The 112,291-nt window shown below is 65.4% G+C and carries 109 protein-coding genes, 2 tRNA genes, 1 other RNA gene and 2 pseudogenes (2 of these 114 running past the window's edge); 50 read left to right on the top strand and 64 right to left on the bottom strand.

Annotated features, from left to right (window positions below; translation table 11 throughout):
- A tRNA-Ser gene (locus AC1MH0_RS18995) sits at window positions 1-74 on the top strand (it extends 16 nt beyond the left edge of the window).
- Window positions 75-119: 45 nt separating this feature from the next.
- Here the strand turns inward: AC1MH0_RS18995 and AC1MH0_RS18990 are convergent.
- Genes AC1MH0_RS18990 through AC1MH0_RS18975 form a run of 4 tightly spaced genes read right to left on the bottom strand, consistent with a single transcriptional unit; the run spans window position 120 to window position 2,386 of the window.
- The gene (locus AC1MH0_RS18990; protein ID WP_480964052.1) at window positions 120-551 is read right to left on the bottom strand and encodes a DUF1178 family protein; all 432 of its coding nucleotides are present in this window, start codon (window positions 549-551) and stop codon (window positions 120-122) included.
- Window positions 548-1,375 carry a carbon-nitrogen hydrolase family protein gene (locus AC1MH0_RS18985; RefSeq protein ID WP_480964051.1) on the bottom strand — a complete coding sequence of 276 codons (828 nt, stop codon included), beginning with the start codon at window positions 1,373-1,375 and terminating at the stop codon, window positions 548-550. Before AC1MH0_RS18985 ends, AC1MH0_RS18990 begins: the two co-directional genes overlap by 4 nt.
- Window positions 1,375-1,629, bottom strand: a complete 255-nt coding sequence (gene grxC, locus AC1MH0_RS18980; protein ID WP_480964050.1) for a glutaredoxin 3 — start codon at window positions 1,627-1,629, stop codon at window positions 1,375-1,377. The genes AC1MH0_RS18985 and grxC overlap by 1 nt, the downstream gene beginning before the upstream one ends.
- 31 nt (window positions 1,630-1,660) lie before the next feature.
- Window positions 1,661-2,386: a ComF family protein gene (locus AC1MH0_RS18975; protein WP_480964049.1), complete on the bottom strand. Its 726-nt coding sequence runs from the start codon at window positions 2,384-2,386 to the stop codon at window positions 1,661-1,663.
- A 74-nt stretch (window positions 2,387-2,460) separates the two neighbouring features.
- Between AC1MH0_RS18975 and AC1MH0_RS18970 the strand changes: the two genes are divergently transcribed.
- The gene (locus tag AC1MH0_RS18970) at window positions 2,461-3,321 is read left to right on the top strand and encodes a class I SAM-dependent methyltransferase (RefSeq protein ID WP_480965789.1); all 861 of its coding nucleotides are present in this window, start codon (window positions 2,461-2,463) and stop codon (window positions 3,319-3,321) included.
- A 1-nt stretch (window position 3,322) separates the two neighbouring features.
- Here AC1MH0_RS18970 and AC1MH0_RS18965 read toward each other — a convergent pair whose 3' ends face one another.
- The 9 genes from AC1MH0_RS18965 to AC1MH0_RS18925 form a co-directional block, all read right to left on the bottom strand.
- Complete coding sequence (locus tag AC1MH0_RS18965) at window positions 3,323-3,715, bottom strand: response regulator (RefSeq protein WP_480964048.1); 393 nt, start codon at window positions 3,713-3,715, stop codon at window positions 3,323-3,325.
- A 64-nt stretch (window positions 3,716-3,779) separates the two neighbouring features.
- Window positions 3,780-6,209 carry an ATP-binding response regulator gene (locus AC1MH0_RS18960; protein ID WP_480964047.1) on the bottom strand — a complete coding sequence of 810 codons (2,430 nt, stop codon included), beginning with the start codon at window positions 6,207-6,209 and terminating at the stop codon, window positions 3,780-3,782.
- Window positions 6,210-6,259: 50 nt separating this feature from the next.
- Complete coding sequence (locus AC1MH0_RS18955) at window positions 6,260-7,411, bottom strand: EAL domain-containing protein (RefSeq protein ID WP_480964046.1); 1,152 nt, start codon at window positions 7,409-7,411, stop codon at window positions 6,260-6,262.
- 645 nt (window positions 7,412-8,056) lie between these two features.
- Entirely contained in the window at window positions 8,057-9,541 is a 1,485-nt protein-coding gene (locus AC1MH0_RS18950; protein ID WP_480964045.1) for a flavin-containing monooxygenase, read from the bottom strand.
- Between the two features lie 69 nt (window positions 9,542-9,610).
- Window positions 9,611-13,852, bottom strand: a complete 4,242-nt coding sequence (locus tag AC1MH0_RS18945; RefSeq protein WP_480964044.1) for a translocation/assembly module TamB domain-containing protein — start codon at window positions 13,850-13,852, stop codon at window positions 9,611-9,613.
- Window positions 13,852-16,050, bottom strand: a complete 2,199-nt coding sequence (locus tag AC1MH0_RS18940; RefSeq protein WP_480964043.1) for an autotransporter assembly complex protein TamA — start codon at window positions 16,048-16,050, stop codon at window positions 13,852-13,854. The genes AC1MH0_RS18945 and AC1MH0_RS18940 overlap by 1 nt, the downstream gene beginning before the upstream one ends.
- A gap of 94 nt (window positions 16,051-16,144) precedes the next feature.
- On the bottom strand, window positions 16,145-16,579 hold the full coding sequence (locus tag AC1MH0_RS18935; RefSeq protein WP_480964042.1) for a hypothetical protein: 435 nt from the start codon (window positions 16,577-16,579) through the stop codon (window positions 16,145-16,147).
- The gene (locus AC1MH0_RS18930; protein WP_480964041.1) at window positions 16,576-17,331 is read right to left on the bottom strand and encodes a prepilin peptidase; all 756 of its coding nucleotides are present in this window, start codon (window positions 17,329-17,331) and stop codon (window positions 16,576-16,578) included. Before AC1MH0_RS18930 ends, AC1MH0_RS18935 begins: the two co-directional genes overlap by 4 nt.
- Window positions 17,324-17,575, bottom strand: a complete 252-nt coding sequence (locus tag AC1MH0_RS18925; RefSeq protein WP_165895429.1) for a hypothetical protein — start codon at window positions 17,573-17,575, stop codon at window positions 17,324-17,326. Before AC1MH0_RS18925 ends, AC1MH0_RS18930 begins: the two co-directional genes overlap by 8 nt.
- 88 nt (window positions 17,576-17,663) lie before the next feature.
- Between AC1MH0_RS18925 and AC1MH0_RS18920 the strand changes: the two genes are divergently transcribed.
- Window positions 17,664-18,857: an acetyl-CoA C-acyltransferase gene (locus tag AC1MH0_RS18920; RefSeq protein ID WP_480964040.1), complete on the top strand. Its 1,194-nt coding sequence runs from the start codon at window positions 17,664-17,666 to the stop codon at window positions 18,855-18,857.
- Between the two features lie 80 nt (window positions 18,858-18,937).
- Complete coding sequence (locus tag AC1MH0_RS18915; protein WP_480964039.1) at window positions 18,938-19,321, top strand: endonuclease domain-containing protein; 384 nt, start codon at window positions 18,938-18,940, stop codon at window positions 19,319-19,321.
- A 132-nt stretch (window positions 19,322-19,453) separates the two neighbouring features.
- Here the strand turns inward: AC1MH0_RS18915 and AC1MH0_RS18910 are convergent, their stop codons facing one another.
- Window positions 19,454-19,954, bottom strand: coding sequence for an SH3 domain-containing protein (locus AC1MH0_RS18910; protein ID WP_480964038.1), 501 nt, complete (start codon window positions 19,952-19,954; stop codon window positions 19,454-19,456).
- 103 nt (window positions 19,955-20,057) lie between these two features.
- Between AC1MH0_RS18910 and AC1MH0_RS18905 the strand changes: the two genes are divergently transcribed.
- Window positions 20,058-21,056 carry a 2-hydroxyacid dehydrogenase gene (locus AC1MH0_RS18905; protein WP_480964037.1) on the top strand — a complete coding sequence of 333 codons (999 nt, stop codon included), beginning with the start codon at window positions 20,058-20,060 and terminating at the stop codon, window positions 21,054-21,056.
- A 90-nt stretch (window positions 21,057-21,146) separates the two neighbouring features.
- Complete coding sequence (locus AC1MH0_RS18900; RefSeq protein ID WP_093399163.1) at window positions 21,147-21,338, top strand: hypothetical protein; 192 nt, start codon at window positions 21,147-21,149, stop codon at window positions 21,336-21,338.
- A 200-nt stretch (window positions 21,339-21,538) separates the two neighbouring features.
- Here AC1MH0_RS18900 and AC1MH0_RS18895 read toward each other — a convergent pair whose 3' ends face one another.
- The 7 genes from AC1MH0_RS18895 to AC1MH0_RS18865 all read right to left on the bottom strand — a co-directional run bounded on the left by AC1MH0_RS18895 (window position 21,539) and on the right by AC1MH0_RS18865 (window position 29,026).
- Window positions 21,539-21,784, bottom strand: coding sequence for a hypothetical protein (locus AC1MH0_RS18895; RefSeq protein ID WP_480964036.1), 246 nt, complete (start codon window positions 21,782-21,784; stop codon window positions 21,539-21,541).
- A 167-nt stretch (window positions 21,785-21,951) separates the two neighbouring features.
- The gene (locus AC1MH0_RS18890) at window positions 21,952-22,590 is read right to left on the bottom strand and encodes a LysE family translocator (RefSeq protein WP_480964035.1); all 639 of its coding nucleotides are present in this window, start codon (window positions 22,588-22,590) and stop codon (window positions 21,952-21,954) included.
- Window positions 22,591-22,936: 346 nt separating this feature from the next.
- Window positions 22,937-24,340: an NAD(P)H-dependent flavin oxidoreductase gene (locus AC1MH0_RS18885; RefSeq protein WP_056063082.1), complete on the bottom strand. Its 1,404-nt coding sequence runs from the start codon at window positions 24,338-24,340 to the stop codon at window positions 22,937-22,939.
- Between the two features lie 69 nt (window positions 24,341-24,409).
- Window positions 24,410-25,546: a glycosyltransferase gene (locus tag AC1MH0_RS18880; protein ID WP_480964034.1), complete on the bottom strand. Its 1,137-nt coding sequence runs from the start codon at window positions 25,544-25,546 to the stop codon at window positions 24,410-24,412.
- A 554-nt stretch (window positions 25,547-26,100) separates the two neighbouring features.
- A complete protein-coding gene (locus AC1MH0_RS18875) occupies window positions 26,101-27,210 on the bottom strand; it encodes a glycoside hydrolase family 130 protein (RefSeq protein ID WP_480964033.1) in 1,110 nt (369 codons plus the stop codon).
- Window positions 27,211-27,326: 116 nt separating this feature from the next.
- Window positions 27,327-28,085: an SDR family oxidoreductase gene (locus tag AC1MH0_RS18870; RefSeq protein WP_480964032.1), complete on the bottom strand. Its 759-nt coding sequence runs from the start codon at window positions 28,083-28,085 to the stop codon at window positions 27,327-27,329.
- Window positions 28,086-28,144: 59 nt separating this feature from the next.
- Window positions 28,145-29,026 (bottom strand): alpha/beta fold hydrolase, encoded by an 882-nt coding sequence (locus AC1MH0_RS18865; RefSeq protein ID WP_480964031.1) that lies wholly within the window; start codon window positions 29,024-29,026, stop codon window positions 28,145-28,147.
- 37 nt (window positions 29,027-29,063) lie between these two features.
- On the opposite strand from AC1MH0_RS18865, the gene AC1MH0_RS18860 reads away from it, so the two are divergent.
- From AC1MH0_RS18860 to AC1MH0_RS18830, 7 genes are all read left to right on the top strand, one after another.
- A complete protein-coding gene (locus AC1MH0_RS18860; protein WP_480964030.1) occupies window positions 29,064-30,425 on the top strand; it encodes a protein adenylyltransferase SelO family protein in 1,362 nt (453 codons plus the stop codon).
- Between the two features lie 35 nt (window positions 30,426-30,460).
- Window positions 30,461-31,873, top strand: a complete 1,413-nt coding sequence (gene astD, locus AC1MH0_RS18855) for a succinylglutamate-semialdehyde dehydrogenase (RefSeq protein ID WP_480964029.1) — start codon at window positions 30,461-30,463, stop codon at window positions 31,871-31,873.
- Between the two features lie 242 nt (window positions 31,874-32,115).
- Window positions 32,116-32,907, top strand: coding sequence for a uroporphyrinogen-III C-methyltransferase (cobA, locus tag AC1MH0_RS18850; RefSeq protein ID WP_480964028.1), 792 nt, complete (start codon window positions 32,116-32,118; stop codon window positions 32,905-32,907).
- A complete protein-coding gene (locus tag AC1MH0_RS18845) occupies window positions 32,904-33,200 on the top strand; it encodes a DUF2849 domain-containing protein (RefSeq protein WP_480964027.1) in 297 nt (98 codons plus the stop codon). Before cobA ends, AC1MH0_RS18845 begins: the two co-directional genes overlap by 4 nt.
- A gap of 1 nt (window position 33,201) precedes the next feature.
- Window positions 33,202-34,833 carry a nitrite/sulfite reductase gene (locus tag AC1MH0_RS18840; RefSeq protein WP_480964026.1) on the top strand — a complete coding sequence of 544 codons (1,632 nt, stop codon included), beginning with the start codon at window positions 33,202-33,204 and terminating at the stop codon, window positions 34,831-34,833.
- Entirely contained in the window at window positions 34,826-35,266 is a 441-nt protein-coding gene (locus AC1MH0_RS18835) for a DUF934 domain-containing protein (RefSeq protein WP_056050673.1), read from the top strand. The genes AC1MH0_RS18840 and AC1MH0_RS18835 overlap by 8 nt, the downstream gene beginning before the upstream one ends.
- Window positions 35,259-36,011, top strand: a complete 753-nt coding sequence (locus AC1MH0_RS18830) for a phosphoadenylyl-sulfate reductase (RefSeq protein WP_480964025.1) — start codon at window positions 35,259-35,261, stop codon at window positions 36,009-36,011. Before AC1MH0_RS18835 ends, AC1MH0_RS18830 begins: the two co-directional genes overlap by 8 nt.
- 169 nt (window positions 36,012-36,180) lie before the next feature.
- Here AC1MH0_RS18830 and AC1MH0_RS18825 read toward each other — a convergent pair whose 3' ends face one another.
- A complete protein-coding gene (locus AC1MH0_RS18825; protein WP_056050676.1) occupies window positions 36,181-37,671 on the bottom strand; it encodes a replicative DNA helicase in 1,491 nt (496 codons plus the stop codon).
- A gap of 98 nt (window positions 37,672-37,769) precedes the next feature.
- On the opposite strand from AC1MH0_RS18825, the gene AC1MH0_RS18820 reads away from it, so the two are divergent.
- The 3 genes from AC1MH0_RS18820 to AC1MH0_RS18810 are packed head-to-tail and all read left to right on the top strand — an operon-like array spanning window position 37,770 to window position 39,383.
- Window positions 37,770-38,252, top strand: coding sequence for a UPF0262 family protein (locus AC1MH0_RS18820; RefSeq protein ID WP_056050677.1), 483 nt, complete (start codon window positions 37,770-37,772; stop codon window positions 38,250-38,252).
- A 7-nt stretch (window positions 38,253-38,259) separates the two neighbouring features.
- Window positions 38,260-38,937: a glycoside hydrolase family 25 protein gene (locus AC1MH0_RS18815; protein ID WP_480964024.1), complete on the top strand. Its 678-nt coding sequence runs from the start codon at window positions 38,260-38,262 to the stop codon at window positions 38,935-38,937.
- Window positions 38,934-39,383: a cytidine deaminase gene (locus AC1MH0_RS18810; RefSeq protein ID WP_480964023.1), complete on the top strand. Its 450-nt coding sequence runs from the start codon at window positions 38,934-38,936 to the stop codon at window positions 39,381-39,383. Before AC1MH0_RS18815 ends, AC1MH0_RS18810 begins: the two co-directional genes overlap by 4 nt.
- On the opposite strand, the gene AC1MH0_RS18805 is transcribed toward AC1MH0_RS18810, so the two are convergent.
- The 8 genes from AC1MH0_RS18805 to AC1MH0_RS18770 form a co-directional block, all read right to left on the bottom strand.
- Window positions 39,380-40,129 carry an HPP family protein gene (locus AC1MH0_RS18805; protein WP_480964022.1) on the bottom strand — a complete coding sequence of 250 codons (750 nt, stop codon included), beginning with the start codon at window positions 40,127-40,129 and terminating at the stop codon, window positions 39,380-39,382. The two genes, AC1MH0_RS18810 and AC1MH0_RS18805, sit on opposite strands and share 4 nt — an antisense overlap.
- A 48-nt stretch (window positions 40,130-40,177) precedes the next feature.
- Entirely contained in the window at window positions 40,178-41,014 is an 837-nt protein-coding gene (locus AC1MH0_RS18800; protein ID WP_480964021.1) for a CheR family methyltransferase, read from the bottom strand.
- Complete coding sequence (gene cheB, locus AC1MH0_RS18795; protein ID WP_480964020.1) at window positions 41,011-42,129, bottom strand: chemotaxis-specific protein-glutamate methyltransferase CheB; 1,119 nt, start codon at window positions 42,127-42,129, stop codon at window positions 41,011-41,013. The genes AC1MH0_RS18800 and cheB overlap by 4 nt, the downstream gene beginning before the upstream one ends.
- A gap of 13 nt (window positions 42,130-42,142) precedes the next feature.
- Window positions 42,143-42,508 carry a response regulator gene (locus tag AC1MH0_RS18790; protein WP_480964019.1) on the bottom strand — a complete coding sequence of 122 codons (366 nt, stop codon included), beginning with the start codon at window positions 42,506-42,508 and terminating at the stop codon, window positions 42,143-42,145.
- Window positions 42,509-42,593: 85 nt separating this feature from the next.
- Complete coding sequence (locus AC1MH0_RS18785; RefSeq protein ID WP_480964018.1) at window positions 42,594-43,022, bottom strand: chemotaxis protein CheW; 429 nt, start codon at window positions 43,020-43,022, stop codon at window positions 42,594-42,596.
- Window positions 43,019-45,319, bottom strand: a complete 2,301-nt coding sequence (locus tag AC1MH0_RS18780) for a chemotaxis protein CheA (RefSeq protein WP_480964017.1) — start codon at window positions 45,317-45,319, stop codon at window positions 43,019-43,021. The genes AC1MH0_RS18785 and AC1MH0_RS18780 overlap by 4 nt, the downstream gene beginning before the upstream one ends.
- An 88-nt stretch (window positions 45,320-45,407) precedes the next feature.
- Window positions 45,408-46,052 carry a histidine phosphotransferase family protein gene (locus AC1MH0_RS18775; RefSeq protein WP_480964016.1) on the bottom strand — a complete coding sequence of 215 codons (645 nt, stop codon included), beginning with the start codon at window positions 46,050-46,052 and terminating at the stop codon, window positions 45,408-45,410.
- A 221-nt stretch (window positions 46,053-46,273) separates the two neighbouring features.
- Window positions 46,274-46,669: a M67 family metallopeptidase gene (locus AC1MH0_RS18770; RefSeq protein WP_480964015.1), complete on the bottom strand. Its 396-nt coding sequence runs from the start codon at window positions 46,667-46,669 to the stop codon at window positions 46,274-46,276.
- Window positions 46,670-46,686: 17 nt separating this feature from the next.
- Here AC1MH0_RS18770 and AC1MH0_RS18765 point away from each other — a divergent pair, with 17 nt between their 5' ends.
- From AC1MH0_RS18765 to mtgA, 4 genes are read left to right on the top strand one after another with little or no spacing between them, the layout of a single operon-like run.
- Window positions 46,687-47,634 carry an RluA family pseudouridine synthase gene (locus AC1MH0_RS18765; RefSeq protein ID WP_480964014.1) on the top strand — a complete coding sequence of 316 codons (948 nt, stop codon included), beginning with the start codon at window positions 46,687-46,689 and terminating at the stop codon, window positions 47,632-47,634.
- A gap of 57 nt (window positions 47,635-47,691) precedes the next feature.
- Window positions 47,692-48,594 carry an RNA polymerase sigma factor RpoH gene (gene rpoH / locus AC1MH0_RS18760; RefSeq protein ID WP_056048373.1) on the top strand — a complete coding sequence of 301 codons (903 nt, stop codon included), beginning with the start codon at window positions 47,692-47,694 and terminating at the stop codon, window positions 48,592-48,594.
- Between the two features lies 1 nt (window position 48,595).
- A complete protein-coding gene (locus AC1MH0_RS18755) occupies window positions 48,596-49,867 on the top strand; it encodes a flavin monoamine oxidase family protein (RefSeq protein ID WP_480964013.1) in 1,272 nt (423 codons plus the stop codon).
- Window positions 49,868-49,876: 9 nt separating this feature from the next.
- Complete coding sequence (mtgA, locus tag AC1MH0_RS18750; RefSeq protein ID WP_480964012.1) at window positions 49,877-50,548, top strand: monofunctional biosynthetic peptidoglycan transglycosylase; 672 nt, start codon at window positions 49,877-49,879, stop codon at window positions 50,546-50,548.
- A gap of 223 nt (window positions 50,549-50,771) precedes the next feature.
- Here the strand turns inward: mtgA and AC1MH0_RS18745 are convergent, their stop codons facing one another.
- The 9 genes from AC1MH0_RS18745 to AC1MH0_RS18705 form a co-directional block, all read right to left on the bottom strand.
- The gene (locus tag AC1MH0_RS18745; RefSeq protein ID WP_480964011.1) at window positions 50,772-51,014 is read right to left on the bottom strand and encodes a hypothetical protein; all 243 of its coding nucleotides are present in this window, start codon (window positions 51,012-51,014) and stop codon (window positions 50,772-50,774) included.
- An 80-nt stretch (window positions 51,015-51,094) separates the two neighbouring features.
- A complete protein-coding gene (locus tag AC1MH0_RS18740; protein WP_480964010.1) occupies window positions 51,095-51,418 on the bottom strand; it encodes a YbaB/EbfC family nucleoid-associated protein in 324 nt (107 codons plus the stop codon).
- A complete protein-coding gene (locus AC1MH0_RS18735) occupies window positions 51,415-53,112 on the bottom strand; it encodes a DNA polymerase III subunit gamma/tau (RefSeq protein ID WP_480964009.1) in 1,698 nt (565 codons plus the stop codon). Before AC1MH0_RS18735 ends, AC1MH0_RS18740 begins: the two co-directional genes overlap by 4 nt.
- 340 nt (window positions 53,113-53,452) lie before the next feature.
- Window positions 53,453-53,546, bottom strand: an RNA gene (ffs, locus tag AC1MH0_RS18730) — signal recognition particle sRNA small type.
- 69 nt (window positions 53,547-53,615) lie between these two features.
- The gene (locus AC1MH0_RS18725) at window positions 53,616-53,855 is read right to left on the bottom strand and encodes a hypothetical protein (protein ID WP_480964008.1); all 240 of its coding nucleotides are present in this window, start codon (window positions 53,853-53,855) and stop codon (window positions 53,616-53,618) included.
- A gap of 81 nt (window positions 53,856-53,936) precedes the next feature.
- Window positions 53,937-54,278: a hypothetical protein gene (locus AC1MH0_RS18720; RefSeq protein ID WP_480964007.1), complete on the bottom strand. Its 342-nt coding sequence runs from the start codon at window positions 54,276-54,278 to the stop codon at window positions 53,937-53,939.
- A 112-nt stretch (window positions 54,279-54,390) separates the two neighbouring features.
- Complete coding sequence (locus AC1MH0_RS18715; protein WP_480964006.1) at window positions 54,391-54,696, bottom strand: 2Fe-2S iron-sulfur cluster-binding protein; 306 nt, start codon at window positions 54,694-54,696, stop codon at window positions 54,391-54,393.
- The gene (locus AC1MH0_RS18710; RefSeq protein WP_480964005.1) at window positions 54,693-55,955 is read right to left on the bottom strand and encodes a cysteine desulfurase family protein; all 1,263 of its coding nucleotides are present in this window, start codon (window positions 55,953-55,955) and stop codon (window positions 54,693-54,695) included. The genes AC1MH0_RS18715 and AC1MH0_RS18710 overlap by 4 nt, the downstream gene beginning before the upstream one ends.
- A complete protein-coding gene (locus AC1MH0_RS18705; RefSeq protein WP_480964004.1) occupies window positions 55,952-56,995 on the bottom strand; it encodes a cysteine desulfurase family protein in 1,044 nt (347 codons plus the stop codon). Before AC1MH0_RS18705 ends, AC1MH0_RS18710 begins: the two co-directional genes overlap by 4 nt.
- An 81-nt stretch (window positions 56,996-57,076) precedes the next feature.
- Between AC1MH0_RS18705 and AC1MH0_RS18700 the strand changes: the two genes are divergently transcribed.
- The gene (locus AC1MH0_RS18700; RefSeq protein ID WP_056048342.1) at window positions 57,077-57,733 is read left to right on the top strand and encodes an alpha/beta hydrolase; all 657 of its coding nucleotides are present in this window, start codon (window positions 57,077-57,079) and stop codon (window positions 57,731-57,733) included.
- A gap of 364 nt (window positions 57,734-58,097) precedes the next feature.
- Here the strand turns inward: AC1MH0_RS18700 and AC1MH0_RS18695 are convergent, their stop codons facing one another.
- Entirely contained in the window at window positions 58,098-58,277 is a 180-nt protein-coding gene (locus AC1MH0_RS18695; protein WP_480964003.1) for a hypothetical protein, read from the bottom strand.
- Window positions 58,278-58,374: 97 nt separating this feature from the next.
- Between AC1MH0_RS18695 and AC1MH0_RS18690 the strand changes: the two genes are divergently transcribed.
- Window positions 58,375-58,956, top strand: coding sequence for a hypothetical protein (locus tag AC1MH0_RS18690; RefSeq protein ID WP_480964002.1), 582 nt, complete (start codon window positions 58,375-58,377; stop codon window positions 58,954-58,956).
- On the opposite strand, the gene AC1MH0_RS18685 is transcribed toward AC1MH0_RS18690, so the two are convergent.
- Window positions 58,957-59,919 carry a threonine ammonia-lyase gene (locus tag AC1MH0_RS18685; RefSeq protein ID WP_480964001.1) on the bottom strand — a complete coding sequence of 321 codons (963 nt, stop codon included), beginning with the start codon at window positions 59,917-59,919 and terminating at the stop codon, window positions 58,957-58,959.
- A gap of 137 nt (window positions 59,920-60,056) precedes the next feature.
- On the opposite strand from AC1MH0_RS18685, the gene AC1MH0_RS18680 reads away from it, so the two are divergent.
- From AC1MH0_RS18680 to AC1MH0_RS18660, 5 genes are all read left to right on the top strand, one after another.
- Window positions 60,057-61,292, top strand: a complete 1,236-nt coding sequence (locus tag AC1MH0_RS18680; protein WP_136189834.1) for a type III PLP-dependent enzyme — start codon at window positions 60,057-60,059, stop codon at window positions 61,290-61,292.
- A gap of 148 nt (window positions 61,293-61,440) precedes the next feature.
- The gene (locus AC1MH0_RS18675) at window positions 61,441-62,502 is read left to right on the top strand and encodes a 1,9-bis(guanidino)-5-aza-nonane synthase (protein WP_056048328.1); all 1,062 of its coding nucleotides are present in this window, start codon (window positions 61,441-61,443) and stop codon (window positions 62,500-62,502) included.
- A 254-nt stretch (window positions 62,503-62,756) separates the two neighbouring features.
- Window positions 62,757-63,128, top strand: coding sequence for an MAPEG family protein (locus tag AC1MH0_RS18670; RefSeq protein ID WP_480964000.1), 372 nt, complete (start codon window positions 62,757-62,759; stop codon window positions 63,126-63,128).
- A gap of 85 nt (window positions 63,129-63,213) precedes the next feature.
- Window positions 63,214-64,224: an alpha/beta hydrolase gene (locus AC1MH0_RS18665; RefSeq protein ID WP_480963999.1), complete on the top strand. Its 1,011-nt coding sequence runs from the start codon at window positions 63,214-63,216 to the stop codon at window positions 64,222-64,224.
- A gap of 64 nt (window positions 64,225-64,288) precedes the next feature.
- On the top strand, window positions 64,289-64,474 hold the full coding sequence (locus AC1MH0_RS18660) for a hypothetical protein (protein WP_480963998.1): 186 nt from the start codon (window positions 64,289-64,291) through the stop codon (window positions 64,472-64,474).
- 18 nt (window positions 64,475-64,492) lie between these two features.
- Here the strand turns inward: AC1MH0_RS18660 and AC1MH0_RS18655 are convergent, their stop codons facing one another.
- The 3 genes from AC1MH0_RS18655 to thiS all read right to left on the bottom strand — a co-directional run bounded on the left by AC1MH0_RS18655 (window position 64,493) and on the right by thiS (window position 66,735).
- Entirely contained in the window at window positions 64,493-65,155 is a 663-nt protein-coding gene (locus AC1MH0_RS18655; protein ID WP_480963997.1) for an HAD-IA family hydrolase, read from the bottom strand.
- A 280-nt stretch (window positions 65,156-65,435) separates the two neighbouring features.
- Entirely contained in the window at window positions 65,436-65,618 is a 183-nt protein-coding gene (locus tag AC1MH0_RS18650) for a CsbD family protein (protein ID WP_056050734.1), read from the bottom strand.
- A 124-nt stretch (window positions 65,619-65,742) separates the two neighbouring features.
- A complete protein-coding gene (gene thiS, locus AC1MH0_RS18645; RefSeq protein ID WP_082441445.1) occupies window positions 65,743-66,735 on the bottom strand; it encodes a sulfur carrier protein ThiS in 993 nt (330 codons plus the stop codon).
- A gap of 147 nt (window positions 66,736-66,882) precedes the next feature.
- Here thiS and aroQ point away from each other — a divergent pair, with 147 nt between their 5' ends.
- The 7 genes from aroQ to AC1MH0_RS18610 all read left to right on the top strand — a co-directional run bounded on the left by aroQ (window position 66,883) and on the right by AC1MH0_RS18610 (window position 73,555).
- Entirely contained in the window at window positions 66,883-67,317 is a 435-nt protein-coding gene (aroQ, locus tag AC1MH0_RS18640; protein ID WP_480963996.1) for a type II 3-dehydroquinate dehydratase, read from the top strand.
- A gap of 14 nt (window positions 67,318-67,331) precedes the next feature.
- Window positions 67,332-67,820, top strand: coding sequence for an acetyl-CoA carboxylase biotin carboxyl carrier protein (gene accB, locus AC1MH0_RS18635; protein ID WP_480963995.1), 489 nt, complete (start codon window positions 67,332-67,334; stop codon window positions 67,818-67,820).
- Window positions 67,820-69,172, top strand: coding sequence for an acetyl-CoA carboxylase biotin carboxylase subunit (gene accC, locus AC1MH0_RS18630; protein WP_056490598.1), 1,353 nt, complete (start codon window positions 67,820-67,822; stop codon window positions 69,170-69,172). Before accB ends, accC begins: the two co-directional genes overlap by 1 nt.
- A 131-nt stretch (window positions 69,173-69,303) precedes the next feature.
- Window positions 69,304-69,639 (top strand): arsenate reductase family protein, encoded by a 336-nt coding sequence (locus AC1MH0_RS18625; protein ID WP_480963994.1) that lies wholly within the window; start codon window positions 69,304-69,306, stop codon window positions 69,637-69,639.
- A 184-nt stretch (window positions 69,640-69,823) separates the two neighbouring features.
- The gene (locus AC1MH0_RS18620) at window positions 69,824-70,162 is read left to right on the top strand and encodes a P-II family nitrogen regulator (protein ID WP_055875939.1); all 339 of its coding nucleotides are present in this window, start codon (window positions 69,824-69,826) and stop codon (window positions 70,160-70,162) included.
- A 143-nt stretch (window positions 70,163-70,305) separates the two neighbouring features.
- The gene (glnA, locus tag AC1MH0_RS18615; RefSeq protein ID WP_480963993.1) at window positions 70,306-71,718 is read left to right on the top strand and encodes a type I glutamate--ammonia ligase; all 1,413 of its coding nucleotides are present in this window, start codon (window positions 70,306-70,308) and stop codon (window positions 71,716-71,718) included.
- Window positions 71,719-72,220: 502 nt separating this feature from the next.
- On the top strand, window positions 72,221-73,555 hold the full coding sequence (locus AC1MH0_RS18610; RefSeq protein ID WP_480963992.1) for an ABC1 kinase family protein: 1,335 nt from the start codon (window positions 72,221-72,223) through the stop codon (window positions 73,553-73,555).
- 3 nt (window positions 73,556-73,558) lie between these two features.
- On the opposite strand, the gene AC1MH0_RS18605 is transcribed toward AC1MH0_RS18610, so the two are convergent.
- The gene (locus AC1MH0_RS18605) at window positions 73,559-74,581 is read right to left on the bottom strand and encodes a phytase (protein ID WP_480963991.1); all 1,023 of its coding nucleotides are present in this window, start codon (window positions 74,579-74,581) and stop codon (window positions 73,559-73,561) included.
- A complete protein-coding gene (locus AC1MH0_RS18600; protein WP_480963990.1) occupies window positions 74,581-77,643 on the bottom strand; it encodes a TonB-dependent receptor in 3,063 nt (1,020 codons plus the stop codon). Before AC1MH0_RS18600 ends, AC1MH0_RS18605 begins: the two co-directional genes overlap by 1 nt.
- Window positions 77,644-77,907: 264 nt before the next feature.
- On the opposite strand from AC1MH0_RS18600, the gene AC1MH0_RS18595 reads away from it, so the two are divergent.
- Window positions 77,908-80,427: a TonB-dependent receptor gene (locus AC1MH0_RS18595; protein WP_480963989.1), complete on the top strand. Its 2,520-nt coding sequence runs from the start codon at window positions 77,908-77,910 to the stop codon at window positions 80,425-80,427.
- Between the two features lie 63 nt (window positions 80,428-80,490).
- Here the strand turns inward: AC1MH0_RS18595 and AC1MH0_RS18590 are convergent, their stop codons facing one another.
- From AC1MH0_RS18590 to AC1MH0_RS18580, 3 genes are all read right to left on the bottom strand, one after another.
- Entirely contained in the window at window positions 80,491-81,831 is a 1,341-nt protein-coding gene (locus tag AC1MH0_RS18590; protein WP_480963988.1) for a sensor histidine kinase, read from the bottom strand.
- Entirely contained in the window at window positions 81,828-82,508 is a 681-nt protein-coding gene (locus AC1MH0_RS18585; protein ID WP_480963987.1) for a response regulator transcription factor, read from the bottom strand. The genes AC1MH0_RS18590 and AC1MH0_RS18585 overlap by 4 nt, the downstream gene beginning before the upstream one ends.
- Before the next feature lie 349 nt (window positions 82,509-82,857).
- On the bottom strand, window positions 82,858-83,832 hold the full coding sequence (locus AC1MH0_RS18580) for a quinone oxidoreductase family protein (RefSeq protein WP_480963986.1): 975 nt from the start codon (window positions 83,830-83,832) through the stop codon (window positions 82,858-82,860).
- A gap of 106 nt (window positions 83,833-83,938) precedes the next feature.
- Here AC1MH0_RS18580 and AC1MH0_RS18575 point away from each other — a divergent pair, with 106 nt between their 5' ends.
- Window positions 83,939-85,399, top strand: coding sequence for an aldehyde dehydrogenase family protein (locus AC1MH0_RS18575; RefSeq protein ID WP_480963985.1), 1,461 nt, complete (start codon window positions 83,939-83,941; stop codon window positions 85,397-85,399).
- A 156-nt stretch (window positions 85,400-85,555) separates the two neighbouring features.
- Here the strand turns inward: AC1MH0_RS18575 and metH are convergent, their stop codons facing one another.
- The 4 genes from metH to AC1MH0_RS18555 all read right to left on the bottom strand — a co-directional run bounded on the left by metH (window position 85,556) and on the right by AC1MH0_RS18555 (window position 91,463).
- Window positions 85,556-88,261 carry a methionine synthase gene (gene metH, locus AC1MH0_RS18570; protein ID WP_480963984.1) on the bottom strand — a complete coding sequence of 902 codons (2,706 nt, stop codon included), beginning with the start codon at window positions 88,259-88,261 and terminating at the stop codon, window positions 85,556-85,558.
- 133 nt (window positions 88,262-88,394) lie between these two features.
- Complete coding sequence (locus AC1MH0_RS18565; protein ID WP_480963983.1) at window positions 88,395-89,453, bottom strand: homocysteine S-methyltransferase family protein; 1,059 nt, start codon at window positions 89,451-89,453, stop codon at window positions 88,395-88,397.
- Between the two features lie 115 nt (window positions 89,454-89,568).
- Window positions 89,569-90,513: a methylenetetrahydrofolate reductase gene (metF, locus tag AC1MH0_RS18560; protein ID WP_480963982.1), complete on the bottom strand. Its 945-nt coding sequence runs from the start codon at window positions 90,511-90,513 to the stop codon at window positions 89,569-89,571.
- Window positions 90,510-91,463: an ArsR/SmtB family transcription factor gene (locus AC1MH0_RS18555; protein WP_480963981.1), complete on the bottom strand. Its 954-nt coding sequence runs from the start codon at window positions 91,461-91,463 to the stop codon at window positions 90,510-90,512. Before AC1MH0_RS18555 ends, metF begins: the two co-directional genes overlap by 4 nt.
- 193 nt (window positions 91,464-91,656) lie before the next feature.
- Here AC1MH0_RS18555 and AC1MH0_RS18550 point away from each other — a divergent pair, with 193 nt between their 5' ends.
- From AC1MH0_RS18550 to AC1MH0_RS18540, 3 genes are all read left to right on the top strand, one after another.
- Window positions 91,657-92,028, top strand: a complete 372-nt coding sequence (locus tag AC1MH0_RS18550; RefSeq protein ID WP_107955214.1) for a hypothetical protein — start codon at window positions 91,657-91,659, stop codon at window positions 92,026-92,028.
- A 111-nt stretch (window positions 92,029-92,139) separates the two neighbouring features.
- Complete coding sequence (locus tag AC1MH0_RS18545; protein ID WP_480963980.1) at window positions 92,140-92,355, top strand: hypothetical protein; 216 nt, start codon at window positions 92,140-92,142, stop codon at window positions 92,353-92,355.
- The gene (locus AC1MH0_RS18540; protein WP_480963979.1) at window positions 92,352-93,299 is read left to right on the top strand and encodes an aldo/keto reductase; all 948 of its coding nucleotides are present in this window, start codon (window positions 92,352-92,354) and stop codon (window positions 93,297-93,299) included. The genes AC1MH0_RS18545 and AC1MH0_RS18540 overlap by 4 nt, the downstream gene beginning before the upstream one ends.
- A gap of 134 nt (window positions 93,300-93,433) precedes the next feature.
- Here AC1MH0_RS18540 and AC1MH0_RS18535 read toward each other — a convergent pair whose 3' ends face one another.
- Window positions 93,434-94,816 carry a helix-turn-helix domain-containing protein gene (locus tag AC1MH0_RS18535; protein ID WP_107963643.1) on the bottom strand — a complete coding sequence of 461 codons (1,383 nt, stop codon included), beginning with the start codon at window positions 94,814-94,816 and terminating at the stop codon, window positions 93,434-93,436.
- A 191-nt stretch (window positions 94,817-95,007) separates the two neighbouring features.
- On the opposite strand from AC1MH0_RS18535, the gene AC1MH0_RS18530 reads away from it, so the two are divergent.
- The 3 genes from AC1MH0_RS18530 (at window position 95,008) to AC1MH0_RS18520 (ending at window position 97,104) form a co-directional block, all read left to right on the top strand.
- Window positions 95,008-95,172 (top strand): hypothetical protein, encoded by a 165-nt coding sequence (locus tag AC1MH0_RS18530; protein WP_164913371.1) that lies wholly within the window; start codon window positions 95,008-95,010, stop codon window positions 95,170-95,172.
- A gap of 256 nt (window positions 95,173-95,428) precedes the next feature.
- On the top strand, window positions 95,429-96,415 hold the full coding sequence (locus tag AC1MH0_RS18525; protein ID WP_480963978.1) for a cation diffusion facilitator family transporter: 987 nt from the start codon (window positions 95,429-95,431) through the stop codon (window positions 96,413-96,415).
- A gap of 56 nt (window positions 96,416-96,471) precedes the next feature.
- A complete protein-coding gene (locus AC1MH0_RS18520; RefSeq protein WP_480963977.1) occupies window positions 96,472-97,104 on the top strand; it encodes a hypothetical protein in 633 nt (210 codons plus the stop codon).
- Here the strand turns inward: AC1MH0_RS18520 and AC1MH0_RS18515 are convergent.
- Both AC1MH0_RS18515 and AC1MH0_RS18510 read right to left on the bottom strand, forming a co-directional pair.
- Window positions 97,101-97,766, bottom strand: coding sequence for a DUF4893 domain-containing protein (locus AC1MH0_RS18515; RefSeq protein WP_480963976.1), 666 nt, complete (start codon window positions 97,764-97,766; stop codon window positions 97,101-97,103). The genes AC1MH0_RS18520 and AC1MH0_RS18515 overlap by 4 nt on opposite strands.
- Before the next feature lie 61 nt (window positions 97,767-97,827).
- Window positions 97,828-98,613 carry a 3-hydroxybutyrate dehydrogenase gene (locus AC1MH0_RS18510; protein WP_480963975.1) on the bottom strand — a complete coding sequence of 262 codons (786 nt, stop codon included), beginning with the start codon at window positions 98,611-98,613 and terminating at the stop codon, window positions 97,828-97,830.
- A gap of 100 nt (window positions 98,614-98,713) precedes the next feature.
- Here AC1MH0_RS18510 and ypfJ point away from each other — a divergent pair, with 100 nt between their 5' ends.
- Complete coding sequence (gene ypfJ / locus AC1MH0_RS18505; RefSeq protein WP_480963974.1) at window positions 98,714-99,625, top strand: KPN_02809 family neutral zinc metallopeptidase; 912 nt, start codon at window positions 98,714-98,716, stop codon at window positions 99,623-99,625.
- A 158-nt stretch (window positions 99,626-99,783) separates the two neighbouring features.
- Here the strand turns inward: ypfJ and AC1MH0_RS18500 are convergent, their stop codons facing one another.
- Genes AC1MH0_RS18500 through AC1MH0_RS18490 form a run of 3 tightly spaced genes read right to left on the bottom strand, consistent with a single transcriptional unit; the run spans window position 99,784 to window position 100,840 of the window.
- Window positions 99,784-100,065, bottom strand: coding sequence for a DUF427 domain-containing protein (locus tag AC1MH0_RS18500; RefSeq protein WP_480963973.1), 282 nt, complete (start codon window positions 100,063-100,065; stop codon window positions 99,784-99,786).
- A gap of 11 nt (window positions 100,066-100,076) precedes the next feature.
- A complete protein-coding gene (locus tag AC1MH0_RS18495) occupies window positions 100,077-100,433 on the bottom strand; it encodes an ArsC family reductase (RefSeq protein ID WP_480963972.1) in 357 nt (118 codons plus the stop codon).
- Between the two features lie 47 nt (window positions 100,434-100,480).
- Entirely contained in the window at window positions 100,481-100,840 is a 360-nt protein-coding gene (locus AC1MH0_RS18490; RefSeq protein ID WP_480963971.1) for a hypothetical protein, read from the bottom strand.
- 112 nt (window positions 100,841-100,952) lie between these two features.
- On the opposite strand from AC1MH0_RS18490, the gene AC1MH0_RS18485 reads away from it, so the two are divergent.
- The 4 genes from AC1MH0_RS18485 (at window position 100,953) to AC1MH0_RS18470 (ending at window position 105,738) form a co-directional block, all read left to right on the top strand.
- Window positions 100,953-102,998, top strand: coding sequence for an NAD(+) synthase (locus AC1MH0_RS18485; RefSeq protein ID WP_480963970.1), 2,046 nt, complete (start codon window positions 100,953-100,955; stop codon window positions 102,996-102,998).
- A 156-nt stretch (window positions 102,999-103,154) separates the two neighbouring features.
- Window positions 103,155-103,913, top strand: coding sequence for a CDP-alcohol phosphatidyltransferase family protein (locus AC1MH0_RS18480; protein ID WP_480963969.1), 759 nt, complete (start codon window positions 103,155-103,157; stop codon window positions 103,911-103,913).
- Window positions 103,914-103,928: 15 nt separating this feature from the next.
- Entirely contained in the window at window positions 103,929-105,020 is a 1,092-nt protein-coding gene (locus AC1MH0_RS18475; protein ID WP_056050788.1) for an inositol-3-phosphate synthase, read from the top strand.
- Window position 105,021: 1 nt separating this feature from the next.
- Window positions 105,022-105,738, top strand: a complete 717-nt coding sequence (locus AC1MH0_RS18470; protein ID WP_480963968.1) for a phosphocholine cytidylyltransferase family protein — start codon at window positions 105,022-105,024, stop codon at window positions 105,736-105,738.
- Window positions 105,739-105,829: 91 nt separating this feature from the next.
- Here AC1MH0_RS18470 and AC1MH0_RS18465 read toward each other — a convergent pair whose 3' ends face one another.
- Genes AC1MH0_RS18465 through ettA form a run of 3 tightly spaced genes read right to left on the bottom strand, consistent with a single transcriptional unit; the run spans window position 105,830 to window position 109,252 of the window.
- Window positions 105,830-107,023, bottom strand: coding sequence for a sensor histidine kinase (locus tag AC1MH0_RS18465; protein ID WP_480963967.1), 1,194 nt, complete (start codon window positions 107,021-107,023; stop codon window positions 105,830-105,832).
- Window positions 107,024-107,025: 2 nt separating this feature from the next.
- Entirely contained in the window at window positions 107,026-107,568 is a 543-nt protein-coding gene (locus tag AC1MH0_RS18460; RefSeq protein WP_480963966.1) for a CYTH domain-containing protein, read from the bottom strand.
- Window positions 107,569-107,572: 4 nt separating this feature from the next.
- On the bottom strand, window positions 107,573-109,252 hold the full coding sequence (gene ettA, locus AC1MH0_RS18455; protein ID WP_480963965.1) for an energy-dependent translational throttle protein EttA: 1,680 nt from the start codon (window positions 109,250-109,252) through the stop codon (window positions 107,573-107,575).
- Between the two features lie 121 nt (window positions 109,253-109,373).
- On the opposite strand from ettA, the gene AC1MH0_RS18450 reads away from it, so the two are divergent.
- From AC1MH0_RS18450 to AC1MH0_RS18440, 3 genes are all read left to right on the top strand, one after another.
- On the top strand, window positions 109,374-110,777 hold the full coding sequence (locus AC1MH0_RS18450; RefSeq protein ID WP_480963964.1) for a M20/M25/M40 family metallo-hydrolase: 1,404 nt from the start codon (window positions 109,374-109,376) through the stop codon (window positions 110,775-110,777).
- A gap of 154 nt (window positions 110,778-110,931) precedes the next feature.
- Window positions 110,932-111,198, top strand: coding sequence for a hypothetical protein (locus AC1MH0_RS18445; RefSeq protein WP_031393308.1), 267 nt, complete (start codon window positions 110,932-110,934; stop codon window positions 111,196-111,198).
- A 137-nt stretch (window positions 111,199-111,335) separates the two neighbouring features.
- Window positions 111,336-111,411, top strand: a tRNA-Ile gene (locus tag AC1MH0_RS18440).
- A gap of 57 nt (window positions 111,412-111,468) precedes the next feature.
- On the opposite strand, the pseudogene AC1MH0_RS18435 reads toward AC1MH0_RS18440, so the two are convergent.
- Both AC1MH0_RS18435 and AC1MH0_RS18430 read right to left on the bottom strand, forming a co-directional pair.
- Window positions 111,469-112,119: pseudogene (locus AC1MH0_RS18435) on the bottom strand (DUF885 domain-containing protein); the annotation flags it as partial.
- A gap of 83 nt (window positions 112,120-112,202) precedes the next feature.
- Window positions 112,203-112,291, bottom strand: a pseudogene (locus AC1MH0_RS18430) (DUF885 family protein) (its annotated part continues 922 nt past the right edge of the window); the annotation flags it as partial.

The raw sequence follows: 112,291 nt of genomic DNA, 5'->3' as shown, positions 1-112,291 counted from the left end.
GGTTTAAGGAACTGGTCTTGAAAACCAGCGATGGGGTAACCCATCCGTGGGTTCGAATCCCACCTCTTCCGCCACCGCGGGGCTAGCTGCGAATCGGGCAAGGCGGAGTCAGCCGCAGATCAGTTCGCCTTATCCGGCGGAACGATCGGAAGCGGCAGCGGGGCGACGGGAACGCCCTCGTCGACCAGCGCCTTGGCTTCCGCGAGACTGGCCTGACCGTGGATCGTCGCGTGATTCTCCTCGCCGAGGTGCATCGCGCGCGCCCGGTCGGCGAACGCGGTGCCGACCCATTCGGAGGTTTCCAGCGCCTTGGCCTGCCGCGTCGCGAGCATCTTCATCGCCGCCTTGATCGCGTCGGGGGTTGGCGGCGGCGGCTTGCTGTTGCTCTTCGCGGAGATAGCCGGTGCCATGACCGCTTTCGTTACCGTGGCGTCGTCGCAGATCGGGCAGCGGACATGGCCGGAAGCGCGCTGGCTTTCATACGCCGCGCTCGATCCGAACCACGCCTCGAACACATGGCCGCCGCTGCACTTCAGGTCGAAGACGATCACGAGACGGTAAAAACTGGCGGGATCGTGCGACGGTGCGCGATGACCGGGATACGCGAGCGGACCTGGTCGATCCTTGCAAGATCGATCTCGGCGAATGCCAGCCCCGCGGCCTCTCCCATGTCTAGCAGCACATCGCCCCAGGGATCGATCACCAGCGAATGGCCGTAGGTCTCGCGGCCATCCTCGTGGACGCCGGTCTGCGCCGCCGCGACGACGAACGCGCCCGCTTCGATCGCACGGGCGCGCAACAGGACGTGCCAATGTGCCGCCCCCGTCGGTCGCGTGAAGGCGGCGGGGACAGACAGGATCGTCGCGCCGGTATCGCTCAGCGCGCGATACAGGTCGGCGAACCGGAGGTCGTAGCAGATCGATGCGCCGACCTTGCCGATCAGCGTGTCGACAACGGTCGCGCTGTCGCCGGCGACGTAGGCGGAGGACTCGCGCCAGCTTTCGCCGGACGAGAGATCGACGTCGAAGAGGTGGAGCTTGTCGTAGCGCGCGCGGATTGCACCGGTAGGATCGATCACGAACCCGCGGTTCGCGAACTTGCCGTCCGGGCGGCGTATCGCGAGCGAGCCGAGATGGACCCAGATGCCCGCGGTCGCCGCGGCGCCGCGCACGGCCGCGAGCACGAGGTCATCCTCTTCGGACGCGATCGACGAGGTAGCGCGGGACCGGTCGCGATCGATCAGCCCCGACATCTCGGGCGTGAACAGCATGGCTGCCCCGTCGGCGCCAGCCTGCGTTATTGCGTCGACCAGCGTCGCGGCGTTGACGGCGGGATCGGTCCAGCTCGTCATCTGGAGGACGCCGATCTTCGGCATCAGGCGAGAAGCGGGTCGAGACCACCCCTGGCATCGAGCGCGGCCAGATCATCCGAACCGCCGATATGCTTGTCGTCGATGAAGACCTGCGGCATCGTCATGCGACCGCCCGAACGCTCGACCATCTCGGCCTTTTTCGGACCTCCCATGGTGACGTCGAACTGTTCGAATTCGACCTCCTTGGAGGCGAGGAGCTTCAGCGCGCGCGTGCAATACGGGCAAAACGCCTTGGTGTAGATTTCGACTTTGGCCATGAGCGGGAAATGTGGTCTCGGTCCGAACTTGTCAATCGTCGGCGGCGGACGAAAGGACGCGGGCCCAGCACAGGATCGTGACCGACCGGGCGCCCGCCTTCACCAGCACCCGCGTGCAGGCGTCGGCGGTCGCGCCGCTGGTGTAGATGTCGTCGACCAGCGCGATCGTCCGGCCGCGGATCGCCGCACCGGGCAAGACCGCAAACGCGCCCGCGACGGCCTTGGCGCGCGCCCGGCCGTTCAGCCCGCGCAATATGATCGTCCGGCGTGGGCGAACGAGCGCGTCGCGATCGCACGACAGCCCCGAACGCTTGGCAAGCGCATCGGCGATCAGCGTCGCCTGGTTGAAGCCTCGGGTCCAGATCCGCCACCGGTGGAGCGGGACCGGCAGGAGCAGGTCGATGTCGGCAGGCAGCAACCGCACCATCTGGCGCGCCATCGTCTCGGCAAACGCGATCCGCCCGCCATATTTCAATCGCAACGCGAGATCGCGTGCGATCGGGCCGTAGGCGACGGCAGCGCGGACGCCGGCGTGGCGCGGCGGTTCGGCGATGCAGATCGCGCACACGGCCGCCTCCCCGCGGTCGAACGCGAAGGGACGGTTGCACCCTGCACACCACGGCGGCCCCAGAAAGCGCAAGCCTGTCCAGCAGGTCGCGCAGAACCGGTGGTCCTCGGCGACCGGGGTGCCGCAACCGGCGCATCTTGGCGGCAGCGCGATGCCGGCGATGTAACGGAAGGGGCCCAGTATCCTCATCCCGGTCCCTGTTCCAAAGGTACGAACCCTTGTCGGACGCCGGCGATCACGGCACAAGCGGAGACGTGTCCGATATCGTTTCAGAAAATTCCGCCCCCGAGATCTTCGACCGCGCCGCGCGCCGCATCCGCCGGGACCGTGCCGCAAAGGGGTATGCCGAGCACGACTTCCTGCGCGAGACGATGCTCGACGGGATCACCGAGCGGCTCAACGCGGTGACGCGCGACTTTACCGACATCCTCGATCTTGGCTGTTTCGACGGCGCCTTCCCCCCGCCAACGGGAGCGCGTGTGGCACGATGCGATGCGGGGTTCGACTTCGCTGCCAGGGCGAACGGCGTCCAGGCGGACGAGGACAGGCTTCCCTTCGCCGACGCATCGTTCGATCTGGTGGTGAGCGCAGGCGTACTCGATCAGGTCAACGACCTCCCTGGCGCGCTCGCCTTGATCCGCCGAGTATTGCGCCCCGACGGCTTGTTTCTCGGCGCGTTCGTCGGTGCGGGAAGCCTGCCCGCGCTTCGCAGCGCATTGCGACTTGCCGAAAGCGAGCGCCCCGCTGCGCGACTCCACCCACAGATCGACGTGCGATCCGCCGGCGACCTGCTGATGCGCGCCGGGTTCGCCTTGCCCGTGGCGGATGTCGAGACGCTCGACGTCGGCTATCGCGATCTGGGACGCCTGTTCGGTGATCTGCGGGGGATGGCGTCGGGCAACATACTGGCCCAGCGCCAACCACTCGTCTCGGCTACCGTTGGACGGACCGCCGAGGCCTTCGCCAGCGCGGCAGACGATCGTGGCCGGACCCACGAGAAATTCCAGATCGTGTTCCTGACTGGCTGGTCCCCCGATCCGTCGCAGCCCAAGCCGGCGCGACGGGGTAGCGCCACGGCGTCGCTAGGTGCGGCGCTAGGGCGTGCGGATCACGACAAAGCCTAGCCTAGCCGATCATCCCGTCGCCCTGGGCACCGCGAGCAAGGATCGCGCCCATTGCCTCGAACAGCGCGTCCATCGCGACCGGCTTGAAAATTACGTCGTCCGCGCCCGCCGTCAGACAGCGCTCGCGCAAGTCCGGTGCGATATCGGCGGTGACGACGATGATCGGGACATTGGCTTTGGCGTCACCCCGAGCACGAATATACTGGATCGCGGTGATGCCATCCATGCCCGGCATCCGTAGATCGACGAGGATCATCGCGAACTCGTGCTGATCGAGAATTTCGAGACCGCGTTCCGCGCTTTCAGCCTCGACCATCGATACACCGGCGACGTCGAGCATATCCTTGACGACGCGCCGGTTCATCCGGTCGTCCTCAATGAATAAAACGTTCACCGCAGACCCCATTTTATGCAGATCAAATAAGGGCGTGCACTGGTCATATAGCGGCCTCTACGCCTCATGCAGCATGCGATACAAGGTCGAGATTGGAGCCATCTTCAAATACTGTGTTGGCGAACATCATCGCGATCAACGCGCCACCGCTTACCGGCTTTGCGACGACCCGCGTGATGCCTGTCCGCAGCAGTTCCTCGCGCTCCACGTCCGCAGCGACCGGCCAGAGCAAGGTCGTTTCGGCGCCCGCGACAGAGGCAGTTTGGGCGATCCGCGTCAAACCGCCGAGAACGTCATCACTAGCGCGCGCCGTCGCATCGTCGATCAGAACGCGCGTGATGTTTCCGTCAACGAGGCGTGCGACAGCATCCTCGATCGAGGATGCAAAAGCGACCGGACTGCCATGAGGTGCGAGCAGCGTCCTAAACATGCTGCGCGTGATCGGATTGCGATCCACTATGAGTGTGCTCGGCACTGTTTTCACGGCCCTCATCTCAGGCATCGCCGCGTCGGCCCGAACCAACGGTAGGACGAGCGTGAAGGTCGCCCCCTGCCCCAGGGTGCTGCTGACGGACACGTCACCGCCCATCGCGCGCGCGAGATTGCGACAAATCGACAAGCCCAATCCGGTACCACCGAATTGGCGTGTCGTTCCGGCATCTGCTTGGCGGAACGATTCGAAGATCTCCTCGATCTTGTCGGCGGGAATGCCGATCCCCGAGTCGGTAACGGCAAGGAGCAAGCGGTCGTCGTCGCCGACGTCGATGCTCAGCCTGACATGACCCGCCTTGGTGAATTTCAGAGCGTTGGACAGCAGGTTGAACACGATCTGGCGTACCCGCGCGGCGTCGCCCAGGATCATCGCGGGACAGCCCCCCATATGGACGGTGAACAACAGGCCTTTTGCCCGCGCCTGCTCCTCCCACATCCGCGCGGCATCGGTCACGGTCGCACAGATGTCGAACGGCGCGGATTCGATCGTCAGGTTGCCGGTCTCCATCTTGGCAACGTCGAGGATGTCGTTGACGAGCGCGCGCATCGTGATCCCCGCGCCGTGCACGACGCCAAGCCGGTCGCGCGTGGCGGATGGAAGCTTCGGATCCGCCAACATCACCTGCGTCATCCCGAGAATACCATTCAGCGGCGTGCGAATTTCGTGACTGGTCGTCGCCAGGAACTCGGTCTTGGCGGCCAGTGCCTTACCCAGTGCGCTGTTCGTGGTCGCGAGATCGTCGTTGGCGGCGCGAACCTGATCTCGGCTGCGACGGATCGTAACCAACCCGATCGCCAACAGCGCGATAACGACCGCAACCGCCGCTCCTGTCCCGACAAATATATTGCGCTGCGTCTGCGCCCGAGTGCGCTCGAAGGCGATGCCCCGCTGCAGATCGCTGGCCTTGAGCTGGCTGATCCTCAACTCTTGGTTGGCGAAGTCGAACCGTGCTGCCATCAGCGCAGTCTTGGTGTCGGTTGCGAGCTTGGTACCCGCGTCGTCAAGCCGCTTAAGCGCCTGGAGCTGGACGAGCGCCGCTCGTGAATCGCCTGCCTTTGTGAAAATATCATAGGCCGTCATATGAGCATCGTAGTACGCAGTGTCCGTTGTCGTCGGATTTATTCCCGCCAATGCGTCTTCGATCAGCCGTTGCGCGCGCGGTACGTCACCATGCTGTAGCGCAGATTGAGCGGCGGTTGCAGTGAGACGTCCGGCAAGGCTAGTATCGGTTGGGTCGGCAATCGCCCGTCCGCTCGCAATCGCCCGGTCCGCCGTTGCCAAATTGCCCAGTGCCAGCTGAACGCGGGCGATATTCATGTAAATGAGTTCCAGCAGGTTCTTGCTGTTCAACTGCTTCGCCAGGTCGAGCGATTTCTTAAACTGATCAGCCGCCTTCTTATATTGCTTATCCTGCGCGAGGACCAAAGCCCTGTTGTTGTAAATCGACACGGCGATATTTGCATCAGCGTGGTAAATATCCAGCGCTTGCTGATAGTATTTATCCGCAGTGTTCGGATCTTTGGCCTCGGTGTACAGCATTGCGATAAACACCAAGGTACGCGATTGTCCGCGCGCATCCCCGAGCCTGCGATAAATTGCAAACGCCCGCTGGTAGTCGATCAAGGCACTGCCGGCGCGGCCTTGCGAACTGTCGAGCCAGCCCATCGAAATCAATAAGTCGGCGTGCAGTTTCGATTGTGGATGGAACGTCTTTATCGCGGCAAGCGCACTGCGGATCGGTGCGTCGGCCCGGTCGGTATCGTTAGTCCGGAGATAGGATTCTCCCTGCAGCCATCGTGCCGTCGCGATCGCGACGCCGCGGGCCCTCAGGTTGACGATCTTTGCAGCAAGGTGTTCGGCAGCGACCGCTTTTGGCAGTGCCTTGGCGGGATCCACCAACATCGTGGCATTCACATCGGCGACGGTATTTTCGTATCTAGCGGCAACGCTATCGCTTTCCTGACCGGCGGCGGATTGTGCCGATACCGCCGGGCCGATCATTGCCAAAATTACGGTAGCAACAGCTACGATCCAGGGTTGCGGCATTGCGGTTAGGCACGCTTCCAAACGGTGACGAGCCGATTGAACGGCGCGCGCATATCCGCCGCCATGGCCTGATACTTACCATCGTCGAGGAAGTGGATCAGCGCATCAAGGTTGATGGGCCGACTGATCAGGAAACCCTGGATCATGTCGCAGCCCATTACCGACAACAATGCCATTGCCGCCTGACTCTCCACGCCCTCGGCAACGACTTCCATCTCGAGCGCATGGGCGAGATCGATCGTCGACCGGACAATCAAGGGATCGCGATTCGAGCTGGTCAGTTGCGTGACGAACAGCTTGTCGATCTTAAGTTCACGTGCTGGCAGTTGCTTTAAATACGCCAACGACGACAAGCCTGCGCCATAGTCGTCGATCGCGATGACGATTCCGATATCCGCGAAGATCTTGAGGTTGGCGATGGCACTTTCCGGGTCACGGATCACCGACGTTTCGGTGATCTCGAACCCGAGTTGCGCGCCACTTGTCTGAACCAGCGCGCAGGCGCGGCGAACGAACCCTTTGTCCGCCAGCAACGCCCCCGCAATGTTGATGAAGATCCGTAGGTCGTGGCCGCCGGCGGCGAGTGCCTTCTGGTCCGCGATCGAACGACGAATTGTCCACAACGTCAGCGCGACGATATCTCGAGATTCCTCGGCCAAGGGGATAAAGTCGTTGGGCAGCACGAGCCCGCGTGTCGGGTGGTTCCAGCGGACCAATGCCTCGACACTCGTGACTTCCTGGCGACGTAGGTGAACCTTTGGCTGATATTGAAGGAACAACTCCTCCTTCTCGATCGCGCGCGTAAGGTCCAGCGACAGTTCCACACGATCCATCGCCGCCGGAGTGCCGGTCACATCGCGCGCGATCGCGATGCGTTCGTCGCGCGCTTCTCGCAACGCGTGTTCGGCCTCCTCGATTAGCAGCACCTCGTCGCGGTGCGCAGACGCGGCGGCTGCGCCCAGTTGAACGTGGATGACGTAGGATTCGCCGTCGATGTCGAACGGTTCCTCGAACGAGACCTCCAACGCGGCGATCGCGACGTCCAACGCCAGCCGTGCCTCGCTCTCAAAGGCGATTTCCGCCGTGTCGCGTCCCGCAACCATTATCCTGGCGTCAGGCAATGTATCTGCGATCCGCGCTGCCACATCGACGATCAAGGTATCCGCTCTTGGACGTCCCAAGTGCCGGCGCAAAACGGAAAAATTCGAGATTTCGGCAAGTACGAGGAACCGCCACGAAGCTTGTGATGCCTTGAATATTACGTTGCGCGTACGCTCGACCGACGCGTCGACATCCAGCAGCCGCGTCGCCGCAAAGTGCGGGATGGCTTCGAACTGACCGTGCGGAATGTCCCTCATTCCTGACCGGATAGCTCGCAGCCATAAACATACCCTTAAGCGCCTAGCACGGACGCGCTCAACAAAGATGGTTAACAAATTACAAAAGTTATTGTTTAACCCCGCGGTAACCTATATTCCGGACGTGCACCTCGTGGTGCTAATTAGGGAGAAAAACATGCTGAATCTTCTGATCTCGCTGGTTTACGGCCAGAACATTCGCCCCTGGTGAATGTTAAATCGGCTCGAACACTGACGCGTTGAATAAGAGCGCGTTCGGTGTTCGAGCCGACACTTTAAAGAGTTAATGTTTCAGCGATGGGACGTCACTGTCGCGGTTTGTCGCTTGCTATTACGTCGTCGCGACATTCCAGAGCGTCGTGGCCGTCCGAGTCTGGTTTTGCGGATACGGTCGATGGCGTTCGTCGCTAGTGCAATTGCGGATGCCGATCCGCCAGACATCCGTTACGCGGTAACGACATCCCTCCGCGCACGAGCGGGCACCGGGTTCGAGAACCGCATCGAATCGTCGATCGAACCGAACTTCAGCGCCAGCACGTCGAGAGCGTAGTTCTGGTTCAACTTCCAGGGCTTGCGTTCGCCCTGCGTCGGCAGCGCCGCCGCCGCGCGCTGGACGTAGCCTGAGGTGAAATCGAGAAACGCCTCGCTCTTCATCGTCGGATCGTCGTTATACGGTGTCGCCTGGCGCAGCCCGCGCTTCGCCATCGTGTTCAACAGCCGGCACATGTAGATGGCGGTCAGGTCGGCTTTCAGCGTCCACGACGCGTTGGTGTAGCCGAAGGTCGAGGACAGGTTCGGCACGCCGTCGAACATCATGCCCTTGTACTGGAGCCGGCCGGCGAGTTCGATCGGCTTGCCGTCGATGCTGAACGCGACCCCGCTCATCAATTGCAGTTCCAGGCCCGTCGCGGTGACGATCACGTCGGCGGGCAGGTCCTTGCCCGAATCTAGGTGGATGCCGGCGGGCGTAATCCGCGCGATCGTGTCGGTGACGATCGAGGCTGTGCCAGCGTTGATCGCGGCGAACAGGTCTCCGTCGGGGACCAGGCAGACGCGCTGGTCCCACGGATTGTAGCGCGGGGTGAAGTGCGTCGCGACGTCATAGTCGGGGCCGAGATGATCGCGGACCATGCCGATCATCCGCTCCTTCACTTTCTCCGGCCGTTTCCGGGCCATCCGGTAGAAAACCATCCCCATCAACACGTTCTTCCACCGCGTGATGCCGTATGCCGCCTTGGCCGGCAGTTTCCCGCGCAGCCAGTTCGCGACGCCGTCCTCGCCGGGTCGCGCGACGATGTACGTTGGCGAGCGCTGGAGCATCGTCACATGCGCCGCAGACTTCGCCATCGACGGGACCAGCGTCACGGCGGTCGCGCCGCTGCCGATCACGACGACTCGCTTGCCGCTATAGTCGAGGCCCTCGGGCCAGAATTGCGGATGGACGATTCGCCCGGAGAAGCTCTCCGCACCTTCGAACTCGGGCGAGTAAGCCTTCGCGTAGTTGTAATAGCCTGCGCACATCGACAGGAAGTTGCAGGTGAACGTGACTTGCGTGCCGTCGGGCCCGGTCGCTGCGACGGTCCAGCGGGCATCCTCGGTCGACCACGCCGCCGACTTGACGTGATGGCCGTAGCGGATTTTTCCGTCGATTCCGTAGGCTTGCGCCGTTTCTTCGACATAAGCGCGGATCGAGGGGCCGTCGGCGATCGACTTGGCCGCCGTCCAGGGGTGGAAGACGAATCCCAGCGTGTGCATGTCCGAGTCGGAGCGGATGCCGGGATAGCGGAACAGGTCCCATGTCCCGCCCATCGACTGCCGCCCCTCGAGGATCATGTAGCTGCGATCGGGACAGCGCGTCTGGAGGTGATAGCCGGTGCCGATCCCGGAAATGCCGGCGCCCACCACGATCACGTCGACATGTTCGGTCATGCTGCATCCTCACGCCCCGGCGTTACGCCGTAGGTTTCATAACCGAACCTATCCTGTTGTGATCTTTACTCAATAGTCCTTCGTATATTTGACGCTCGCGCTCTGCCCACCGCTCGATCCGGCCGCCGACAACAGGCTCAGCGCCTTGGTCAGTGCGATCTCCAATTGCGTTGAAGTGAAGCCCTTCGCGTCGGTCACGATCTCCACATAGATGTTCTTCGTGATGTACTTGCCCGCAGCGAGGCTCGTCCCACGCCCGGTCGCCTGATCGGCACCGAGCACGCGCAACCGGTCGAACCCGGTCGCCGAGCGCAGCTTGCCGAGCGGGTTCAGACCGCCGCCGCCCGACCCGCGCAGCGAGTTCAGAGCAGACGCCAGCTGGATCGCCTCGGTGGCCGACAGATTGGCCGGGCTCGACCCGAACAACAGGCGGCTGAGCACCTCGTCCTGCGGCAGCACCGGCGTCGACGTGAACGCGATCTGCGGCTTCTGGCCGGTCCCGGTGACGTTGATGACGACGGTGATGTCGCTGGTCGTGGTGGTCGCCTGGATGTTGATGTCCGGATCGGTCAGCGCGCCGCCGCGGAAGCGGATCTGCCCCTTGTTCACCTCGAACCGCTTGCCCGAGAACGAATAGGTGCCGCGAACGATGTCCAGCCCGCCGGTAACGATCGGCGCGGCGGACGTGCCGCCGATGTGCATGTCCATCTCCCATTCGGATTCGAGGCCCATGCCCGAGACGAACAGCTGGTTCGGCGCACGGACGCGGAGGTCGAGCTTGAACTTGCCAACCTCGGGCACCTGCGAACGGTCGGTCGAGACCGGCGTGCGGATGTCGCTCTTGCGACGAACGCCGGTCAGTTCCGGAACCTCGGCCTGACCCTGGCGGATGATCTGGTAGCGGGCCTCGGGGATCTGGAGATCGCCCTGGATCAGGCCACCATTGCGCCCGTTGGTGAGGTGGACCGTGCCCGTCGTGGTCGCGCTGATCGCGTCGCTCTTGGCGAGCTGCGCATTGTTCAGCGTCGCGCGGATGTCGATGGGGAAACCGCTGTCCGCCGCGAACCCGATCGTGCCCTGCGCTTGCACAGTGCCGTCGCCGGCCTTCGCATTGAGCTGGGTCAGCTGCAACTCGGTGTTCGAGAACCGCCCGGCGATCCGCATCTGCGACAGACGCGTGCCGTAGGTCTCGTTGTCGTAGGTCAGGTTGTCGGCCCGGACGACGCCGTTCAACTGCGGCGCGGACAGGCGCCCGGAGAAGTCGGCGGCGACCGCAATCGGCCCCGACAATTGCTGGTTCGGGATCGCGGCAAAGCTGAACAGCACCGCGGATGGGCCGTTATAGCGGATCCCGCCCGACAGCGGCGCGGCCATCAGGCGCGTGCTCCACGAGCCACTGCCAGCCGGGAGCGGTCGAAGGTTGGCGACCATCCGGCCGATGACCGACGTCCCGCGACGAACCAGCGCACGACCGGTCGCACCGTCGCCGCCAAGCGTCCCGGCGAACACGATGTCGACGGGGTCGGAGACGGCAGCGAGACCCGAGCGCGTGAAGTTGGTGACGGTCACGCGCGCGTCCGCGGTCGGCAGCGCGGCCGAATTCGCCTGCGAGAAGTCGAGGCTGCCGGTCGCCTTGCCGCCGATCCCGAGGTTCGGGACGAGAGCGGAGAGCGTCGACAGGTCAAGGCGATCAAGCCGGACCTGCGCGTTCGTACCGCGGCCGTAGCTGCCGGCCAAGCGCGCCGAGCCGCCCCCTGCACCACCGAAGTCGATCCGGGTCGGCGACAGGCGATACTCGCCCTTCACCGCCTGGATGCGCGCTGGATTGACGGTGCGGAAGTCGATGCCGTTCGCCTGCCCCTGTGCGGCGACGAGGTAGTTGTTGGGGCTGAGCTTGGCGTTGACCGCTAGGCGGAACGGGACACCGTTCGAGCCGGTTAGCAACGCCTGCGCAGTGCCGTTGCCGCCGACATAGTTCACCTTCGCGCGCGCCGCCGAGAGGACGATCGCACCATAGCGCATGTCCGCGACCTGCGCATCGGCGACGATCTGCGGCGTCGGCGTCAGCACCGCCGTAGCGTTGACGATCGCACGGCCGATGGTGAAGTCGACCATGCCGGGGATCTTGGCACCGTTGGCGCGCGCGGCGACGTCGGCGCGCTGGTACCCGCCCTGGTTGGCGAGGCGGACATTGGCCGACAGACCCTGCCCAGCGAACTGGAGCGCGCCCGTGAACGGGCCGGCCGCGGTTTGGACGATCCGGCCGCTGCCGACGATCCCGGCGAACACCACGCGGCGCACGTCGACCGCGAGTTGCGCGCCCGGCTTGATGAGCACGTCGGCGGTGAATGGCCCGTAATTGGTGCCGCCGCTCGCGGTGACGGCATAGGCACCGCCACGGCCGACGATACGCGCGTTGAGATTGACGAGGCCAACGCCAACGCCCGGCCGCGGTGCACGCAGGACGACGACGGGAGCCGTCGCGCTGCCCGTGACGCGGGCGGACAATGGGCCGTAGGCGGTCGAATACGCATCGGCATTCACCAGCACCGCGCCAGTGGCCGGATCGAACCGGCCCTCGCCGCGCGTGACTCGGAACTGTGGCGCGTTCATCCGGAGATTGCGGAAGGTGACGATGCCCTCGGGGCTGTAGCCGATGTCCGAACGGACGATCGCGTTGCCGCCGAGGAAGCTGCGCGCGCCTTCGTTGAAGATCTGCGAGGTCTGCGCGACGACGCGGCCGGTGATCCCGAAGCCGCCCTTCGGCCCCGGTACCAGCTTGGCGTCGGTCGTCAGGTTGACGATGCCGATCCCGTCGACGCGGTAGTTGTTAATCCGCCCCTTGAGCGCGCCGGTGTAGCGCCCGGTCGCCATGTTCGCGACGACCACCGCGGTCGCATCGATCTTGTCCGAGCGGATCTTGAGGTTGTCGGACAGGACGTTGACGCCCGAGATCGCGAAGTCGCCGTCGATCGCGACGTTAGTCGCGAGACCGCCGACCGCCGCGTTCAGGCCCGTCACGCGACGTGCGCGCGCCTTGACTGGCACCAGGATGCGGTCGGAGTTCACGCGCGCGAGACCCTCGGCGTAGAGGTTCTCGACGCCCATGTCGCCGAACGCGATCGTGGCGGCGCGGACCTTGTAGTCGACCGTCGGCGTCGCGAATGCACCGTCGAGGACGACGCGTGCCGTGACATCACGACCGCGCAGGTTCGGCAGGATTGCGCCCGGCGTCAGCAGCTTCGCGTTCACCGCGAAATTGCCGAAGCGGCTGTTCGCGAGATCGATCAGGCCACCGGCGTCGACCGCGAGCGCGTCCGACTTCAGCGTCATCCGCGTGTCGGCCTTGCGGTCGTTGAGCGTGGTATCGATCGCCACGTCGAGCTGTGGCGACGTCAGGCGCTCGACCGGACCTTCGAGATACAGGCCGGGACGCGTCGAACCGCGCACTTCGATATGACCGTTCTTGGCGGTCAGCCCGAGGTTCGCCAACGGTCCGCCGCCGAGCGTCGCGACGGCGCGACCCTGCCACGAAGCCCAGCTGCCGCGACCATCGACGGTTGCCGTCAACGGTGCCTTTAACGCCCCCATCGTCGAGACGACGCCGCCTACCGGCGCGGTCAGCTTCAAATTGACGTCGAGCTTGTTCTGCTCGGGCACGGCGTCGAGCTTCAGCACGAGGCGGTCGCCGCCAGCGATGCCGGGGCCGGTCAGCGCGGTCGCGTTGGTGGTCAGCTGCGCGCGCTTGTCGGCGATGTGCACCGCGCCGTCGATCTTGACGATATGCGTCTGGCCGGTGACCGGCTTGGCGATCAGGAAGCGATCGATCACCAGACGGTTCACGTCGATGTCGAGATCGGGCAGCAGCGGCGCGTTGGGGTCGGTCGGCGTCGCGTTGAGCACCGGGCGACGCTGCAACGTGACCAGCGGCGTGGTCAGCGAGCGCACGTCGACATGGTCCTTGGCGAACGCGAACGGGCGCCAGTCGACGGCCAGCTTCGGGCTGGTCAGGAAGACGCCCTTGGGATCCGACACGCGCACGTCGCTGAGCGTCATCGCGCCATAGATCGAGCCGTCGATCCGACCGACCTTGATGTTGAGACCGGATGCGGTGGTGTAGCCGCCGACCTGGTCCGCGACGAGGCGCCGACCCGGATCGGTGTTGATCCCGAACAGCACGATCAGGACGAGCGCAACGAGGCCGACGATCAAGATCGCGAGCCATTTCAGGATGCGCTGCCATAGCGGGCGACGTTCGACGACGATCGTTTCGGGCGTCGTCTCGACGTGCGGAGTGCCGTTTTCGGCCATCAGAATGCCTGCCCGATCGAGATGTAGAGGGCGATCTTGCCGTCGCCCTCGCGTGGGTTCAGCGGGGTCGCGACATCGAAACGCATCGGGCCGAAGCTGGTATAGAAGCGCCCGCCGATGCCCGCGCCGTAGCGTAGGGACGACAGGTTCGGCGTGCTGCTCTCATAGCTGTTACCAGCGTCGATGAACGGCACGATGCCGAAATCGCCGAACCGGTAGCGTGCCTCGAGCGCGAATTCGTTGAGCGAGCGCCCGCCGACCGGATCGCCGTTGGGATCGAACGGCCCGAGCCGCTGGTAGCCATAGCCGCGCACGGATCCGCCGCCGCCGCCGTAATAGCGCCGCGATGGCGCAAGGTCGTCGCGGGAGACGCCCTGGATCGAGCCAGCCTTGGCGCGCCCGGCGATGACGATGCTGCTGGAGACGGGGTAGTAGAACGTCCCCTCGATCATCGTCCGGATGTACGGCTTCACCGAACCCTGGACCGAGGTCTCGGGGCTGAGGTTCAGCGTCAGGCGATAGCCCTTGGTTGGATTGAGCAGGCTGTCCGAGCGATCGAACTTCACCTGGCCCGGCAACGCGACGATGCCGTAGGTGCGGCGGACGTTCTCGCCGCGACCGAAATCATAGACGCTCTCGTTCGTCCCGACGAGCTCGCCACCATAATAATAGGTCAGCGGCTTCTGCCAGATCGGCGTGGAATCATAGCTCCAGCGAACGCCGACGCTGGTCGTGAACGCGTCATAGGCATCGTAATTCGAATGGTTCGCGCCCGCAGTCAGGCTGAACGTCTTGTCGCGCTTGCCCGCGTTCGCGCGGCGGAACGTGCCCGACAGGCCCTGCTCCTGCGTACCCGCGATCACCGACGCGATCAGCGCGCCCTCGTACGGGAACAGGTTGCGGTGCTGCCACGTACCTTCCGCGCGGAAGCCCTGCCCGGTCGAGAACCCGACATTGCCGCCGAGCGACCGCGGCTTGCCCTCACTCTGGCGGACCAGCAGGTCGACCTGCTCGGTGCCATCGGGGTTGATCGTGCCAGTGCGCACCGGCTCGACCGACACGGTCGAAAACAGCGACGTCGCGACCAGCGCATCGCGCAGATCGTCGGTCATCCGGTTGTCATAGAGTTCGCCCGACTTGAACCGCGGGAACAGGTTCAGATGCTCGAGGTTGAAGACCGGATCGCCTTCGGTGCGAAGCTGGCCGAACGATGAACGCGGGCCGGTATCGACGGGCAGCGTGTACGCGCCGGTCGGGGTCTGGTCGTCGAGCAGGATGTCGCGCTCGCCGACCTTGACGAACGGATACCCCTGCTGCGGCAGCGTCAGGCTGACATTCGCCTCTGCGCCCTGAATCCGCGCGGCCTCGATCGGATCGCCGACCTTGAGCGGTAATTGCGTGCGGACGAGGTCGGGCGGGGTCGTCGCGTCCGCCTTCACGGTGATCGACGACAGCGAATAGAGCCGGCCGGGTTGCGCGCTGACGGTCGCCTTCAGCCGCGCGGGCTTGGTCGTGTCGGCGTCCGGGATCGTTTCGATCGTCGAGATCGCGGTCGCGTCGTAATAGCCGAGCGACTTCAGCAGCCGCACCGCGAGCGCCTCGTCCTCCCGCGCACGCGCTGCGACCTGCGTGGCGTTCGCGGCCTTCCCCTTGCCCTCGGCCAGCGCAGACAGCGCCTTGTATTCGCCTTCGAGTCCGTCGCCTGCCTTGTCGAGACCCTTGGTCGCGGTCTCGTAGCGGATGTCGGGCGCGTCCTTGTCCTTGATATCCGCCGCGGTCTGGAGCGGGGTCGTGTCGAAACTCGACAGCGGGGTCAGTGGCTGCGCGAGTTGCGGATCGTTCGGGCCGGTCGGCGGCAGGACGTCGCCCGCCAGCGTGGTCGCGGAGGTCGTCGCGGTGGCAGGTGTCGCGGGTGCCTGGGTCGTGGGAGCAGGCAGCGGCGCCATCGCTTCCAATGGCGCGTTCAGGTTGCCGCTCAACGGCGGCAAGGCGCTGTCGAACTCGGCGTCGGGCACGATCGGCGCGTCGGAACGCGGATCGTTCGACTGCGGCTGATCGCTTGGCTTGGGTGCATCGGGACCCTTGGCCGGGGCGGTACCTGGCTTCACCAACTGCGCGGAACCGACGCCCGCCAGCCCCGTTGTCGACGCTACCCACGCCAGAGCGAGCCAATAATGCCGGCTGTTAGAAGCTGTCACACGATCCCCTTTACAGGCAGCGATCGTGCTCGATTCACCCCCATCTTCGTCCACGTAACGCACATAGGACGGCTTGGTTTCACAAAAATTAACCTCAGACACAGCCGATTAGGCCACCGACCGGCATTACGACGGTGTCGCGGCCGGGGCGGTCGATCCGTAGCGTCGCGGACGTCACGGTCGCGCCGGCGGAGATGTCGGCGCGGACCGCGACCGCCATGTCGAGCGTCGCGGTCACGTCGCCGCCGCGATATTGCGTGACGCCGCCGAAGCCGAAGCCGATCGCGGGCGACTGGGTCGTCATCGCATAGTCGGTGGTCTTGCCGTCGATCGCGAGGCGGATCTGCGCGGGGTCGGCGGTGGCCATCGCGACGAGCTGCCGGCCGGCATCCATGCTCCAGAGATACGCGGCGCATCCCTTGGCGGGGAGCTTCTGCTGGCCGATCGCGCCGAGGGGACCCGGACCTGGATTGGCAGCTGGCGCAGGCGTCGCGGCTTGCAGCGCGAGCATAAGAGCGAGCGATATCATGTCGTCAGGCCTATCATGAACAGCCACGCGGGATAAGCCGCGATCGCCAGCAACGCGCCGAACGGAAGCGCGGTGTCCGCCGCCATGCTCCTCCCCTTGAGGTGCGCGGCGAGGACGACGCCGAGCCCGATCATGCTCGCGATGAGCAGGACGGCGGGCAACATCTGCCACCCGAGCCATAGGCCGATCGCGCCGAACAGCTTGGGATCGCCGCCGCCCATCCCGTCGCGATCGCGTATGCGTCGGTAGCCGAACGCGACCAGCCACAGCGTGCCGAACCCGACGAGACCGCCGATCAATCGTTCCTGAAGCGGTGGGTCGATACCGAGCGCCGCGCCGACGAGTCCGGTCGCAGCAAGAAGGATCGTCAGTCGATCAGGCAGCCAGAATGCGACGAGGTCCAGGCTTGCTAACGCGAGCAACAGCCATCCGAAAACCGCGCCTGCTATGCCGACCGTCCCCGGTGCGACGATCCCCGCTGCCAAGCCGATCGCCAACCCCGCCAACTCGATCCGCCAATGCACCGGACTGATCGCTACGCCGCACCCTTTGCACCGGCCGTGCAGGACGAGCGCACTCAACAGCGGTACCAGCTCGACCGCGCGGAGTGTCCGCCCGCAGCCATCGCACGCCGAGCGCCCCTGCATCACCGATCGCCCGTCGGGCCAGCGCGTCACCAGCGCCGCGACGAAGCTGCCGATGATCGCCCCGAGCACGCCCAGCAGCACCGCCCAGAACGCAGCCTCAGACACCTGTTTTCCGCACTAGGTAGCGATACACGCCGAGGAGGTTGATCCCGAACAACACGATGTTCTGCGTGCCCAGCGCCCAGTCCCCGGTCAAGGCCGCACCGCTCAGCCACGCAATCGACGAGCCGACGAACAGCACGAACCCCCACCCCGTCACGCGTCGCCCGAAGTCGAGCGACACCATGAAGGCGGCGATCACCCCCGACCCTGCTGCACACCATTTGAGCGTCGTGATGAGTGTTTCCATGACGCGAGGTCTAGGCGCATCCCGCGGTGCTTTGTATTGCCGCACATCAACCCCAGATACCGGGGCAGAAGAATATATGGAGAGTGAAGTGGCCGTCGATCGAGATCCCATCGTCATCCTGTCCTTCGCGCGTACGCCGATGGGATCGTTCCAGGGCGCGCTTGCCGGCGCGACCGCGACGCAGCTGGGCGCTGATGCGGTGCGTGGTGCGGTCGAGCGCTCGGGCGTTTCGGCGGCCGAGATCGAGCGGATCTACATGGGCTGCGTGCTGCCTGCCGGGCTCGGCCAGGCGCCGGCGCGGCAGGCGGCGATCAATGCCGGGCTTGGCGATCACGTCGAGGCGACGACGGTCAACAAGATGTGCGGATCGGGGATGCAGGCGGCGATCCTGGCCGCCGATGCGCTCGCGGCCGGCTCGGTCGACCTGCTGGTCGCGGGCGGCATGGAGAGCATGACCAATGCGCCGTACCTCTCGAAGAGCCACCGTGGCGGGGCGCGGATCGGGCATGACCGGATGTACGACCATATGTATCTCGACGGGCTCGAGGATGCCTACGAACCCGGCAAGCTGATGGGCAACTTCGCCGAGGATACCGCGCACGAATACCAGTTCACGCGCAAGCAGATGGACGATTACGCGATCGAGTCGCTCCACCGCGCGCAGGCCGCGCAGAAGTCCGGCGCATTCGACCGCGAGATCGTCTCCGTCGATATTGCAGGCCGCAAGGGCAGGACCACAGTCTCGCTAGACGAGCAGCCGGCGAAGGGTGACGTCGCCAAGATCCCGACGCTGAAGCCCGCCTTCTCGAAGGACGGCACGATCACCGCCGCCAACGCCTCGTCGATCTCCGACGGCGCGGCGGCCTTGGTGATGACGCGCGCAAGCGTTGCCGAGCGGCTTGGGCTCACGCCGATCGCGCGCGTTGTGGCGCATGCCGCACATGCGCACGCTCCTGCCCTGTTCACGACCGCGCCGGTGTTCGCGATGCGGAAGGCGATGGAAAAGGCCGGCTGGTCGGCATCGGACATCGACCTGTTCGAGGTCAACGAAGCCTTCGCCGTCGTCGCGATGATCGCAATGCGCGACCTCGGGCTACCGCATGACAAGGTGAACATCCACGGCGGCGCGTGCGCGCTCGGTCATCCGATCGGCGCTAGCGGCGCAAGGATCCTCGCGACGCTGCTATCGGCGCTCGAAACCAGAGGTCAGAAGCGCGGGCTAGCCTCGCTCTGCATCGGCGGTGGCGAAGCGACCGCGATGGCAGTGGAACTGATGAACTGATCCGCTGACTTCCCCCCTCCCTGAAAGGGAGGGGCCGGGGGTGGGTTGCCCTCCGCATCTCTCTAGCGCAGTCTGGAAAGATGGCCCGTATCCCTCCCGAGATGACGCGGCGCGCTCGGGAGTTTCGCAATCATCCGACCGATGCGGAGATCGCGATCTGGCACAAGGTGGCGTATTATCGGCCGCGGTTTACGCGGCAACTGGTGGTGGAGCGGTTTATCGTCGACTTGGCGTGCCGGGAGGTGCGGTTGGCAGTGGAGTTCGACGGCAGCCAACACATCGACTCGGTTCGCGATGTTGCTCGCACCCGAAAGTTGGAAGCGCTGGGGTGGACGGTGATCCGGTTCTGGAACTCGGACATTGCGAGTAATCCAGACGGTGTGGCGGAAACGGTCTTGGCAAAGGTCATCGACCTCCAGCGGCCAACCCACCCCCACCCCCTCCCTTCCAGGGATGGGAGCTAGAAGGGTAGTTCGCTACCGAAACCCGACCACCCTTCCCTTCTTACCCCCCTCCCTGAAAGGGAGGGGCTGGGGGTGGGGGTGGGTCGGCTTCCGCATCACGCGACGCCGCCGATAAAACAGCCCTCTCAACCCTTACGGCAAGACCTCGCCAGCCTCGACACCCCAGAGACCACCGATCTGCACGAATCCCGCCTGCCCCTTCACATCCATCCGGCACCAGCCATTGCCGCACCGGCTCAGCCGCCCGACCACCCCCGGCGCCGCGCGCCACAGCAGCCGGCTCCCCGCATTGGGCTTCTCCCGCAGCTCCACCGGCCCACCGCCATGCACGATCGCAGTCCGCGTACCGCTCAGCAAGTTCGCCTGCATCCACCCCTCGGTCCCGTCGGGATCGGCGACCTTGCGCCATTCCTTGAAGATCGCGACCACCTTGATCGGCAAATCCTGGCGCTGATACAGCCAGCTTGCGGGATAGGTCCGTGCCGGTCCGGTTCGCATCCGCGCGCGCGACGCCGAGATCGACGCGTAATAGGGCACGCTCTTCTTCGTAGCGTCGGCAGCCGCCACCGGGTCGGGCACCAGCGCGGCGGCAACAAGAGCAGAAAGCGCGGCGGCGAGAATGCGCATGGTCATGTCCTAATGGCGAGCCGAACTCCTATCGCGACGAGCCACTTTCCTCAACCGAAGTTGACGTCGCGACGTTGACGGGCACGAGCGCCTTCGCCAAGCCGGTCGCATGATCGACACACGCCGCTGTCCGAACCCCAAGGTCGTCGTCACCCGCGAGCTGGCCGATACGCTGATGGATCGGATGGAGGCGCTGTTCGACACGCAGAACAACCGCGCCGATGTGAAGCTCGACCGCGACCAGCTCGCCGCGGCAATGGCCGATTGCGACGTGTTTGTGCCGACCGTGACCGACGATATCGACGCGGCGCTCATTGCAGGCGCGGGCGACCGGCTGAAGCTGATCGCGAACTACGGTGCCGGCGTGAACCACATCGACCTGAAGGCGGCGCGCGCGCGCGGGATTATCGTGACGAACACGCCGGGAGTGCTCACCGAGGACACCGCCGACATGACGATGGCGCTGATCCTGTCGGTGCCGCGCCGCTTGGCCGAGGGGGAGAAGCTGGTGCGGTCGGGCCAGTGGAATGGCTGGAGCCCGGGCGGGATGCTCGGCCACCGGATCGGCGGCAAGGCACTCGGGATTGTCGGGATGGGTCGGATCGGCCAGGCGGTCGCGCTCAGGGCGCGCGCGTTCGGGCTGACGATCCATTATCATAACCGCACCCGCCTGCCCGCGGTCCGCGAGGCGCAGCTGGCCGCCACCTTTCATGCATCGCTCGACGACATGCTCGGGGCGGTCGACATCGTCACGATCCACACGCCGCTGAACCCGGACAGCCGCAACCTGATCGATGCCCGCCGGATCGCGCTTATGCGCCCGCATGTGTACCTCATCAACGCGGCGCGTGGCGGGATCGTCGACGAGGTGGCGCTGGTCGAGGCGCTGGAGACCGGACGGCTGGCCGGCGCGGGGCTCGATGTCTGGGCGCACGAGCCGGTGATCGATCCGCGCCTGCTCGCGTTGCCCAACGTCGTGATGCTCCCGCATATGGGGTCCGCCACGCTCGAAGGCCGGATGGCATCGGGCGAGCGCGTGATCCAGAATATCCGGATGTGGGCCGATGGCCACCGTCCGCCGGACCAAGTGCTCGACGGCTGGATCTGATCCCGCCAACACAATCTGCATCAATAGTTCGGAACCGATGCCGCGATGCAGCATTTGTTGGATACCCCCGGAGAGACAGGAGTATCCAAGATGAAGAAGTTTGCCGTTTCCGCCCTGCTGGTCGCATCCGCCGTCTCCATGAGCGCGTGCTCGACGCTCAAGGGCGCCGGCATCGGTGCAGCCGGTGGCGCAGGCGTCGCCGCCGCGACCGGTGGTAGCGTCGAAAAGGGTGCGGCCGTTGGTGGCGCTGGTGGCGCGGTCGTCGGCACCGTCGCCGACTGATCGGGCCGGACACCACGCAAAATGGCGGCGTCTATACAGTCCGCCCTTGTTTCGTTTGCCAGGTAATTCTCCCCCGCCAAGGGGAGGTGGCGCTGAAGGTGACGAAGGGGGAGGCACGCGAAACGTCGGTTCCGTGTCCTCCCCCTCCGTCAGGTAAGTATCTGCCACCTCCCCCTGGCGGGGGAGGATTACAACGGACTCTAGACCGCGCGCATCCAGTGCGTTCGCGCGACGTTCCCGGTCAGCACTTTCGACCCAAACGCCTTGATGATCTTCGCGGCATCGGCACTGTTCATCAGCACGACGCGCGTGCCACCTGATGGCAGCGTCTCGATGGCGCTGATGATCGCGTCATGCTTTTTGCACATCGCAACGACCTGAGGCTGTTCGACGCTGACGTTCACCGCGCGCGAGATCGGCACGACCGTGTCGGTGCTGGTCGTCACGATGCGGTCCCTGATGGCGCGAGGGTAGAGGAGATCGTCATGCGGCATTCCCGGCTCGGAGCGGGAGCGCAAAGCATCTCTCAGTCGCAGCCTGCCCGTACGAAGCGCCGCGATGGCTCGGCTATGCGCGCTATCGCCCCGAACGGCAATGGCGCGGCACGCTTTCGCTATGCTCGCACCCGCAGCAAAGCGAGACCGAACCCGACGAAGATCGCACCCGTTACGCGATCGAACGTGCACCGCAACGCCGGGCGTGTCAGATAGCGCGCGAGCGTCCGCCCACCGGCTGCATACACGCCGTACCAGAAGCTCTCGACCAAGGCGAAAGTCACCACCAGGATCGCGAACTGCGGCGCCTGCGGTGAAGCGCGGTCGACGAACTGCGGCAGGAACGCGGCGGCGAACAGCAGCAGTTTCGGATTGCTGATCCCGATTACGAACCCGCCGCGAAACAGGCGTCGCGCCGATACCGTCGGGGGGAGTGCCACCGGCGCCGTATCGTCGCCGACGTCGATCAGAGACCCCGCCCCGCGCCACGCCTTGATCCCCAGGAATATGAGGTACGCGACGCCGGCATAGCGCAGCGCGTCGAACACTCTCGGCCAGGCCGCGAGCAACGCGGATACGCCCGCCGCGGACGCCGCCAGCACAAGCACCAGTGCGGTCAGGCACCCCGCCATCGCCGCAACGCTGCGCCGCGCGCCAAAGGCGATGCTGCGCGTCATGACGTGCAGCATGTTGGGTCCTGGCGTCCCGCATAATAGGAACACCGCGACTACGAACAACCACCAGGCGTGTAGCGTCATTGTTGTTCTTACCTGCTGATCCCACCGGGAAGGAAAGCGAATCGTCGGCAATTCCGAAGCTTTGGCTCAGGACCTCAGCAAACTCAAACTGTCGGTCTTGACGGTGTCGGCCGCCGCCGCACCTCCCCGGCGGAGGCCGGGGTCCAGTTGGGAGACGCTGCTACGTGATGCAGCGCTCCGTTACCGCGACCTTTCCAACTGGACCCCGGCCTCCGCCGGGGAGGCGCTTTAATCGATCTGAATACTTACCCGACCTACTTTGGCACCCGCGGAATCGTGATCCAGAGCCCTCGGTCGGCCAGTATCGAGGATGCCGGACCGAAAGGTGCGGCGTGATGGAAAGGGCTCAATCGCCCGTCAAAATCCGATCGACCAACTGACCGACGCTCGGCACGAAGCCGTTCGAGTAGAACGGGTCCTTCTTGAAGTTATACGCCGCATGGCCTGCGAACATCAGGTTCTGGTCGATGTCGCCGCCATGCGCGATGTCCTGCAGCGTCTTCTGGATGCAGAAGCTGCGCGGATCGGCGAGGCGTCCGGTCGAGTTGGTCTCGGTATCCGCCCAGCTCGAGAACGAGCATTGCGACAGGCAGCCCATGCAGTCGGCCTGGTCCTTGCGGATCATGCCCTTTTCCGTCGGGCTGACGAACACCAGCGTGTTGTCGGGCGTCTTGAGCGCGTCGGTATAGCCCTCGCCGAACCACTGCCGCGCGCGCAGCAGGTCGTTGCGCGTGACCCAGAAGTTCTTGCCCTTCACCCCCACGTCGAGCTGGAACACATGGTCGCCAGCCTCCTGCGTCGAGAATGCGATCTGGCGTTCGGAGCGAGCCTCCAGCGAGCGCAGGAACGGGTTGCGCACGGCGGACGAATAGAATCCGGTCGGCGAGAATTTGTGCAGCAGCACGTCGCCTTCCTCGATCTGCGTCAACGCGTCCTTCCAGCCCTGCGGGATCGGGCTCTCGCGCGTCAGCAAGGGCCGCGTGCCGAACTGGAAGGCGATCGTGCCGAGCTCGGGGTTGTCGATCCAGTCGTTCCAGTCGCGCAGATACCAGACGCCGCCCGCCATCACGATCGGCACGTCGTCCGAGATGCCGCCTTCGCGCATCACGTCGCGCAGTTCCTTCACGCGCGGATACGGGTCCTGCGGCTTCAACGGGTCCTCGGCATTCGACAGGCCGTTATGCCCGCCCGCGAGCCACGGATCCTCGTACACCACCGCAGCAAGCCACTCGGCCGCCTTCGAATACGCCCGCTTCCACAGAGCGCGGAAGGCGCGACCGGAGCTGACGATCGGCAGGTAGCTGACGCCGTAGGACGCGGTGATCTCGGACAGCTTGTACGGCATGCCTGCACCGCAGGTAACGCCAGCGACCTTGCCGCGCGTGCGTTCGAGAACACCGTGCAGGATCCGCTGCGCGCCGCCCATTTCCCACAACACGTTGATGTTGATCGCGCCCTTGCCGTCGGCGATCTCGTACGCCCGCTCGACTTGTTGGACCGCGCCCTCGATCGCGTACTGGACGAGTTCCTCGTGGCGGTCGCGTCGCGTCAACGCCGCATAGACCTGCGGGATGATCTTGCCCTCGGGATCGTAGCTGTCGGCGTTCACTGCCGAGACCGTGCCGATGCCCCCGGCTGCAGCCCAGGCGCCGGCCGACGCGTGGTTGGTCGCGGCAACGCCCTTGCCGCCCTCAACCAGAGGCCAGACTTCCCGACCGTTATAGACGATAGGCTTCAGGCCCTTGAACACGACGTCACCTCTCCCGGAAAATACGGCCCCCTATATCGCAAGGACGCAGCGCGCGAGCAATATTACGACCTAGGTTAGCGCACCCGGACGGTTCAGGGCATCTTCGTACAGCGCGCGATAGCGAGCGATCATAACCTCTTCGTCGAATTCTGCCCGCGCCTTGGCCTGGTTCGCGGCACCGACCGAGGCGCGCAAGGCGGGATCGGCGACCAGCGCCTGCAACGCATCGCGCAACCGAACCTCGTTGGCGATCTCGGTCACGAACGGCAAATTTTCGGGCGAGACCATCCGCGTGATGTCGCCAACCGGATAGCTTGCGATCGGCAAGCCCGCAGCCATCGCCTCGACCACCGAGATCGGAAACTGCTCGCTCCGCGACGACACCGCGAGCATGTCGAAATGGCCGATGTAGCGGTAGGGGCGATCCAAGAATCCCGGCAGCACCAATTTGTCCGCCATCCCCATCGCGGCGGCGGCCTGGATAATGTTCGCGCGCTCCGGCCCTTCGCCGACGATCACGAGACGTATGCGACCCGACACGCCGCCGACCGCGCGAACGAGGGCGGTAAGGTCCTTCACCTCGCGCAGACCCGCAAGCGCGCCGATCACGACTTCCTTGGCGTTGGGCGTGAACCCCGGGATCGCCTTCGGCTCGGGCTTCTGCGCATAATAGGCGGTGCCGATCCCGTTGACGATCCGGTGCACGCGGTCGCGCGGCTGCTTCCAGGTCTTCAGCGCGATGCCTTCGAGCACCTCGGACGGCACCGCCAACGCATGCGCAGCGCCCAGCGCCAGCCGCCGATAGATGTTGCGCTCGATCTTGAGCCCGCTAGCCTCGTCCGCGTTGAAGCCATCCTCGTGATGCACCAGCGGCGGCGAACCCTTCGCGAACGCGCGCCGCGCCATCGCCCCGTCGATCGCACCCCAATTATACGTCAGCACGAGATCGAACCGCCGCATATACTGCGCGATCGCCTCGTAGCGCTTGACCGAAGGCTTGCCCGTCAGCGGCGGCGGGTTCTGGGCGATCTCGTAGCGCACCCCCTTTGCGATCGAGTCCCGCGCACTCAAGGCGTCTGGCACGCCCGACACGATGGTATGTTTCGCGCGATCCCCGAACGCATTCATCAACCGGACCGCCCGCGCCTCCTTGCCGCCGAGATCGAACGAGGAGTGGAGGTGGAGAATGTTCACGGGAGTGGCCATGCCGCGGGGGATGCCGATTTCTCCCTTGTCTTTCAAGGGTGTCATCCGTCCCTCAGGTCTGAGTGTCCGGCGCTAGATCGTCATCGAGTTGTCGCGCGACTATGACCTTTGTCGACCGCTTCACGAAATCGACCTCTATTCGTCGTGACAAGATCAAGCACCTTCATCGAATGAATTCGTTTCGGACTTTGACACTATCGATACGGATCAAGATCCTCAATCTTTGCCTAGTCTCCATGCATATTCGTTAGTCCCAGGAAAATAACTCAGTAAGTATACTGGTCATGGCTAATTGAGATTTCAATACCAAAGCGATTGATAGCATCCTCGAAAGAGCGCGTGAAGATGCCTCGGCAGTTAAACTGTCCGTCATAAATCAGGATACGGATATTTCCTCTGGCGGAAAGCTCGTCTTCGGCACGACGTGGGGCGTGCCTACCGGGATCAAGGTCAGCGTATCGATCGCCGGCAGAACCATCGTGCAGCAGACGTTCGGCTTCTGTTGAACCGAGAGGGCCGGTCGACGCGCAAACACGTGCGTCGACCGGCCTTTTTCACGCCGCGAACACGTCCTTGCCGATATGCGTGATCCGGCACGCCAGATCAGCCTCGCCGCTTGCGACGACGTAGAAGTCGCCTGCATCCGCGATCCCGGTCGTGAAGACGACATTGTCCAGGTACATGCTGTCCTTCAACGGCTCGGTCAGCGTGGGGTTTGGTTCCAGCAGCGCCGTATGCTCGGTCGCGACGGTGATCGCGGGGTCGTCCTTGTCGAGGATCGACCAGTACGTCCGGTAGATCCCGACCACGCCCGATGGCTCGACACCGTGCCATAGCGTCAGCCAGCCGCGATCGGTCAGTATCGGCGGCGAGCCACCCCCCATTCGCGCCGTCGAGACGGTGGCGGCGTGCGGCCGGATACCGGGCTTGTCGTGCGGCTTCCAGTGCAGCGCGTCGGGCGAGCGCGACAAGTTGATCGACGGTCCTGCACGCCATTCGCTGCCCGGCGGATACGCGAAATACAGGTCGCCGAGCGGCCGCGTCTGTGCCCAATATTGCCCGTCGATCAGCCCTTCGAAGATCAGCATGTCCTTGTTCTGGTGATCGAGCACGATCCCCTCGAGCTGCCAGTCGAGCGCGTCGTCGGACGAGTACAGCGTCGTCGAATGGCGTTCCGGACTTACGGAGCATGTGGTCATCAGGTAGCGGTCACCGACCTTCGAGATCCGCGCATCCTCGACGCCGTAGCATTGGTACGAGGTGCGCGGCGCGATCGCCTTGTCGTAATGCACCGCGACCACCGTGCGCCCCTCGGCATCGAGTTCGACCGGGAGCAGCCATGACAGCGACGTCAGCGCCATCACCTTCCACCCGCCCCCGGGGATCAGGAATTTACGCGGATCCTTGGTATCGACCATCTGCAATGGCCACGCATCGAGCAGGTATGCGCCGTCCTGCCAGCGGATCGCGTGGACGTTGCCGTTCTTGATCGGCTGCCGCAGCGCCTCGGCGACGCGCACCATCAGCAACAGATTGCCGTTCGCCAGCCGCGTCATCCCCGGATTGAACGCACCGAGCACATAGGTTTCGGCACCGACCTTCCCCGCCAGCGGCGAGCGCGACAGGTCGATGTCGGCAGGGGTGAAGACGAGCTGGTCGAACATGCTATTCTCCTTGGTGAGTATGCCATGTTCCCCCGCGAAAGCGGGGGCCCAGGGTCATGAATGCCGCCCTATGGTATCCTGGGTTCCAGCCTTCGCGGGAGAACTAGAAGGGAAGATCATTCCCCCTCAAGCGCCCGGGGGACAATCACTATCTGCTGGATTACCGATCGCGTCGGCTGTGTAAGCAGGAACTCGACCCCCGCCGCGATGTCCTCGCCGCGCAGCATCTGCTCCGCCTCGATCATCTGACGCTGCTTGTCGTCGGGCACGTCCGGATACTGCATGTCCGACCCAACCTTGCCCGGCTCGACCAGCGAAACCCGGATCCCCTTCGGTCCTAGTTCGCGCCGCAACGCCTCCGAAAACCCCGCGATGCCCGACTTGATCCCGGCATACACCGTTGAGCTTGGCCCAAGGATATGCGCGCTGAGCGAGCCGATGATGACCATGTCGCCGATCGTCGTCATCCGGTTTGCGGCATGATGCGCGCTGAGCAGATAGGCGGTAAAGTCGACCGCGATCGCATAGCGGAGCTCGTCCTCGCTCATCTGCGTCAGGCCACCGGCCGCTACCGCGGCGTTGATGACGGTGATGTCGAACCCGCCGAGATACGCCTCGCCCGCGTCGAAGAACGCGCGGACCTTATCGGGATCGGCCAGTTCGGTGATCATCCCGTCACCTTCGCCGACCTGGCGGATGTGCGCGAGCGCGTCCTGCAGATAGCGCTCGTCGCGCCCACAGACGTAAACCTTGGCGCCGTTCGCCGCGAGCATGACCGCGATCGCCCGGCCGATCCCGGTCGTGCCCCCGGTAATGATCGCGCGACGGCCCTTCAGCGGGCGGGCAGTCGTGTGGAGGTCGGCGCGTTCGGTCATCGAGTTTCCCGGCTTGTCAGTAAGGTCGACGCCAAACGCGCAGTCCCAGCCGGATGTCCCTAAGCGCGGATCGCCGCCCCCTCAAGCGCGCGCGCCAGCAACCGGTCGATCGGCTCCTGCAGCATCGTCTCGCTCAATGTCGGCGCGTGGCCGACGCCCGGCACCGTCACCAGTTCCGCCTGATCGAGCGATGCCGCCATCCGCTCCGCCGTCGCCGCCGAGAGCAGGTCGGAGCGCCCGCCCCGGACAATCAGCGTCGGCACGTCGCGGAGCGAGCCCAGCGCTTGCCACATGTCAGGCCCCGCCTCGTTCCCCGGCACGCGGAACGGCTCGGCGATCTTCAGATCATAGTCGAGCACGATCCGCCCAGAACTGTTGAGCCGGTACAGCCGCTTGGCCATCGCCAACCAGTCCTCGATCTGCCAGTCGGGATAAACGTCGGCGTTGTTCTCCGAAACGCAGCGTGCTGCATGCATCCAGGTCGGGAAAACGCTCGCCTTGCCGACATAGCCGCGGATTCGCGACAGCCCCTGCGCATCGATCTCCGGGCCGACGTCGTTGAGCAACGCCGCCATCATCCGGCCGCGTGAAGGGCCCGCCATCAGCATCGTCACGATTCCGCCGAGCGACGTGCCGAACGCGATATACCGATCGATACCTTGGTCGGTCAGCAACGCCTCGACGTCCTGCACGTAGGTCAGCGGGACATAGGACATCGGGTCCTTCGCGTAGGCGCTCTCGCCCCGCCCGCGAAAATCGACCGCGATCAGCCGCCAGCGCCCCGCGAGCCTCGCTGCCAGCGCATCGAAATCGCGCGCATTACGCGTCAGCCCCGCCATGCAAATGATCGGTGGCTGGCCTTCTGCGCCGCCCGGATAGTCCCTCGCGTGGAGTCTCAGCCCGTCGTTGGACCACCAATAGAGGTTTTCGTAAGCGGCCATGGTTGCGTCCTTCGGGTAGCGGCCACCATATCGCCGCATGCCTATCTCCCCGCAAGCCTATCGCCCCGAAGCAAAGCTCCTCGACCTCGGCGATGGCTTCTTTGATCCCGTCGCGCCCGCCGACTTCCCCGAGACGCGTACCCGTTTCCGCAACGATCGCGCCGCCGCGCAAATTGGAGTCGACACGCTCACCGACGACGAATGGACGCGCCATTTCGGCCGGTTCGAGCCCCTCCCCGGCACGCTGCCCCAGCCGTTCGCGCTCCGCTACCACGGCCACCAGTTCCGCAACTATAACCCCGATCTTGGCGACGGTCGCGGCTTTACCTTTGCGCAGATGCGGGATGACCTTGGCCGGTTGATGGACCTCGGCACCAAGGGATCGGGCCAGACCCCGTGGAGCCGCGCCGGTGACGGCCGCCTCACGCTCAAGGGCGGTGTCCGCGAGATCCTCGCGACGGAGATGCTCGAAGCGCTGAACGTCCCCACCTCGCGCACGCTGTCGCTGATCGAGACCGGCGAAGAACTTCAACGTGGCGATGAGCCTAGCCCGACGCGCTCGGCGGTCCTCGTCCGCCTCAACCACAGCCACGTCCGAATCGGCAGCTTCCAGCGCCTCGCCTACGAACGCGACGAAGCGGGATTGCGCAAGCTCGTCGGCTATGCGCTGCGCAACCTCTACGACGAGGACAGCGAGGATCCGGTCCGCCTGCTCGACCTCGTCGTCGGCCGCACCGCCCGCCTCGCCGCACGCTATATGGCGGCAGGCTTCGTCCACGGCGTGCTCAATTCGGACAACATCAACGTCACCGGCGAGAGCTTCGACTACGGCCCGTGGCGGTTCGCCCCGACCTGGGACCCGGCCCTCACCGCCGCCTATTTCGACCACCAGGGGCTCTACGCGTTCGGCCGTCAGCCCGAGGCGATCCACTGGGACGTGATGCAGCTAGCGGTCGCCCTGCGCCAGATCGCCGAGAGCGACCCGCTGGTGGCGGCGCTCGACCAGTTCGGTCCGCGCTACCAACCCGAGGTCACGCAGGCGATCCTCTGGCGCCTCGGCGTTTGCCCGCGCGATCCCGATACCGACCGCGACCTCGTCCAGGCCACCGAACGTGCGCTCCGCACCTCCGGCGTCGGGATCGACCGGTTCTTCTTCGACGCGTTCGGTGGGGAGTTGCCCGGCACCTACGACGAACCCTGGACCGAAGTCCGCGCCGCACTCGCGTCCTACGAACCCCGGAAAGACCGCTCGCACCCGTATTGGTCGGGCGAGCCCTGCAGCATGCTCATCGACGAGGTCGAAGCGATTTGGGCCCCGATCGCCGAACACGATGACTGGACAGCACTAAATGCAAAACTGGCCGTGATCCGCAGGATGAGCCAGGCACTAGCCGATTAATTAGAATCAAACCCGATTTGGGGCAAGAGCACGCCATGTCCGAAGAGATCATCTCCCACGAACCGGCCACCGGCGCTATCCTCTGGCGCCATCCGGTCGGCGACGTCGATGCCGAAGTCGCCTGCGCGCGTGCCGGGTGGTCGAGCTGGGCGTCGAAACCACTCGCCTTCCGGATCGAGACGATGCGGCGTTTCGCGAACATCGTCCGCCAGCGCAACGACGCGTTCACCGACCTGATCGCGCGCGAAACCGGCAAGCCGATCTGGGAAGCGCGCGGCGAGGTCGAGACGGTCATCGCCAAGGTCGACATCTCGGTCAGCGCCTATGCCGATCGCACCGCGCAGCGCCGCCTCGAAGCGACGATGGGCTCGCGGATCGCCGTCCGCCACAAGCCGCACGGCGTGCTGGCGGTGCTCGGGCCGTATAATTTCCCCGCGCATCTGCCCAACGGCCACATCGTCCCCGCGCTGATCGCGGGCAACGCGGTCGTCTTCAAGCCGTCGGAAAAGACCCCGGCGGTCGGTGCGTTTCTGGTCGAATGCTTCCGCGCCGCCGGCGTACCGCCCGAGTGCATTCGTTTAGTCATCGGCGGCCCCAACGAGGGTAAGGCGCTCGCCGCGCACCCCGATATCGACGGGCTGCTGTTCACCGGCTCGGCGCGCACCGGCCTCGCGCTCAATCGCGCGTTCGCCGACAAGCCCGAGAAGATTCTTGCGCTCGAGATGGGCGGCAACAACCCGATCGTCGTCTGGGACACACCGGACCTTCACACCGCCGCAATCCTTATCATCCAGTCGGCCTTCACCACCGCCGGCCAGCGGTGCACCGCGGCGCGTCGGCTGATCGTCGACACCAAGCTCTACGACCCGCTGATCGCGACCGTCGACAAGATGGTCGGCCGGATCATCGTCGGCGAACCGCACGCCAACCCCGCCCCGTTCATGGGCCCGGTGATCGACAACGAAGCCGCCGAGCAACTCAGCGAGAGCTTTGTCGAACTGCTCACGCGCGGCGGCCGCCCGATCCGCCATCTCGAACGCCCGGTCGCGGACCTGCCGTTCCTGAAACCCGCGCTGATCGACGTCACCGATATCGCCGACCGCCCCGATATCGAGCTGTTCGGCCCGATCCTGCAAGTCGTCCGCGTCGACGATTTCGACGCCGCGATCGCCGAGGCCAACAACACCCGCTACGGCCTGTCCGCCTCGCTGATCAGCCAGACGCCCGCGCTCTACGACCGCTTCTGGGCGAACATCCGCGCCGGCATCGTCAACTGGAACAAGCCGACCAACGGCGCCTCGAGCGGCGCGCCGTTCGGCGGGATCGGCTGGTCGGGCAACCACCGTCCGAGCGCCTATTACGCCGCTGATTACTGCGCCTACCCGGTCGTCAGCAGCGAATCCGAAAGCGCGCGTGCGTCGATCGGGATCGGCCTAGCCGACGGCTGAGACCTTCGATCCTCCCCCGCCAGGGGGAGGTGGCTGGCCCTTGCCAAACAGAGGGGGCGGTAAGAGACGACTTTGGTTCCGTGTCCTCCCCCTCCGTCGCTGCGCGCCACCTCCCCCTGGCGGGTGAGGATCGTCCGGTTCGCCGACAGCCACCTTGATCTACTCAGCGCAAAAGCAATCCTACCTCCCGCCAAAGCATCATTCGGTTGCGGCGCAGCTCGCGGCCGCCCATCTCCGGTCGCATGGCAAGCCTCCTAGACCCCACCGCCCGCGGGCGCGTCATCCTCGTCGGGGCGGGCCCGGGCGATCCCGGCCTCCTGACCGTCCGCGCGGTCGAGGCGCTGAAGACCGCCGACGTCGTCGTCCACGACGGCCTGATCGACCCGCGCGTGCTCGATATCGCGCCGGCTTCGGCACAGCGCATTTCGGTCGCCAAGCAGCGCGCGCGCCACACGCTGCCGCAGGAGGCGATCAACGCGCTGATCATCGCGCACGTGAAGACCGGCGCGATCGTCATCCGGCTCAAGGGTGGCGACCCGTTCGTGTTCGGCCGCGGCGGCGAGGAGGTCGAGGCGGTTCGCGCTGCGGGTCTCCCCGTCGAAGTGATTCCTGGCGTCTCGGCCGCACTCGGCTGCGCTGCCGAGGCGATGCTGCCGCTGACGCACCGCGATCATTCGAGCGCGGTCAGCTTCGTCGCGGGCCAGTGCAAGGGTTTGACCGAGCAGGACTGGTCGGGGCTCGCCGGCCAGGGCCGCACGCTCGTGATCTACATGGGCATTGCCACCGCAACCGACATTGCTGACAAACTCATGGCCGACGGCGTCGCTCCCGACATGCCTGTCGCGGTGCTTGAGCGTGGTACGTTGCAGGGGTCGCGCGCGATCCGCACGCTGCTCGCCGATCTCGGCCCGATGGTCACGCGCGAGGCGGTCAAAAGCCCTGCGATCATCGTCGTCGGAGAAGTCGTCGAACTGTCGGACGCCGAAGACAAACTCGCCCGCTGGGCCCGCGTAGCAGAGGACGCCGCCGCATGAAGCTGTTGACCGGAAACGACCTTCCCACCGGCGACGTCGTCTGGTGGACCGGAAATGGCTGGTCGCGCCACATCGAGGACGCGTCCGATGTCGGCGTCGCGGGTGAAGCCATCCTTCAGGCGGAGGAAGGCGCACGCCGCGTCAACGTCCCCTATCTGATCGAGGCGACGCAGACCGACGAAGGCCCCCGCCCCGCCCACATCAAGGACCGGATTCGCGCTTTGGGCCCGACGATGCGGCCCGACCTGACCCTCAAACCCGCCGACCCCAATGCCGGCAGCTGGGTAATCTGATATGTATAAATACGACGAATACGACCAGGCGATCGTCGACCAGCGCGTCGACGAGTTCCGCGATCAGGTCCGCCGCCGCCTCTCGGGGGAGCTGACCGAGGACCAGTTCAAGCCGCTGAGGCTGATGAACGGGCTGTACCTCCAGCTGCATGCGTACATGCTGCGCGTCGCGGTGCCGTACGGAACGCTCGACGGCCGCCAGATGCGGATGCTCGGCCACATCGCGCGGAAGTATGATCGCGGCTACGGCCACTTTACCACGCGGCAGAACATCCAGTTCAACTGGATCCAGCTCGATCAGACCCCGGACATCCTCCAGGAGCTGGCGACGGTCGAGATGCATGCCATCCAGACCAGCGGCAACTGCATCCGCAACATCAGCTCCGACCAGTTCGCCGGCGCCGCCGCGGACGAGGTCGCCGACCCGCGCCCCTGGGCCGAGCTGATCCGCCAATGGTCGACGTTCCACCCCGAATTCACCTACCTCCCGCGCAAATTCAAGATTTGCGTGATCGCGGCGGATGAGGATCGCGCGGCGATGCGGCTGCACGATATCGGCATCGGGCTGCACGTCCGTGACGGCGAACTCGGCGCCAAGATCTTCGTCGGCGGCGGCATGGGCCGTACGCCGATGATCAGCCACGAAATCCGCGACTTCGTCCCCGCCGACGACCTGATGAGCTATCTCGAGGCGTGCCTGCGCGTCTACAATCGCTACGGTCGTCGCGACAACATCTACAAGGCACGGATCAAGATCCTGCTCCACGAGATCGGTCCCGACGAATATCGCCGCCAGGTCGAGGAGGAGTTCGCCGCGGTTAAGGGGCTCGGACTCGATCCACCGCGCGCGGAACTGGAGCGCATCACGAGCCACTTCGGCGCGCCTGCGTTCGACACGGACGCTGGCACGGTCATCGATCGCAGCGATCCTGATTTCGCCGTCTGGCTTGACCAGAACGTCCGCCCCCACAAGCAGGATGGTTACGCTATCGTAACGATCAGCTTGAAGCCGGTCGGCGGCATTCCTGGAGACGCCTCGGCCGACCAGATCGACGTCATGGCCGACCTAGCCGAGCGCTACAGCTTCGACGAACTGCGCGTCACGCACGCCCAGAACATCGTCCTGCCACACGTTCATAGGCGTAACCTTCATAACCTTTGGACCGCTTTGAACGCAGCCGGCCTCGCCGAAGCCAATCTCGACCTGATCAGCGACATCATCGCCTGCCCCGGTCTCGATTATTGCAGCCTCGCCAATGCCCGCTCGATCCCGCTCGCACAAAAGATCGCGACCCGCTTCGGCAGTCTCGACCGCCAGCGCGACTTGGGCGAACTGAAGCTCAAGATTAGCGGCTGCATCAACGCGTGTGGGCATCACCATGCCGGCCACATCGGCATCCTTGGCGTCGACAAGAAGGGCACCGAGAATTACCAGCTCTCGCTCGGTGGCTCGGGCGCGGAGGATGTGAGCCTCGCGAAGATCACCGGGCCCGGCTTCTCGGAGGACGGCGTGGTCGACGCGATCGAGCGCGTCACCGACCGGTATCTGCAGGTCCGCGACCCCGGTGAGCGCTTCCTCGACACCTACCGCCGCGTCGGCTTCGAGACGTTCAAGGAGGCGATCTATGGTTGAGTATCCGGACCAGACGCTGCTTCGCTTCCGCGACGACGAGCCGCATGACGAGCCCGCGGTGACGCTCGATTCGTTCATCGGCCAGAGCAACGCGGCCGCCGTGCGCCTGGAAGCGGGCGACGATGCGCGCGCGCTGTTGCCGCAGATCGACCAGCTCGCGCTGATCGAGGTGAGCTTCCCCGGCTACCGCGACGGGCGTGGCTATTCGTCCGCGCGAATCCTGCGCGAGGCGGGCTATACCGGTGAATTGCGCGCGCAGGGCGACGTGCTGGTCGACCAGATCCCGCTGATGCGGCGCTGCGGGTTCGACAGCTTCGCACCCCAGGCGCCGATCGATATCGACGTGCTGCGTGCGAGCCTCGAGCGCTACGATACGCCGTACCAGAAGGCGGCGGACGGCGCGGTGCCAGTGTGGAAGCTGCGCCATGGGTGAGCCCGCGCGCCAACTCGACATGATCGACGTCACGCCGGCGTTCACGCGCGCCGATGCGATGGCGATGCAGGAGCGGTTCGAAGGCGTCTCCGCGCAGGAGATGCTGTTCGAACTGCTGGTCGGCGAATTGCGCGGGCGGATCGCGGCGGTGTCGTCGTTCGGGGCTGAGTCGGCGGTACTGCTCCACATGGTCGCGCAGGTCGATGTCGACGTGCCGGTGGTGTTCACGAATACGCAGAAGATGTTCGGCGAGACGCTGGCGTACCGTGACGAGTTGGCGGAGAGGCTGGGGTTCACAGACCTGCGCGTGTTCCGGCCGGATCCGCGGTTGCTGGCGATCAAGGACAAGACGGGGTTGCGGTGGTCCTACGATCCCGATGGCTGTTGCGATCTGCGCAAGGTGGAGCCGTTGCGGCGGGCGTTGGCGCCGTTCGATGCGTGGATTTCGGGGCGGAAGGGGTTCCAGTCCGGCACCCGTACCGCGCTCCCCCGCTTCGAAGAGGACGAGGGCCGGTTGAAGATCAACCCGCTCGCGGATTGGGACAAGGAGAAGCTCGACGCGTATTTCGCGGAGCATGAGTTGCCGCGGCATCCGCTCGAGGCTCAGGGGTATCTGTCAATTGGGTGTGCGCCGTGCACGACCAAGGTCGCCCCCGGCGAAGACCCGCGCGCAGGCCGCTGGCGCAGTTTCGACAAGGTCGAATGCGGCATCCACGCGCCGACCGATTACGACCCGATGATTTGACGTCGCGGTCCCTCGCCCCTCCGGGGAGAGGGAGGGAGGAGCCGCTTGGCGACGGAAGGGAGAGGGGTAGTTGGGATGCGACGTCCCGAGCCTCACTCCCCTCTCCCTTCCCACGGCAAGAGCCGCGGGCCCCTTCCCTCTCCCCGAAGGGGCGAGGGACCTCTGAGACTCAATACTCGGCTAGATCCGAGAACTTCGTGATCGTCGGATCGAACTTCATCCGGACCTTCCCGGTCGCGCCGTGGCGCTGCTTCGCGATGATCAGTTCCGCCAAGCCATACACCCGCTCCATCTCCGCCGCCCACGAAGCATGGTCCTCGAAAATCTTCGAACTATCCCCTTCCGCCGGCCGCTTGGGCTCCTTCGACGCGACGTAATAATCCTCGCGGTATACGAACCAGACCATGTCGGCGTCCTGCTCGATCGACCCCGACTCGCGAAGATCCGACAGCATCGGCGTCTTGTCCTCACGGCTTTCCACTGCACGCGACAGCTGCGACAGCGCCAGAACAGGGACGTTGAGGTCCTTCGCCAAGGTCTTCAGCCCGCGCGAAATCTCGGAGATTTCCTGGACGCGGTTGCCGTCCTTGCTCTTGCCCGACCCCGACAGCAGCTGAAGGTAGTCGACCACCACCAGCCCGATCTCGTTGTTATGCCGGCGCTGCAACCGGCGTACGCGCGTATGTAGCGCGCCGATAGAGAGACCACCGGTATCGTCGATGAACAGCGGCAAATTCTCCAGCTCCGCCGCGGCGGCGGCAAGCTGTGCGAACTCGGTGCGGCTGATCTTACCCATGCGGAGCGATTCGGAACTGATCTGCGACTGCTCGGCAAGAATACGCGTCGCGAGCTGATCGGCGGACATTTCCAGCGAGAAGAACGCGACCTTCGCGCCGACCGAGTCCTTGGGCGCGATCCCGTCGGCCATGTCGCGCATCCAGCGCCGCGCCGCGTTGAACGCAATGTTGGTGGCGAGCGAGGTCTTGCCCATGCCCGGACGGCCGGCGAGAATCATGAGATCACTGTGGTGCATGCCGCCGATCTTGGCGTTGATCGAATCGATGCCCGTCGTGACGCCCGATAGATTGCCGCCCGAATTCAGCGCGCGCTCGGCCATCTTAACCGCCGCGGTGGTCGCCTGCGCGAACGACTTCACCGTATTCTCGGAGCCGCCGTCGGCCGCAACCTTGAACAGCTCCTCCTCGGCCAGCTCGATCTGCGCGCGCGGATTGACCTCCTCGGAGGTGTCCATCGCGCGATCGACCAGTGTCCGCCCGACCGACACGAGCGCACGGAGCATGGCGAGGTCGTAAATCTGTTGCGCGAACTGGCGCGCGCCGATCAGGCCTGCGCCGCTGCCGGTCAGGCCGGCCAGATACGCCGGTCCGCCAAGCTCGCGCATGCCCTCATCCGCATCGAACATCGGCCGCAGCGTCACCGGCGTCACCAGCATGTCGTTGCCGCGCAGCGTCTTGATCGCGGCGAAGATGCGTCCGTGGACGGGTTCGAAGAAATGCCCCGGTTCGAGCTTGTCGACGAGGTCGTCCGCGAGCCGGTTGTCGATCATCATCGCGCCGAGCATCGCGGCCTCGGCCTCGACGTTGCGGGGAAGCTGCTGTGGTTCGGGGACCGCGGGAACGGGGAATGCGAGAGTTGCCATCCCCTGCACCTACGCGATGGACGGGTCCTCGTCCAAGCTATCGCGCCGGAATGCTGGGGATAAGTGACAGGGCGAATGTCCCCCGCTATCGAACCTGAATGGCCGACCCGCGGATCATCGACGTGCAACTCGACGAGACCAGTCTCGGCTGGCGCTCGCCCGACGTCGAGCAGGAGCGGCGGATCGCGATCTTCGACCTGATCGAGGGCAATCACTTCGCCCCGCAGCGAGCCTATGCCGACGGCTATGCGGGGCCGTACAAGATCAAGCTCCAGTCGGAGGAAGGACGCCTCGGCATCCATATCCACCGCGAGGACGACACGCATCTCGAGACTTTGGTGCTCGCGCTCGGGCGCTTCCGACGGCCGATCCGCGATTATTTCGCGATCTGCGACAGCTATTACCAAGCGATCCGGCAATCTTCCCCGGCGCAGATCGAGACGGTCGACATGGCCCGCCGGGGCGTCCACAACGAGGCCGCCGAGCTGCTGAAAGAGCGTCTCGACGGCAAGATCGAGGTCGATTTCGACACTGCGCGACGGCTGTTCACGCTGATCTGCGTCCTCCACATCCGCAACTAGAAGACCCATGGCTCACGCACTTTTGAAATTCGCGGCCGCGCTCGCCGCGACCGGCTTTGTCGGCATCTGCGGCTGGACCGCGGCAACCGGCTGGCACCCCGACGTCAAGCAATACCCGCTGCAGGGCATCGACCTCGCCGAGAACCCAGGCTCGGTCGAGTGGGGAACGGTGCGCGCGAGCGGCGCCGACTTTGCCTACATCGTCGCGACGTCGGGTACCGACCGGCGCGATCCGGCATTCGAGGCGAATTGGGCGGCGCTGCCCGACGCGGGCCTGCGACGCGGTGCGGTTCATGTCTATTCCTTGTGCCAGCGCGCGGACGAGCAGGCGAACGCGTTCAACACCTTCGTACCGCGGACGTCGGACGCATTGCCGACCGCGGTCGACATCGCCTTCCACGACGACTGTACCGCGCGGCCGGATCGCGCGACCCTGATCGCCGACATCGCGCAGTTCGTGACGATGGTCGAGACGCACACCCGCCAGCCGGTGATGCTGCGGATCAGCAAGGCGGTGGATTCGAAATACACGCTGTCCGACGCCGTCCCGCGGCCGCTATGGGCGGTGGAGAATATCCTCAAGCCCGACTACACCGCGCGGCCGTGGCGGATGTGGCGCGCGAGCGACTTCCGCCGCATCGACGGGATCGAGGGACCGGTGAACTGGGACGTGGTGGCATCATGACTGATCAAGCAACGCAACTCGTGGCGGCAGCACGCGACGCCTCGCGCAACGCCCACGCGCCCTATTCGCGGTTCGCGGTTGGTGCCGCCGTCCTGCTCGACGACGGCAGCGTCATCACCGGTGCCAATTTCGAGAATGCGAGCTACGGCCTGTCGCTCTGCGCCGAGACCGTCGCGATCGCCACCGCGAGCGCAGCGGGCCGCCTCCGTGATATCGTCGCGATCGGCGTGATCGGCGGCGCGATGGATGCGGAGGGCCGCGCGACCGGCACGTCCCCCGTCAGCCCGTGCGGCCGCTGTCGCCAGGTCATCAACGAAGCCGCGCAGATGGGCAGCCGCGACCTGCCGGTGCATTGCGGTGCAGCCGAGGGTGACGCGATCCGAACCTACACGGTATCGGAGTTGCTCCCCGACGCGTTCGGCCCGGCGGACCTCGGGATCCGCTAAACCGGACCGGCGGACGCCGTAGGGCCGGCGCTGCGCAGACGGCGACGTGCGGCATGGTACTCGACACGCCCGAACAGCAGATCGAGATCCTCGCGACTGACGTCGAAAGTTTCGCCGAGATCGGCAAGTGCCTTGTCCAGATCCTCGGTACGAAGCGCGGATTCGATCGGCGCGGGCACTGCAACCGCGAAGCGGTGCGGATAGCTATGCCCTGAAAACCGGTGGAACAGGATGCCGCACGCCGTCAGTATGAGGGCGTTGAGCGCGATCGGAACGAGCACGAATGCAAATCCCGCGTCGATGACCGCAGGCCCCCCGATAACCGCGGTCAGCGCGACCGCCCCCGCCGGCGGATGCAGCGACCGGGTCAGCGACATCATCAGGATCGCCGCGCCGACCGCGATCGGCGCGGCGAGTTCGGGCATCGGTACGAGGATCCTGACGGTGACCCCGACCAGCGCGGCGATACTGTTCCCGCCGATGACGGACCAAGGTTGTGCCAGCGGGCTCGCCGGTACCGCGAACACAAGTACGGCGGCGGCCCCCATCGGCGCGGCGATCAGCAGGAATGTCCCGTGCGGGTGGACGATCGCCGCGCTGATCGCGCTGGTCAGGCCGATGCCGAGCAGCGCGCCCAGACACGCCCAAAGTCGGTCCTTCAGGTTGCCCCCCGCAAGAATGGGATCGAAGAGTTTGCGCATGCGAGACACCCGGTAGAAGATGCCATGCCCATATGGCGGGATCACCGGCATGTCACGGCGGCCGGTCGGTCCTTTGGCATCCGATGAGTTCGCTTACCCCTGCTCGGGCATTTCATAGAAACCGCGGAACCGCTTGCTCGGCGCGAACGCGCTTGTCTGGCCGATCACTGTTTCGCCTGCTCCCATGACCAGAACCCCGCCCGGCTTCAGTGCCTTAGCGATTTTCGGGAACACCGCCGCCTTCGTGTCGGCGGACAGGTACAACAACACGTTGCGGCAAAGGACGACATCGAACTGTCCGGGCGGCACCGGATCGGTGACAAGGTTCATCCGACGGAACGCGACCATCCCGAGCAGTTCGGGCTTTGCCAACCAGTCGCTACCGGTCGTGCCGAACCAGCGGATCATGCGACGCACCGGCAACCCGCGCTGGATCTCGAACTGCGTGAACCGGCCGGATCGCGCGCGCGCCACGGCCGCGTCGGACACGTCGGTGGCGACGATATCCGGCATCGGTGCGCCGCTCGTCTCACGCCGTTCGGCAAACTGCATCGCGAGCGACAACGGCTCCTGGCCTGTCGAACAGCCCGCGCACCAGATGCGAGCTCGATAGCCTTTACGTTCGGCTTCGGCGACTACCTTAGCGAGCATGTCAAACACCTGCGCGTCGCGGAAGAACGACGTTTCCTGATTGACAAGGGCATCCACGATCGAGTCGCCGATTGAACGATCGCTTCCCTGGAGCAACTGAGTCACCAACTGGTCGAGCGTCTCGAGCTTGCGCTCGCGCAGCAGAGGTTTGAGCGCAGTGTCGAGCCGCCATGAGCGATAGGCGGCGATCTGTTGGCCGGTGCGCGCCTCGAGCAAGGCGGTGAGGACGTTGATCGTAGCCTGCGACGCGGCGGGTGCGGGATTGGCGCGGGACGTCATGGTCGACGTCGCGTCGCGGCCAGGCGGCCGATCGCGTCGGGGGCTAAAACTGCGTCCGCGACGCCGGCCGAAGCAACCGCCCCCGGCATGCCCCACACGACCGAACTTCGCTGGTCCTGTGCGATGACGCACCCGCCGCTGTCGTGCACGTGTCGCGCCCCCTCCGCACCGTCGCGCCCCATGCCGCTGAGAATGACCGCGAGCAGGCGCGCGCCGTAGACATCGGCAAGCGATGCAAGCATCGGATCGACCGACGGCATGCAACCGCTTGCTACGACCTCGTTCGTCAGGCGGAAGGCTGCGCCACCCTCGGGCAGCTTTATGGCTTTGAGATGCGCGTCGCCAGGCGCGATGATGATCCGACCCGGACGGATCCGCATCCGGTCGACCGCGACGTCGCACGGACGCCCTGCAAGCACTGAGATTTGCGCGGCGAAATACGGCATGAATGACGCCGGCAAATGCTGGGTAATGACGATCGGCAGACGGAACCCGGCGGGCATCTGACCGAACATCTGGCTCAGCGCGTGAATGCCGCCGGTCGACGCGCCGATCGCGACGATGTCATAGTCGTCGCTGGTCGAGACCGGGCGGGTCGGCATCGGCCTGCCGTCGCGCGGTAATGGCGCGACAGTCGAGCGCACGAATGGCGCAGACGGCATCTGCGCCGAAGACTCGCACAACATCTCGAGCTTATTGAGCAGAGCCGAACCGAACCGCGTCGACAACGCGCTCGTCGACGGTTTGGTCAGCGTCTCGGCCGCGCCAAGAGCGAGCGCACGGATCGCAGTCGCGCCCCCCTCGTCCGCGCTGGACGACACAATGAGAACCTTGGCGCCCTGCCCCGCCGCGATCAGGTCTGGCAATGCGCTGAGCCCGTCGATCCCAGGCATCTCGATGTCGAGCAAGATCACGTCGACGGTCGCGCGCTCCAGGAACGCCAAGGCCGCCGCTACGTTGCCGACCGCGCCGACCACCGAGAACCGGTCGCTCGCATCGATCAACCGGGCGATCACCGCGCGGACGACCACCGAGTCATCGACGATCAGCACGCGGGCAGTGTCGAGTCCGTCGCGGCCCGCGTACCGCTCCGCAGAATGGGTCCGGGTCGTCACGGCCGAACCCGAATCAGGCCATGCCGACGATCTGGAGCTTCGATTCCAGCGTGTCGCGATCGAACGGCTTCATGACGTATTCGTCGGCACCGGCCTCGATCGCCGCACGGATATACGCCATGCCGTTCTCTGTGGTGCAGAACACGACCTTTGGGCGCCGCGGCACGTCCGCCTCACGTAGCGCGCGAAGAAAATCCATGCCGCTCATCACCGGCATATTCCAGTCTAGCAGGATCACGTCGGGGATCGACACCATGCAGGACGCCAGCGCCTCACGGCCATCGCACGCTTCGGTCACGGTAAACTCGAGCGTCTCGAGAATGTGGCGCGCTACTTTTCGGATCACTTTCGAATCGTCGACGACAAGACAAGTCTTCATGGAAAGCCTTCCGGGAAATCGTGCGACCGTCCTAGGTCGCAAACAGTAAGCAGCGGGTTAAGCGTTGGAACTTCTGCGCAAAACGTCAGGACGCAATCGTCGAGACCGGCAGGACGGCAGCGAGATCGATGATCAGCAAGGCCTCGCGGTCGCGCTCGACGATCCCCATGCCGACCGACGCCCAACCGCCGCGTAGCGCGAGCCCGGACGATAGCGGCAGCCGGGCGAACGGTGCGACGTCCTCGACGGAATCCACGAGGATTGCGTAGTGATGCCCGTCGACGATCGTGATCACCGCGCGGCGCATCGCCTCGGGAGTTGGCGTCAGCCCCAGCGCAGTCCCCGTGTCGATCACCGTCACGACCCGGCTGCGCAACGCGGCCAATCCGCGGACGAACGGCTCGGCGCGAGGCACGGCAACGATCTCGCCGATATCGACCACCGAATCGACCTGCGCCGCGTCGATCGCGACACCGCGGCCTGCGATATGCGCGATCAGGAAAAGGTCGCTCACAATCCCCTCCGGGCTGCGATTGCCGCGATCAGTGCGGGGCGGTCGTAGCGATAGACGCTCGAATCATGATCGCCGTCCGCGACCCGCGATCGGCGCAGCGTCACCACCGGCGCGTGCGTAGCGGCGACCGCTGTATCCTCCATCGCCAGTGCGACCGCGGCCGTCTCGCCCGCCACAAGCACGGTGACGCAGCGATACCCCAATGCCTCCAGCGCGGGTTTCAGGAACGTTTCCATCCAGCCCGATCCGTCGACCTGCAACAGGCATATCGGCGGGGACACAATCTTGACTGGTTCGCCTGCGAACAAGGCATGCGGATCGACCACTTCGACCTGCTCGCCGGCGATCAGGACGACACCCGCGATCGGGGCTCCTGCGTCCGTCCCGCCACGTCGCGTCGGCTTCATCTCCGCCGGCAATTCGACGATCTCGATCGCGTCGGCGATCGCATAGGCCATCTCGCTCTCTCCGTCGGTGAGCCTTAGCACTGCGATTTCGGTCCGGTCGCCGAACCCGCCGACCGCATGGACAGGAATGATCGCGTCACTGATCGTCAGCCGCAGCGCCCCCGCGGTCCAGCGGATTGCGTCGACCGGCACGGGTTCGACGCGGTCGATTACCGCCAGCGCGATCGCGCGTCGCTGCCCGTCGAGATCGTCGAACAGCAGCGCCGGCACACCCGGAACGGAAACGTCCGCGACCGCATCGTCCACCACGACCGGCGCGAACCGCAGGCCGGCGACGGTCGCGATCCCCGCCGCGTCGAGCAACAGCATCGGCAGGCCGTTGTCGGGTAGAGTCATTCCTGCATAAACGCCCGTTGCCATGATCGCGGGCGACGCCGGCTTCACGACGAGTTCCTCGGTATCGATCACGGTGTCGACGCCCAACGCAAATTCGCCTTCGCGAGTCGATACGATGACCAGCGTCGGCGGCAGGTCCGATCCCAGCCCGAACAGTCCGCCAAGCGCCACCAAGGGCATGCGACGCCCCCGCACCAGAACCGCCCCCGCATCGCCTATCGTCTCGATCCGCACCTGGTCGCCGCGAACCAGCACGATCTCCTCGACCGACTGGCGCGCAAGCGCGAAACGCTGTGTCCCGACTTGGACGATCAACGTCGTCAGGATCGACAGCGTCAGCGGCACGCGTGCGATAATTCGAAGACCGCGCCCTGGATCGTTCACGAGAACGATGCGCCCGCCGATCTGCTCGATGTTCGCGCGTACCACGTCCATGCCGACGCCGCGTCCCGACGTCGCGGTCACGATATCGCGGCTCGACAGTCCGGGGGCGAAGATCAGGTCGAGTTTCGCCGCATCGCTCATCACCGCCAGTTCGGCCGCGGTGTAGAACTTCTGTTCGGCCGCCTTGGCGACGATGCGCGCAACGTCGATGCCCCGGCCGTCGTCGCTGATCTCGATGAGGATCTGGTTGCCCGATTGACGTGCGGACACGACCAGCCGACCTGCTTGAGGCTTGCCTGCGGTCCGACGTGCCTCAGGCGTCTCGATACCATGATCGATCGCGTTGCGAATGACGTGGAGCAACGGATCGCGCATCAACTCGATCATCTCGCGGTCGAGCTCGACGTCGGCGCCCTCGATTACAAGGTTGACCGCCTTGCCCAGTTCCGCGCTTGTATCGCGCACCACTCGCGGCAGCGCGGAAAATAACGCGTCGACCTTCTGCATGCGGGTTCGCGTGACCGTGTCGCGCATATCGGCGACAGTGAGCGACAATCGCTCCAGCGCGGCTTCGACCTGTGGATCGGCGCCGCCGTCACGCAACCGTCGCGCGAGATCATTGCGGGCAAGGACCATGTCGGACATACCGCTCATCATCCGATCGAGCAGGTCCACATTGAGCCGGACGTTGCGGCTGACCGCGCGTCCCGTCTGCGCCGCGACGACCACGGCCTTGGGTTTCGCATCGGGGGCCAACGCGGCAATCAGCGACTCTTCTGTCGTATCGTCCAGCGTGATGCCCGCGTCGATCGCCTCGACGATTGCGCCGATCCGATCCACGATGCCGAGTACGCCGTCGACCAGCGCGGTACCGGGCGTCCGCCGGCCATCGCGCACCGCCGCCAGCACGTCCTCGGCCGCATGGCTCAGCCTGGCAAGTCGCGGCAAATCCAGGAAGCCGCAGCTGCCCTTGACGGTATGGACGAAGCGGAAGATCGCATCGAGACGCGCGCCATCGCCGGGTTCGGCCTCCCACGCGACGATCTCGCCGGAGATCGCCTCCAGCGTTTCACGCGTCTCGGCAATGAATTCGTGTAACAGATCGTCCATGCGAGCCCCGCGTTAGAGCCCGTCATGCATGCGTCAGGTTAAGGCGAGGTTAGTTGTCTCGTTCCTGGCGACATCGCTCCTGGCGACATCAACGCGCGTTGAAGACTGCGCCGAAGATCATGATGCCCTCGGCCGGCTCCGATACGATCACCGTTCCGCCGGCTTCCGCGACGACGGTATTGATCATGTACGCAGCCGCCGCGCGTGGCGTGACGGTGTGTGCGCCCTCCCCTTCGACCAGCGTCCGGCGGATCTCCGGGTCGAGCACGATCCGGGTGCCTTCGATCTTGACCACGATCTCCAACTGGCCGTCATTGTCCTCGCCGCCGACCTCCATCGTGCCGCCGCGCACGAGCGATTCGGTTGCGACGAGCACGAGATTGAGCAGTATCTTAACCGCCGACCTGGACATCGTCGGCGTCTCGACCGCCCAGACGAAGGTTATCCGCTTGTTCTCGGCGACCAGCCCTTCGATCGCGGTCCGTGCCTCCTGGGTGTCGACCAGTTCGCCGAACCCGCCGGCTGCGCCGAACGCCAGGCGGAAGAACTTCAGCTTGCTTGCCGAAGCGCGCGCGCTGTCCGCGAGCAACTCCATGACGCGCTCGCGCATCGCCGGATCGGTCTCGTCCGCCAGCAGTTCGAGCCCGTTGTTGAGCGCCCCCACGGGCGACAGCAGGTCGTGACACAGGCGCGAACAGAGCAGGCTCGCGAAATCGACCGGGCTGACCGTCATGAAATTCCCCTAATTCTGGAAGGTCTTGTGGCTGGCGGGCCGCCGCTACGCAATGCCAACTTGCGGTACCCTATACAGTAGAAGCCGCCACCCTTCTTCCTCCCTCCCTGAAAGGGAGGGGTCGGGGGTGGGTCGGCCCGTTTGATCCACACCCGCAGGATATGCGGAAGCCAACCCACCCCCAGCCCCTCCCTTCCAGGGAGGGGGGAAGAAGGGTGGCGCTACTCAACGACCTCGATCGCCTCCTCGACAAACGCCCCCACCTCGGCCGACTGCCACGCCCGAGCCTCACCACCACCAAGGATCACCCAGACCGCCCCATCCCCCATCGCCTGCGCCGCATCCCGAGGAGACGGCACCGGCAGCCCAGACGGATGCGAATGATAATGCCCGATCACTGCCAGCCCGCCTCCCCGAGCCCGCCGATGGGCCGCAAACAAAGCAGCCGGGTCGATCTCGAAAGCCCGCGCAGTGTTCGCCGCCACGTTCGCGTACGCCTCCGCCGCCTCGATCCGCCCGGTCGCTCCGAACAGCAACCCACAGACCTCTGCATCCGGCGACGCAGCAGCTTCTGCGATCAACTGCTTCAGCAGTTCGCTTGAAATCGTCACGCTCATCGCCACATCAGTATGACATGGACCGGGGGGTTTCCATCGTCGAAGCATCGATCACGCCGGCCACGGATGGCTGGAGACTTGATCGTGCGCTCGCCGAAGTGTTGCCCGATATGTCGCGCGAGCGATTGAAGGGACTGATCGCCGCGGGCCAGGTTACCTTCAACGGTCGCGAATGGCGCGATTCGGCGAAGAAGGCGGCGGCCGGTCAGGTGTTTGCCGTCGCGATCCCTCCGCCGACCCCGCTGCACAACGAAGCGCAGGACATCCCGCTCGTCGTGGCGTACGAAGACGAGGACCTGATCGTGATCGACAAGCCCGCGGGCTTGGTCGTCCACCCCGCCGCGGGCAATTTCGACGGTACGCTCGTCAACGCGCTGCTCCACCACTGCGCCGGCAACCTGTCGGGTATCGGCGGCGTCGCGCGGCCCGGCATCGTGCACCGCATCGACAAGGACACGTCTGGCTTGATGATCGCTGCCAAGACGGACCGCGCGCACGAGGGGCTCGCCAAGCAGTTCCACGACCACAGCATCGACCGTCGCTACAAGGCGATCGTCGGCGGTGTCCCGCGCCCGCCGAGCGGGACGGTCAACGCACCGCTCGCGCGGAGTCCGCAGAACCGCAAGAAGATCGCGATCGTCGAGGGCGGCAAGCGCGCGGTGACGCATTTCTCGACTATAAAGACTCTGCGCGATGCGGCGCTGATCGAATGCCGGCTCGAGACGGGCCGGACGCACCAGGTGCGCGTGCACATGGCGTCGATCGGCCACGCCTTGTTGGGGGACCCGGTCTATGGTAGAACAAAGCAAGCTCAGAAGTCGCTGCTCGAAACGCTCGGTTTCCGCCGGCAAGCCTTGCACGCGGCGCATCTGGGGTTCATCCATCCGGTGAAAAGCATCGCTTTGGCGTTCGAAAGCGAAATGCCCGCAGACATGCAGGAACTGTTCACCCAGCTTCACGTATAGATAATCGGTCCTATGCCGCATTGCGGCAATCGGGGTCAGCAGAAAGGGATTACGACAATGGCAGCCCGCTCCAACGTTCCAGCGACGATTCCTGCGCTCGGCAGCGAGGCGGGCCTCAATCGCTATCTCGCCGAGATCAAGAAATTCCCGCTGCTGAAACCCGAGCAGGAATACATGCTCGCCAAGCGCTTCCAGGAGCATGGCGACACCGAGGCTGCGGCGCAGCTTGTGACCTCGCATCTCCGCCTCGTGGCGAAGATCGCGATGGGCTATCGCGGCTATGGCCTGCCAACGTCGGAGCTGATCTCCGAGGGCAATATCGGCCTTATGCAGGGCGTGAAGAAGTTCGAGCCCGAGCGTGGCTTCCGTCTCGCCACCTATGCGATGTGGTGGATCCGCGCGTCGATCCAGGAGTACATCCTGCGCTCTTGGAGCCTCGTGAAGATGGGCACCACCGCAGCGCAGAAGAAGCTTTTCTTCAACCTTCGGCGGATGAAGAGCCGTCTCGATGCTTTCGAGGACGGCGATCTGCGTCCCGAGCACGTCACCAAGATCGCGACGGATCTGGGTGTCGCGGAAACCGACGTCGTCAGCATGAACCGTCGCATGGCTATGGGCGGCGATACGTCGCTCAACGTACCGATGCGCGAGGACGGCGAGGGCCAGTGGCAGGATTGGCTGCAGGACGACGCACCGTTGCAGGACAAGATCGTCGCCGATGCGCAGGAGGCGGACGTTCGCCATTCGATGCTGGTGTCGGCGATGGACGACCTCAACGAGCGCGAGCAGCACATCCTGACCGAGCGTCGCCTGACGGATGATCCCAAGACGCTCGAGGAATTGTCGCAGGTCTACGGCGTGTCGCGCGAGCGCGTGCGGCAGATCGAGGTGCGCGCTTTCGAGAAGCTGCAAAAGGCGATGATGCGTATCGCTGGCGAGAAGCGCCTGCTGGCGGCGTAACATGGTACGCACCGTCGTCATCGGCGGCGGTGCGGCCGGTATTGCCGCGGCACGGACGTTACATGATGCGGGGCAAGAAGTCCTACTGCTAGAAGCTAGCGACCGTCTCGGCGGCAGAGCCCATAGCCTTTCCCTGAAAAGCTTGCTCCCCCGCGAAGGCGGGGGCCCAGACTGGACCCCCGCCTTCGCGGGGGAACATGTAGATGCCGGTTGCGGTTGGCTACACTCTGCCCAGCGCAACCCGTGGACTCAAATTGCCGAGACGACAGGATTCACCGTCGACCGCTCCGACGCGAACTGGCGCACCCAGTGGAGCGACCTCGGCTTCCCACCCGAAGCCCAGTCAGCCTCTGCCACAGCTTACCAAGATTGGAACGAGCGCGCCCTAGCCGCCCTTGAAGGCCCCGACCGCCCCCTCTCCGACTTCATCGACGCGCACGACAAGTGGCGCCCGAAGATCGACGCGATCTCCGGCTACGCCAACGGCGCGAACCTGACCCAAGTGTCGCTCCACGACTGGGCCGCCTACGAAGACGCCGCCACCGACGACAACTGGACGGTCAAGGAAGGCTACGGCACGCTCGTCGCCAGCCACGCCGCCGGCCTGAACATCCGCCTCTCGACCCCGGTAACGCGCATCGACCACAGCGGTCGCCGCATCAAACTCGACACCCCGGCTGGAACGATCGAGGCGGACCACGTGATCGTCTGCGTCCCCACTACCGTCCTTGCCAAATCACAAATCGTGTTCAACCCGCCGCTCCCCGACAAGCACGCCGCCGCCGCGGACCTTCCGCTTGGGCTCGCGGACAAGGTGTTCCTCCACGTCGACCGCCCCGAATGGCCGACCAACGCGCATTTGATCGGCAACCCGTACCGCGCTTGCACCGCCAGCCACCGCCTGTCGCCGTTCGGCTGGCCGATCGTCGAGAGCTTCTTCGGCGGCGACTGCGCGGAAATGCTGGAAGGCCGTGACGCCGCGCAGTTCGCGATCGACGAACTTGTCGGCTTGCTCGGCAGCGATTGGCGCAAGCGCTTCACCCCGCTCGCTGCAACCCGCTGGCGGCACGAACCCTATATCGGCGGCAGCTACAGTCATGCGCGAATTGGCAGGGCCGGGCAGCGCGCCGTCCTAGCCGGATCGGTCGACGGGCGTATCCACTTCGCCGGCGAAGCATGCCACGCGTTCGACTTCTCGACAGCACATGGCGCGTACGAAACCGGCGTGACCGCCGCCCGCGCGGTCATTGGCGAGGCCGCGACGATCGCATAAGGAGCGGCGATGGGCCTTATCCGCATCGCCGCCAAGATCGTCCTCGCATTTGTCCTGATCACGGTCGCGTGGGTCGGAATCTATCGCTTCGTGCCGGTGCCGTTCACCTGGACGATGATGGGCGACGTGATCAACGGGCACGGTGTGACCAAGGACTGGATGCCGCTGTCGGAGATGGACCCCGACATGGCGCGCGCGGCGATCGCGGGCGAGGATTCGCGGTTCTGTTCGCATCACGGCTTCGATTTCAAGGCGATGGCGGGGGCGGCGGCGCGTAATGCGCAGGGCGGCCGGATCCGTGGCGGCTCGACGATCAGCCAGCAGACCGCGAAGAACGCGTTCCTGTTCCAGGGCGGCGGCTATGTGCGCAAAGTGTTCGAGGCGTATTTTACGGTGCTGATCGAGGCGCTGTGGCCGAAGCGGCGGATCATGGAAGTGTATCTCAACATCGCCGAGACCGGGATCGGGACCTATGGCGCGAACGCCGGTGCGATCCGGTATTTTAATCACGACGCGTCGCGGCTGTCACCGACCGAAGCGGGGCGGATTGCCGCCGTCTTGCCATTGCCGAAGAAGCGGGCTGCGATCGATCCGCATGGCTTCGTGCGGAAGCATGGGAACACGCTGTCGCGGCGGGTTTCTGTGGTTCGGAACGATGGGCTGGATAGCTGTTTGCGGTGAGGGCCAACAAGACCGCCAGCTGAAGGTACCACCCCGGCGAAGGCCGGGGCCAGTTGGACAGGTGTTCGTGACGACCGCCACATCGAGTTAGCACCGTTCCCCAACTGAGCCCCGGCCTTCGCCGGGGTGGTGCCAATTTCTGTTTTCGCTCCGAGGCCCTGTGTGCTCCCGCCAAGGCGGGAGCCCAGGCTGGATCCCCGCCTTCGCGGGGACACACTGTAGTTTACTGCGTCGACTTTTCGACCGCGTCGCCAGCCTTGTCGGCCGCACTTCCAACGCTCTTCGCCGCCGAGGTGATGGCAGCGTCCTTACTATTCTGCGCGCCTTGGCGGCTGAACAGGTAATAGCCACCGATGAGCACTGCGATCAGCAGGACGACGCCGATCAGCATGCCGCTGCCGCCGCCGCGGCGTTCGATGATCGTGGTGTGAGTGGTCGGGGTTTCGACGATACGCTCTTCGGCCATTTTGACTCTCCCTGATTACTGGAGAGCGCAACGCCGACCGAAGAACGATTGTTCCCGCGCCGAAACGAACCCGATTTGGTTCAGAACGGCAGCTTGAAGCCTGGCGGCAGCTGCAACCCGCTGGTCATCTTCGACATCTCGCTGCCCGACACCGCATCCGCCTTCGCGCGCGCGTCGTTGAACGCCGCCGTCAGCAGATCCTCGAGCATCTGCTTCTCGCTCGCCTGCATCAGCGAATCGTCGATTGCGATGTTGATGATGCGGCCCTTGGCGGAGGCCTTGATCTTGACCAGACCGCCGCCGGATGCGCCCTCGACCTCGATCGTGTCGAGATTGGCCTGCGCCTTTTCCATCTCGCTCTGGACGTTTTGCGCCATGGCGAGGATTTCATCGATATTCTTCATGCGTTGCTCCTTTGGCCGGGCCATGATTCGAGTTGAGCGTCGGGAAACGCTGCTACCGCGGCCTTCATGATGGGGGATTCTAGAATAGCCTGGCGCACCGCAGCGTCACCAGCGTCCTGCGTCTCGCGCAGCGTCGGCTGACCGGGCGCGTCGACGATCGACACTTTCCACGCGGTCCGCGTCACCGCCTTCAGCAGCGTGTTCAGTTCGGCGAGCGTGTCCGCGGAGACTGGACGGCTGCCGCTGAGGACGAATTCGGGCGGCGTGTAGCTGACGATCCGCGCGCCGTGACGCAACCGCGCGGCGATGGCGAGACCGCCCGACTCGTCAAGCAGATCGACCAGTGCCTCGAACGTCGGCGGCAGGATAGGTCCGGTCGCCAGGGGCTCGGGCGGCTTAGCAGCGGTTGCAGTCTTCCAGGGCGGCGCTTCGCCAGACGCAGGTGCGGGCGCAGGCAGCGGCGGAGACGTTGGTGCCGCCCCGGGCGCGCCGCCACTGGCGATCTGCCGCGCAAGTTCACCCGGATCGGGCAGCGTCGAGGCGTAGATCGCGCGCAACAACGCCATCTCCGCGGCCTCGATCGGGAGCGCGGCCTTCGCGACCTCGTCATGGCCTTTGAGGAACAACTGCCATAACCGGTGCAGCGCGGGATAGCCGAGCGATGCCGCCCATTCCTCGCGCGCCGCGCGCTCTTCCATCGGTTGCGCGGCATCCGGCGGCGTGCCGACCTTGGTCAGCGTGATGCCGTGGACGGTTTCGAGCAACGAGCGGAGCACTGACAGCGGATCGACGCCGTAATCATATTGGCGGCGCATCGAGGCGAGCGCCGCTGCCCCGTCGCCGGCGAGGATCAGCGTCAGCAGGTCGCGCACCGCACCCCGGTCCGACAAACCGAGCATCTGGCGCACCGCGTCCGCGGTCACGCCGCCGCCTTCGAGCCCGGCATGTGCGATCGCCTGGTCGAGGATCGACAGGCCGTCACGCGCGGAGCCTTCCGCGGCGCGCGCGATCAGCATCAGTGCCTCGGGGTCGGCGACGACGCCCTCCTCCGTCGAGACCCAGGCGAAGTGCTTGGCAAGCTGTTCGGCGGAAATCCGGCGCAGGTCGAACCGCTGGCAGCGCGAGAGGACCGTCACCGGGACCTTGTTCACTTCGGTGGTCGCGAACAGGAATTTCACATGGGGGGGCGGCTCCTCCAGCGTCTTCAGCAGCGCGTTGAACGCGTTCTTCGACAGCATGTGGACTTCGTCGATAATGTAGATCTTGAAGCGCGCGGTGACGGCCGAATAGCGCGACGCGTCGATGATCTCGCGGACGTCGTCGACACCGGTGTGGCTCGCGGCATCCATCTCGATCACGTCGATATGGCGGCCCTCGGCGATCGCGCGGCAGGGTTCGCAGATGCCGCAGGGGTCTATTGTCGGGCCACCGTCGCCGTCAGGGCCGATGCAGTTGAGGGCCTTGGCGATCAGGCGGGCGGTCGACGTCTTGCCGACACCCCGGACGCCGGTCATCAGGAAGGCGTGGGCGAGCCGGTCGCGCTTGATCGCGTTGCCAAGCGTCTGGACCATCGCGTCCTGCCCGATCAGCTCGGAGAAGGTCTGCGGACGGTATTTGCGCGCGAGCACGCGGTAGGCGACGTCGGCCGCCTTGGCCGGCTGCGGGGGTTCGCCCAAGTCGAAGGAATCTGACATTGTGGGCGTCATAGCGCGTGCTGCGCGTGCTGTCGAAGGGGTCGGAAGTTCACAAAGTTCACACGCTGGGAAGAGTGTGCACTTCGACGTGGCCGGAGGCTGGCGAGCGGATTGTCGGAACCTGTGATGTGGGCAATACCGGTCATGCGCGGCTTATGCCACAACGCCGCAGCGTAGGATAATGTTTTGGAACGTTGCGGGAACATCGGGCGTGGTTTTGACCCGATTGCGCTTGGGTGACTGGTTAGCGAGGAATATTAGAAGTGCGCTGCGGCTTAGCCGCATCGTCAGTCGGTGATCTGCACCGCTGGCCGCGCTCGCGTTTGCTTGCAAACGTTCGCGGTGGGAGCCGGGACGACCCGTGGCTTAGTCGTTGTGGCTGCTTCCTTCCGGATCTGACCAAGTTGGCGACGACCACGTCCGCCCGACTCCCGCGGCGCATATGGCGGGGTCAGGCGGGATGATCAAGCCGCTTTAGCTAGAACCGGGTTTAGCGCCCAAGCTTAGCGGTTGTAGCGGACCGTGCGGCAGACGCGCTGGCGATGATGGTTGCGATAGACGTTGCGGCAGACCTGACGCGTGCGGACGACATGGCGACGGTAGCCGGGGCGGCGGTCGTCATGGCGAACGACGGTGCGCTCATGGACGACAGTGCGCTGCGCCGAAGCTTCGGCCGCGATGCCGATGGGCACGAGGCCGGTGAGTGCGACGAGACCGGCGGCGGCGATGGTGAACAACTTCATGATACTCTCCTTTTGGGTGCGGGGCCTCCCGACCCCGGCAACCTAGGTTATCAAACTAAAGGCGTTCGTTACGGTTCCGTACTAGCGGCGGAAGCAGCGACGAACCGGGCCATAATAGCCACGCTCTATCCGGCAGACGACGCGTGAGCGGCCGTATCCGCGGGGTCCGCGATAGCCGTAGCCGCCGCCACGATAGCCGTAGTCGCCACGATATCCGCCGCCATAGGCACGATAGCCACGATCCCTGCCGCGCCAGCCACGGTCACCGTGCCAGCCGCGATTGCCATGCCATCCCCGATCGCCGTGCCAGCCACCATTGCCGCGGGGGCCGTCCCAACCATGGCGCTGCGCATCGGCAGGGGCTGCGGCGAACAGGGTTCCCGCGGCCAGGGCGCCAGCGGCGAACATTGCGATGATCTTCATGTCCGGTACTCCTCTCAAGACCTCGTACATTGAGGCGATGAGGGGATAATCCGCTCCCGGCCGTGCACGTTCCCTGAACCGGCCGTTGTCTTCCTGTAAGCTTTGCTGTCGTTTATTCCGGGATGCGGACGGTCAAGCCGTCGAGCGCATCGGTCAGGCGGATCTGGCAAGCGAGACGGCTGGTGCGCGTCGCATTGTGCGCGAGATCGAGCATGTCCTCCTCGTCCTCGCTTGCGGGCAAAAGTTTGGGGAAGTCGGCCGCATCGACGATGACGTGGCAGGTCGCGCAGGCGAGCTGGCCTTCGCAGGTGCCTTCGAGCGACTGGTTGTCGGCCTGTGCGACGTCGAGCAGGCGGTCTCCGGGGTTGGCTGCAACACTGCTGACGGTGCCGTCGCCGGCGATGAAGCGGACGATCATGGCCATTGCTCCTCGGATGCGGCAACGATCGCATCGATCGCGTCGCGGAGTTCGGTTTCGGTGGTGTAGCGGCCGAAGCCGAGGCGGATGCTGGACCGCGCTTGCGCTTCGGTGAGGCCGATCGCGCGGAGGACGTGGCTCGAGCGGCCGGAGCCGCTGGCACAGGCGGATCCGGCGGAGAAGGCGATGTCGCGCAGGTCGGACATCAGGCGGTTCACGTCCAGGCCTTCGCGGCGGATGTTGAGGTTGCCGTGGTAGCGATGTTCGGTCGAGCCGTTGATCGTCCAGTGGGGGCCTATGCGGTCGAGCGCGAGCGACCAGAGGCGGTCGATGTGTGCAGCGTCCTGATCTTTGCGATCCGCCATGAGTTGTGCGGCGACGCCGAAGCCTGCGCAGAGTGCGGGTGACAGCGTGCCCGATCGGCCGGGGGCTTCCTGCCCGCCGCCGTGCATCAGCGGCGCGAGATCGACGCCGTCGCGGATCCAGAGTGCGCCGATACCCTTGGGGCCGTGGATCTTGTGCGCGGAGATCGCGACGAGGTCGACGGTTTCGGGGATCGACACGCGGCCATAGCCTTGCACCGCGTCGCAGAGCATCAGCGCGCCGGCTGCGTGGGCGATCTCGGCGAGCGCGGCGACCGGTTGCGTGACGCCGATCTCGTTGTTGACAAGCATCGCGGCGACAAGCCCGGTGCCGGGCTGGGTCGGCGCGCGGGGGGTGTCGGGGTTGATTAGCGAGGGTCGACACTCAGGGTCTCCCCTCCCTGGAAGGGAGGGGCTGGGGGTGGGTAGGCCCGCTTGTGTCGCCAACGTCGCCTGATACGGAAGCCGACCCACCCCCGCCCCCTCCCTTTCAGGGAGGGGAGAAGAATCGTGCTGACTGCCGGCATGTCGACTGTCGCTCCACCAAAGGCCGTCTGCGTTGACTGGGAGGATAGTGACGGGGCGTTTCTTCACCGCTTCGGCTTCGACCGTGTCGAGAACGGCGGCGTGTTCGGTGGCGAGCGTCGTGACGGCGCCGGTCGTGCCCTTGATCGCCCAGTTGAGCGCTTCGGTTGCGCCGCTGGTGAAGGCGACGCGGCCACCGGCGGGGAGCAGCGCGGCGACCTGGTCGCGCGCGACTTCGACAGCTGCTTTGGCGCGGCGGCCTTCACGGTGAGAGGAATGTGGGTTGGCGTGTTGCGATTCGAGCCAGGGAAGCATGGCGGCGAGCGCTTCGGGGGCAAGCGGGGTGGTTGCCTGGTAGTCGAGGTACGTCATGCCCCCAGTCTCCCAGGGCGCTTTATGTCCTGGGCGATCCGCGTCCAGGCTTCGGCGAACTTGGCGACGTCTTCGGCTGTCGTGGTCCAGCCGAAGCTGACGCGGACGACTTCGGCGGCGGCTTCGGGGGGATAGCCCATCGCGGCAAGGACGTGGCTTGGGCGCATGCTGCCCGACGAGCACGCGCTGCCCGCGGAGACGGCGAACCCGGCCATGTCGAGGCGGATCAGCTGGGCGGCGGAACTGACGCCGGGCATGCGGTAGGAGGCAATCGTGGGGATGCGGGGGGAGTTTTGCGCGACGATCTCGCCGCCGCCTGCGAGGATGGCTTCGTCGAGTTTGGCGCGAAGGTTGGCCGTCTCGGCGAACCAGTCGCGAGGCGCTTCGAGTGCGGCGGCGAACCCGAGCGCGCCGGGGAGGTTTTCGGTGCCGCCGCGGTAACCGCGCTCCTGCCCGCCGGTCGGGTCGAGCATCCCGAGATCGCGGATCAGCAGCGCGCCGATGCCGGGAGGGCCGCCGAGCTTGTGTGCGGAGACGATCATAAGGTCGGCTTCGGGGAGCGGGAGCTTGCCGGCGGTTTGGGAGCAATCGGCTATCCAGAGACCGGTGGGGCGATCCTGGAGAACGCCTGTTTCGCTGTTGGCGGACTGGAGTGCGATCGTCTGGGCGCCCTCCCCGTTAGCGACGATACCGCCCGCGTCGACTTCCAGCATCATGGGCTGTTCGGCCGCCCGGAGCACCGCGTCATGCTCGACCGCAGCCACCGCAACACCGGGACGCCCCCGCAACGCCAGCGCTGCGGACTCGCTCGCGCCGCTGGTCAGGATCACGTGATGCGGCCAGTCCAGCGCCCTCGCGATCCGCTTCCGCGCATCCTCCAACGCCGCACGTGCCGCCCGCCCCTCGGCATGCGGCGAAGATGGGTTGGCCCAGCGCGCCATGCCCTCGCCAACCGCCGCGACAGCCTCGGCGCGCATCGGCGTGGTGGCGGCGTGATCGAGGTAGATACGCGAGTCGTTACGGGCCAGGGTCGGTTCCAATTGCGAAAAGGGGCTCGAACCCTATATAGCGTTCATATTCCGGCACTCCACCCGAGTGCGTATCCCAGCTCGCGAGTGCCTATGCCAGAAGTCATTTTCCCCGGTCCCGAAGGCCGTCTCGAAGGTCGTTTTGCGCCGGGGCCACGTCCGCGCGCGCCCGTCGCGATGATCCTGCACCCGCATCCGTCGGCCGGCGGCACGATGAACAACGCGATCGTGCAGCAGCTCTACAAGACCTTCCAGCGGCGTGGCTTTGCGACGCTGCGGTTCAACTTCCGCGGCGTCGGCAAGAGCCAAGGCGTGTTCGACAATGGCGTCGGCGAGCTGTCGGATGCGGCAAGCGCGCTCGATTGGGTGCAGAGCTTCCACCCGGAGGCGCAGACGACCTGGATCGCCGGCGTCAGCTTCGGCGCGTGGATCGGCATGCAGTTGTTGATGCGCCGGCCGGAAATTCGCGGGTTCATTTCGGTGGCGCCGCCGGCGAACCTGTACGACTTCACGTTCCTCGCGCCGTGCCCGTCGAGCGGGATTATCATTCAGGGCGAGGCCGACGAGGTCGCGACGCCGGGCGCCACGCAGAAGCTCGTCGACAAGCTCCGCACGCAGAAGCACATCACCATCCATCATGATACGATCCCGAAGGCTAACCACTTCTTCGAGCATGAGATGCCGGAGTTGATGGGGAGCGTGGACAAATATCTCGATATGCGGCTCGACCCGAACTCGCCGATTAGGTGAGATTGTCCTTCTCCCCTCGGGGAGAAGGTGGCGCGGCAGCGTCGGATGAGGGGGAGTTGGGGATCGATACGCGCTCGTCAACGCCCCTCACCCTTCCCCCCGCAAGTCGGCGGGCCCCTTCCCTCTCCCCGCAGGGGCGAGGGAGTTCCGGCGTCACGATCGCCACGTTGGCCAGCAGCACCGCAACCAGCACCAGCACCAGCCCGAATTCGGCGATCCGGTGAGATTATCCTTCTCCCCTCGGGGAGAAGGTGGCGCGTCGGATGAGGGGGAGTTGGGCATCGATACGCGCTCCCACACGCCCCTCACCCTTCCAACCGCAAGTGCGGCGGGCGCCTTCCCTCTCCCCGCAGGGGCGAGGGAGTTACAGCGTCCAGATCGCTACGTTGGCCAGCAGGACTGCGGCCATTATTATCATCAGCACGCCCTTTTTCGTATCGCGCTTCTTCGCGATCAGCACGCCCCCCCCAATGAGGCAGGCGAACATGCCCAGCATGGCGATGGCGGGTGCGGCGGCGGCGATGCTCGTGAGGGCGGCGTTCATGCCGCTCGATACGCCACCCCGGCCCGGTATTGAAGCGCGTTGACTTGGTGCCGCGCGCCACAATAGTGTCGGCCTCGATCGGATACTCGGAGCTTCGATGCTGGCCTTTTTCGCAATGATCGCCGCGCAGGCCCTTCCCCAGAGCGATTGCCGGTACGACAAGCCCGCGATGATGGCGCTCGACGAACGCGCCTTCGATCAAACGATGACCGGTGGGTGGCGGACGCTCGCCGCCGCTGGCTGCGATGCGCAGGCGGCCGACCTGATCGCCGAATGGCGCGCGAATCACCCTGCGAACCCGCGCACCGCCGGCCTGTTGCAGTGGCACGAAGGGCAGTTGCGCGCGAACGCCGGACAGACGGCGCGGGCGATCGCTTTGTTCGAGGCGGCGCGGAAACCGGCGGAGGGGGATGCGGGGTTCGGCTGGAACCTGTATGTCGACGGCAGCGTCGCGTTCCTGCGCCGAGACCTTGCCGGACTCGACACCGCGCGCGCCAAGCTTGCCGCGGTGCCCCGGCCCACCGGCTACACGCCGGTCGGCCCGGACGGCAAGCCCCGCGCCTTTGCTTGGCCGGTGAACCTCAACATCCTAGACGGCTTCGTCGCGTGCTGGAACCGGAGCTACAAGGAAGCCTATGGCTGCGCCAAGCCGGCTGTGAAGACCTTGCAGCCTGGATGATCAGCCGGCGATCGCCTTGGCGTAGGCGGCGAGGTCGACGTTCCCGCCGGACAGGATGACCAGCAGGCCGGGTTCGAGCTTCACCCTGCCGGAGAGCACCGCAGCGAGCCCGACCGCGCCGCCGGGTTCGATCACGAGGCGCAGTTTCTCTGCTGCCCAGCGCTGCGCCGCGGCGATCTCCGTTTCGCTGACGGCAACGCCAGTCGCGTCGCGGCGGGAAAGAACGTCGAAGGTCAGCGGCGATACGCGCAATGTCTGGAGCGAATCGCAGGCGGTCGGCGGCGGGTTGGGGCCGACCGGTTCGATCCAGGATGCCTCCAGCGAGCGGCGCATGTCGTCCCAGCCTTCTGGCTCGACCACCGTGATAGCGCTGTCCTTCAACGCCAACGCGATGCCCGCCGACAGGCCGCCGCCGCCGCAAGGAATGATCGCGCGAATCGGCACGCCCAGGCCTAGCGCCGCCATCTGCGCGGCCGCCTCGATCCCGGCGCTCCCCTGCCCCTCGATTATCCACGGGTCGTCGAAGCTCGGCACCAACGTTGCGCCCCGCGCTTCGGCCAGTCCCGCGGCGATCGTCTCGCGACTTTCGGTGGCGCGATCGTAGCTGACGACCTCCGCCCCCAGCGCCAAGGTCGATTCGCGCTTTAGCCGAGGCGCGTCCGAGGGCATCACGATCGTCGCCGCGATCCCGAGCCGTTTCGCCGCCCAGGCGACTCCCTGCGCGTGATTGCCCGACGAGAATGCGACGACGCCTTTTTGTCGCGTGGCGTCGTCCAACGCGGTGAGCCGATGCCACGCGCCGCGAATCTTGAAGGCGCCGATTGGTTGCAACGACTCGGCCTTGAAAGCGACCGGTACGCCCTTGATTTCGCTGATGAACAGTGGCGTCGGCGGGAGGATGCGGGCGATCTTCTCCGCGGCATCCCGCACACCCGCCCGGGTCGGTTGTCTCAAAATCGTCACACACCGTCTCCTATCCGCCAAACGCTATTTACATGGGGGGCGCGTAACCCTAGATCGCGCTTCCGCTGCCCCATGGGACTTCCAACCGCAAGGCAGTGTTTTCGTAATTTGTCTCAGGACATTGGAGGTCCCTTGAATTGGTCAAGCATCATATCGCGCTGGGGTTAGCGAAAGCCCATTCGACCGCCGACACCTCCCACATCGGGAGCGGCATCGACATCGCTAAGGGGCGTCCGGTCAATCCGGTCACGCTCGTTCGTCCGCACGCTGCTGCGCGCGCCGCTCGGTTCTTCGTCGAGAAGTTCCCGGGTCGCTCGATGTATGCGGTGAAGGCGAACCCGTCTCCCGAACTCCTGCAGATCCTGTGGGACAATGGCATCACGCATTACGACGTGGCGTCGATCGCCGAAGTGCGCCTGGTCGCACGGACGCTTCCCGAGGCTACGCTGTGCTTCATGCACCCCGTGAAGGCCGAGGAAGCGATCGCCGAGGCGTATTTCACGCACGGCGTACGGACCTTTAGCCTGGACAGCCTGGAAGAGCTGGACAAGGTCGTTCGTGCCACCCGCGAAGCCACCGACCTGACGCTCTGCGTCCGTCTGCGCGTGTCGTCGGAGCACTCGAAGCTGAGCCTCGCGTCGAAGTTCGGCGCGGCCCCGCACGAAGCCAAGGAGCTGCTGTTCGCGGCGCGCCAGGCAGCGGACGCACTCGGCATCTGCTTCCATGTCGGTTCGCAGGCGATGACCCCGGAGGCGTATTCGAACGCGATGGAGCGCGTCCGTGCAGCGATCGTCGAAGCGGCGGTCACGGTCGACGTGATCGACGTCGGCGGCGGCTTCCCGTCTTCGTATCCCGGCATGGAGCCCCCGCCGCTCGAGCATTTCTTCGAGACGATCCACCGTGCGTTCGAATCGCTGCCGGTCAGCTATTCGTCCGAGCTGTGGTGCGAGCCGGGCCGGGCGCTGTGTGCGGAATATTCGTCGATCATCGTGCGCGTCGAGAAGCGTCGCGGGACCGAGCTGTACATTAACGACGGTGCGTATGGCGCGCTGTTCGATGCGGCGCATATCGGCTGGCGTTTCCCGACCGAGCTGCTCCGCGAGCCGGACAGCCGCGCGAAGGACATGGAGTTCAGCTTCTATGGTCCGACGTGCGACGACATGGATTACATGGTCGGTCCGTTCATGCTGCCCGCGGACACGAAAGCCGGCGATTACATCGAGATCGGCATGCTCGGCGCCTACGGCTCGGCGATGCGGACAGCGTTCAACGGGTTCGGATCGGACGAGACGGTGATCGTCACCGACGAGCCGATGGTCTCGCTGTACGACGAACGCTTCCAGGACCTCGCGTCGAACGTCGTCAAGCTGTAACCAAGCTTTAGTACCGCGCCCTTCTTCCTCCCCTCCCGTTTACGGGAGGGGTCGGGGGAGGGCTTGTCCGCGAGCGTGGCGTTCGCGGATATTTCAGTCCCTCCCCTAACCCCTCCCGCAAGCGGAAGGGGGATTTATGGAGCATGTTATGACCGAAGACACCCGCATCGACGCGCAGCGCAAGGCGGAACTCCTTTCCACCACCGTCGAGCATATCGACATCACCAGCTTCGACGCGCGGCCGATCGTCGACGCGATGAAGAAGATGTCGTTTACCAGCCGCGATCTTGGCCGTGCGACCGACATCTACAACCAGATGCTGGCCGACAAGGACTGCACAATCTTCCTCGTGATCGCGGGCTCGACGAGCGCCGGCGGTTGCATGGACCTGTATGCCGAGCTGCTGCGCAACAACATGATCGACGGCATCGTCGCGACCGGCGCGACGATCGTCGACATGGATTTCTTCGAGGGCCTCGGCCACAAGCATTACCAGGCGCTCGAAGTGCCGCACGACGACGTGCTGCGCTCGCTGATGATCGACCGGATCTACGACACCTATATCGACGAGGAGGAGCTCCAGCACGTCGACCACACGATCTTCGAGATCGCCGAGACGCTCGAGCCACGCGCCTATTCAAGCCGCGAGTTCATCCGCGAGATGGGCAAGTATCTCGTCGAGCACGGCAAGAAGGAGAACAGCCTCGTCAAGCTCGCCTATGAGCATGACGTGCCGATCTTCTGCCCGGCGTTCGTCGACAGCTCGGCGGGCTTCGGTCTGGTCAAGCACCAGGTCGACGCGGTGAAGGCAGGCAAGCCGTACATGGTCCTCGACGCGATCGCCGACTTCCGCGAGCTCACCGAGATCAAGATCAAGGCTGGCACCACGGGGCTGCTGATGATCGGTGGCGGTGTGCCGAAGAACTTCATCCAGGACACCGTCGTCTGTGCCGAGATCCTCGGTCACGACGACGTCCAGGTCCACAAGTATGCGGTGCAGATCACCGTCGCCGACGTGCGCGACGGTGCGTGCTCGTCCTCGACGCTGCAGGAAGCGGCGTCGTGGGGCAAGGTGAACACGGGGATCGAGCAGATGGTGTTCGCCGAGGCGGGTTCGGTCATGCCGTTGCTGGCGTCGGACGCGTATCATCGTGGGCTTTGGAAGGACCGTCCAGTCCGCAAGTGGGGCGCGAGCTTCGACAAGGCCTGAGGCTAGCTGATCCTCCCCCGCTAGGGGGAGGTGGCGCGAAGCGACGGAGGGGGAGGCGGCGACAACGCTGGTTGCCCTCTCCTCCCCCTCCGTCAGGCAAGCGCCTGCCACCTCCCCCTGGCGGGGGAGGATTAGAGATATCGTTGCCCCCACCCGGCAATTGATGCAGCCTTCGCCGGATAACCGGGGGAGGCTTTTTCATGGACAGCGAGATCCTGCGACCGATGGTCGTGCTGATCGCATGAACGCTCGTGATGCTGGGCTGGATGCTCGCCACCAGGCTACCGGCGATGAAGGCGGCCGGCGTCGACATGGGCAAGCTCGTCGGGACCAAGGCAGCGGATGCCGATCGATCGCTGCCCCCGCAGGCGCAGTGGAAGGCGCACAACTACAATCACCTGATGGAACAGCCGACGCTGTTCTACGCAGTCTGCGCCGTTCTCGCGCTCAGCGGCACGGGCAACGGGGTCAACACCTGGATCGCCTGGGCCTATGCGGGTTTCAGGATTGCGCACAGCATCGTTCAGGCGACCAGCAACCGCGTCCGTGCGCGCTTTCTCTTCTTCATACTGTCGAGCCTCATGCTCGTCGCCTTGACGCTGCACGCCGCCATCGCCGTGTTCTGAGAGGCACCGCAAAAGCGCGCGAAAAAGTCATAGCGCGCGTCGCGTAGCCCTCCCCGAACACGATACGATCGGCTAGCATTCCCGCATGTCCTTCGATCGCCGCTCGCTGCTCACCCTCCCCCTCGCCGCAGGCCTGGCGCCCGCTGCCTTCGCGCGGTCCGGCGCGCAGATCACCGCGGGCCAACCGCGCGCCACGGAACTGCCGATATGGCCCCCGGCCGAGCGGTTCGCGCTGTGGCCCGGCATCCCGCCGGGCGCGCCGAACCCGCTGCCCGTGCCGCAGCCGCGGATGCCGCGCTATCCCGACGGTTACCGCGACTTCCAGATGCGCGGCGTGGTACGGCCCGAGGTCGGCGTGTTCCGCCCTGCCCGACCCGACGGTCGCGCCGTGCTGATCGTGCCCGGTGGGGGCTATTCGATTACCTCGCTGCGCAACGAAGGCATCGACGTCGCGCGCGTGCTGAACGGTTTCGGGATCACCGCATTCGTGCTGAGCTACCGGTTGCCGGGCGAAGGCTGGGCCGACCGCGCCGACGTCCCGCTCGCCGATGCGCAGCGCGCGATGCGGCTGATCCGGGCGAATGCGCGCGCTTACGGTATCCGAGCCGAGAAGCTCGGCGTGCTGGGTTTCTCGGCGGGCGGGCACCTCGCCGGGTCCGTGGCGGTGCTACACGAGTTCAAGGCGTATCGTCCGGTCGATGCCGCCGACCGGCACTCGGCACGGCCAGCCTGGGCGGGACTCATGTACGCGGTCTCCAACATGGATCCCGGCCGCAGCCACGGCGGATCGCGCGCGAACCTGCTCGGTCCCGATCCGCTGCCTGCGGTTCAGGCGCGTTATGCGATCGACCGACAGTTGAAGGCTGGCGACCCGCCACTGTTCCTCGTGCATGCCGAGGACGATAACACGGTCCCGGTCGCCAACAGCGTCGATACGCTTGCCGCCGCTCGCCGCGCCGGCATCCCCGCCGAAGCGCATCTCCTTCAGCATGGCGGACACGGCTTCGGCACGCGCCTATCGCCTCGTTCGCCTGGGTCGTTGTGGCCGCAATTGTTCGATCGCTGGATGGGCGAACTGGTCGACGGCGGACGATGATGAGTCAGCATCGCGGACCTATCCGTCCTGACTGACGTTTGTCCTGAAAGATCAGGAGAGCGCGATGACCCGTCCGCATGCCGAACCCCGCGACGTCTTCCATGAAAATGGCGAGGTCGTGATCGACGGGCCGGACGGGGGGGTCATCGCGATGACGCCCGAAGCGGCGTTGCGCACGGCGGGTCGGCTGGATGAGGCGGCGCTCGACGAACTGATCGCGCGGGCGCAGCGATCTGGTGATGCGGATTGAGCCGATCGGTCGCTCCGGTCAGTGAGACGTGACCGCCAGTCGACCGTCTGAGGTGATCGTGGCGGTCACGTCCAGGTAATCGTCTATCCGCGGATGACGCGTATCGAGCCGGTGGCTCGTTCCATGAGTCGCCGTGATCACCAGGACATCCGCGCCCGCTGCCTCGCCGGCAGTGATGCCGGCAGGGGCATCCTCGAACACCAGGCAATCGCTCGCCGAGACGCCGAGTCGTTCGGCTGCAACCAGGAAACAATCGGGTGCGGGCTTGCCGTTGGGGATGTCGTCCGCGGCAATCATCGTCGCAGGGATCGGCAGGCCGGCGGTCTTGAGGCGGACTTCGGCTAGCGCCCGAGGGGCAGACGTGACGATCGTCCAGCGCTCCGGGGGCAAGCTGGCCAGGAATGCGACGGCACCGGCGATCGGCTCGACGTCTCCGACGTCGAGCATTTCGGCGGCGGTAATCGCGGCGGCCTCGGCGACCGGGTCGACGCCGGGGAGGTTGAGGCGCCGGACCGTCTCGACCGATTGGACGCCGTGGATCGTCGGCACGAACGTTGCTGCGTCGAGGCCGTGTGCGATCGCCCACTTCGTCCAGGTTCGCTCGGCGGACGCGATCGAGGTGAGGATCGTGCCGTCCATGTCGAACAGGAATGCGGCGTAGGTGCGAGTGGGGAGAGTCATTCGGGTGCTCGTGATGGGAATTGGTGGGTTGGGCAAGACGAATTGGTTAGGCGCTTGGCACCACCTCGGCGCCCTGCACCACCCCGGCGAAGGCCGGGGCCCGATTGGGGGACGCTGCTAACGGAGCGGTTCGCTTCGTTACTGAGGACGTTCCAATTGGGCCTCGGCCTTCGCCAAGCTGGTGGCCGTTCTGGCAGTGACGGTAGCAAAAAACTACTTCACAAAGAAAAGGCCGCTCCGGTTTCCCGAAGCGGCCTGTATTCCTACACCAAGCTAAAGCTTAGATGTCGTCGCCGAGTGCGCCCTTGACGCTGCCCTTGACGTTCTGCGCAGTGCCCTTGGCCTGCTGCGCCTCGCCTTCGGCTACCAGCTTCTCGTTGTCGGTCGCCTTGCCGACGGCTTCCTTGACGTTGCCTGCAACCTTGTTACCTGCTGCTGCGACCTTGTCGGTGAACTCGCCCATCAGAGCCTCCACTTGCTTTTGCGGACCCGCCAACCGGGCCGCTTGAACTTGCTCTGGTATAACGGCCGTCTTTACCGAGGGTTCCGTGACGTTTGCGTCATGACCTGCTTTGCGATCAGGCGGGTCAGATCAGCCCCGCCAGCGGGCTCGACGGGTCGGCATAGCGACGCTGGCCCATCCGCCCCGCGCGATACGCGAGCCGCCCCGATTCGACCGCGGCCTTCATCGCCGCCGCCATCATCAGCGGGTCCTTCGCCTCGGCGATGGCCGTGTTCATCAGCACGCCGTCGCAGCCCAGCTCCATCGCTACCGCCGCATCCGACGCGGTGCCGACGCCGGCGTCGACCAGCACGGGCACCCCTGCCCCCTCGACGATCAGCCGGATCGTCACGCGGTTCTGGATGCCGAGCCCCGAGCCGATCGGCGCGCCGAGCGGCATGATCGCGACCGCGCCGGCGTTCTCGAGGCGCTTGGTGGCTATCGGATCGTCGACGCAATACACCATCGGCTTGAAGCCCTCGTTGGCGAGTATCTCGGTCGCGCGGAGCGTCTCGACCATGTCGGGATAGAGCGTCTTCGCCTCGCCGAGCACTTCGAGCTTCACCAGCTCCCAGCCGCCCGCCTCGCGCGCCAGCCGCAGCGTGCGAATCGCCGATTCGGCGTCGAAGCAGCCGGCGGTGTTGGGGAGGTAGGTGATCTTCTTGGGATCGATGAAGTCGGTCAGCATCGGCGCGTTGCGATCCGAGACGTTGACGCGGCGCACGGCGACCGTGACGATCTCCGCGCCGGAAGCCTCGACCGCGGCAGCGTTCTGCGCGAAATCCTTGTACTTGCCGGTGCCGACGATCAGCCGCGACTTGAAGGTCTGGCCCGCGACGGTCCAGCTGTCCTCATGGTCGCCACCACCGACGAAATGGACGATCTCGAGGTCGTCGCCGTCCTCGACCATCACGTCGGCCAAGGTCGAGCGCGGCACGACCTCCATGTTGCGCTCGACCGCGATCTTCTCGGGCACGAGGCCCAATTCGGTCGCGAGTCCTGCAAGGCTCAGGCCAGCTGAAACGCGCTTGTGTTCGCCGTTCACGGTAATGGAGACGGTGCCGTCGGAGTGGGGCATGCAAAACTTTCCGTTCGTTTCGAGCGAAGTCGAGAAACCACCCGTCCGCTGCTTGTCTCATGTCTCGACTTCGCTCGACACGAACGGGTAATGGTGGGACGACGCATATAGGGGGTGGTTTGCCGCCCTCGCAACCAGGAGCAGCTCTTGCCAGATACCGTGTTCGTCCTGAACGGCCCCAACCTCAATCTGCTGGGAACGCGCGAGCCGGAAATCTATGGCGACGAGACGCTCGACGATATCGCCGGGATGCTGGAGGACCGCGCGCGCGCGCTCGACCTTGAGATCGACATGCGCCAGTCGAATCACGAAGGGCACCTCGTTGACTGGATCCAGGAGGCGCAGGCGCGCGGTGCCAAGGCCGTGATCCTCAACGCGGGTGCATTCACGCACACCTCGGTCGCGGTGCACGACGCGATCAAAGGCGTGAAGACGCCGGTGATCGAAGTGCATCTTTCCAACCCCCACAAGCGTGAATCATTCAGGCATGTGAGCCTGGTCGGCCAGGCGGCGAAGGGCACGATCGCGGGTTTCGGCGCGCTTTCGTATCTGCTCGCGCTTGAAGCCGTCGCACGGTTCTGACAGGAGGCCCCGCCATGAACGATATAACCGAAAACACCGGTGCGATGCAGGTCGACGTGACCCTGGTGCGCCAGCTCGCCGAACTGCTCGACACCACGCAGCTGACCGAGATCGAGGTCGAGGACGGCTCGCGCCGGATACGCGTCGCGCGCAAGGCCGCTCAGGCTGCACCCGTCGCGCATTACGCGCAGGCGCCCGCCCCGGCCCCCGTCTCGGCACCGTTGTCGATCCCGCAGGCCGAGGTCGGCGCGTCCGCTCCGGCGATCAGTGCGAGTGCGGTCAAGTCGCCGATGGTCGGCACGGTCTATCTCGCCGCCAATCCTGAGGCGAAGCCGTTCTCGACCGTCGGCCAGAAGGTCAATGCGGGCGACACGTTGCTGATCATCGAGGCGATGAAGGTGATGAACACGATCGTCGCGCCGTCGGCCGGCACGGTGACCGCGATCCTGGTCGAGAACGGCCAGCCGGTCGAGTTCGACCAGCCGCTGGTCGTGGTGGAATAATGCCGCAAATCAAGAAGCTGCTCATTGCGAATCGCGGCGAGATCGCGCTGCGGATCCACCGTGCCTGCCATGAGATGGGTATCAAGACGGTCGCGGTGCACTCGACCGCCGACGCCGACGCGATGCACGTGCGGCTCGCCGACGAGGCGATCTGCATCGGACCGCCGTCCGCTGCCGACAGCTATCTGAACATCCCGAACATCATCTCGGCCGCCGAAATCTCGGGCGCGGACGCGATTCATCCCGGCTACGGTTTCCTCAGCGAGAACGCGCAGTTCGCCGAGATCGTCGAGCTCCACAACATCCTGTTCGTCGGGCCGAAGCCCGAACACATCCGGACGATGGGCGACAAGGTCCAGGCGAAGCGCACCGCGGGCGCACTCGGGCTGCCGCTCGTCCCTGGGTCCGATGGCGCGATCAGCGACATCGCCGAGGCCAAGCGGATCGCCGAGGACATCGGCTATCCGGTGATCATCAAGGCGGCGTCCGGCGGCGGCGGTCGCGGGATGAAGGTCGTCAACGACGCCGACGATCTCGAAACGCAGATGCAGCAGGCCGGCAGCGAGGCGAAGGCCGCGTTCGGCGACGCCACCGTCTACATGGAAAAATACCTCGGCAATCCGCGGCATATCGAATTCCAGATCTTCGGCGACGGTGAGGGCAACGCGATTCACCTGGGCGAGCGCGACTGCTCGCTGCAGCGCCGCCACCAGAAGGTCCTCGAGGAAGCCCCCTCGCCGATCATCACCGCCGAAGAGCGCGAACGGATGGGCGGCATCGTCGCCAAGGCGATGGCCGACATGGGCTATCGCGGCGCGGGGACGATCGAGTTCCTGTGGGAAGCGGGCGAATTCTACTTCATCGAGATGAACACCCGGCTCCAGGTCGAGCATCCGGTGACCGAGATGATCACCGGGCTGGACCTCGTGCGCGAGCAGATCCGCGTGGCCGAGGGTCATCCGCTGACGCTGCGCCAGGAAGACGTCCAGTTCCGTGGCCATGCGATCGAATGCCGCATCAACGCCGAGGACCCGCGCACGTTCGCGCCGTCGCCGGGGTTGGTGAAGGTGTATCACGCACCGGGCGGGATGCATGTTCGCGTCGATAGCGGGCTGTATGCGGGCTATCGCGTACCGCCTTACTACGACTCGATGATCGCCAAGCTGATCGTCTACGGGACGACGCGGCAGGGTGCGTTGCGCCGGTTGCGGCGTGCGCTCGAGGAGATGGTGATCGAGGGGGTTACCACGACGATCCCGCTGCACCGTGCGCTGCTCGACGATCCTGAATTCCAAGAGGGCGCGTACACGATCAAGTGGCTGGAAGAATGGCTGGCCAAGCAGGGGGCGTAACTTCCCTACGGTACCAAGCTTGTTCTCCCGCGAAGGCGGGAGCCCAGTCTGGGCTCCCGCCTTCGCGGGAGAACAAGAGACGGGTAAGACCTCCGTTCAGGCCAGGGCTAGTTCGAGATGACGGAGCAAGCGTGAAGGCGACGATCTACCACAATCCGCGTTGCTCGAAGTCCCGCGAGGCGCTCGCCCTGCTGGAGGAGGCTGGGGCGGACGTCACGATCGTCGAATACCTCAAGAACCCTCCCTCCCGCGCGGACCTCATCCGCCTCTACGACCGCGCGGGCATGACGCCGCGCCAGGGGCTCCGGATGGCCGAGGACGGCGCCAAGGCGGTCAAGCATGGCGACGCCGAGGCGATCCTCGATGCGATGATGATCGATCCGCTGCTGATCGAGCGCCCGCTGGTCGAGACCGACAAGGGCGTCCGGCTCGGCCGCCCGATCGCGCGGCTGCACGAGATCCTGTGATCGACTCCCCTGCCCTTACATTGCGCACGCACTCCCTAAGTGCCGCAATTTCGGGCAGTGAGATCAACGATATTCCGCGGTTGCCCGAGGGCGCTGCGGCTGGCACGCTTGGTGCAAGGCGCCCTTCAGGGCGGACGGCTCGCTCACAAGAGCGAGGGTTTCAACGACAATCGGGGGCGTACCTGTGAAAAAGATCGAAGCCATCATCAAGCCGTTCAAGCTGGATGAGGTGAAGGAAGCGCTGCACGAGATCGGCGTGAGCGGCATCACCGTGACCGAGGCCAAGGGGTTCGGCCGGCAGAAGGGCCACACCGAGCTGTACCGCGGCGCGGAATATGTCGTCGACTTCCTGCCGAAGGTGAAGCTCGAGGTCGTCGTCGAGGACGGTCTCGCGCAACGCGTCGTCGAGGCGATCGCGGCAGCCGCGCAGACCGGCCGGATCGGCGACGGCAAGATCTTCGTCATCCCGGTCGAGAGCGCGCTTCGCATCCGCACCGGCGAGCGTGACGACGACGCAATCTAGTTCTCAGCCACACATACGGCGTTGACGGCTGGTGACGACATCGTCATTTGACGCAGCGCAACATTGTGTGGAAATCTTAATCCATACCGCAATTAGATTCCCCGCATGAGGCGGCGGATATCTCAAAACGAAGGGCAAGCATCATGGCGAATTCGGCCTCCGACGTTCTACAGATGATCAAGGACCAGGAGATCGAGTGGGTCGATCTGCGGTTCACCGATCCCAAGGGCAAGTGGCAGCATCTGACGATGGTCGCGAGCCTGATCGGCGAAGACGAGCTGACCGACGGCCTGATGTTCGACGGCTCGTCGATCGAGGGCTGGAAGGCGATCAACGAGAGCGACATGACGCTCAAGCCCGATCTCGACGCGGTCTATGTCGATCCGTTCTCGGCGACGCCGATGATGATCCTGATCTGCGACATCGCCGATCCGTCGACCGGGGAACTGTATTCGCGCGATCCGCGCTCGACCGCCAAGCGCGCCGAGGCGTATCTGCTGACCACCGGCGTCGGCGACACCGTGTATGTCGGCCCCGAAGCCGAATTCTTCATGTTCGACGACGTCCGCTTCGAGAACAGCTATTCGACCAGCTATTACAAGATCGACGACATCGAGCTGCCGGGCAATTCGGGTCGCGAATATGAGGGCGGCAACCTTGGTCACCGTCCGCGCGCCAAGGGCGGTTACTTCCCGGTCGCACCGGTCGACAGCGCAGTCGACATCCGCGGCGAGATGGTCTCGACGATGATCGAGATGGGCCTGCCCTGCGACAAGCATCACCACGAAGTCGCGGCCGCGCAGCATGAGCTGGGCCTGACCTTCGGCACGCTGACGCAGACCGCGGATCGCATGCAGATCTACAAGTACGTCGTCCACCAGGTCGCGCATGCGTACGGCAAGACCGCGACGTTCATGCCGAAGCCGATCAAGGAGGACAATGGTTCGGGGATGCACACGCATTTCTCGATCTGGGAAGGCAAGACGCCGCTGTTCGCCGGCAACGGCTATGCGGGCCTCTCCGACATGTGCCTGTATTTCATCGGCGGCATCATCAAACACGCCAAGGCGGTCAACGCGTTCACCAACCCGTCGACCAACAGCTACAAGCGCCTCGTCCCCGGTTATGAAGCGCCGGTGTTGCTCGCGTACTCGGCGCGCAACCGGTCGGCCTCGTGCCGCATCCCGTACGGCACCGGCCCCAAGGCGAAGCGCGTCGAAGTCCGCTTCCCGGACGCTCTGGCCAACCCGTATCTCGCTTATGCGGCGCTGATGATGGCGGGCATGGACGGCATCCTCAACAAGATCCATCCGGGCGAAGCGATGGACAAGAACCTGTACGACCTGCCGCCGGCAGAGTTGGCGCAGGTGCCGACCGTCGCGGGTTCGCTCCGCGAGGCGCTCGAATGCCTGCTCGCGGATCACGACTTCCTGCTGAAGGGCGACGTGTTCTCGAAGGACCAGATCGAGAGCTATGTCGAGATCAAGTACGCCGAGGTTGCGCGTTGGGAGATGACGCCTAGCCCAGTTGAGTATGACATGTATTACAGCGGATAAGGCGCGACCACGCTCGCGCCGATCCGCGCAGCGGATATCCGCTGTCGGCCGGCGTCGTGTAGCGACGACCGACGGCGTGGCTTTGCCACGTCGCTGAGTGAGAAGAGGGCGCGCGGAGCAATCCGGGCGCCCCTTTTCTGTCAGGCCTAACGAGATCCCTTCTCTTCGTCCTGGCAGTTCAGACGGGAGGGAGATCGGAACAGTGCCCCTCCCGTCATTCCCGCGGAGGCGGGAACCCATACTGGCTGACGGCGCGATAGAAGCGCTAGCGGTCGAGTTTATGGATCCCCGCCTGCGCGGGGATGACGATGGGGTGTAGGCCGAAGTGCATCGGCGTCGAGCTTGTTTCCCCGCGAAGGCGGGGACCCAGTCTGGGCTCCCGCCTTCGCGGGAGAACAAGAGGATAGCCTCGGTTAACTTCGCTCGCGGGGTCCGATTGATCGACCGTGCTCGGCACCCATATCCTTCCCGAAAGCCCTCCCCCCAAACCCAAGGAACACCCGTGACCGAAGACAGCGGCAACAGCGCCGGACGCGCGATCCCCAGCGGCCGCCTCGCCCGTCTCGGCGTCTTCGGTAAACTCGCGGGCGGCGTCGCCGGCGGAGTCGTAGCAGAAGGCGCCCGCCGCCTCGCCAACGGAGAGCGCCCCAAGATCGGCGACCTCCTCCTCACCCCCGCCAACGCCACGCGCGTCGCAGACCAGCTCTCTCACCTCCGCGGCGCAGCGATGAAGCTGGGGCAGATGATCTCGATGGACGCGGGCGACATGCTCCCGCCCGAGCTCGCGACCATCCTCGCGCGCCTGCGCAACAATGCGAACCACATGCCGCCGCAGCAGCTCGACCGCGTGCTTGCCGCCGAATGGGGTAAGGACTGGCGCCGCAAATTCGCACATTTTCAGGCGCACCCGGTTGCGGCCGCCTCGATCGGACAGGTGCACCGCGCGCGCCTGCCAAACGGCACCGAGCTGGCGATCAAGGTCCAGTATCCGGGCGTGAAGGAGAGCATCGACGCGGACGTCGACAACGTCGCGACGCTGCTGCGCGTGTCGGGCATGCTCCCCAAGTCGCTCGACATCGCGCCGCTGCTCGACGAGGCGAAGAAGCAGCTTCACGAGGAGGCCGATTACCTCCGCGAAGCGCAGATGCTTGCGCGCTACGGTGACCTGCTTGCCGACCAGCCGCAGTTCGTCGTCCCGAAGCTCTACGCCGAGCTGACTACGCCCCGCGTTCTCGCGATGAGCTTCGTCACGGGCGTCCCCGTCGAGACGCTGGAAACGGCGCCGCAGGACGTCCGCGACCGCGTGATGCACGACCTGATCTCGCTCGTGCTGCGCGAACTGTTTGACTGGCGGCTGATGCAGACCGATCCGAACTTCGCCAACTATCGCTGGCAGCCCGAGACGGAAAAGCTCGTCCTGCTCGATTTCGGCGCCGCCCGCCCTCTTCCTGCCGAGACCGGCGAAGGCTATCGCCGCCTGCTCACCGCAGCACTCGCCGGCGATCGCGACGCAGTCCGCGAAGCCGCGATCGCCGCGGGTTTCCTCGGCGAAGCGGCCGTGCTCCAGCACCGCGCACTCGTCGACCGGATGATCGATGTCATCCTCGCCGAACTCGCCAAGCCAGGCCCGTTCGACTTCGGCGACCGCGCGTTCGTCGGCGTGCTGCGCGAACAGGGCACCGAGATCGCTCGCGACCGCGACACCTGGCACCTGCCGCCGATCGACACGCTGTTCGTCCAGCGCAAGATCAGCGGCACCGCCTTGCTCGCCGCTCGTCTCAAGGCACGGGTCGACATTCGTACGATGGTCGCCGCCTATTGCGACGGCGCGCCGTGAGGATCAGGGCAGTTTCAGCGCACGCTTCACGCTCGCCCAGCTGAGGTATTTGAAGTTCTGCGTGGCGGGCGCGTTGTCGCCGTCCTGTGCGACAAACAGGCCTTGGGGATAAGCGGGGCCGAAGTTGCCGAGGATCAGGTCGATGCCGTCGGTATCGCTTGTCCCGTCGATCGCGCCCCCGCCGATGCGGAAGCGCCCGGCATAGGTGACGCCCGGCAGGCGGTAGAGCGCGTAGGCGTTGTCGCCCTGGCTCGACACGACGAGATAGCCGCCGGTCCTGCCCGACGGGGCAAGCGCTAAGCCCTCCGCGTCGGCGACCAGCGTCTTGCCGTCGACCTTGGCGATCGCGGTTGCCGTGACCGGCGCGGACGGGTCGGCATCGAAGCGCCAGAGGCCGACGTCCTCCTCGGCGACGTAGAGCTGCCCGGTGCGGTCGTCGACGACGCAGCCTTCGGACTGGGTGCCGAGCTTCATCGAGCGGACCGTCGTGACCTCGGGCGCTGCGCCGGACAGGTCGATTGCGACCTGGTCGATGCGGCCGTCCTTCAGCACGACGAAGCCGAACAGCGCGTGGTCTCGCGCGCGGGTCCAGAGGCACATGCCATAGGCCTCGCCCGGACCGACCGGGAAGCGGCCGAGCGGGACCAGTTTTGCTGCCGCCGTGTCGAGCGTGAACAGCGAGACATGCGCGGTGGCGATGTCGGCCCGGTCGCTGGCCGCCGCGATCACGCGCGTCCCGACATCGCGCAGGTCGACATTGTTGAGCCGCGCGGCCGGGGTGAAGCTGAGGCGCTTACCCGTCAGGCTGTAGACGTGGATGCCCGCTTTCTTGTCGGTGCCGATGACGAGGCTCTTCGCCGGATCGGAAGCGTTGCGCCAAATCGCGGGATCGTCCGCGGCATCGGCGGCGGTGTCGACGGGGTCGGTCTCGGCGGTCGCCGCGACTGTCGGCGCCTCGACCGCCACCGGGGTCGAGGTCGTTGCACATCCCGCGAGCAGCAACGCGGCAAAGGGAAGCGCGCGCATCAGAAGGTCACCCGCACGCCGCCGGTGTAGCGCCGGCCGAACGCCTCATGCTCGATCGTGTAGGCCGACGATCCGACATAGCGACGGCCCGGCCCGTTCAGCAGGTTGGCGAAATCGCCGTAGATCTCGACATTGCCGTTGATCGCGTAGCGGACCGACGCGTCGAGTTCATTGTCCTTGGCCCAGTAGAAATCGCCGCCATCGACGCCGCGGACGACGCCACCGATCGTGTCCACCGCGCCGATCGCATCGAGCCACGCCGACCGGTTCTGGTACGAAACGCGGGCCGAGAATCCGTATTTCTCGTAATAGGCGATCAGATTGTAGATCGCGTCCGAAGCACCCGGCAGGCGAACTTTCCGCGACGGGATTGCGCCGGTTGCCGGCGTATCGGCACGGCTCTTATTGATCGTCGCGTTGAGCTGCACGCCGAAGCCGCCCATCCAATCCGGCAGGCCGAGATCGGCGGTGAAGGGGTCGAGCTGCTGCTGGATCGCGCCCTCGATCCCCATGATGTAGCCTTTGCCGCCGTTGATGATGGTCGAGTAGACATAGCCCGACCGATCGACGCCGGCGGCGTTCAGGTTGGTCTGGCCGTAGGTCCGGGTCGAGTCGAACAGGACATCGGTGACGTCCTTGTAGTACGCGCCGATCGACAGGAAACCGCGCGGCATCGTGTAATATTCGACGTAGAGATCGACGCCCTTGGCCTTTTCGGGCTTCGCGTCGGGGTTGCCGCCGGAGATCGTCGCGTTCGCGTCGTTGATGCTGAGATTGGGGCGCAACTGATCGTAATCAGGGCGTGCGGCGCCGGTGTTGAACGACAGCCGCGCCTTCATCCGGTCGTTGACGTCCCAGTTCACGTGCAGGCTTGGGTAGACCAAAGTCTGGCTCGACTTCACGTCGATCAGGCCGAGCGACGAGAACGCGCGGGCGTCGTTGTGGATATGCTCGACGCGCGCGCCACCGATGACGCTGCCCCAGCTGGTGGTGGTCGTCGCCATCGCATAGGCGGAATAGACCTTCTCGCCGACATCGTAGAAATTGGCGTCGGTGGACACGAACGGGCTGACCGCCTTGGCTTGCTCGACCAGCGCCAGGATCTTGTCCCGATCGAAATACTGGAAGGTGTAACCGAGCGGGATCTCGCCCTGGAACCCGCCCGGCTTGGCGATGGCCCCGTACCCGGTCGGAATGCCGGCCGCGGCGAATTGGGCCGGCGTGCTCAGCTCGAGCAGATACTCGTTCGCGGTCTTGGTACGATCGTCGTAGCGTACGCCGGCCGCAAACACCGTCTGCGCGCCGAACACCGAGGCTTCGCGGCTGATGTCGAGCTTGGCGGTATAGGCTTCGGTCACATCCTGCGCCTTCAGCGACCGCAAGCGGGCCAGGGTGCGCGGAAAGTCCTCGATCGACGTGACCTGCGCGCCGCGCGAGAAGGTGCCATCGGCGTTGCGGATCGTGCGGAACAGCTGGACCTTGGCGAGCTGGGGGTCGGTCAGGTCATAGCCGACGGTCAGCCGGTTGGCGGCGTTGGCGCCGTTTGTGCCGAACGACGGGCTGTCATAATTCAATTGTGCAGGCTGCGAGCGGTCGTCGATCGAACGCGTGAAATTGCCGCGCCACTTCACGTTCCAGACGCCTAGTTCGTGATCGCCGCCGACCGTGTTCGTGAACACCGACTGCTTGTACTTGCGTACGGTAAAGTTCGAGTTGAGATCGATGCCGTAGACCGTGCCGAGCAGCGGCGTGTTGCCGGTGCAGACGTCGGCATAACCGGTCGTGCCGGTCGCCGGGCGCGCGTTGACGGTGCAGGCAGCGGTGCCGTTGGGCGTGCGCGACTGCTGGTCGTCGAGGTCGAAGATGTAGTTGTTACGCTGTTCGTCGTCCTGGAACGCCGAGTAGATCGACTCCGCGAACAGCTTGTGGCCGGGCGCCGGGCGCCAGTCGAGCCGGGTCGACAGCGAGTAGTTTTTCCGCGTCAGGCGATAGAGCTTGTTCTCGGTCTCGCGCGCCCAGTTGCGCGTCTCGAAACCAGGGCGCCGATCGCGGTCGACCGCCTCGAAGTCGGTCTCGAAATTGTCGGTGACCATACCGCGACGATACAGGCTGGCGGACGAGACGATGCCGAACTCGCCGATACCGGTGTCGATCCGGTCGGAGATGACGAGCGAGCCCTCATATTCGGTCTTCTTGCCGAGTTCGACATGGCCGACGCCGCCCTTGGCCTGCACCTTCATGCCCGGATAATCGAACGCGGAGCGCGTGATGATGTCGACGTTGCCCGCGATCGTCTCGCCGGTCATGTCGGGCGTGACGGCCTTGCGCACGATGATCTGCGAGGCGATCGCCGACGGGATGGAGTCGAAGCGTGCGTCGCGGCCTTCGGGGCTGACGACGTTGATGCCGTCGATCGACAAGGTGGTCCAGTTGATCGGTGCGCCGCGCAGCGTGATGTAGCGCGCCTGGCCCTGGTCGCGCTGGACGCCGACGCCGGGGAGGCGGCTGACCGCCTGCGCGATGTTCTGGTCGGGGAGGCGACCGATCGAATCGGAGGCGATGACCGAGACGAGCGAAGGGCTGGTCCGCTGGATCTGGAGCGCGGCGGCTTCGGATTCCGCGATCGGGCGCGAGCCGGAAACGACGATCTCGTCGCCCTCCCCTGCATTCGCACCGACTTCGGTTGTCATCGCCACGTCCAGCGTCACGGCGGCATCGGCGACCGTCACGGTCCGGTGCGCGTCGGGGAAGCCGACATAGCGGATCACGAGTTCGTGCGTGCCGGCGGGAACACCGACCAGCGAGAACCGTCCGGTGCGATCGACCACGGTCGACAATTCGAGCGCCGGGATCGAGACCGAGGCACCGTCGAGATAATCGCCGCTGCCTGCCTGCGACACGGTACCGGTGATGCTCCCGAGCGCGCGCGGTGCGCCGACCGGGGTCGCGGCATCGGGACGCGCATAGGCGCTGGTGGCGGTCAGCGAAGTCAGCGCGCAGCCAGTGAGCAGCGCATGCGCGAGGACGCGACCGCGGACGCGGGTCGACAGGTTCGATTTCATGGTATTCCCCCGGGTGGTCCCGACTTCTTCAGCCGGCTTGGGAGGCGCGGTAGCGGCCGTGCATGGCACCGACGTTACCTTTGCATGACAGACGCGTGACAGCGGCGTCATCTGGGATTGCCTCACGTACGCGCGAGCAGAATCCCACATTAAACCAACGTTAAAATCGCCGGACATGTGATTCTTATATTCGTAACGGACGTGCCACGACCGCCGCCTATCGCGCCCTTCAAGGCAAAGACTGCCGAAAAAGGGAAACTCTCGATGTTGAATTCAGCAAGCCTGCGCTTGCGGCTGCTGGCCGGCGCCGCCCTGACGGTCGCGATCGCGTCGCCAGTGCTCGCGGCCCCCGCGCCGACCGCCGCCAAGGATACGGCGCCCGCTGCCGCTGCCGCAGACCCCGTGATCGATCCGGCCCCCGCCACTGCGGAGCCCGCCGACCAGACCGGTCTTGGCGAGATCGTCGTCACCGCGACCAAGCGCGAGACGAACCTTCAGAAGACGCCGATCGCGATCAACGTCCTGAGCAGCCAGGCGCTGACCGACCGCCACGTCCAGAGCCTGTACGATCTCGCCGACGGCGCCGTGCCGTCGTTGCGCGTCGCGACGTTCGAGGCGCGCCAGTCCGCGCTGACGATCGGCATCCGCGGCATTGTGCCGCTCGACGCCAACCAGCCCGCGCGCGAGCAGGGCGTCGGCGTCTATATCGACGGTGTCTATCTCGGTCGCCAGCACGGTCTGAACGCGGCGCTGTTCGACGTCGACCGGATCGAAGTGCTCAAGGGCCCGCAGGGCACGCTGTTCGGTCGCAACACCGAAGGCGGCGCGCTCAGCATCGTCACCAAGGGCCCGAGCGGCAAATGGGGCGGCAGCGCGACCGGCGGGATCGCCAACTACGGCAGCTATAACGGTACGCTGCATGTCGACCTGCCCGAAACGTACGGCGTGTCGCTGAAGCTCGACGGCGTCATCCAGCATCAGGACGCGACCACCAAGAACCCGCTCGCGGACCAGACCGGCTTCAATTATTATCATCGCCGCGGCTTCAAGGCGACCGCACGTGTCCGCCCGATCTCGGGCATGACCGCCGATTTCAGCTACGATAACGGCTACGACTCGAACAGCCCGTTCTACAGCCAGTTGCTCAACGTGAACCCGAACGGGTGCAAGGCCGGTGCGCAATCCGCCTCGCCCGCCTGCGCGCTTCCCGGCACCAACTACACGACGCTGACCGGCAGCGTGAAGCCGCTCCCGAGCCAGGTCGTCGTCAACGGCGACAGCCGGATGAAGGTCGCCGACATCGGCGTGCCGCAGCAACCGAGCATCGACAAGACGCACGGCTTCACGTCGAACATCCGCTGGGACGTCGCACCCGAGATCGAACTCCGCTCGATCACCGCGTGGCGCGGCGTGAACGCGACGCAGTACGACAATAGCGGCGGCTATCACCGCGTCCCCGTCGTTGCCGCTGGCTGCGTCGGCAGTGCATGTAACTTCAGCCGCTACAGCCTCGCCGACCTCCATCAGAACCAGTTCAGCCAAGAATTCCAGGCGGTCGGCACGGTCGGCCAGTTCGATTACGTTGCCGGGCTGTATTACTTCGACGAACATATCAGCGACGACGCGGCGACGCCGAACTCGCTGGCGTTCAATTCGGCGCTGACGACGATCTCGGTGCTCGATCCCTGCACCGGGTCGGGCGGGTTCGGCTCGCTCGTTGGATGCCGCTCGATCGATCGTGCTTCGGAAGTGCATTCGAAGAGCTATGCCGGCTACGGCCAGGTCACCTGGAACGCGACCGACCGCGTTCACCTGACCGCCGGCGGCCGCTACACGCGCGACGAGAAGCAGGGCGTGCTGCATTTCTCGCGTAACTTGAACTACGACACGGCGACCCAGGCCCAGTTGACCGCGGCCGGCTATGCGCCGCTCGACGCCACCTGGAACCGCTTCAATCCGATGGCGACGCTCGCCTATGACGCCAGTGACACGGTTCACGTCTATGCAAAATACGCGACCGGCTACCGTGCCGGCGGTGCCAGCTCGCGGACGTCCAACTACCAGACGTTCAACCCCGAGGACGTGAAGTCGTACGAGATCGGCGCGAAGACCGACTTCTGGAACCACCGCGCCCGCCTGAACCTTGCCGGCTACATCATGGATCGCAAGAACAGCCAGGTCGACATCAGCTCGATCCAGACGACCGCGTCGGGCAGCTTCAACAACCTGGTGACGATCAATGCGCCCGGCATCACCAAGATCCGCGGGATCGAGGCCGACCTGACCGTGCAGCCGGTCGACGGCCTGACGCTGACCGCGGGCTATGCCTATACCTACACCAAGATCCCGCCCGTGCTGATCGCGTCGACCGGCGTGTACCAGAATTTCTACATCGTCTTCACGCCGCGCAATGCCGCCAACGGATCGGTCGACTACACGATGCCGGTCGGCGACATGGACCTGAAGTTCCACCTCGACGGCAACTACTCGCAGGCGACGCAGACCTTCGATCAGTTCGCGACCAAGAACGACCCCGCGTTCATCGCCAACGCCCGCCTCGCCTTGGCGAACATCCACGTCGGCGGCAGCAACGCGGTGACGATCTCGGCCTGGGTTCGCAACCTGTTCGACAAGCAGTACGTGTTCCGCCGCGACCCGTCGAACAGCCTGCCGGGTGCTCCGACGACCAACCTCACGTCGGGCAGCGTCAACAACGTCCTCGGCGACTACGGCAATTTCAACGCGCCGCGCACCTACGGCATGGAGGCTTCGGTCAAGTTCTGATCGGGCTTGCCGCGTAAAATTCGAAACCCGGGCAGGCGTCGAGCCTGTCCGGGTTTCGTCGTTTCAGCCCTTGGGTAGGGCGATGACGACGAGCAGTCCGGGGGCCGCGTCTTCGAGTGCGATCGTGCCGCGATGAAGTCGGACGATCGCCTGGATCAGGGGCAGTCCGAGGCCGTGCCCTTCGTCGTGGCGGCTGGCGTCGAGCCGCCCGAACCGCCGCAACGCCAGCTTGCGCTGATCCGCTGGAATGCCGGGGCCGGTATCGGTCACTGTGAGCGTGGCAGTCTTGCCAGTGGTCGTGACGCCGATCTCGATGCGGGTGCCGGGTGGGGTGTGGCGGAGCGCGTTCTCGATCAGGTTCACGAGCATCTGGCCGAGCAGCTGGCGATCGCCGACGATCTCGGCCACGGGCGATGTTTCCAACGTAAGCGTCCGGTCGCCATCGGCGACTACCGGCTGCATCATCGTCGCGATCTCTTCGGCCAGCGCCGCCAGATCGAGCGTCGCGAACGCCGCGCGCCGATCGCCGCCTTCGATCTCCGCGATCCGCAGCATCGCCGAGACTATCTCGAGCAGTTCGTCGCTCATCGCGATGGCGGTTTCGAGATCGTCGCGTTGGCTGTCCGTCTGGGCCCGACGCAACGCCAGCGCCAACTGGCTGCGCAAGCGTGCCAAGGGCGTGCGAAGATCGTGCGCGATATCGTTGGAGACGTTGCTGATCCCGGCCATCAGCTCCGAAATACGGTCGAGCATGCGGTTGAAGGCCATCGCCTGGTGCGCGAACTCGCCGCCCGATCGATCGACCGGCACGCGCCGCGACATGTCACCATCGATGATCGCGTCGACCGTTCGCCGGGTCTCGCCGATCCGCCGTCCGATCGTGATGACGAAAAACAGCAGGCCGCCGATGACGACCAGCAGGATCGATCCGAAGCCGATGAGGTAGATCCGGACACGTGCCGCATTATAGTCGTCGAACGGTTCGGTCTCGGCGATCGTCACCAGCGTCATGCCGTGCCCGACGTCGCGGACCAGCGCACGCCCGGCGGATAGCCCCGCGATCTGGTCCTTCAACGCAACCGTCGAGAACCCCATCGGCAGGCGACGCGGCAAGGCGATGTTGCCGCTGAGCCTGCGACCGGTCGCATCCAGCAGCAGGAAGCCGATATCGCCGGTATCACGCTCGCGGGTCGCGGCGTTGATCCGCCGGACGAGTTCTTCGGGACTGCGGTCGCCGGAGATACCGGCGGCGGCATCGCTCACGACCAGGATACGACGATCGACCAGTCGCTCGATCGTGCGTTGCGTCGCGGTGTAGATCGCGAACCCGGTGCCGAGCGTCGCGACGAGGAACGCGATCAGGAACGCCAGCGTCAACGCGCGCAGCGATCGCAGGCGGATCATCCGCGCAGCATGTATCCAACGCCGCGCACCGTGCGGATGGGATCGTCGCCGCCCGCCGCGGTCAGTTTGACGCGCAGGTGGCGGACATAGACGTCGACGATGTTGGTGGTCGGTGCGAAGTCGTACCCCCAGACCCGCTCGACCAGCATCGCCCGCGTCAGCACCGCATCGGCATTGGCGACGAACTCGGCGAGCAGCTTGAACTCGAGCTTGCCGAGATCGAGCGCGATGCCGTCGCGCCACGCGCGGAACTTGGTCGGGCTGACGACGATATCGCCGGCGTGGATCGTGTCGCCGGCGCTACCGGTCCAGCCGCGCCCGCGCATCAGCGCGAGCAGGCGTGCGTTCAGTTCGACCGCGGCGATCGGCTTGACCACATAATCGTCCGCGCCGGCCTCCAGCCCCTCGACCTTCTCGACCGAGCGCCCGAGCGCGCTGAGCATGATGACCGGCATCGTGATGTTCGCGCTCCGCAGCCGCTCCAGCACGGAGATGCCGTCGATCTTCGGGAGCATCCGGTCGAGAATCACCGCGTCGAACGCCTGGCTATCCACCGCGGCAAGCGCGTCGCGGCCATCCGGCGCCACCGTCACCCCGTGATCGAACCCGCGCAGTTCCTCGGCCATCGCCTGCGCGAACACGGTATCGTCCTCGACCAGCAGAATGTTCAGGCTCATCACGGTCTCACTCGGGCAAGCATCTGTCCTATCGTGGATCGTCGCGCGTACAAGCGTCTTGCGGGCTCAGGCGGAGGCCACAATGCTGTCCATCGCCAAGCGAGAGCGTCGCATTGGTTCACGCGAAGGCGCGAAGGCGCGAAGCGATGAGAAGAATGGGTTCGCGCGGAGACGCGGAGACGCGGAGAGTTCTCCGGACCAACGGTCCCCTTCATCATCGCCGCAAGATGATGAACGAGACGCCTGTACCGCCCGCAACACCTCCGCGTCTCCGCGTCTCCGCGCGAACAAACCTTCTTTGCGCCTTCGCGCCTTCGCGTGAACACACCTTCTTAAATCCGCCCACCCGTTACGGCAGCAGGATTGTGCTCCCCGAAGTCTCACCCGCCTCGATTGCGCGATGGGCGGCGGCAGCCTCTTCGAGCGGAAAGGTCCGGCCGATCTCCGGCGTAACCGCGCCGTTGTCGAGCATCGCGAACAGGCGGGCGATGCCGGCCTGCCTTTCCTCCGACGTGACGTAATAGTCGAACAGCGTAGGCCGGGTCACGAACAGCGAGCCTTTCCGCGCGAGGACGCCGATGTTGACGCCGTCGACCACCCCGCCCGCATTGCCGTAGCTGACGATCAGCCCACGCCTGGCCGCGCTGTCGAGAGACGCGTCCCACGTCGCACGCCCGACACCGTCGAGGACCACCGGAACGCCCTTCCCGTCGGTGATCTCGCGGACCCGCGCGGCGATGTCCTCGGACTTGTGGAGGATGACGTGGTCGGCACCGGCTTTCCGCGTCCGCGCGGCCTTGTCCTCGCTGCCGACGCTGGCGATGACGGTCGCGCTGATCGCCTTCAGCCAGCCGACGAGGATGTGCCCGACTCCGCCCGCCGCCGCGTGGACGAGCACGGTCTGGCCCGCCTGCACCTTGGCGCAGCGCTCGACCAGGAACTCGGCGGTGGCGCCCTTGAGCAGGATCGCCGCGGCGGTCTGGTCGTCGAGCGTGTCGGGCAGCTTGAACAACTGGTTCGCGGGCACGTTGCGCTCGGTCGCGTAGGCGCCGCGCGACGGGCCGAAGGTACCGACGCGGTCGCCGGGCGCGAAATCGGTCACGCCCTCGCCGACCGCCATCACCACGCCCGCCGCTTCGCTACCGAGACCCGAGGGCAGATCGATCGGGTACACGCCGCTGCGGTGGTAGGTGTCGATATAGTTCAGCCCGACCGCGGTGTTGCGCATCCACACCTCACCCTTGCCCGGTGGCGGCAACTCGACGTCGCGCCACTGGATGACCTCGGGGCCGCCGGTCTTCTCGATGAATGCCACTCTCGCCATGCCGGCCTCCTGATGAATTTCCCGGTCAACCTACGGCATGCGTTTCGGGTTGCAACCGATCTCCGGCGAGCCCATTCCTTGGCAAGACAAGATGCGGAGAGGCACGATGAAAAGCTATTTGCAGCAGTATATTGACGGCGCTTGGGTCGATAGCGAGGGCGGCACCGTCTATCAGGTGATCGACCCGTCGACCGAGCAGCCCTGCACCGAGATCACGCTCGGCACCGCCGCCGATGTCGACAGGGCCGTGGCTGCGGCGCGCTCGGCGTTCGAGAGCTGGAGCCAGACCAGCGTGCAGGAACGCCTCGACGTGCTCGGCCGGATCATGACCGAGTACAAGGCGCGGATGCCCGATCTGGCAAAGGCGATGTCGCAGGAGATGGGCGCACCGATGGCGCTCGCCTCGATGGCGCAGGCGCCGACCGGGCTCGCGCATTTCTCGGCGACCGCTAAGGCGCTGGCGGCGTTCGAGTTTTCCGAGACGATCGGCAAGGCGACCGTCGTGCACGAACCGCTCGGCGTCGTCGCGATGATCACGCCGTGGAACTGGCCGCTGAACCAGATCTGCGCGAAGGTCGCCCCTGCGCTGGCCGCGGGCGACACGATGATCCTGAAGCCGTCCGAGGAAGCTCCGTCCTGTGCGGTGATCCTCGCGGAGATCATGGACGCGGCGGGCGTGCCGGCGGGTGTGTTCAACCTCGTCAACGGTGACGGTCCAGGCGTCGGCGCAGCATTGTGCGCGCATCGCGACGTCGACATGGTGAGCTTCACCGGCTCGACGCGCGCCGGCATTGCGGTCGCTCTGGCGGCGGCGCCGACCGTGAAGCGGGTGCATCAGGAGCTTGGCGGCAAGGCGGCGAACCTCGTACTCGAAGGCTCCGATCTAGCCGCGGTGCTCCCGCCGACGGTCGCGGGGGTGCTCGCCAATTCGGGGCAGAGCTGCATCGCGCCGACCCGACTGCTCGTGCATGCGAGCCAGGTTGCGGAGGCGACCGCGATCGTGAAGTCGATGATGGAGCAGACCAAGGTCGGCGATCCTGCGGAGATGGGCCAGCATATCGGCCCGGTCGTCAACAAGGCGCAGTTCGACAAGATCCAGGGGTTGATCCAGTCGGCGATCGACGAAGGCGCGACGTTGGTGACGGGCGGTGTCGGGCGTCCAGACGGGCGCAATGCGGGGTATTACATCCAGCCGACGTTGTTCACCGACGTGCGGCCGGACATGCGGATCGCGCAGGAGGAGACGTTCGGCCCGGTCGCGACGATCACGTCGTACGCCGATCAGGACGAAGGCATCCGCATCGCCAACGCGACCGAATACGGCCTGTCGGCGACAATCTCGGGCGATCCGGCGGCTGCGGCGAAGGTCGCGCCGAGGTTGCGCGCAGGGCTGGTGACGATCAACTCGTGGAGCCCGGACATCGGCGCACCGTTCGGCGGGTATAAGCAGTCAGGGAATGGTCGCGAGAACGGGCGCTATGGGCTGACCGACTTCATGGAGGTGAAGACGATCACCGGCCTGCCGGGTGACGTGCGCCAGGGGAAGCCGGCCGAAGCTGGGGCTTAAGGGTTAGGAGCATGACGCCAGCATGTGGGGGGCTCGTCAAGCACGAGCCCCCCACATGCTGACGAAAGTCAGGATCCAGGGTTACTACAGTCAGCCTTTGTGGCTCTGGATCCTGACTTTCGTCAGGACGACGGACGGGGTAACGGGCGGGCCAGCCTAGTCGAGGTTTGGCCGCAACCACCGTTCCGCGGTCTTCAGGTCCGCCCCACGTCGTGCGGCGTAATCCTCGAGCTGGTCGCGACCGACGCGCGCGACGCCGAAATACTCGGCCTGTGGGTGGCCAAAATAGAAGCCGGATACCGCCGCGGTCGGGAACATCGCGAAGCTCTCGGTGAGTTCGAGGCCGGTCGCGGTCGGGGCATCGAGCAGGTCGAACAGGATCGGCTTGAGGCTGTGGTCGGGGCATGCGGGGTAGCCCGGCGCGGGACGGATGCCGCGATATTGTTCCTTGATCATCGCTTCGTTGGTGAGCTGTTCGTCGGGCGCATAGCCCCACAGGTCGGTGCGGACGTGTTTGTGGAGGCGTTCGGCGAACGCCTCGGCGAAGCGGTCGGCGAGCGCTTTGAGCAGGATGTCGTTGTAATCGTCATTGTCCGCCTTGAAGCGGGCGATGTGGTCGTCGATCCCGTGGATGCCGACTGCGAAACCGCCGAACCAGTCGTCCTGGGTGTCGACGAAATCGGCGAGACACATGTTGGCACGGCCTTCGCGCTTGGCGATCTGCTGGCGGAGCATGGGGAGACGGACCTCTTCCTGCTCCCTCTCCCCTGCGGGGAGAGGGTTGGGGTGAGGGGCTGTTCCGGGCGCTGCACTGCTTGGCTGCCCCTCACCCCAGCCCTCTCCCCGGAGGGGAGAGGGGGCAAGGACGACCACATCATCGCCCTCACGCCGCGCAGGCCACAACCCCGCGACGCCTCGCGGGGTCAGCCACTTCTCCGCGACGATCGTGTCGAGCATCGCCTGCGCATCCGCATACAGCGAACTTGCGCTCTCGCCGACGACCTCATCGGTCAGGATCGCCGGGAAATTTCCCGCGAGTTCCCACGCGCGGAAGAACGGCGTCCAGTCGATATAGTCGCGCAGATCAGACAGGTCCCAGTGCGCGAACACATGCACGCCCGGCTTCACCGGAGCAGGCGGCTTCATCGCAAAGTCCGCAACGAACCCGCGCGCGCGCGCCGTCTCCAGCGGCAAAAGCTCGCTCTGCCCCTTGTTCGCGCGCGAGATCCGCACCGCCTCGTATTCATCCGCGGTCTTCGTCACGAAGTCGTCGCGGATCGTGTCCGACACCAGGGTCGACGCGACACCCACGGCGCGGCTCGCATCGAGCACATGCACGACCGGGCCATCATAGGCCGGCGCGATCCTGAGCGCGGTATGGACCTTCGACGTCGTCGCGCCGCCGATCAGCAGCGGCATCGTCATGCCTGCGCGCTTCATCTCCTCGGCGACGGTTACCATCTCGTCGAGCGACGGCGTGATCAGCCCGCTCAGACCGATCATGTCTGCATCGTTCTCGTTCGCAGACTCGAGGATCTTCGACCACGGCACCATCACGCCGAGATCGACCACGTCGAAGCCGTTGCACTGGAGCACGACGCCGACGATGTTCTTGCCGATGTCGTGCACGTCGCCCTTGACGGTTGCCATGATGATCTTGCCCTTGCCGCGCGCGCCTGGTTCCTTGGCCGCCTCGATATAGGGCAGCAGATGCGCGACCGCCTTCTTCATCACGCGCGCCGACTTGACGACCTGCGGCAGGAACATCTTGCCCGATCCGAACAGGTCGCCGACGACGTTCATGCCGTCCATCAGCGGGCCTTCGATCACCTCGATCGGACGCCCGCCATTGCCGGCGATGATCAGCCGCGCTTCCTCGGTATCCTCGACCACGTGCAAGTCGATGCCCTTGACCAGCGCATATTCGAGCCGCTTGTTGACGCCGAGCGAGCGCCATTCCGCCGCCGCCTTCTCCGCCACCACGTCGGTGCCGCGATAGCGTTCGGCGAGCGCGACGAGCCGGTCGCCTGCCTCGGGATCGGTGTTGAGCACGACGTCCTCGACTGCCTTGCGCAGTTCGGGATCGATGTCGTCATAGATGTCGAGCTGGCCGGCGTTGACGATCGCCATGTCCATGCCCGCGGGGATCGCGTAATACAGGAACACGCTGTGCATCGCGCGGCGGACAGGCTCGTTGCCGCGGAACGAGAAGCTGAAGTTCGAGAGCCCGCCCGAGATGTGGCAATGCGGGCAGCGTGCCTTGATCTCCTTGCACGCCTCGATGAAGTCGACGCCGTAGTTGTTGTGCTCCTCGATTCCCGTCGCGACCGCGAAGACGTTGGGATCGAAGATGATGTCCTCGGGCGGGAAGCCGATCCCGACGAGCAGCTTGTACGCGCGCTCGCATATCTCGACCTTGCGCTCCTTGGTGTCGGCCTGGCCGACCTCGTCGAACGCCATCACGACCACCGCCGCGCCGTACGCCATGCACTTCATCGCCTGGCTGAGGAACTGCTCCTCGCCTTCCTTCATGCTGATCGAATTGACGATCGGCTTGCCGCTGACGCACTTCAGACCGGCCTCGATCACGCTCCATTTCGAGCTGTCGACCATGAACGGGATGCGCGCGATGTCGGGTTCGGCGGCGATCAGCTTCAGGAACGTCGTCATCGCGTGGTGCGCGTCGAGCAGCCCCTCGTCCATGTTGACGTCGAGCACCTGCGCGCCGCTCTCCACCTGCTGGCGCGCGACCTCGACCGCAGCGGGATAGTCGCCGGCCATGATCAGCTTCTTGAAGCGCGCCGAGCCGGTGACGTTAGTGCGCTCGCCGATGTTGACGAAAGAGGTGGAGGAGGTTGTCATCTGTCTGGTTCTTCCCCCCCTCCCGCAAGCGGGAGGGGGTCGGGGGGTGGGCGCCCGCCATCCGCGAGCTAATCGTTGGAGGAGAGCGCGAGCCCACCCCCTGCCCCCTCCCGCATGCGGGAGGGGAAAGAAGTTACGCGGCCATCGTGAACGGCTCGAGGCCGGCGAGCTTTGTCCGCACTTCCGGCCGAGCCACAGCCCGCGGCTCAAGCCCGCGCACCCCATCCGCCATCGCCTTGATATGCGCTGGCGTCGAGCCACAGCACCCGCCGAGCACGTTGACCTGCTTGGCGACGGCCCACTCGCCGACCAATCCGGCCGTCGTCTCCGGCTGCTCGTCATACTCGCCGAGTTCGTTCGGAAGCCCCGCGTTCGGATACACCATGATCAACGTATCCGCGATCGCCGATAGCGTCTTCACATGCGGCCGCAGCTGCTCCGCGCCGAACGAGCAGTTCAGCCCGATCGTGATCGGCTTGGCGTGCCGCACCGCATGCCAGAACGCCTCGACCGTGTGCCCCGACAAATTGCGCCCAGACAGATCCGTCAACGTCATCGACATCATGATCGGCACGTCGCGCCCCAGAGCCTCACCCGCCTCGATCGCCGCCATGATCCCGGCCTTGGCGTTGAGCGTATCGAACACCGTCTCGATCAGGATGAAGTCGACGCCGACCCCCTCGCCGCCTTCGAGCAACGCGTCGATCTGCTCGCGGTACACGCCCTTGAGGTAGTCGAAGTCGATCTCGCGAAAGCCGGGATCGTTGACGTCGGGCGACAGCGACAGCGTCTTGTTGGTCGGCCCGATCGCGCCGGCGACGAAGCGCGGTCGGCCGTCCTTCGCCTCGTACTCGGTGGCGAGCGCGCGCGCGATCCGCGCGGACTCGACGTTGATCTCGCGCACCAGATGCTCGGCGCCGTAATCTGCCTGCGAGATGACGTTCGCGCTGAACGTGTTGGTCGAGACGATGTCCGACCCAGCTTCGAGATACTCTCTCGTAATCGTCTCGGGGACGTCCGGCTTGGTGATCGCCAGGATGTCGTTGTTGCCCTTCTGGTCGTGGCTCAGGCCGAGATTGCCCGCATAGGCCGCCTCGTCGAGCTTCCAGTTCTGGATCTCGGTCCCGAACGCGCCGTCGGTGATCAGGATGCGCTTGGCGGCTTCCGCGTTGAAACGTTCACGTGGTGTCATCGTCAATCTCCTCCCCTCCCGCTGGCGGGAGGGGTCGGGGGAGGGAAGTGCCGCAAACGAGACGGTCGGGTTGGGCCACGCCCTCCCCCGACCCCTCCCGCCAGCGGGAGGGGAGTTACGCCGCGGCGACCTTTTCAGTCGGCTTCGCGCGCACGCCGAGCATGTGGCAGATCGCGTAGGCCAGTTCCGCGCGGTTGAGCGTGTAGAAGTGGAAATCCTTCACGCCGCCCGCATAGAGCCGCCGACACATCTCAGCCGCGATCGTCGCCGCAACGAGCTGCCGAGCCGAGGGATGATCGTCGAGGCCCTCGAACAACCGGTCCATCCACGCCGGGATTTCCGCACCGCAGAGCCCCGCGAACTTCCGCGTCTGCGCGACATTCGACACCGGCAGGATCCCCGGCAGGATCTGCGCGGTGATCCCGGCCGCCGCAACCCGGTCGCGAAACCGGAAATACGCCTCGGGCGAGAAGAAGAACTGCGTGATCGCGCGGGTCGCACCGGCATCGATCTTGCGCTTCAGATTGTCGATGTCGGCGTCGTGACCGCCCGATTCCGGATGGCACTCGGGATACGCCGCGACCGAGATCTCGAACGGATGCAGCTTCCGCAACCCAGCAACCAAAGCCGCCGCGTTCTCATATCCGCCCGGATGCGCCTGATACGGTTGACCCAAGGTTGGCATATCGCCACGCAGCGCGACGATGTGGCGTACGCCCGCCGCCCAATACTCTTCCGCGACCTGGTCGATCTCGGCCTTGGTCGCCTCGACGCAGGTCAGGTGCGCAGCGGCGTTCATCGACGTTTCGCGCTGGATCCGCGCCACCGTCGCGTGAGTCCGCTCGCGCGTGGAGCCACCCGCGCCATACGTTACCGAGACGAAATCCGGGCCGAGCGGTTCCAGCGTGCGGATCGCCTCCCACAACTGCGTCTCCATCTTCTCGCTCTTGGGCGGGAAGAACTCGAAGCTCAGCCCGACATCGCCCGCGAGATCCGCGAACAGCGGTTCTTCGAGCGCGCGGCGCGCTTCGGCCAGTTGGGGGATCGAAATGTTCGTCATGCCGCCTTCACCTCACGCAAGCTCGCGCCGATTTTCCGACCGAGCCATAATTTCACCGTCAACTCGCCGCCCTCGAGCGTTTCCACGCGCGCCGTCTGCAAGCCCGCCGCTTCGAACCAGGCCCCCATCTGCTCGTCCGCGAACCCCAAGCGCGTATGCGCATCGCGCAGCCGCAGATCCTCACGGTCATGGCTGGCGAAGTCGGCGATCAGCAATCGTCCACCGGGCGAGAGCACGCGCGCAGCCTCCCTGACCGCGGCACCGGGCTGCTGCGCGAAATGCAGCACGTGGTGCAGGATCGCGACATCCGCAGCGCCATCCGCCATCGGCAGCGCGTAGAGATCGGCCTGGCGCAGTTCGGCGTGAACCATTTCGTGCAGCTTCGCGCGCGCGAGCCGCAGCATTTCCGAACTGCGATCGATCCCGAGCGCGACCTTTGCGCGCCCGCCAAACAGCTCGAGCATCCGCCCGGTGCCCGTACCGATATCGATCAGCGTCCCGACCGGCGCATCGCCGAGCACGGCAGCCATCGCCGCCTCGACCTCGCTGTCGGCGACGTGCAGCGACCGGATCGCGTCCCACTCGTCGGCATGCCCCTCGAACCACGCCGCGGCGCTAGCTGCCCGGTCCGCGCGCACCGCTGCAAGCCGCGCCGCATCCGCGACCGCCCAGTGATCCGGCTCGGCCTTCGCCCAGACGTCGAGTGCGCCCGCGACCGGCTCGACCACGTCCGCAGACCCCAGCGCGACGAACACCCAGCTGCCTTCCTTGCGACGTTCGGCAAGGCCGGCGTCGCACAAGATCTTCACATGGCGCGAAACGCGTGGCTGGCTCTGGCCGAGCACCTGCGCGAGCTCGCCGACCGACAGCTCCATCCGCCGCAACAGCGCGAGGATCCGCAACCGGGTCGCGTCCGCCAAAGCACGGAAGATTTCGAGCGCCATCGTCATGCCAAGACATATAAAGAATTCTTTATATGAGGTCAACGCAGGCGTGCGCGTCTTCGACATTGGCCATGTCCGCCCGCGACTTATCGCATCGCGGCCGATCGTGACGGATCGGAAACGCTTTATCCGCGTTCGATTGCGCTATGGGCTGGGCATTACCCGGTCCACAAGACGACATCCACGGGAGTAGATACCTATGAAGAAGTTCCTGATCCCCGCCCTGGCGCTCACCGCCGGCCTCGCAGCCTGCAGCAACAACGCGCAGGACCAGACCGCACAGGCCGCCAACGCGATCGCCGCCGATGCCAGCGCAACCACCGCCAATGCCGTCGACGACGTCAGCGCCGCCAGCGATCGCGCGCTGGGTTCGGCCGAGCGTTCGCTCGACAACGCCGGCGCCAAGATCGACAACTCGACCGACCATCTCGACGCCAAGGCCGACCGCGCCGGTGACCGGATCGAAGCCGGTGCAGACCGTGCGGGTGCTGCAATCAGCAACGGTGCGGACCGCGCCGCCGACGCCACCGGCAACGCGCTGACCCGCGCTGGCAACGCGATCAAGGACTAAGCCTTGCCTAGGCGCCCCCACTTCTCCGTCGCCCCAGCTAACGCTGGGGGCTCCCGGTTCGGGTCACGACGACCGCTCCGGGAGGATGCTAGCCTTCGCTGGCACGACGGCATGATGGTGGGGGCGCTGTTTGCTATTTCAGCGCTCGCGGCGTGTTCGCCTGCGAGCGAACCCGGCGCGGTCACCGCCGACGAAGCGCACCAGTTGAACGAAGCCGCTGCGATGCTCGATGCGAACAGCGTCGATCTGAACGCGGTCGCCGCCGCACCTGACGATGCCGTGACCGATACCGAAACACCCTCGAACCAAAGCGACCAGACCCGATGACACTTCGCCGCCTCGGCTCGACCGATCTGAAGATCGCCCCTCTCGTCCTCGGCGGCAACGTGTTCGGCTGGACCGCCGACCGCGCCGCCAGCTTCGCCGTGCTCGACGCGTTCGTCGCCGGCGGCGGGACGATGATCGACACCGCCGATGTCTATTCGGCCTGGGTCGATGGTCACAAGGGCGGCGAATCCGAGAGCATGATCGGCGAATGGCTGAAGGCCAGCGGCAAGCGCGACGATGTCCTGATCGCGACCAAGGTCGGCATGCTGCCGGGTGAAGGCGGCGAGAAGCTCGCCCCGGCGCGCATCGCCGCCGCTGCCGAAGCCTCGCTGAAGCGCCTCGGCACCGATCGCATCGACCTGTATTACGCGCATCAGGACGACGACTCGCAGACGCAGGAGGCTGTCCTCGAAGCGTTCGGCAAGCTGGTCGATGCGGGGAAAGTCCGCGTGATCGGCGCCTCGAACTTCCACGCCGCCCGCCTGAAGTCGGCGGTCGAGGCGGCCAAGACCTCGGACCTGCCGCGCTATCACGTCCTCCAGCCCGAATATAATCTCGTCAGCCGCACCAAGTTCGAGGGCGAATTGCAGGATTACTGCGTCACCGAGAACATCGGTGTGCTGCCCTATTACGGCCTCGCCTCGGGCTTCCTCACTGGCAAGTACCGGACGAAGGACGATCTGGGCCAGAGCGTTCGCGGCGGTCGGATGGGCGAATTGCTCGAAGGTACCGGCAAGGCTGTCCTCGATGCGATGGACTCGGTGGTCGAAGCTACTGGCGCCACCCACGCGCAGGTTGCGCTGGCGTGGCTGATCGCACAGCCCGGCGTGACGGCGCCGATCGCCAGTGCCACCAGCGTGAAGCAGATTGAAGACCTTCTGCCCGCGATGACGCTGGAACTGTCGAAGGACCAGTTGGACGCGCTGATGGTCGCCGGCGCCTAATCCTTAATCCTCCCCCGGTAGGGGGAGGTGTCGCCGAAGGTGACGGAGGGGGAGGACAAGGGAACAGCGGTTTCGCCTTCCTCCCCCTCCGTCAGGCAAGCGCCTGCAACCTCCCCCTTGCGGGTGAGGATCGTTTAGTCGCCCGCAAACGTCAGCGCGGACGTCCGTCGTTCCCGCTCGTTGATCAGCAGAGCCCGCCCGGCCGGCGCGACGGACCGTTGCGGGCAATCGTTGCGGAAACACGCGCGACAGCCGAGCCCGATCGGCATCGCCCTCCCCGCCAGATCGAAGCCGCTCGCCGCCGCCAGCACACCCGCCTGCGCCGCCGCGACGCCGAGCCCGATCGCGAACTCCGCGTGCACCGCGCCGAACCGGCTGCCCTGCGGCGTCACGGTGCGTGCCATCGTCAGCCAGCGTGCACCATCCTCCAGTTCGACCAGCTGCACCATCAGGCTGCCCGGTCGGTCGAATGCATGATGCAACCGCCACAATGGACAGCGGCCGTCCGCCTCGACCAGCGCCGCGCCGCTTGCGCCGGGATAGCGCTTCGACGCCTGCCCCGCCCGATCGATGCGGATCATGAAGAACGGCAGGCCGCGTGCGCCGACGCGCTGCAACGTCGTCAGCCGGTGCGCGACCTGTTCAAAGCCAGCGCCGAACCGGCGTTGCAACAGCTCGATATCGTACCCCGTCGTCTCGCATCCACGGAGAAACCGGGCGTAGGGCATCATCAGCGCGGCGGCGAAATAGCCGAGCAGGTGGCGGCGATAGAGCCGTTCCGCGGCGCGATCGGTGAACCCGGCGCCTTTCGCCAGCGCATCGATCTCCGCCTTCGCCTCGATCTGGCCGAGCTGGAACGCGACCGCAAACGTGCGCGAGGCCGGGTCGAGCATCTCGCTCAATTGCAACTGGCGCGCGTGCAGGTCGAGGCGGCGGAGCGTGTCGGGGAGCACGTCAGCGGGCAGTACGCGGATGGTCAGGCCGTGCTTGGCGCGCAGCCGCTCGGCAATCGCGCCGTAGAGATCACCCGCGCCGAGCCGTAATTCGTCGGCCAACGCTTCGGCCGCCGCGTCGAGGTCGGCGAAATGATTGCGCCAACGCTCGATCTCGCGACGGACGAGCGTGACCGGATCGTCGCCCGCTTCGACCACCGCGCCGCCGCCGATCCGATCGAACACGCGGGCGAATGCCGCCGCACCGCCGGGGGCGCTGGCAAGCCATTCCTCGACTTCGTTGCGGTCGATCTCGAGGTCGGCGAACATCGGGTCGGCCAGCCGTCGCCGGATCGCATCCGCGCCGCCACCCGGTTCGCCCGCCGCGAGCGATCGCGGATCGAAGTCGAAGCTCTCGGCGAGCTTGATCAGCAGCGTCGCGGAGATCGGCCGCTGGTTGCGCTCGACGAGGTTGAGATAGCTCGGGCTGATCGCGAGCATGTCGGCCATCGCCGCCTGCGTCAGCCCTGCCCCGCGCCGCAACCGACGGATCGCGTGCCCCGCCAGCAATTTACGTTCCGCCATCGCAAACCCTCCTGTCACGATGTTTACAGAACGACACGTGTTCTACAAGCTGGACGGACATCGCGACGTTACCGCGGCGCGCGACCGTCTTCCAACTTGCCGGCCTCGAACGCTATTGCCTGTGCATCGCCTCTCTCGACACATGATGCATGTAAAGAGAGAGACAAGACGATCATCGAAGGAGGCAAGCCATGCAGACGACCACCGAACAACCCCGCGCCCGCGCCGTCTTCTCGACCAACGATTTCGCGCTGATGAAGGAAGTGCTCGGCGAGATGATCAGCAAGACCTCGATCGACGACGAACGGCTGACGCGGATGAGTGCGCTGTACCACCGCCTCGGCCGGCTCGGCTAAACCGCTTCACACAGTTTCCTGGGGAGGAAAGGATCCCGCCGGTGGCTTGTCCATCGGCGGGTATTCCTGTTTCCTCCGACTTCGCCCCTCTCTGAAAGGGAGGGGTTGGGGGTGGGTCGGCCCGCTCGTGTCGCACCGGGTCGAGAAATGCGGAAACCTACCCACCCCCAGCCCCTCCCTTTCAGGGGGGGGGAAGGGAGATTTGCGTTCAAATTCCGCCCCTTTCCAACCCCGCCCCCTCGTGTAGGACGGCGCCATGGCAAAGACTCTGACCGCTCGCATCAAGGACGACATCGTCCTCTACGGTGCCCTCGCCGCCAATCTCGGGATCGGCGTGGCGAAATTCGTCGCGGCCGGGATGACCGGCTCGTCGTCGATGCTGACCGAAGGCTTCCACTCGGTGGTCGACAGCGGCAACCAGGTGCTGCTGCTCTACGGTCAGAAGAAGGCCAAGCGCCCCGCCGACGAGGCGCATCCGTTCGGCTATGGCCGCGAACTCTATTTCTGGGCGTTCGTCGTCGCGATCCTGATCTTCGCGATCGGCGCGGGCGTGTCGATCTTCGAGGGCTGGCGGCACATCCAAGAGCCGGAGCCGCTCACGAGCCCGACCGTCAACTACGTCGTGCTGGCAATCTCGTTCGCGCTTGAGGGGAGCAGTTGGACGATCGCCGTGCGCGAATTCTCGAAGGCCAAGGGCGACATGGGCTGGTGGCAGGCGATCCACCGGTCGAAGGACCCGGCGGGCTTCATCGTGTTGTTCGAGGACTCGGCGGCGCTCGCGGGGCTCGTCATCGCCGGGTTAGGCATCTGGGCCAGCCATGCGTTCAACGATCCGCGGATCGATGGCGCCGCCTCTATCGCGATCGGGGTGATCCTCGCGCTGGTCGCGGTGCTGCTCGCGCGCGAGTCGAAGGGCCTGCTGATCGGCGAGCGCGCCGATCCGGCGGTGATCGCGACGATCCGCAAGATCGTGTCCGCGCACCCCGCGATCGTCTCGGTCAACCACGTCCGCACGATCCACACCGCGCCCGAGAGCATCTTCGCCGCGATCAGCGCCGACTTCGACGATTCGGTGACGATGGGCGACGGCGAGACGCTGATCGAGGCGATGGAGACCGAGTTGCGTGCCGCCATCCCGATGCTCTCCTCGATCTACATCCGACCAGAGAAGCGCGAGAACGCGACGCTTGCCGCATCCGCTTCGTCGGCTCCGGCAACCGCACAAAATACCACGCAAATCTGATCTAAATCAGACTCATCACGCTGGTAAGGCTCGACATTCCAAAATAATATTGGGGGATGAGACCGCTTCTTCGGCTGATCGCCCTGCTCTGCCTGTGCCTGGGATACGCACTGCCCGCACAGGCGGCCGTCACCATCACCTTCTGGAGCCACGAACTCGGCAACAGCTTCCCGCACGCGTTCTTCACTTTGCGGGGCCTACCCGACGCCGGCGGCGCGCCGGTCGACGCAAATTACGGCTTTACCGCGAAATCGGTATCGCCGGCGCTGTTGATGGGCCCGGTGTCGGGCATGCTCGATATCGCGAAGCCGACCTACATTACCGGCAGCGACGCGCAGTTCTCGGTGGTGATGACCGACGCGCAATATACGCAGGTACTGAAGCTGGTCGACGCGTGGAGCGAGGGCAAGCCGGACAGCGTGTACCGGCTCGGCGATCACAATTGCGTCCACTTCGTCAAGGAAGCGGCGCGGATCGTCGGGCTGTCGGGACTCGACCAGCCAAAGCTGATGAAGAAGCCACGCTCGTATCTGAAGGCCATCGGCGCTGCGAATGTGGGTCGCGTCATCCCGGTCGGGCTGCACGGCAAGGCGTATCTCGCTGGCCTGCCACCGATCTCACCGACCCAGGCAACCACGTCCCAGACACCGGCGGTCGTCGCCACGGCGGCACCGGTGCCCGCCCGCTAAGGCGCGGGTACCAGTTCAACGACGTCGAGGACCGATTCGAACCGCGGATACGGGAGCACGACGCGCCACCGCCGCGTGCCGATCCGTTCGATCAAGCCGGCCATGTCGCGGTTGGCGTCGCGGCCATAGCGCATCGGACGCTTTTCGTCGCCGAGCTCCATCGTGCCCAAGAATATCGCGCGCGACGCGGTGTCTGCAAAGACCGTGCCGACGGGGCGTTGCGATCCATCGACTTTGACCAGGCTGACAACGTCGGTGTCGCCGTCGGAGTCTATCCGGCAGGCGAACCAGGCGGAAGCGCTGTATGTCGGGCCGATCCCACCACGCGCGCCGAGCTTGAACGTGCGGCACTGGTAGCTTCCGGCGGGCGGCAGGGCGTCGGCGAGCGCATGATCGGGATCGAACAATACCGGCTCGGCGGCAAGGTTCTTCGCATCGACCTGTGCCAGCGCGTCCATCCAGGCGCCACGCCAGCCCCGCAAACGCGCGCGATCAGCGACCGTGGCGACACGCCGCCAGTCGGAGTCGCGATCGGTATCGAGCGGCGACACGGCGCCCGAGCCGATCAACGCCGCGCGCGATGCGCTCGAACCGTATCCAGCTAGGATGAGACAGGCCCCGGTGGCCAACCATGTCCGCTTCGTCGTCGACCGCGTGTGCATATCCGAAGCTAACCCTCTAACATGCCGTATTACAATCATATTCTCGCACCACGGGGCACCATCACGCCGCCGTCCAGCCGCCGTCCATCGACAAATTGGCGCCGGTGATCGCCTTGGCCTCGTCGCGGCACAGGAACAGCGCGAACGCCGCGACCTGTTCGGGGGTGACGAACTCCTTGGTCGGTTGCGCGGCGAGCAGCACGTCGTTCATCACCTGATCGCGCGTCAGCCCACGTGCCGCCATCGTGTCGGGGATCTGGTTCTCGACCAGCGGCGTCCAGACATAGCCCGGCGAGATGCAGTTGACGGTTATGCCGTCGGTCGCGGTCTCCAGCGCGATCGTCTTGGTGAGCCCGGCGATCGCGTGCTTGGCCATCACGTAGGCGGACTTGTTCGGGCTCGCGACCAGCGAGTGCGCGGACGCGGTCGAGATGATCCGCCCCCAGCCCCTGGCTCGCATGTGCGGCACCGCGGCGCGCATCATGTGCCAGGCAGACGACAGGTTGATCGCGATGATCGCGTCGAACTTGTCGATCGGGAAGTCGGCAATTCCCGCGACATGCTGGATGCCGGCATTGTTGACGACGATGTCGACGCTGCCGGTCTCCGCCGCGGCGCGGGCGACCATTGCGGCGATCTGGTCGGGCTTGGTCATGTCCGCCGGATCGTAGAGCGCGATCGCGCCGCTGACCTGCGCCAACGCTGCCCGCTCACGTTCGATCACATCGGCATTGCCGAACCCGTTGAGCACCACTGCTGCGCCTTCGGCTGCAAACGCCTTGGCGTAGGCGAGCCCGATTCCCGACGTGGATCCGGTGATGACCGCGGTCTTGCCCTTCAGGAACATGCATACTCCCCCATCCTGGCGCAGCGTATTCTGCCGCCGTGCAACCCTAGCGCCACCTTGCGCATTTCGTTCCCGAGAAGAAACGAAAAGGGGCATATCCATGCGGCTCGACGATTACGATCCGAACATCAACGTCGAGGACCAGCGCGGGTCGGGCGGCGGTGGAGGCGGCTTTGGCGGCGGTGGCGGCCTGCTGATGGGGCTGTTGCCGATGATCGGCAGCCGCTTCGGGTGCGGCGGGATCGTCGTGGTGCTGATCCTGATGGCGGTATTCGGTGGGATGGGCGGCCTTGGCGGACTGCTCGGCGGCGGACAGACGTCGGCGCCGACGACGCAGAGCGGACCGCGCTCGGGCACCAACACCCAGTCGAGCTGTTCGCTGAACGCCGAAAGCAAGGCTGCCTGCAACGCCTTCAGCTCGGCCGACAATACCTGGGAAGCGATCTTCCAGAAGAACGGCCAGCGGTTCGAGGCGCCGAAGCTTGTGTTCTTCGACGGCAATGGCCGCTCGGGTTGCGGCGCCGCGCAGTCGGCGATGGGGCCGTTCTATTGCCCGACCGACCAGGGCATCTATCTCGACACCAGCTTCTTCAACGAGCTGTCGACTCGCTTCAAGGCGCAGGGTGACTTCGCGCAGGATTACGTGATCGCGCACGAGTTCGGCCACCACATCCAGAAGCTGCTCGGCACCAATGCGCAGGTTCAGCAGGCGCAACGGCAGGCAAGCGAGACCGAGGGCAACGCGCTGTCGGTGCGGCTCGAACTCCAGGCGGATTGCTATGCCGGCGTTTGGGCGGCGGCCAACCGGTCGCGGCTCGAACCCGGCGATATCCAGGAGGGCATGACTGCCGCGCAGGCGATCGGCGACGATACGTTGCAGAAGCAGTCGCAGGGCCGCGTGGTACCAGACAGCTTCACGCACGGGACATCGGCACAGCGCCAGTCGTGGCTGAAGCGCGGGCTGGAGAGCGGCGATCCGCAGCAGTGCGACACGTTCTCGGGCGCGATCTGAGCTGAGCCTCCCGATCCTCCCCCGCCAGGGGGAGGTGGCTGGCGCTTGCCAGCCGGAGGGGGAGGTAAGCGAAACGCCTGTTCCGTGTCCTCCCCCTCCGTCACCTTCGGCGACACCCCCCCCTGGCGGGGGAGGATTCTAAACGGTGTCGCGCTTACTTAAGCGACCGTCACGCCCTTCCAGAATGCATAGCGATCCTTGATCTCGGCCGCCGCGGACTTCGGTTCTGGGTAATACCAGACCGCATCGACGTTGCGGTTGCCGTCGACGACCAGCGTCTTGTAGCTCGCCACGCCCTTCCATGGGCAGTTCGAATGCGTCGCGCTAACCTCCAGCAACGCCGGATCGACGCTGTCGGCGGGAAAATAATGATTGCCCTCGACGACGACGGTGTCGTCCGATCGAGCGATCTCGTGGCCATTCCAACGTGCAACCGGCATGCTGATCTCCTTCAGGTGTTTTCGAGCGCCGCCGCCTCATACGCCTCGGGCTTGAACCCGACCAGAAGCGTCTCGCCGGTATCGAGCACCGGCCGCTTGATCATCGACGGTTGCGCCAGCATCAGCGCGGTGGCCTTCGCCGCATCCATATCCGCGCGATCCGCTTCGGGCAGCTTCCGAAACGTGGTGCCTGCGCGATTGAGCAATACTTCCCACCCGGTCCGACCGATCCAGTCGTCGAGGTGCGCAGCGTCGATACCGGCGGCCTTGTAGTCGTGGAACGCATACGCGACGTCGTGCGCATCGAGCCAATTCCGCGCCTTCTTGATCGTGTCGCAATTCTTGATGCCGAACATCGTGATCGTCAAAATCGTCTCCGTCTCGCTGCAGGGCTAGTCGCGCTAGCGGCTCAATCTCATATCGGGCCGTGCTGTTTCCTTCCACCGGCATTGCGCCGCGAAGCCACCCGAAGGCGACCGAAAAGCGCGGACAGCATGACCGCTGGAACGGCCAGGATGGCCAGAAACGCGACGCCGACGATCAGCAGCCCGCCAAATTCCGTGTTTACCCATATTACAGGCAGCTGCGCGACCGTGACGATCGCTCCTGCTGACCATCCCCGCTTGCCAAACGCAACGCCGCCGACGGCCGACAGAAGCAGCGAACCGGGGTACCAGATCAACCAGTAGCCAGCCGCATCCCAAGGCTCCTTCGCGCCGGAGACATGGCTTACGAGCAGCCAGTACAGCACGCTGACGACCGCGAGAACGAACACCTGGACTATGCGGAGTTTCATGCTCGAAGCCTCTCACAGGATCGCGCGTCATGCCACCGCCGACGGGATCAAGCAGGTGGCGTGACGCAGCGCGGGCGTTTATCGGTGCGCCATGACGCATCCATTCTACGCGATCCATAGTCACGGGCTGATCCGTGTTGCCGCCGCGACGCCGCGGGCTTCGGTGGGGGATACCGGGGCCAATGCCGAGGCTACGATCGCTTTGGCGCGCGAGGCAGATGCGAAGGGCGTCGACCTCGTCGTCTTCCCGGAGCTGAACCTCACCTCCTACGCGATCGACGATCTGCATCTCCAGACCGCGCAGCAGCGCGCGACGCTGGCCGCGATCGCGACGGTGGTCGAGGCGAGCGCGACCTTGCGGCCGGTGCTGCTGGTCGGCGCGGCGCTGGTGCGGAACGGGCGGCTGTATAACTGCGCGCTGGCGATCGCACGCGGGCGCGTGCTCGGCGTGGTCCCGAAGACGTTTCTGCCCAATTACCGCGAGTTCTACGAGAAGCGTTGGTTCGCAAGTGGCGTAGGGATGACCGGACTGACGATCGACCTCGGCGGCGGCGACGTGCCGTTCGGGACCGACCTGATCTTCGCCGCGCGCGACCTGCCCGGCTTCGTGTTCCATGCCGAAATCTGCGAGGATTACTGGGCCCCTACCCCGCCCTCGACCGCGGGTGCGCTCGCGGGGGCGCTGATCTGCTGCAACCTGTCCGCCTCGAACATCGTCATCGGCAAGGCGCGCGATCGGGCGATGCTGGCGGCGGCGCAATCGGCCCGCGCGGTCTGCGCCTATGTCTACTCCGCTGCGGGGCCGGGCGAGAGCACTACAGAGGTCGCCTGGGACGGCCAGGGACTGGTCCACGAACTCGGCGAACAGATCGCGGAGTCGGCGCGGTTCTCGACCGAGCCCGAACTGGTCGTCGCCGACGTCGACTGCGAACGAATTACACAGGAACGGCTGCGGACCGGCACGTTCAACGATGCGGCCGTGTTCGCGGGTAATCCGGAAACGCGCTTCCGACGGATCGCGTTCGATCACGCGCCGGTAGTTGAGGGCACTGGCCTGGAACGCGTGATCCGCCGCTTCCCGTTCGTCCCGAACGATCCGACGCGGCGCGATGACGATTGCTACGAGGCGTTCAACATTCAGGTGGAGGCGCTGTCGAAGCGCCTCGTCGCCGCGCATGCCGAGACGATCGTGATTGGCGTGTCCGGCGGCCTCGACTCGACGCACGCGCTGATCGTCGCGGCCAAGGCGATGGACCGGCTTGGACGCCCGCGGACCAACATTCTCGGCTTCACCATGCCCGGCTTCGCGACTGGCGAAGGGACCAAGGCGAACGCGTGGGCGCTGATGCGCGCGCTCGGCATTACCGCCGAGGAGATCGACATCCGCCCCGCCGCCACGCGAATGATGCAGGACATCGGCCATCCCTTCAGCGAAGGCGAACCCGTCTACGACATCACCTTCGAGAACGTGCAGGCGGGTTTGCGTACCGATTACCTGTTCCGCCTCGCCAACCAGCGGCGCGGGATCGTGCTCGGCACCGGCGACCTGAGCGAGATGGCGCTCGGCTGGTGCACCTACGGCGTCGGCGACCAGATGAGCCATTACGCGGTGAACAGCGGCGTACCGAAGACGCTGATCCAGTTCCTGATCCGCTGGTGTATCCGCACCGACCAGTATGACGCCGCGACCGACGAGATCCTCTCGACGATCCTGGCGCAGGAGATTTCGCCCGAGCTCGTTCCGGCGGGTGCGGATGGCGCATTGCAGAGCACCGAGTCGATGATCGGGCCCTATGCGCTGAACGATTTCTTCGCGCATTACGTGATCCGCTACGGCCTTGCCCCCTCGAAGATCGCGTTTCTCGCTTGGCACGCATGGCGCGACGCGAGCGTCGGCGCATGGCCGGAAGACCTGCCCGCGGACGCGCGCGTCGCCTACGACCTGCCGACGATCCGCCATTGGCTGGAGAAATTCCTCTTCCGCTTCTTCACGACCAGCCAGTTCAAGCGGTCGGCGATGCCCAATGGGCCGAAGGTCTCCGCAGGCGGCGCGCTATCGCCGCGCGGCGACTGGCGCGCGCCGTCGGATGGAACTGCCAAGATCTGGCTCGAGGAATTGCGGTCAAGCGTTCCGTAAGGTCAGCCGCGCCACCTTGCATAAATCGCCCGTCCGGCGCATTATGAAAATCCTATGACAGTGGCTCCACCGGATGGATCGCGCGATCGCCGGATCGAGATCCCATCTAATCTTTGGCTGATTCACCCGGCAGGCCGTGCGCTTTTGCCGCTTGCTTTGGCGCGTGGAATTTCGGCCAATTCGGTGTCGGTGACGGGGCTTTGCCTCGGCGGAGCAGCGGCGCTTGCGTACACGCAGTGGGGAAACTGGGCGCTCGCGCTGGTCGGCCTGGTGCTGTCGATGGGCTGGCTGATCGCCGACGGACTCGACGGCATGGTCGCCCGCGCGACCAAGACCGCGAGCCCGCTCGGCAGGATGCTCGATGGGTTGTGCGACCACGGCGTGTTCGCGCTGATCTACGTCTCGCTCGCGCTGACGATCGATACGCCCGAGGGCTGGGTCCTCGCTTTTGCCGCCGGTGGCGCGCATGCCGTGCAATCGAACATGTACGAAGGCGAGCGTTCGCGCTTCCATCGCCGGATCAAGGGCGTGGCGCTCGAAGCGCTCCCCGTTCCGATCGGCAACGCGCTCGTCCGCTTCTATGATGGCGTCGCGAGCAGCATCGACCGGATTGCCATGCCGTTCGAGCGCACGCTCGGTCAGTCCGCGGATCCGGTCGCGCTCGGGGCCCTGTACGGTGTCCGCGCCGTCGCGCCGTTGCGCTTCATGGCCTTGCTTACCGCGAATGTCCGGGTATGGGCGATCTTCGTCGCCTGCTTCGCGGGCAACCCACGCATCTTCTGGTGGTTCGAGATCGTCCCTTTGACGCTCGTGGCCATCGTCGGGCTCGTCTGGCACCGTCGTGTCGAGCGGGCTTTCGTTCGCAATACTTCCGCAACGCGACCAAAGACCGCGTCGCGCATGCATCTTTCGTAAGGAACAGGGTCAGTAATGAATAGCATTCGGATCGCCGTGGTCGGCATCGGCAACTGCGCGAGCTCGCTCGTCCAGGGCCTCGAGCATTATCGCGAGGGGGCAAACGACCAGGTTGGCCTGATGCATTTCGACATGGGTGGCTACAAGCCGAGCGACATCAAGGTCGTCGCGGCCTGGGACGTCGATCGGCGGAAAGTCGGCAAGGACGTCGCCGAGGCGATCTTCGCCAAGCCGAACTGCACCGCGGTGTTCGCACCCAATGTCGGCAACACCGGCACGATCGTGAAGATGGGCAAGAAGCTGGACGGCGTCGCCGACCACATGGCCGACTTCAAGGACGACCGCACGTTCCTCGTTTCGGACGCCGCCGAGCCGACCCGTGAAGAGGTCATCGCCGAGCTCAAGGCGTCGGGCGCCGACGTTCTGATGAACTACCTGCCGGTCGGTTCGCAGGAAGCGACCGAGTTCTACGCCGAGTGCGCGATCGAAGCGGGCGTGGCGTTCGTCAACAACATCCCCGTGTTCATCGCCTCGAACCCGGTCTGGGCGAAGAAGTTCGAGGACGCGGGCGTCGCGATCATCGGCGACGACATCAAGGCGCAGCTTGGCGCGACGATCGTCCACCGCGTGCTGACCGACCTGTTCGCCAAGCGCGGCGTGAAGCTGGATCGCACCTACCAGCTCAACACCGGCGGCAACACCGACTTCCTCAACATGTCGAACCATCGCCGGCTCGAGTCCAAGAAGATATCGAAGACCGAAGCGGTGCAGTCGGTCGCGGCCGAGCGGATGGACGACGACAACGTCCACATCGGCCCGTCGGACTATGTGCCCTGGCAGAACGACAACAAGGTCTGCTTCCTGCGTATGGAAGGCCAGCTGTTCGGCGGCGTGCCGATGAACATCGAACTGCGTCTCTCGGTCGAGGACAGCCCCAACTCGGCGGGTGTCGCGATCGACATGATCCGTTGCGCCAAGATCGCCAAGGATCGCGGCATCGCCGGCGTGATCGACCCTGCATCGGCGTATTTCTGCAAGCACCCGCGCACGCAGATGACCGACGATCTCGCGCAGATCGAAGTCGAGCGGTTCATCAAGGCCGCCTGAGATGATCGATACGGCTGTCATCCTCGCCGCCGGGGAAGGCAGCCGCCTTCGCACCTCCGCCCCGTACAAGCCGCTCTGCGCAGTGGCGGGGCGGCCACTGATCGCTCACGCACTCGAAGGATTGGCCGAGGCCGGTTTCGCGCGCGCTATCGTGACGGTGAGCTACGGGCGTGAGGCGATCGAAGCGTATCTCGCGAGCCGGCGCTGGCCGCTGGCAGTCGAGACCGTCCTCGCCGACCACCGTGAGCCCAATGGCGTCTCGGTATTGGCGGCGCGCGATGCGCTCGGCGGTAGTGAAGCAATTCTCGCGATGTGCGACCACCTCGTCAGTCCCGAACTCTACGCGCGCATGGCGAAAGCCGGCGCTGGCGGTGGTCTGCGCCTTGGCATCGACCGACGCCTCGGTCATGACTGGGTCGACCCGGAGGACGTCACCTGCGTCGCCACCGAAGGCGACCGCATCGTCGCGATCGGCAAGGGTCTCGAGCCGCACGACTGCTACGACACCGGCGTCTTCGCGATCGGCCCTGCGCTGTCGGACGCGCTGGCAACGTTGGCGAGCCCCTCGCTCACCGAAGGCGTCCGCCTGCTGGCCGCGCAAGGCCTCGCCCGTATCGTGGATTGCAGCGACATCGACTGGATCGACGTCGACGACGCCCCCGCGCTGGCGAAGGCCGAGGCGTGGATGGCGACTAAAGCCGACGCGGTCGCGGCTTAAGCTAACCTCGTTCTCCTGCAAACGCAGGAGCCCAGGATACCAACCGAAACGCTCCTGACCCTGGACTCCTGCGTTCGCAGGAGAACAGTGGCTAGCCTGCGACTTCGACCCGCGGATCGGGCACGTCCAGCGTTGCGCACGTCCCGACCGCAGCATTCTCGATCGTCACCGTACCGCGCAACTGCCGCGCGAGGCTGCCGATCATCCGCATGCCTAGGCTTTTTCGCGACGCCGTCTTCAAGTCGAAATCCAACGGTAACCCGCCGCCCTCGTCCGATACCGTCAGCACGATCCGCCCGTCGGCGCTCCGCACCGTGATCATGATCGCGCCGCCGTCGTCGCCATACGCATATTTGATCGCGTTGGTGACCAGCTCGGTAACCAGCAACCCCATCGGGATCGCCACGTCCGCGCTGATCAGGATCGCCTCGATATCGCAGTCGATCCGGTGGGTGAGCGACTGCTCGCCCAGCCCCGTAGCGATCCCGCAGACCAGATCGTTGAGCGCGACGATGCCGACCTGATCGCCACGCCAGAGCTGGTCGTGCGTCTGCGCGATCGCGGTGATCCGCGCCTGCGCATCGCCGAGCAGCCGGCGGATTCGCGGATCGTCATCCTCCTGCATCTGGAGGTTGAGCATCGCCGAGACCAAAGCGAGACTGTTCTTCACCCGGTGGCTCGCCTCGCGGGTGAGCAACTCCTGATGCTCCATCGCTTCGCTCAACCGCTGCTCCGCCTGTTGCCGCTCGATCGCCACGCCGATGAGGTTGGCAAACCCCTGCATGAACGCAAAATCGGCGGGCTCGAACTTGCCTTCGTCCGGGCTGTCGACCTCGAGCACGCCGAAACGCTTGCCCGAGGTCTCGACCAGCACGTTGATCGCGCGGCGGATATTGTGCTGCGCCATGAACTCAGGCGTCCGGAAGCGCTGCTCGTTTTCCAGATGGTTCGAGATCACCGGCAGCCCGGTCTCCAGCGCGAACCCTGCGGGCGAGCCGAGATCGGTCCGCATCTCGGTCGACCCGACCACCCCCGGCGCCCAGCCGATCCCAGCGCGGACCAACAAGGTGTTCTGTTCGGGACGGTATTCGAGGAACTTGCAGTATTGCGACCGCATCCCCTCGCCGCACAACTCGGTGGCGCGCTGCAACATCGGCTGCAGATCCCGCGCACGCAGCGCCTCGATCCCGAAATCGGCAAGGATCGATTGCTGTCGAAGACGATATTCGAGTTCGCCTGCGCCAGGGGGCCGATCGCCGCCGGGAGATTGTTCGATAACCGTCATACTCACTCGATGTTACTGGCAATAAGTCTCGTCACGCCTGCCGCATCCAGCAGGCTCAATCGCCCACCCTGAAATCGCGGATCATGCGTAACTTCCGCGATTGCCCATTCGGGGCTGACGATCGACGTCAACGCGGCCGCGTCGTCCTGCTCGATCTCGGCGAGTTCGAGCCCGGCGAGCGCTCCTTCGAACAAATCGATGCCGAAGTCCGCTCCCACCGGATACCGGCGTTTCCTCAAAGATCGTGCCGGCAGTTTCGCCAGCAGGTCATGCTCGTCCCGATCGAGATACGTCGTGACCGTCGGCCTGCTGAGCACATCGGCAACGTCGTATTTCTTGCCGATCTTCAGGACCACACGCCCCGAGCCGCTATCGGTCATGGCGCGCAGCCTCAGCCGCGTGCCCTCGATGTACCGGTCCTCGATCAGGATATACGGCGCACCGGCCAGATCGGGCCGACGCGCAGGGTCGACGAGAAACCGGCGCTCGCGCTCGACATGCGCGTATTTGTGAGCGACCAGTTCCTCGTCGAGCCCCCGCAACATCGGGTCAGCGAGTCAGCTTCTTATAGGACAGCGCGGTAGGACGATCCGCCGCATCGCCCAGACGGCGGCGCTTGTCCTCTTCGTAGGATTCGAAATTGCCCTCGAACCATTCGACATGGCTGTTGCCCTCGAACGCCAGGATGTGCGTGGCGAGACGATCCAGGAAGAAGCGATCGTGGCTGATCACCACCGCGCACCCTGCGAAATTCTCGATCGCTTCCTCGAGCGCGCCCAAGGTCTCGACATCGAGATCGTTGGTGGGCTCGTCGAGCAGCAGCACGTTGCCGCCGCGCTTCAACATCTTGGCGATGTTGACGCGGTTGCGCTCGCCGCCCGACAGCTTGCCGACGTTCTTCTGCTGGTCCTGGCCCTTGAAGTTGAACGCCCCGACATAGGCGCGCGTCGACTGGTCGAACCCGTTGACCTTCATCGAGTCGAGGCCGTCGGAAATCTCCTCCCAGACGTTCTTCTTGTCGTCGAGATGATCGCGGCTCTGGTCGACATAGCCGAGCCGCACGGTCGAACCCTTGTCGATCGTGCCGCTGTCCGGCGTCTCCTGCCCGGTGATCAGCTTGAACAGCGTCGACTTGCCGGCGCCGTTGGGACCGATGACGCCGACGATGCCGCCCGCGGGCAGCGTGAACGAAAGGTTCTCGAACAACAGCTTGTCGCCGTAAGCCTTGGAGACGTTGTCGAGCTCGATGACCTTGCCGCCGAGACGCTCGGGCACCTGGATGACGATCTGCGCCTTGCCCGGCGAGCGGTTCTCCTGTGCGGAAACGAGGCGTTCGAAGTTAGCGATACGCGCCTTGGACTTGGTCTGGCGTGCCTTGGCACCCTGGCGGATCCATTCGAGCTCGTTCTTGATCGCGGTCTGACGACCGGATTCCTCGCGATCCTCCTGCTCGAGGCGCTTGGCCTTCTTCTCGAGATACGTCGAGTAATTGCCCTCATACGGGAAATACTTGCCGCGATCGAGTTCGAGCACCCAGCCGACGACGTTGTCGAGGAAATAGCGGTCATGGGTGATCATCAGCACCGCGCCCGCATAATCCTTCAGATGATTCTCCAGCCACTGGACGCTCTCCGCGTCGAGATGGTTGGTGGGCTCGTCCAGCAGAAGGATACCCGGCTTCTGGATCAGCAGGCGGGTCAGCGCGACGCGGCGCTTCTCACCACCCGACAGCTTGTCGACCGGCCAGTCGCCCGGCGGGCAGCGCAGCGCCTCCATCGCGACCTCGAGCTGGTTGTCGAGCGTCCAGCCGTCGACCGCGTCGATCTGCTCCTGAAGCGTCCCCATCTCCTCCAGCAGCGCGTCGAAGTCGGTGTCGTCCTGGGGATCGCCCATCTCGGCGGAGATTGCGTTGAAGCGATCGACCATGTCCGCGACACCGCGCGCGCCGTCCTTGACGTTCTCCAGCACGGTCTTCGAGGCGTCGAGTTGCGGCTCCTGCTCCAGATAGCCGACCGTGACGTTCTCGCCCGGCCATGCCTCGCCGGTATAATCCTTGTCGATGCCGGCCATGATCTTGATCAGCGTCGACTTGCCCGCACCGTTGGGGCCGACGATGCCGATCTTGGCGCCATGATAGAATTGTAGGTTGATGTTCGACAGCACCGGCTTGGGCGCGCCGGGGAAGGTCTTCGTCATGTCCTTCATGACATAGGCATATTGGCCGGCCACGGGGGTCTCCGTTCGGGTGTTCGTGAGGGCGGGATTGATCTGCGCATGTAAGGGCAGGCGCGAAGGTTGGCAACGCGCGCGCTCGGACCTAACGGTGGGTCGACACCAAGGGGAATAGCCGATGACGCGTATCGCACCATTTCTGGCGGCCTGTGCCGTCATCACCGCCGTTCCCGTCGTGGCGCAGCGCGCCGCTGCGCCTGCGACCGCGGTCGACGCGAAGGTCGCCGCGCTGCGCGACAAGGCGCTAACCGACGACACCGCCTACAAGATCGTCGAGGGGATCACGACCGAGGTCGGCCCGCGCATGACCGGCACCGAGGCGGCACCCCGCGCGCGCGCCTGGTCGGTCGCCAAGCTGAAGGCGCTGGGGTTCAAGAACGTGCGGATCGAGCCATACCAACTGCCGATCTGGTCGCGCGGCACGGAGAGTGGTGAACTGGTCGTGCCCTATGCGCAGAAGCTGCATCTGGTCGGCCTCGGCAATTCGGGCGCAACGCCGCCGGGCGGGCTGACCCTGCCGATCGTGTATTTCCCGACATACAACGACCTGGCTCTCGCCGCCGACGGCAGCCTGAGGGGCAAGATCGCCTTCGTATCGAACGCGATGCAGCCCACCCAGGACGGGTCGAGCTATGGATCGCAGGGCACCGCGCGCTTCGTCGGACCGAACGTCGCCGCCAAGAAGGGCGCGGCGGCGATTGTGATCCGATCGATCGGCACCGATCACGGCCGCGGGCCGCACGCGGGCAACACCAATTTCGAAGCGGGCGTGACGCCGATCCCCGCGGCGGCACTGTCGGTCGCCGACGCGGAGCATGTCGAGCGGCTGGTGAAGCTCGGCAAGCCGGTGACCCTGAGGCTGGTGCTGGAAGACAAGCAGGTCGGCATGCGCGAATCGGGCAACGTCGTCGCCGAAGTCCCCGGCACCGATCCCAAGGCCGGGATCGTGCTGGTCGGTGGCCATCTCGACAGCTGGGATCTCGGCACCGGCGCGATCGATGACGGGGCGGGCATCGCGATCACCGCGGCTGCCGCCAAGCTCGTCATGGACGGCGGCCAGCGCCCACGCCGGACGATCCGCGTCGTCTGGTTCGGCGACGAGGAGAGCGGCGGCTTCGGCGGAGCCGCCTACGCCAAGGCACATGCCGGCGAACGCCATGCAACCGCCGCCGAATCGGATTTCGGTGCCGATCGCGTCTGGCGGTTCGAGAGCAGCCTGCCCGACGCCGCCAAGCCGATCGAGGATCGCCTGGCGGTCGCGCTCGCGCCGCTCGGGATCGTCCGTGGTGCCGACGCCCCGCACGGCGGCACCGATGTCGGCCCGGTGATCGCCACGGGGGTCGCCGGGATCGACCTCAACCAGTCGGGCCTGCGCTACTTCGACTACCATCATACGCCCGAGGACACGCTGGATCTGATCGACCCCGAACAGCTTCGCCAGAACGTCGCGGCCTGGACCACGGTGATCGCGACGGTGGCCAATGCACCCGAGGAAATCGGGCCAATTGTGCCCCATAAGTGACGAGTTGCATGAACCAATCTGTCATCGTTCTGCCGCAAACCTTGCGGACAGATGAATTTAGCGGATTGACCGCCCGCCGGGGTCCGCTATTTGACGGGACTTCGCGACGGCAATCGGGTCGGCCGCGAGTGAAACTATGCTTGGGAGCATTCGAATGAAGAAGATCGTTCTGATCGCTGCTGCCGCCGGCCTGATGTCCGTCGCAGCCTGCAGCAAGTCGCCAGAAGCCGCCGCCGTTGAGAACAACGCGGACATGCTGGCTGACAACATGGAAATGCAGGCTGACAACATGGACGCCATGGCGGACAACACCTCGAACGCAGTCGCTACCGACGTGCTCGAGAACGCTGCCGATAACATGAACGCAGCTGCCGACAACGTCCGTGACGCTGCCGACGAGAAGACCGACAACATGAACTAAAACCCTGTCGGGCGTTTTTACGCTCGATAGGATTTAGTGTCGGAAAGGGCGTTCCTTAGGGAGCGCCCTTTTTCTTTGCCGTTTTGCTTGTGCGCTCTTTTGCGGGCGGATCGCTTGCGCTAACGCAGGCGCGGGTTGGGCCTGTAGCTCAACGGTTAGAGCTGGCCGCTCATAACGGCTAGGTTGCGGGTTCGATTCCTGCCGGGCCCACCAACCCCCTCCTGCAACAGTCGCCCGAAGCGCGAACGCCCCGGGATGACCGTCACGCACTTATCCGATCGGCAGGTCGAACAGCAGTTCCCGGACATAGCGCACCGGGGGCGAACCGTGCGCCAGCAGCGCATCGTTATAGCGTTTGAGATCGAACGCCGCGCCCTGCCGCCTCTTCGCCTCGTCGCGTAATGCCATATGCTCGGAATATCCGGTGAAATAGCTCAGCAACTGGGTCAATCCGAGCGACGCGCGGACCCATTTGCCCGCCGCCTCGCGCTCCTGCTGGAACGCGGTGTGCGTCATCAGCTGCATCGCCTGGTCGCGCGTCATACCCTCGGTGTGGATGCCGATGTCGAGCAGCGAGTTAGAGATCGAGCGCAGCCGCATCTTGAGCACGGTGAGCTTGAACAGCGGATCGCCGTTCAGATAGCCCTCGTCCGCCATCATGCCCTCGGCATACACCGCCCAGCCCTCGACGAACGGCCCCGAGCCGAGCACCGCGCGCAGCGTCGACTGAGTCGCGTTGGCGTGCGCGAGCTGGAGATAATGCCCCGGCATCGCCTCGTGCACCGCCAGGTCGTGGATCATGTAGTCGTTATATTCGCTGAGGAACGAGGTTGCCTGCGCCTCGGTCCAGTCGTCGGGGATCGGCGAGACAGCGAAGAACGTGCCGAGGTTCTTTTCCAGCGGGCCGGGGGATCGCAGTAGGCGACCGCGACGCCCTGCTGGAACTTTGGCATGGTGATGATCTGCACGGGGCTGTCGGGCATGCCGACCAACCCCTTGTCGCGGACGAAGGCGGTCGCCTGTGCCAGAGCCTTGGTCGAGGCGTCGATCATGCCGTCGCGGGCGGGGCGCTTGGCGTAGGTGAGTTCGAGCG

Source organism: Sphingomonas sp. AP28 (assembly GCF_056680455.1).
The sequence above is the reverse complement of the archived record's forward strand: the minus strand, read 5'-3'. Positions and strand labels throughout refer to the sequence as shown.

Bases quoted from the DNA above. Each gene is read 5' to 3' on its own strand.
- rpoH (WP_056048373.1), top strand. From the start codon at position 47,692: ATGGCAGCCCGCTCCAACGTTCCAGCGACGATTCCTGCGCTCGGCAGC.
- AC1MH0_RS18445 (WP_031393308.1), top strand. From the start codon at position 110,932: ATGAAGAAGATCGTTCTGATCGCTGCTGCCGCCGGCCTGATGTCCGTC.
- AC1MH0_RS18740 (WP_480964010.1), bottom strand. From the start codon at position 51,418: ATGAAGAATATCGATGAAATCCTCGCCATGGCGCAAAACGTCCAGAGC.
- AC1MH0_RS18460 (WP_480963966.1), bottom strand. From the start codon at position 107,568: ATGTTGCGGGGGCTCGACGAGGAACTGGTCGCTCACAAATACGCGCAT.
- AC1MH0_RS18735 (WP_480964009.1), bottom strand. From the start codon at position 53,112: ATGTCAGATTCCTTCGACTTGGGCGAACCCCCGCAGCCGGCCAAGGCG.
- AC1MH0_RS18905 (WP_480964037.1), top strand. From the start codon at position 20,058: ATGATCGACACACGCCGCTGTCCGAACCCCAAGGTCGTCGTCACCCGC.
- AC1MH0_RS18830 (WP_480964025.1), top strand. From the start codon at position 35,259: ATGGGTGAGCCCGCGCGCCAACTCGACATGATCGACGTCACGCCGGCG.
- AC1MH0_RS18910 (WP_480964038.1), bottom strand. From the start codon at position 19,954: ATGACCATGCGCATTCTCGCCGCCGCGCTTTCTGCTCTTGTTGCCGCC.
- AC1MH0_RS18790 (WP_480964019.1), bottom strand. From the start codon at position 42,508: ATGAAGACTTGTCTTGTCGTCGACGATTCGAAAGTGATCCGAAAAGTA.
- accC (WP_056490598.1), top strand. From the start codon at position 67,820: ATGCCGCAAATCAAGAAGCTGCTCATTGCGAATCGCGGCGAGATCGCG.
- AC1MH0_RS18500 (WP_480963973.1), bottom strand. From the start codon at position 100,065: ATGCCGGTTGCACGTTGGAATGGCCACGAGATCGCTCGATCGGACGAC.
- AC1MH0_RS18580 (WP_480963986.1), bottom strand. From the start codon at position 83,832: ATGGCGAGAGTGGCATTCATCGAGAAGACCGGCGGCCCCGAGGTCATC.
- metH (WP_480963984.1), bottom strand. From the start codon at position 88,261: ATGACAACCTCCTCCACCTCTTTCGTCAACATCGGCGAGCGCACTAAC.
- AC1MH0_RS18670 (WP_480964000.1), top strand. From the start codon at position 62,757: ATGCTGGGCTGGATGCTCGCCACCAGGCTACCGGCGATGAAGGCGGCC.
- AC1MH0_RS18800 (WP_480964021.1), bottom strand. From the start codon at position 41,014: ATGACGTCCCGCGCCAATCCCGCACCCGCCGCGTCGCAGGCTACGATC.
- AC1MH0_RS18535 (WP_107963643.1), bottom strand. From the start codon at position 94,816: ATGGCGGAACGTAAATTGCTGGCGGGGCACGCGATCCGTCGGTTGCGG.
- astD (WP_480964029.1), top strand. From the start codon at position 30,461: ATGTCCGAAGAGATCATCTCCCACGAACCGGCCACCGGCGCTATCCTC.
- AC1MH0_RS18600 (WP_480963990.1), bottom strand. From the start codon at position 77,643: ATGAAATCGAACCTGTCGACCCGCGTCCGCGGTCGCGTCCTCGCGCAT.
- AC1MH0_RS18810 (WP_480964023.1), top strand. From the start codon at position 38,934: ATGACTGATCAAGCAACGCAACTCGTGGCGGCAGCACGCGACGCCTCG.
- AC1MH0_RS18865 (WP_480964031.1), bottom strand. From the start codon at position 29,026: ATGGCCGCTTACGAAAACCTCTATTGGTGGTCCAACGACGGGCTGAGA.
- AC1MH0_RS18960 (WP_480964047.1), bottom strand. From the start codon at position 6,209: ATGATCGGCCCGGCGGTATCGGCACAATCCGCCGCCGGTCAGGAAAGC.
- AC1MH0_RS18875 (WP_480964033.1), bottom strand. From the start codon at position 27,210: ATGTTCGACCAGCTCGTCTTCACCCCTGCCGACATCGACCTGTCGCGC.
- AC1MH0_RS18540 (WP_480963979.1), top strand. From the start codon at position 92,352: ATGACACTTCGCCGCCTCGGCTCGACCGATCTGAAGATCGCCCCTCTC.
- AC1MH0_RS18595 (WP_480963989.1), top strand. From the start codon at position 77,908: ATGTTGAATTCAGCAAGCCTGCGCTTGCGGCTGCTGGCCGGCGCCGCC.
- AC1MH0_RS18465 (WP_480963967.1), bottom strand. From the start codon at position 107,023: ATGACGGTTATCGAACAATCTCCCGGCGGCGATCGGCCCCCTGGCGCA.
- AC1MH0_RS18950 (WP_480964045.1), bottom strand. From the start codon at position 9,541: ATGACCGAACATGTCGACGTGATCGTGGTGGGCGCCGGCATTTCCGGG.
- AC1MH0_RS18860 (WP_480964030.1), top strand. From the start codon at position 29,064: ATGCCTATCTCCCCGCAAGCCTATCGCCCCGAAGCAAAGCTCCTCGAC.
- AC1MH0_RS18475 (WP_056050788.1), top strand. From the start codon at position 103,929: ATGAATAGCATTCGGATCGCCGTGGTCGGCATCGGCAACTGCGCGAGC.
- AC1MH0_RS18515 (WP_480963976.1), bottom strand. From the start codon at position 97,766: ATGCACACGCGGTCGACGACGAAGCGGACATGGTTGGCCACCGGGGCC.
- AC1MH0_RS18765 (WP_480964014.1), top strand. From the start codon at position 46,687: ATGGACCGGGGGGTTTCCATCGTCGAAGCATCGATCACGCCGGCCACG.
- AC1MH0_RS18710 (WP_480964005.1), bottom strand. From the start codon at position 55,955: ATGACGTACCTCGACTACCAGGCAACCACCCCGCTTGCCCCCGAAGCG.
- thiS (WP_082441445.1), bottom strand. From the start codon at position 66,735: ATGCCCCACTCCGACGGCACCGTCTCCATTACCGTGAACGGCGAACAC.
- AC1MH0_RS18925 (WP_165895429.1), bottom strand. From the start codon at position 17,575: ATGGAAACACTCATCACGACGCTCAAATGGTGTGCAGCAGGGTCGGGG.
- AC1MH0_RS18510 (WP_480963975.1), bottom strand. From the start codon at position 98,613: ATGTTCCTGAAGGGCAAGACCGCGGTCATCACCGGATCCACGTCGGGA.
- AC1MH0_RS18470 (WP_480963968.1), top strand. From the start codon at position 105,022: ATGATCGATACGGCTGTCATCCTCGCCGCCGGGGAAGGCAGCCGCCTT.
- AC1MH0_RS18890 (WP_480964035.1), bottom strand. From the start codon at position 22,590: ATGACGCTACACGCCTGGTGGTTGTTCGTAGTCGCGGTGTTCCTATTA.
- AC1MH0_RS18550 (WP_107955214.1), top strand. From the start codon at position 91,657: ATGAAGAAGTTCCTGATCCCCGCCCTGGCGCTCACCGCCGGCCTCGCA.
- AC1MH0_RS18590 (WP_480963988.1), bottom strand. From the start codon at position 81,831: ATGATCCGCCTGCGATCGCTGCGCGCGTTGACGCTGGCGTTCCTGATC.
- AC1MH0_RS18525 (WP_480963978.1), top strand. From the start codon at position 95,429: ATGGCAAAGACTCTGACCGCTCGCATCAAGGACGACATCGTCCTCTAC.
- AC1MH0_RS18725 (WP_480964008.1), bottom strand. From the start codon at position 53,855: ATGAAGTTGTTCACCATCGCCGCCGCCGGTCTCGTCGCACTCACCGGC.
- mtgA (WP_480964012.1), top strand. From the start codon at position 49,877: ATGGGCCTTATCCGCATCGCCGCCAAGATCGTCCTCGCATTTGTCCTG.
- AC1MH0_RS18545 (WP_480963980.1), top strand. From the start codon at position 92,140: ATGATGGTGGGGGCGCTGTTTGCTATTTCAGCGCTCGCGGCGTGTTCG.
- grxC (WP_480964050.1), bottom strand. From the start codon at position 1,629: ATGGCCAAAGTCGAAATCTACACCAAGGCGTTTTGCCCGTATTGCACG.
- AC1MH0_RS18845 (WP_480964027.1), top strand. From the start codon at position 32,904: ATGAAGCTGTTGACCGGAAACGACCTTCCCACCGGCGACGTCGTCTGG.
- AC1MH0_RS18770 (WP_480964015.1), bottom strand. From the start codon at position 46,669: ATGAGCGTGACGATTTCAAGCGAACTGCTGAAGCAGTTGATCGCAGAA.
- AC1MH0_RS18450 (WP_480963964.1), top strand. From the start codon at position 109,374: ATGACGCGTATCGCACCATTTCTGGCGGCCTGTGCCGTCATCACCGCC.
- AC1MH0_RS18815 (WP_480964024.1), top strand. From the start codon at position 38,260: ATGGCTCACGCACTTTTGAAATTCGCGGCCGCGCTCGCCGCGACCGGC.
- AC1MH0_RS18820 (WP_056050677.1), top strand. From the start codon at position 37,770: ATGGCCGACCCGCGGATCATCGACGTGCAACTCGACGAGACCAGTCTC.
- AC1MH0_RS18825 (WP_056050676.1), bottom strand. From the start codon at position 37,671: ATGGCAACTCTCGCATTCCCCGTTCCCGCGGTCCCCGAACCACAGCAG.
- AC1MH0_RS18555 (WP_480963981.1), bottom strand. From the start codon at position 91,463: ATGACGATGGCGCTCGAAATCTTCCGTGCTTTGGCGGACGCGACCCGG.
- AC1MH0_RS18605 (WP_480963991.1), bottom strand. From the start codon at position 74,581: ATGCGCGCGCTTCCCTTTGCCGCGTTGCTGCTCGCGGGATGTGCAACG.
- AC1MH0_RS18935 (WP_480964042.1), bottom strand. From the start codon at position 16,579: ATGATATCGCTCGCTCTTATGCTCGCGCTGCAAGCCGCGACGCCTGCG.
- AC1MH0_RS18690 (WP_480964002.1), top strand. From the start codon at position 58,375: ATGCTGGCCTTTTTCGCAATGATCGCCGCGCAGGCCCTTCCCCAGAGC.
- accB (WP_480963995.1), top strand. From the start codon at position 67,332: ATGAACGATATAACCGAAAACACCGGTGCGATGCAGGTCGACGTGACC.
- AC1MH0_RS18880 (WP_480964034.1), bottom strand. From the start codon at position 25,546: ATGGCCACTCCCGTGAACATTCTCCACCTCCACTCCTCGTTCGATCTC.
- AC1MH0_RS18775 (WP_480964016.1), bottom strand. From the start codon at position 46,052: ATGACGGTCAGCCCGGTCGATTTCGCGAGCCTGCTCTGTTCGCGCCTG.
- AC1MH0_RS18585 (WP_480963987.1), bottom strand. From the start codon at position 82,508: ATGAGCCTGAACATTCTGCTGGTCGAGGACGATACCGTGTTCGCGCAG.
- AC1MH0_RS18745 (WP_480964011.1), bottom strand. From the start codon at position 51,014: ATGGCCGAAGAGCGTATCGTCGAAACCCCGACCACTCACACCACGATC.
- AC1MH0_RS18780 (WP_480964017.1), bottom strand. From the start codon at position 45,319: ATGGACGATCTGTTACACGAATTCATTGCCGAGACGCGTGAAACGCTG.
- AC1MH0_RS18915 (WP_480964039.1), top strand. From the start codon at position 18,938: ATGGCCCGTATCCCTCCCGAGATGACGCGGCGCGCTCGGGAGTTTCGC.
- AC1MH0_RS18700 (WP_056048342.1), top strand. From the start codon at position 57,077: ATGCCAGAAGTCATTTTCCCCGGTCCCGAAGGCCGTCTCGAAGGTCGT.
- AC1MH0_RS18975 (WP_480964049.1), bottom strand. From the start codon at position 2,386: ATGAGGATACTGGGCCCCTTCCGTTACATCGCCGGCATCGCGCTGCCG.
- AC1MH0_RS18485 (WP_480963970.1), top strand. From the start codon at position 100,953: ATGACGCATCCATTCTACGCGATCCATAGTCACGGGCTGATCCGTGTT.
- AC1MH0_RS18675 (WP_056048328.1), top strand. From the start codon at position 61,441: ATGACCGAAGACACCCGCATCGACGCGCAGCGCAAGGCGGAACTCCTT.
- AC1MH0_RS18755 (WP_480964013.1), top strand. From the start codon at position 48,596: ATGGTACGCACCGTCGTCATCGGCGGCGGTGCGGCCGGTATTGCCGCG.
- AC1MH0_RS18530 (WP_164913371.1), top strand. From the start codon at position 95,008: ATGCAGACGACCACCGAACAACCCCGCGCCCGCGCCGTCTTCTCGACC.
- AC1MH0_RS18840 (WP_480964026.1), top strand. From the start codon at position 33,202: ATGTATAAATACGACGAATACGACCAGGCGATCGTCGACCAGCGCGTC.
- AC1MH0_RS18565 (WP_480963983.1), bottom strand. From the start codon at position 89,453: ATGACACCACGTGAACGTTTCAACGCGGAAGCCGCCAAGCGCATCCTG.
- AC1MH0_RS18665 (WP_480963999.1), top strand. From the start codon at position 63,214: ATGTCCTTCGATCGCCGCTCGCTGCTCACCCTCCCCCTCGCCGCAGGC.
- AC1MH0_RS18870 (WP_480964032.1), bottom strand. From the start codon at position 28,085: ATGACCGAACGCGCCGACCTCCACACGACTGCCCGCCCGCTGAAGGGC.
- AC1MH0_RS18575 (WP_480963985.1), top strand. From the start codon at position 83,939: ATGAAAAGCTATTTGCAGCAGTATATTGACGGCGCTTGGGTCGATAGC.
- metF (WP_480963982.1), bottom strand. From the start codon at position 90,513: ATGACGAACATTTCGATCCCCCAACTGGCCGAAGCGCGCCGCGCGCTC.
- AC1MH0_RS18650 (WP_056050734.1), bottom strand. From the start codon at position 65,618: ATGGGCGAGTTCACCGACAAGGTCGCAGCAGCAGGTAACAAGGTTGCA.
- AC1MH0_RS18900 (WP_093399163.1), top strand. From the start codon at position 21,147: ATGAAGAAGTTTGCCGTTTCCGCCCTGCTGGTCGCATCCGCCGTCTCC.
- AC1MH0_RS18520 (WP_480963977.1), top strand. From the start codon at position 96,472: ATGAGACCGCTTCTTCGGCTGATCGCCCTGCTCTGCCTGTGCCTGGGA.
- ypfJ (WP_480963974.1), top strand. From the start codon at position 98,714: ATGCGGCTCGACGATTACGATCCGAACATCAACGTCGAGGACCAGCGC.
- AC1MH0_RS18945 (WP_480964044.1), bottom strand. From the start codon at position 13,852: ATGGCCGAAAACGGCACTCCGCACGTCGAGACGACGCCCGAAACGATC.
- AC1MH0_RS18660 (WP_480963998.1), top strand. From the start codon at position 64,289: ATGACCCGTCCGCATGCCGAACCCCGCGACGTCTTCCATGAAAATGGC.
- AC1MH0_RS18715 (WP_480964006.1), bottom strand. From the start codon at position 54,696: ATGATCGTCCGCTTCATCGCCGGCGACGGCACCGTCAGCAGTGTTGCA.
- glnA (WP_480963993.1), top strand. From the start codon at position 70,306: ATGGCGAATTCGGCCTCCGACGTTCTACAGATGATCAAGGACCAGGAG.
- AC1MH0_RS18720 (WP_480964007.1), bottom strand. From the start codon at position 54,278: ATGAAGATCATCGCAATGTTCGCCGCTGGCGCCCTGGCCGCGGGAACC.
- cobA (WP_480964028.1), top strand. From the start codon at position 32,116: ATGGCAAGCCTCCTAGACCCCACCGCCCGCGGGCGCGTCATCCTCGTC.
- AC1MH0_RS18655 (WP_480963997.1), bottom strand. From the start codon at position 65,155: ATGACTCTCCCCACTCGCACCTACGCCGCATTCCTGTTCGACATGGAC.
- AC1MH0_RS18985 (WP_480964051.1), bottom strand. From the start codon at position 1,375: ATGCCGAAGATCGGCGTCCTCCAGATGACGAGCTGGACCGATCCCGCC.
- AC1MH0_RS18695 (WP_480964003.1), bottom strand. From the start codon at position 58,277: ATGAACGCCGCCCTCACGAGCATCGCCGCCGCCGCACCCGCCATCGCC.
- AC1MH0_RS18835 (WP_056050673.1), top strand. From the start codon at position 34,826: ATGGTTGAGTATCCGGACCAGACGCTGCTTCGCTTCCGCGACGACGAG.